Raw genomic sequence first — 110,200 nt, 5'->3', positions numbered from 1 at the left:
AGTCGGTGTTGATCTGGCGCGCGCCTGCCGGGAGCTTGGCGCCATCGGCCGTGCCTGCGCCCTGTTCGAGCGAGGTCGTCGTGGCCGGGATGTCGACGACGATCCAGTGCCAGAAGCCGGCGCCGCCGGTGGGGGCGTCGGGGTCGTGGACCATCAGGGCGAAGCTCTTCGTGCCGGGCGGTGCGTTGCTCCAACGCAGGGTTGGGGAGATGTTGTCGCCGGTGCAGCCGAAGCCCTTGAAGACGAACTTGTTGTCGATGGGGCGGCTGTCGTGCAGGTCGGGACTGGTCACACGGAAGCCTTGGGCATGGGCTGCCAAGGTCGCGAGGCCGAGGGCCAATGCGGCGCTGCAATATCGGATGTTCATGGAGCGATCCCCTCTGGATGAAGGAGGGCCATTTAATCCTGAAGTGTTCGGCTAGGGAAGTCTTGCCTGGTCGGGGTGCATGCCAGATCGCGCAGTGGCAGACGGAGACGGAGCGCGGTGGCGGAGAGTGTGCCCGCCAAGTATCTATATTTCATGCGGGTTACAAGACCATTGTGCGAATCTTCCATCATCCCTACCTTCAAAAATGATCCGCACAACGACACGCCCTCGATGCTCGCTTGCTTCATTCGAATGTGACGCACAACAATCTGTCGCCCATCGAAGATTGCGAAGGAGTTCACCATGGACACCCAGTCAGCAACACGCAAGTTGGCAGAACTCCATGATTACGTGCGGCACTCCTTCAACCTGTTCTTTGGATGGTTCACCTTCTTCGCTGGCGTTAACTGTGCATCCATGGGATGGCTGGCAAAGCCGGATCCAGATGCCCCCTGAAGTTCAGCTTGCTCACAACTATCGCCGCGCTATTCATTGCACAAAATCTCTTAGGCATAGGCGCCTGCTACGTCATGAGACGCTACTTGAGGGCAATCAACGATAGGATCTTCAGGGTCGAGAGTAGGCTGCTGGAGAGTGAGGTTGACAGTCCCGCGAAAACGAGCATGCCACTCGAGAGCTATACCTCGGTGGTCTACCTTATCGCGGCCGCTCTAAGTCTCATCGTCGCTGCCTGGGCCGTCACCTGGGTGGTGTCTCGATAGGGTTTGAGGCTGTACCATCCCGCGCTCCAAACAACGAGGAGAGAAAAATGGATGGTTTGGCCGGGCTGGGTGTTGCCCTCTACGTGAGTTTGCTCATACTCTCGCTGGTGGTTGGGATCCTCTGGATCTGCATGCCGTTCGCGATCTTTGGCACCAAACCGATTCTGCGGGAGTTGCTCGCAGAGCAGCGAAAGACGAACAAGCTCCTGTCCGAAGCAGCAGAGCGTGCCCGCGGAAGGCAGACTTTCGCGTCCGATCCTATTCTCGACGGAACTCCACACACTTAACCGACCGCGCCTCACCCTTTGGCGCGGAAACGTACACCACCTGCCGCGCGATGGGCGTGAAGGCTTCGCCGTCAAAGTCCGTGAACGTCACCGCATCGTCATCCATTTCGGAGCTCTAAGAACAACGCATAGACGCCCTTCTCATCCTCGCTTGGAGGCTCTGAAATCAACTTCCCTCCGAGCTGACGCGAGAATCCGGCGGCGCCGCGGCAACATCCCACAGGTATCGAACCCCTTGAAGGTGCTCAAGGTTGACGATCACGCTCCGCCCGTCGATCGTGTCATCCAGAAGAAGCATGATCTCTTAGACGGCTTGGCCAGCCACATCCGGAGCCTGTCGGATTCCGACTTCCGGCCTCACAAATCAGGTCGTCCTGTCCAACCAGCAGAAAGCGTAAGTGGAACGCTCGGGCCATATCTTTCCGATCAAGTTAAGAGTCAGTGAGCGCAAGCTTTGGAATGTGACGGGCGTTTTTGGAATCAACACGCGCATCATCCAGGCCAGGAAGCCGCGCCACGTCTCGAAACCAGCGAGGGGCGAATACCGGCCGTCGATGCCGGTATTCCACCTGGCTTGGCTCACGAGCACGTCTGGCGAAACTGGGAGTTTTGTCACAGATTGCCTCTTAGTTGACGCTGTCCTGAAGCGCATCCATGGCAGGCACGCCTACGATGCGGCGAAAACAATCGAGAGCGACCTAATGCCACTTCCGATTCCGCGCCTCGCCAAAACAATCACGGTTCTGATCATTGCGGCAGCAAGCGCCGCAACCTCCGCGGAGGTCCACCGCTGCAAAGACGAGAAAGGCCAGACAACCTTGTCCGATAGGCCCTGTGGTGCGGCGTTTTCCGGTCAGTACCTGAACTCTACGACGTCTGGCACCGATCGCATTGCCGCACCAGCCATGGTCAGAGCACAAACGAGAGATCTTGCATCGCAGTATGGATTTGTCGGCGAACTCGCGACTCGGGCCAGATCGAAAACTTCGTCCAATCAAGCGCAGAAGTAGTCTCGCGTGCGAGGGCCTCCAGGCCCACCCGCGAAACTTCATTTAAACTTGCTCTGCTCGGCTTGTAGCGCCGACCGCTTGGCAGCTATGCCAGGCATCGCCAGTCGGTCGCGCCGCTGGTGCCCGCTCTGCGTCGAGCGTCATCGGGGATCTCCACAAACCATTTTGTGAGTTCCTCAATGACCTATCACCCAAAACTCTGCACTCTTCGTCGCCGCGCCTTTAGAAAACAGGGCGGTATATGCATCTATTGCTGCTGCCCAATGTGGGGAAACAACCTTGAAGAGTTCGCTGAGCGATTCGGGCTATCGATGTCGCAAGCGCAGTTGCTCCAAAGCACAGCCGAGCACTTGACGGCGCGATGCGACGGCGGCACGAACAGTCGAAAGAAACATCACCGCTGCCTGTCTGGCCTGTAACCGCGCTCGGCATGCGAGCCGTAGCACCAACGCTCCGGACCCGATCGCTTTTGCAGCAGAAGTCAGCCGTGCAGTCGAAGCCCGAGCCGGCTAAGGACCGGTCTTCAGACTGGCCCTTTGCTTTGGTGCCTCTTCGGGCTTCCCTCTGAAGACGTGCCTCAAATAGAGATTTATGGCCGACAGCAGATGCCGTTCCGGCGGAGAGTGTGAGATTCGAACTCACGGACGGTTGCCCGTCGGCAGTTTTCAAGACTGCTGGTTTAAACCACTCACCCAACTCTCCTGGACTGCCTCCATGCGCTTGGAGGCAGGGTCGCGATTTTAGTCGCTGCTTGGGGTCGATTCTTCGGACGCGCCAGCGGGCGCGGGCGCCCACCCTCGCATCACCAGATCAACGATGCCTTCTGCCCACGCGCGCCGCTCATCCGAACCGGCCAGCGGCTTCGAAATGAAGAAACGCACACCACCGAAAGCCAAGGTAGACAACTGCACGGCAGCCAGTTCAGGCGACGGCACGTGCAGCTTCCCAGCCTTGTGCGCTTCCGCCAGGTACTCCACGACGGGCGCGAGCACGTAGCTGTTTTCGGCGTACAGCGACTTGGCCAGTTCCGGAAAGCGCACGGCTTCCGCGATCACGAGGCGCAGGAGCGCGAGCGTCTTGGGCTCCGTGGCGCCCAGGTACATGCGATCAATCAGGTCGAGCAGCACCTGGCGCTCGCCGGCGTCGGGTTGCACGAGGGTGGCCTGCATCGTCTCGCGGGCGCTGCTCACGGCACGGTGCACCACCTCGCGGAACAAGGCTTCCTTGTTGTCGAACTGGCGGTAGATAGTGATCTTGGCAACGCCCGCCTCGCGCGCGATGGCTTCGATGCTGGTGGCTGCGTAGCCCTTGTCCAGAAAGGACTCCAGCGCCGCGGCAAGAAAGGACTCGCGCAGCGCGATGGCCTGCTCCGGGCTGGGTCGGCCGCGCGAACGGCGTTTGGTCTCTGGAGATTCGAGGTTTTCCATGGCTGTTGAAGTCGCTCAGGTGTCCGGCAGGAAGATGGCCTGAAGGTCACTCAAGAAATCGTATCCCCGAGTCGTCGGCCAGACGCGCGAGAGATCTCGTTCGATCAATCCCTTGCACTCGGCTTCTTCGAGGCCGCGCTGGATGGCGGTGATGGCAAGGCCGGTGCGCTCGCTGAACTGGGCCAGCGTGAAGCCGCCCCTCAGTCGCAAGGCATTGAGCATGAATTCGAAGGGCAACGCAGAGATAGCGACATCGTCGCTTTGCGCAACTGCCTGCATGGCGATGGCGTTGTCCATATAGAGACGCGGCTCCCGAAAGCGAACCTGTCGCACGATGCGGTGCGCAAAGCTCAGCTTGCTATGCGCGCCGGCACCGATGCCGAGGTAGTCGCCGAACTCCCAGTAGTTGAGATTGTGCGCGCACTGATGGCCGCTGCGTGCGTAGGCCGAAATCTCGTAGCGTCCCAGGCCGTGCCCGGCGGTGCGCTCCGTGATGCGATCCAGCATGGCATAGGCGGTGTCGTCCTCCGGCACCACGGGCGGGAACTTGGCGAAGTAGGTGTTGGGCTCGATCGTGAGGTGGTAGACCGACAGATGCGGCGGCGCCAGCGCCAGGGCCTGGTCGAGGTCCGCGTCCAGGCCTTCCAGCGTCTGGCTGGGAAGCGCATACATCAGGTCGAGGTTGAAGGTGTCGAAGGCAACTGCAGCCTCTTCCACCGCGGCAATGGCCTGCGCACGGTCGTGCACGCGGCCGAGCGCCTTCAGATGCTCGTCGTTGAAGCTCTGGACGCCAACCGACAGCCGCGTGACACCAGCCGCACGGTAGGCGCGGAAGCGATCGCGCTCGAAGGTGCCGGGATTGGCCTCCAGCGTGATCTCGCAATCGGGCGCCAGCTTGAGGCGTGCGCGGAGATCGCCGATGAGCCGGTCGATGGATGCCGGCGAGAACAGGCTCGGTGTGCCGCCGCCGATGAAGATGGTGTGCACGGTGCGGCCCCAGATCAAGGGGAGCGCGGCGTCCAGGTCGGCAAGCAGCGCATCGAGATAGCGCTGTTCGGGCAGCGCGTCGTCGCTACTTCGCCATTCATGCGAATTGAAGTCGCAGTACGGGCACTTGCGCAGGCACCAGGGAAGGTGGACGTACAGCGACAGCGGCGGGAGCGCCGACAGCTGCAAGGGCCCGGGCCGCATCAGATGAAGCGCATCGTTCGCGCCGGCGGGACTTTCCGCGGCGTTCGTCGAGATCGGGATGACGACGCTCACGACCACCGCTCGCGCATCAAGGCCAGCATCGCACGCGCCGCCTGACCGCGATGACTGTTGGCATTCTTCACGTCGGCAGGCAATTGCGCGAAGGTCTTGCCGAACTGCGGCAGGAACATCACGGGGTCGAAGCCGAAGCCGTTGTCTCCCACGGGCGTGCGTGCAATCTGGCCGGCCACTCGGCCTACGGCGATCAACGGCTCCGGATCGTCGGCGCTGCGCAGCGCCACCAGGGTGCTGACCAAGGCGGCGCGGCGATCGGTCTTCGAGGCGAGTTGCTCCAGCAACGCGCGCACGTTGTTCGCATCACCCTTCTCATAGCCGAACTGCGTGGCGTAGTACGCCGTGTCGACGCCAGGAAGGCCGCCCAAGGCTTCGACGCACAGGCCTGCATCGTCCGCTATGGCTGGCAGGCCCGTGACCGCCGCCGCATGGCGCGCCTTGGCCAGCGCGTTCTCGACGAAGGTGCGATGCGGCTCCTCGGCCTCGCCGACGCCCAGTTCCGATTGGCGCACGAGCACGACGTCGAGCGGCGCAAGCAGGGCCTGCAGCTCCACGAGCTTGCCTTGGTTGTTAGAGGCCAGGACCAGTTTCATCGTCGGCGTGCGCGGATGCGCGTTTTCTTCAGCTCGAAAGGGCCTGCGTCTGCAAGGCGGTCAATTCGGCGATGCCCTTTTCGGCCAGCGCCAGCAGCGCGTTCATCTCTTCACGCGAGAAGGCAGCACCCTCGGCCGTGCCCTGCACTTCGACGAAATGGCCGGCACCGGTCATCACGACGTTCATGTCGGTATCGCAGGCCGAGTCTTCGGTGTATTCAAGATCGAGCAACGGCGTGCCCTGCACGATGCCCACCGAGATGGCTGCCACGTGGCCGCGAATGGGCGACGCGGGAATTTTGCCTTCCGAAAGCAGCTTGTTGACCGCGTCCTGCGCGGCGACGAAAGCGCCGGTGATGGCCGCCGTCCGCGTGCCGCCGTCGGCCTGCAGCACGTCGCAGTCGAGATGGATGGTGCGCTCGCCCAGCGCCGCGAGGTCGAACACGGCGCGCATCGAGCGTCCGATGAGGCGCTGGATTTCCTGCGTGCGGCCGCTTTGCTTGCCACGGGCGGCTTCGCGATCGCTGCGGGTGTGCGTGGCACGCGGAAGCATGCCGTATTCGGCCGTGACCCAGCCTTCGCCACTGCCTCGCTTGTGCGGCGGAACCTTCTCCTCGACCGATGCCGTGCAGAGCACGCGCGTCTGGCCGAACTCGATCAGCACCGAGCCCTCCGCGTGAATGGTGAAGCCACGCGTAATGCGCACCGGGCGCAACTGATCGGCGGCGCGGCCGCCGCTTCGTACGAAAACTGTCATGGTGAAAAACGAAAAATGAAGAAAAACTAGCCCTTGCGGGCAGCGGAACGCTTGATGGCTTCGTTGATCTCGGCGATGGAACGCTCGATGGCGTCTTCGTCGAGATCGTCGAGTTCGCTGTCCGAAGGCATGCCGGCCTGGATGGTCGAGGCGAACACGCCGTCGCTGATGCTGTCGGTGGAAACACCGCGCTTCTGCCCCGGCTCGTCGGGTGTTTCCCATTCCAGCGCGATCAGCGTCACGTTGTCGCTGTGGGTGCCGCCGTTGCGCAGCGCCATTTCCGCGAGGTCAGGCGCGGAGTCGGAGACCGGTTTGCCGGACGACAGGATGTGCACGATCACGCTGTCGTCCAGCACGCCCCAAACGCCGTCCGAGCACAGCATGATGCGGTCGCCGCGCTGCAATTGGAGTGGTGCCGACACATCGAACAAGGGCGGCGTGGGCGAGCCCAGGCAGGTCAGCAGCAGGTTGCGGTTGACGGGTTCAGGGCCCGCATTGGCGCGCGGTCGCTCGGCGTGCGAATGGTCGCGGGTGCGGGTGAGGAGTTCGCCATCGCGCACCACATACAGGCGAGAGTCGCCGCAGTGAATCCACGTCGCCGTCGTGCCCTGGATGACGGCAGCTACCACGGTGGTGCGCGGCGTGTCGAGCATGCCCTTGTTGCCCGCGTACCGCATGATCTGCTGGTGCGCCGACATGACCGCCGCAGTCAGGAAGGCCTTGACGTCCTTGACAATGGGCCGGGCTTCGCGCTGGTAGAGCGCCGCGATGGTCTGCAAGGCCAGTTGGGCCGCGACTTCGCCTTCGGGATGTCCGCCCATGCCGTCGGCCAGCACGAACAACCCCGATTCACGCGTGTAGCAATAACCCATGCGATCTTCGTTCTTGAGGCGGCCGCCCTTGCGGCTGACTTGGAATACTGAAAACTTCATGCCGGGCGTGTGGTCGGCGCTGCCGCCTTCGGCAGCCCCTTCTTTTCAAATGAGCGCATGTTGTCGATCGAAAGTCGGACTTTCTCGCCGACGGTGAGCTTGGTGTAGCGGCGTTCGCCTTCGCGGCTGAGTTCCTTCTGCAGCGCAAACACCGATTGCGGGCGCGACAGCGGATCGAGCGACATGCACCACTCGACCACTTCGATCAGGTTGTCCGAATAGATGCCGCGCAGGCGCGAGAGCGACAGGCCGAGGCGATCCTTCTCGATGCGCTGCGGCGCGTCGTTTGGGGGATAACCCTGCATGCACGCGTAGATGCAAGCACCGATGGCGTAAATATCGGTCCACGGCCCCATGGAGGAGTCGCGGCGGTACATCTCGGGCGCGGCAAAGCCGGGCGTGTACATCGGGCGGATGAAGTTGCCTTCCTTGGAGAGCACTTCGCGCGCGGCACCGAAGTCGATCATGACGGCACGGTCGTCGTCGGTCACGAAGATGTTCGCCGGCTTGATGTCCAGGTGCAGCATCTTGTGCTGGTGCACGATGCGCAAGCCGCGCAGGATCTCGTCGAACAGGGAGCGAATCGTGGACTCGCGGAATACTTTCTGCTTCTTCAGATCGCGCGCGGTGACGATGAAATCCTGCAGGGTCGCGCCCTCCAGGTAGTTCATGACCATGTAGACAGTCTCGTTCTCGCGGAAGAAATTGAGCACGCTCACCACGGAGGCATGCGAGATCTGCGCAAGGGAGCGTCCTTCTTCGAAAAAGCTCTTCAAGCCAAGGCGGTAGAGCGAGAGCTTCTCAGGCGGTACCTGTGGCGCCAGCTCACCGGTGCCGCGCGTCGCCAGCGACGAAGGGAGATACTCCTTGATGGCCACTTGCTGCCCATCGTGGTCGACGGCGAGGTAGACGACGCCGAAACCGCCAGCGGAAAGCCGCCGCACGACGCGATAGCCGCCAATGACCGTATCAGGCAACAGGGGCGAAGGTTTGACCTTTGACATAATCCGGGAGTTTCGCCCGAAGGCGATGGTGCGGCAAGCGAACGCTGTGCCGACGCCACGGTGCGAGCAACAAATCACAGTGAGGCGCAATGCCAGTTTACAGCATGACCGGCTATGCCAGCGGCCAAAGCGGCCCCGCAGGCAGCCACTCCGAAGCCGACGCGCGGCCGCACGCCGCAGCCCGGCTCGGGGTCGAAATCCGCTCGGTCAACAGCCGATTTCTCGACCTGACCTTCAAGCTGCCCGAGGAACTGCGCCAGCACGAACCGGCGCTGCGCGAACTGCTCACAGGGCAGCTCAAGCGCGGCAAGGTCGAGGTGAGAGCGGCGATCGAAAACACCGCCAATGCCGGCATCGGCGAGCCCTCGGCCAAGCTGCTGCAAAGGCTCAACGGCCTGCAGGACAACGTCAAGGCATGGCTTCCGGACGCGCGCGAACTGAGCGTTGCCGACGTGCTGCGGCTTGCCGCCGGCGACACTGCGACCAGGGGCGACTGGGCCCCCGATCTGGCAGAAGTCACCGAGAAGACGCTCAAGGCGCTTCTTTCTGCACGGGAACGTGAAGGCGCCCGCCTCGCCAAGATGCTGCAGGACCACCTCACGCAGCTGCGAGCGCTCGCAACCCAGGCCTTGCCGCTGGTCCCCCAACTCGTCGAGCAGCAGCGCACGCGCTTTCTCGAACGCTGGCAGGAAGCCATGGGCCTGAGCGGTGGCACGCTGCCGGAAGCGGCTCAGGATCGTGCCCTCACGGAGGCCACGGCTTTCGCCATTCGCATCGATGTCGCCGAGGAACTGACGCGCCTGAATTCGCATCTCGATGAAATCGAGCGGCTCGTGAAAAAGGGCGGCGAGATCGGCAAGCGACTGGACTTCCTGATCCAGGAACTCCATCGCGAGGCCAACACCCTGGGCTCGAAGTCGGCAACGCTCGAACTGACGCGCATCGGCGTCGACATGAAGGTCCTGATCGAGCAGATGCGCGAGCAAGTCCAGAACATCGAATAGAGAAGCAGCGAATGGACTATCCCGGCAACATCTTCGTGGTCGCGGCGCCCAGCGGCGCCGGCAAATCGAGCCTGGTCAAGGCCCTCATGGAACTCGACTCCGCGGTGCAACCCTCGGTTTCGCACACCACCCGCCCGCCTCGCGGCCAGGAAAAGCACGGTCGCGAGTACTTCTTTGCATCCCATTCGGAGTTCGATTCCATGGTGGCGGCCGATGCCTTCGTCGAATGGGCGCACGTGCACGGTCAACGCTACGGCACGTCCAAGAAGGCCATCGAGGAGCGCATCGCCCAAGGAGCGGACGTCATCCTCGAAATCGACTTTCAGGGCGCTCTCCAGATCCGAAAGACCTTTTCGAATGCAGTGATGATCTTCATCCTGCCGCCGAGCTGGGAAGAGTTGCGTTCCCGGCTCGAACGCCGCGGGGAAGACAGCGCCGCGATCATCGAACTGAGGCTGAGAAACGCCGCCGAGGAGATGGCCCGCGCCAGCGAATTCGACTTCGTTATAATCAATGAGGTATTTGAGCGCGCACTTTTCGACTTGAAGGCGATAGTCCACGCTCAGCGGCTCCGCTACTCCGCACAGCGCCGCGCGCGTGCAAGCACCTTTGCCGCGCTGAACATCCCCTGATCCGCCCACCCCACCGCCGAAAGATCCTCATGGCCCGCATCACCGTCGAAGATTGCCTGCAACACATTCCGAACCGCTTCCAGCTCGTGCTCGCTGCCACCTACCGTGCGCGCATGCTGAGCCAGGGCCATGCTCCCAAGATCGAGAGCAAGAACAAGCCCGGCGTGACCGCCCTGCGCGAAATCGCCGAAGGCAAGATCGGCCTTGAAATGCTGAAGAAGGTTCCCGGCTAAGTTGATGCTCACATGCAACAAGGAAGCACCGTACGCGGTGCTTTTTTTGTGCCTGAATGCGTCCCATTGGCTGGCACGCTAAAGTGGGAGTCATGAGCGCGGTCGTCAAGCCCCAGTTAGAGGCCTCCCCGAGCCCCCGGCCGAGCCCGGCGGCGCTGAATGCGGCCGCCGCCAGCTTCGCGGCGCTGACCGATCGCCTGGACTATCTGGGCGCGGAAGATGTCGAACAAGTCCGCCGCGCCTACCGCTTCGCCGACGAAGCTCATCTGGGGCAGTTGCGCAACAGCGGCGAGCCCTACATCACCCATCCGATCGCCGTAGCCGCGCAGTGCGCGGAATGGAAGCTCGACGCGCAGGCCTTGATGGCCGCCCTGCTGCACGACGCGATCGAGGATTGCGGCGTCACCAAGTCGGAGTTGATCGAGCGATTCGGGGCCCCGGTCGCGGAGCTGGTCGACGGTCTCACGAAGCTCGACAAGCTGCGCTTCAACACGCGCGAGGAGAACCAGGCGGAGTCGTTCCGCAAGATGCTTCTCGCCATGGCGCGCGATGTGCGGGTCATCCTGGTCAAGCTGGCGGACCGGACGCACAACATGCGCACGCTGGACGACGCGCCACGCGAGAAATGGGCCCGCATCTCGCGCGAAACTCTCGAGATCTACGCGCCCATCGCCCACCGGCTCGGCCTCAACCAGACTTATCGCGAACTGCAGGACCTGTCGTTTCGCCATCTGCGGCCATGGCGCTACACCATCCTGGCAAAAGCAGTTGCCAAGGCGCGCGGGCGACGACGCGACCTGATCCAGAAGGTGCAGCAGGAGGTCGAAACGGCCTTCTCCGCCGCTGGCATGAGCGTGCGAATCGCCGGGCGCGAGAAGACGCTCTATTCCATCTACCGAAAGATGGACGAAAAGCATCTGAGCTTCGCCCAGGTGACCGACATCTACGGTTTCCGGCTCATCGTGCCAACGGTGATCTCCTGCTACACCGGCCTGGGCATCCTGCACCAGATGTACAAGCCGCTGCCCGGCAAGTTCAAGGACCACATCGCGATTGCCAAGCTCAACGGCTACCAGTCGCTGCACACCACACTGGTGGGCCCTGCGGGCGTGAACGTCGAGTTCCAGCTGCGCACCGAGGCCATGCACGTCGTCGCCGAGTCCGGCGTCGCGGCGCATTGGCTCTACAAGGCCGCGGAGCCTGCGGCGGCAACCACCAGCGAACGACTCGGCGCCAAATGGCTGCAGTCGCTGCTCGACATCCAGGATGAAACGCGCGACGCCGCGGAGTTCTGGGACCACGTCAAGGTCGACCTGTTTCCCGATGCGGTCTACGTGTTCACGCCCAAGAGCCAGATCATGGCGCTGCCGCGCGGCGCGACCGTGGTCGACTTCGCCTATGCGATCCACAGCAACATCGGCGATCACACGTCCGCCGCGCGCATCAATGGCGACCAGGTTCCGCTGCGCACCGAGCTCAAGAACGGCGACGTGGTCGAGATCATCACGGCGCCGGTGTCGACGCCGAATCCCGCGTGGCTCGGCTTCGTTCGAACCGGCCGTGCGCGCTCGAAGATTCGCCACTATCTCAAGACCCTCGCCCACGCCGAATCCGAAGGGCTGGGCGAAAAGCTGCTCGCCCAGGCGCTGCGCGCCGAGGGCCTGGGCAATCTGCCGGACGACGACGCGGAACACCAGCAACTCTGGGAAAAGCTGCTGCGATTCACCGGCAACCGCACGCGCTCCGAACTGCTGACCGACATCGGGCTGGGCAAGCGCATCGCCAGCATCGTCGCAAAGCGGCTCATGGCGCTGCTGGCCGAACGCGGCGAAAAGCCCGATGCGCTGATGCTGAGCCGCGAGCGCTTTACCGCGCACGAAGGCGTTTCGCAAGGCGCCGTCACGTTGGACGGGAGCGAAAACTCCTCCGTGCGCTTTGCACTGTGCTGCCGGCCGATTCCGGGCGATTCGATCGTCGGCTACCTCGGCCATGGCGAAGGCCTGGTCGTCCACACCGATGAATGCGGCGTCGGCCAACGCTTGCGCTACAAGGACAGCGAGCGGTTCTTCGCGGTCGAATGGGCCGACGACCCAGTCCGCACCTTCGAGACCGGCGTCATCATCACGGTGCGCAACGACAAGGGCGTGCTGGCGCGCGTCGCAGCGACGCTCGCCGACGCCGAGGCCGACATCACGCACGTGGAAATGGCCGACGAGACGCCACAGGATTCGACGGATCTTCGTTTCGTGATCGCCGTGCGCGACCGCACGCATCTCGAAGCCGTTCTGCGTGCGGTGCGCCGGACCTCCTCCGTGCTCGCGGCGGCGCGAACCATCCCCGCGCCCTGAACTGGCGGCCGTTCAGGCCGAGCTGGTCGAAGGCGGCGGATAGGTGACCGACAACACCTCGATGTCGTGCACGCCGCCGGGCGTCGCGAGCTTGACCACGTCGCCCTCTCTCGCCTTGAGCAGTGCGCGGGCGATCGGCGAAATCCAGCTGACCTGGGATTGGGCGCTGTCGGCCTCATCGATGCCCAGGATGGTGACTTCGCGCTCCTCACCGGTTTCGTCCGCGTAGCGCACCGTGGAGCCGAAAAACACCTGGTCTCTGCCGTGGTGCACCGAGGGATCGGTGACCTCCGCCACTTCGAGCCGCTTCGTCAGGAAGCGGATTCGGCGATCGATCTCGCGCAGCCGCTTCTTGCCGTAGAGATAGTCGCCGTTCTCCGACCGATCGCCGTTCTTCGCCGCCCAGTGAACCGCCTCGACCACCTTCGGCCGCTCCTCGTCCATGAGATTCAGCAACTCGGCGCGCAGGCGTGCATAGCCCGCGGGCGTCATGTAGTTCTTGCCGCCCGCAGGCAACGGGGGCAGCGCACCGCTCTCGCCGCCGTCCTCGTCGTCCGTGTCGCTTTCTTTCGTGAATGCCTTGCTCATTGCTCAACAACCGTCCCATCGCGGGCTCGGAAGCGGTTGTATCACGGGGGGCCGCGTCAATCGGCGGTGCTGACCAGGTCACCGAAGCCTTGCCACTGCGTGCCGGTGAAGCGAGCCAATTGCCCCTGCTTGACGATGAAGAAGTCGGTCGGCGTCGTATTGAGCGACATGCCCGTCAACAGCAGCGGCAACTTCAGGTTCTTGATGTTGGCGGCCTGCTTCATCACGTTTTCGCGCGACAGGTCGTTGCCGGCCTGCTTCAGAATCTGGACCATGGTCTGCGCCGCCAGATAGGCATAGAGGTTGGACGCGTCCTTCGGATCACCCTCGCGGTAGTAGCGGCCCATGAAGGCGCGCCATTCCAGCATTGCGGGGTCGTCCTTCCATTGCGGATCGTTCGGATCCTTGTAGTACTGCATGGTGAGCAGGCCCGTCGATTTGTCGAGCCCGGCCGGCGTGAGCACGGAACCCACCGAGGCTGCGACGTTGTTGACGATGTGCAGCGGCTTCCAACCCGAGTCGAAGGCCTTGCGGATGGCCTGCGCCCCGAACTTGGGCGTGGTGATGTTGATGAAGGTGTCTGCGCCGGAGCCCTGCAGGGTGACGATTTGCGAATCGACGGTGGGATCCGTCACCTCGTACGTGGCCTCGGCAACGATCATCTTGGCGCCTTTCGCCCCCAGGCCGTCCTTGACGCCCTTGAGCACGTCCTTGCCGTAGTCGTCGTTCTGATAAAGGATCGCGATCTTCGCGTTGGGCTTTTCCTTCAGCAGGTACTTGGCGTACATGATTCCCTCGGCCTGGTAGCTCAGGTTGAAGCCGAGCGTCCAGGGGAAGTTCTTGGGGTCGGCCCATTTCGTCGCGCCGGTGGCGAGCAGCAGGTGTGGCACCTTCTTGGCGTTGACGTACTTGTGAATCGCCGAGTTGCTCGGCGTGCCCAGCGTCTGGAACAGCGCGAGCACTTCGTCCTGCTCGACCAGCTTGCGCACCTGCTCGACGGTCTTCGGCGGGCTGTACCCATCGTCCAGGCTGATCAGGGTGATCTTGCGGCCGTTGATGCCGCCGTTCTCGTTGATCATCTTGAAGTAGGCCTGCTGGAGCTTGCCGATCGTCCCGTAGGCCGAGGCCGGTCCGCTGTAGGGCATGGTCTGGCCGAGCTTGATTTCGGTGTCGGAGGCGCCGGGGCCGTATTTCTTCTGTGCGGTGGCTGGTGCGGCGACGACGGCCAAGGCGACCGCCGCTGCGCCGGCGAGCAAGGTTGCACGACGGTCTGGACTGAACTTCATGATGTGTCTCCTTCAATGTCATCGAACACAAATCGGACCGGCCTGCGGGCCGGGAACCGGACGAGAACACGAACTTCTCAGCGTCTGCGCCTTTGAAATCGACCGAAGAGGATGCGGATCAAACCGGCCACTCCGCCCGGCATGACATACATGAACACGATGAGGAACACGCCGTAGATCGCCCAAGGCGCGGCCTTCGAGATCTGGTCGGCGACATTCGGAATGAACTGGATGAACACAGCCCCGAAGATCGCGCCCTGGATCGACGCCAGCCCGCCGATCACTATGCCCACCACGAGCGTGATCGACAGGAAGATGTTGAATGAATCCGGTGCGACGAACTGGATCACGATCGCTCCCAAGGCTCCGGCGATGCCGGTGTACATCGCCGAGACGCCGAAAGTCAACGACTTGACCATGGCGGTGTTGACGCCCATCGCCTGTGCCGCGATCGGCTGGTCGCGGATGGCAACCATCGCCCGCCCCATGCGGCCGCGCAGCAGGTTCCAACCGATGACGAACAGCAACAGCAGGCAAGCCAGCACGACGAAATACAGCCATTGGTCCTGCGTCAACCCCGTCCACTCCGGGGCCTCGGGCTTCACGATGACGATGCCTTGCGCGCCGCCCGTCCAATGCTCGAGGTGCTTGTACTTGAGGATCTGCGGCATCGCCACGCCGAGGGCAAAGGTGGCCAGCGCCAGGTAGAGGCCTTCCAGGCGAAGCGCCGGCAAGCCGAACAGGAAGCCCGCCAGCAGGCACACCGCGCCGGCGACCGGCACGGTCAGCCAGTAGGGCACGCCGAACTTGTCCATGAGGATTGCCGCAACGTAGGCGCCGATCGCATAGAAGGCGCCGTGGCCGAGCGAGATCTGGCCGTTGTAGCCCGTCAGCATGTTCAGGCCCAGCAACGCGATGGCGTAGACCAGCGCGAGCGTGAACTGGAAGACCCGGTAGTTGCTGACCAGGAATGGGAGCGCACACGCGATGACGAGCAGGAGCAGCAGTCCCGCAAGCCGCGCCTTACCCGATGTGGCGCCGATCGGTTCGTTGGGTATGGCCATGGTTCAAACCCGCGTGATGTGGACCTTGCCGAACAAGCCGGACGGCCGGATCACGAGCACGCCGACGATCAGCACCAATGCGACCGTCAGCTTCAGCTCGGTGCCGAGGATGGCCCCGACCAGGTTCTCCAGCACGCCGACGATGAAGCCGCCGAGCACCGCGCCGCCCGGACTGTCGATGCCGCCGAGCAACGCCGCGGCAAAGGAATACAGCAGGATGCCGGCCATCATGTTCGGCTCGAGGAACACAGTGGGCGCGACCATGATGCCGGCGATCGATCCGATGGCCGCCGCCAGTCCCCAGCCGAGCGCCAGCATCCAGCCGACGCGGATGCCCACCAGCCGGCTCGATTCCGGGTTCTGCGCGGCCGCACGCATCGCCAGGCCCAGCGGCGTGAAGCGGAAGAACACGAAGACGAGCGCGAGCACCGTCAGCGTGATGCCGATGGAGCCCAGTTCGTGCGAGGACACGTACGAATTGCCAAACAGCGGGTCGGTGGGGAACGGGCTCGGGAAAGGCTTGATCGTGTACGAGAAGATCCACCCCGCCAGGCTGTTGAGGATCACCAGCAGGCCGATGAACACGATCACGACCGACAGGATGGGCGCGTTCTCCACCGGTTGCACGATGATTCTCTCGATCAGCACGCCGAGCACGAAGGCGACACCCACCGTGATGAAGAACGCCCCCCAGTACGGCACGCCGGCCTGGATGAGGCTCCACGCGATGTAGGTGGAGAACATCGCCATTTCGCCCTGCGCGAAATTCACCAGGTGCGTGGCCTGGTAGATCATCACCAGCGCCAGCGCCACGCTCGCATAGATGCCGCCCGTCGCAAGACCGGAGAGCACTTGATGGAGCAGGACGTTCATATGGAGGGGGCTAGTAGCCGAGGTACGAACGCCGCACCGCCTCATCGCTGCGGATGGCCTCGGCGGTGCCCGAGATCACGACGCGGCCGGTTTCCAGCAGGTAGGCCTGGTCGGCCAGGTTCAACGCCAGCGCCGCGTTCTGCTCCACCAGCAGCATGCTGACGCGGTCGCGCCGATTGATCTCGCGGAAGATCTCGAAAAGCTCCTGCACGATGCGCGGCGCGAGCCCGAAGGAAGGCTCGTCGAGCAAAAGCAGGCGCGGCCGCAGCATCAGCGCACGCGACACAGCCAGCATCTGCTGTTCGCCGCCCGACAAGGTTCCGGCTTGCTGGCGCCTGCGCTCCCTCAAACGCGGAAAGTAGTCGTAGACGCGCTCGAAGTCTGCGGCCACCTCCGACTTGTCGCGCCGCGTGTAGGCGCCCAGGCGCAGGTTCTCGTCGACGCTCAGGTTCACGAAGGTGCCGCGCCCGTCAGGCACGTGGGCCACACCCATGCGGACGATGCCTTCGGTCGAGCGTCCGTCGATGCGCGTCGCCGCGAAGACGATCTCGCCCTGCGTCTTCACCATGCCGCAGACAGCGCGCAGGGTCGTGGTCTTGCCCGCGCCGTTCGCTCCGAGGATGGTGGTGATGCCGCCCTCCTCCACGCCGAAGTCCATGCCGTGCAGGACCTTGCTCGGACCGTACTGCGCGTGCAGGCCGCGCACTTCGAGCAGCGCGGCCATCAGGCCTGGCCCCCCAGATAGGCGCGGATTACCTCGGCGTCGGCCTGCACCTCGGCCGGGGTTCCATCGGCAATGATGCGGCCGAAGTCCAGCGCAACCACCTTGTCCGACACCCGCATCACGAGGTTCATGTGGTGCTCGACGAGCAGCATCGTGAGCTTGAGCCGGTCACGCACCTGCCGCAGCAGCTCCATGAGATTGCCGACCTCCTCATGGTTGAGGCCGCCGGCGGGTTCGTCGAGCAGCAGCAGCTTCGGCTGGCTGGCCAGGGCACGCGCCAGTTCGACGCGCTTCTGGGTACCGAACGGCAGATCCATCACCCGGGTGTCGGCGACGCTGTGCAGATCCAGCAGATCGATGAGCTGGTCGGCATGTGCTCCCAGCGCCTGCTCTTCGCGCCGCACCCACGGCAAGCGCACAGCATTCGCGAAGAATCCGCTGCGCGTTCGGCAATGCCCGCCGAGCAGGATATTCTGTCGCACCGTCATGGTCCGGAACAGCGCCAGGTTCTGGAAAGTGCGCCCGATGCCGAGCGCCGCGATGCCATGGGCCGGCGTGGCGACCAGCGAACGGTCTTCGAAAAGAATGCGCCCCTCGCTGAATGCGTAGAGCCGGGAGAGGCAGTTGAAGAGCGTAGTCTTGCCCGCACCGTTGGGGCCGATCAGCCCGACGATGTGCCCGGTCGAGACCGAAAACGACACCTTGTCGAGGGCCGTGATCCCGCCGAAGCGCACGGTGACGCCATCGACACGGAGCAGTTCAGCACGGTTGGCAGGCGAGACGATGTTCGACTCCTTGCGCGGTGGGTCGGCGGCCGGTGTCGGACGATCTTGTCTGCCTGAAATGAAAGCTCGATGCCGACGGATACATCAAGATACCGAGCTTTGAAATATTTCGAAGCGGGCTTTACCCTTGCTGTCACATAGGTGACGGGTGGGCAAGAATTCCCCTCCCGACTCACTCGGTTGGCTGGAGATTCGGGCTCTCAGGATCGAACGGCCTCGGAAGGCTCGGTTCGTCGCTATCGGGCTTTTGCGGGTTCGGCTCGTTCTGACCCGGCACCGGCTCTGGTGGGGGCTCGTCCTTGCCGGGTATCGGCAGTTCGCGTTTGCGCACTGCGCGACCTCGGCGGAAGCTTCAACTCGCCTGTTCTGGCGAGGGATCCGATGTCTGCTGTTCCTGGGGAGGTGCCTCTTGCTGGCTTTGCGGGATCTCGTCCGATACGGCCAGCCCACGCTTGCCCAGATCCGCGCGCGAGGTGCCTCTCACGAGATGGCGCGGTATGTGATGGGTCTTCTTCAACTGGGCCAAGGCCTCGCTTCGAGCGGGCTCGGATGCTGGCAGGAACATGTGCAATGAACTCATCGTGATCGTCCCCATGAGCGCCAGGCTGTGAACGCCGCCGGCCTGTGTCGGCTGGGCCTATGCATCGACGTCCCAAGCGGCCCCTGGCGTGGCCGCCGCGCATTATCCCGCGGGCACGGTGCGACCGCGGACGCGGCCACTTCCTCAGTAGTGTTGCTGCGGCCATCGCTCCCCTCAGCATTTCTTGGCTACCAGATTCAGGCGCAGTCTTACAAGTGGCGCGCACGCACCGTAGGAGAAAGGCGTCCGATGTGTCTGTCGCGACCTGGCTGGGGTGCCGTATTCCTCATTGACTGGCCGCCTGCGAGTTCTACCCTTCAAGGGCTCCGCGTGCCGCTCCGCCAGGAGCGGGTTTCTCAACCGATCTCCAAAGGAGTCCAGCATGTATGCGACCACCGCGAATTCGGTATGGCCCGCCAAGTGGCCGGTGACGGTGCAAGCCGTTGCCTACGCGCAAGTGGGGGACTTCTTCAAGATGTTCGTTCAGCACCGAGAGTCCGACTTCGTTGCCTGTGAGTTCTGCCGAACGATGAACAGCCTCGATGCGGTTCGTTGCGCGACCTGTGGTGGATCGCTGACCCCGCCCAGCGACGAAGCGCCGTCGCCCGAACCAGTGAAGGCAGCCAGGACTTCGTCCTCCGACGCCCGTGCATTGCGCAGCGTTTTGACCATGGTGGTGATACCGCCGCTGCTCTTGTTCATCAGTTTCGCCGCATGGCACCAGTTGCAGTTCGAGAACCATGAGCCTCCCGCGACCTTGGCCAAGCCAGTCCCCGCGCCTGCTGCAGGCGCGGCGCTGAACCCCATCGCGGTGGTCTCTCCACAGCAAAAAATCGTGTCGGACCTATTGGCCAGCAAGAACATCACCATCGGGCACGAGCAAGCGGGGCGCGTCGCGTTGCCGGCCGTTCCGCCTGAAGTGCAGGCACAGGCGCCCGAACAAGAAAGCGGCGACCGCGCATCGAACGTTGGGGTGCCGGTGCCGCTCCCCCGCGCGGCGAAGTCGGCTCCGGGCCGCACCAAGGAGGCTGCGGTCGGATCGGCCCGTCACAGCCAGGACCTTCTGGCGGGGTGCAGCACCAAGGGCTTCCTGGCACGCGCCGTGTGCGTCAACAACCGCTGCGCGGAGCCCGGGGCCGCACGTCTCGGCCAATGCCGCGAAGCGGTGCGCCAGCGCCGCATCGATGAGGCGCGCCGCAATCCGATGTTGATGGGGTGAGCGGCGACGGGCCTGCGTGCACGCGCGAAAGGATCCGCCAAAGAAAAATGGCCTAGAGGTCGAAAACCTCTAGGCCATTTTGAAGAGTGGTGCGGCTGGCAGGAATTGAACCCACGACCCCTTGGTTCGTAGCCAAGTACTCTATCCAACTGAGCTACAGCCGCACAGCTTGCGAGTATAGCATGCATTTTGGACCTGCTTCCAGTCGTCCAATTTTCATGCACCTCGAACGGCGCGTGAAGGCTCAACGCTGCAACCGTCTCAGGGACGTGACGCCCCCACGCCTGGTGCCCTCCCCTGCGTTGATGACGCGCGACGTTTCGTCGATCCGGAACTGCCCAAAAATGCAACAGCGTGCAAGAATGCGACGCCGAATTACACAGCGGCCGCAGATTCAAGCCCCTCCAGGCGCAATCCTGCACGCAGACCCAAGGCTAATTCGATTCGGCGTCTACGAAAGGTGCGCCAAGTGGAATCTCTTGCCTCTCACACGGCAGTCACGTCATGACAGCGCCGATCCGCGTGGCCATCGTGGGTGGCGGATGCGCCGGCATCGCGACGGCGTGGCAGATCAGTGAATTCTTGGCGCTGACCAAGGCGCAGGCCGAGACCGATCGCAAAGCTGGCAAGGGCAACGGCGACTGCACCGACTTCAAGATCACTGTCTACGAACAGAGTTGGCGCCTCGGCGGCAAGGGCGCGTCGGGACGGGACGGCTCGGGCCGCATCCGGGAGCACGGCCTGCACATCTGGCTCGGCTTCTACGAAAACGCCTTCGCCATGATGCGCCACTGCTACGACGAGGTGCGCAAGGCCCCGTGGGGGCCGGTGTGCAACGACGATAAGGCCCGTCAGCCGCTGCCACACGAGTCCTTCGACGACGCCTTCTTTCCGGAGCCGCACATTGGAGTGGCGACCAAGAACCGCAGCGGGCAATGGGAGGCCTGGTCGGGCATGCTGCCGCCGATGAAGGGGCTGCCTGGCACCGAGCTCGACGATCGCACCAATCCCTTCACGCTGGCCGGCTACCTCGCGCGCTGCATCGGACTGAGCAAGGCGCTGATACACAGCGTGGTTGCGCCGCCTTCCGGCGTGTCACCCAAGGGCTCGCGTTCGACGCTCGACGAGTCGATCGAGCTCGACTTCGGCTTCGACGCGGTGCGTTCGCCCGGCGTGGTGATCGACCGCATGGCGAAGCTGCTGCGCGTTGGCACGCTGACCACGGCCGCGGGCGTGCTTCAAGGCGCAACCATCCTCGAGAACTGGCTGCGTGAGCGCGATCCCGCGCCGCAATTCACTTCGACGGTGCTGGCCTTCATCGAGGCACTGGCCGCGCAGACGCGACGGCAGCTCACCGATCTCGTCGGCATCGACGAGCCGCTTCGCCGCAAGACCGAGATCATCGATCTGATCATGACGATCGTCGTCGGGCTGTACCGCGACCGGGTGCTGTTCGACTCGCGCGGCCTTGACGCGATCAATCACATCGACTGCAAGGACTGGCTCATCAAGCACGGCGCGATGCGCAGCTCGGTCGAGTCGCCCTTCGTCACCGGCCTGTACGACCTCGCGTTCTGCTACCGCGAGGGCGATCGCAACAAGCCCGCGCTCGCGGCGGGACAAGCCTTGCGCGGCGCGTTGCGCATGTTCTTCACTTACCGGGGTGCGCTGTTCTGGCGCATGCGTTCGGGCATGGGAGACACGGTGTTCGCGCCGCTGTACCGGGTGCTCAAGGACCGGGGCGTGGACTTCAAGTTCATGCACCAGCTCGAAGACATCCGCTTCGTCGGCGAGCCCCTCAAGGGCGAGCCCGTGCACGTTGCCAGCATGCGCTTCGAAACCCCGGGCAGCGCGGCGGGCCTCGCCGGCTTCGAGCCTCTCGACGACGCCGGATGCTGGTACCACGAGCGGCCGGCGCAGTTCGCACAGGCGGACACGTCGTCCGTCACGCTGAACTACGACAAGGAATTCGACGTGGTCGTGTTCGCAATGGGCATCGACGACTTCCGTGTCATCTGCCAGCGCGACAAGGACGGCCTGTTCAAGAAACTGAAGCGCTGGAACGAGATGCAGAAGCACGTCAAGACCGTGGGCACGCAGGCAGCGCAGGTCTGGCTCGACACGAGCGTCGAGGACCTCGGCTGGCGTCGCGGCTCGGCGCTGGTGTCGGCGCTAGAGCATCCCTTCGAGTCGTGGGCCGACATGACGCACACCTTCGCCGCGGAACGCGCCTGGCGCCAGCAGATGGGCAAGGAGCCGGACGTCGACGCGACCCGATCGGTCTCCTATTTCGTCGGGCTGCTGAGCGATGCCGAGATCAAGGCAAAGAATTACAACGCCACGGAGATCGAGGCCATGGTGCGCGACAACCTTCAGGAGCTGCTCGTCAAGCGCGTCGAGCCGCTGTGGCCGGACGCGTTCATGAGGGATGACAAGGGCAATCTCGAGAGCACGCCCCTCGACCACCTCGTCGACGAGAAGGGCCAGCTTCTAGGTTCCGAGGGCCTTAAGGCGCAGCACGTGCAGGCCAACTTCCTTGGCTCCGACCGCTACACGCTCGCGCTGCCCGGGTCGCTCGAACATCGCATTTCGCCGCTCGACGCGTCGGTGATCAACATGACCATCGCCGGCGACTGGACGGAGTGCGGCTTCAACGAAGGCTGTATCGAGGCGGCCGTGATGTCGGGCATGCTCGCCTCGCACGCCATCTGCGGCTTTCCCGCGCTCGAGGACATCGTGGGGTACGACCATCCATGAAACAAGATGCCAACGGTCGCTGGGTCCGCGAAGAGCCCGAGGCGCTCGGGCCCAACCGCGCATTCGGCGGCTACTACCGCAGCGCCGATCGACAGGTCCGCGGCAAGCTCCTGCGCGGCGTTCCGCTGCAGACCACCGAGGACGCCGTGGTCGCCGCGGTGCAGATGGGCTATCGCGTCGTCGACTCGCAGATCGACCGCGGCATGCGCGTTGCGCGGCGCCTGCGCAGCGCGGCCGAGCGGCAGGGCAGCGGGGACCCGGGCCAGATGCTCGACTCGGCAGAGCGGCTGGCGAGCAAGGCGCTGCTCGCCGGGCTTCAATGGCTCGAGGATTCGGCCGCCGAGCCGGGCAGCCCGGTCAAGCGACTGCTCTCGGCCGAATACCGCATGGTCGGTTCCATCTTCGGCCTGAACAAGGACGACGAGAAGGCCAACGACGGCGAGCGCAAGCGCGGCAAGGCGGGCAAGGACTCTCCGCGTCCTCCCAAAGAGGACATCCAGCCGCCCGCCGCGGTGGCCTTCGCGGTGTCGGTGCTGCACGTGTCCGGCAGCGCAAAACGGGCGGTGACCGTCTGCAGCCTGAGCCTTGCCGACGGCGCACTGGCGGGCGAAGTCGAGCTGGCCTTCTACCACCTCAAGGACGCATCGACGAAGGTACTCACGGGCTGGCTTTCGGCGGTCGCCGCCGACAAGCTGCGGCTGCGGATCGAGACCGACAAGGAGCATCCGCCCGGCCGCTGGCGCGCCGCAGTCTGCCGTCAACCGGACAACGAGCAGGTCGGCGTGATCGAGATCGAGCTCTGAGGACACGGCGATGGGCTTCAACGACACGCGCAAGTTTGCCGACCCCGAAGCCGACGACCGGCTCGTCAACGAGATGTTCGCCCAGTACGGCGAGCTCACGCGCAAGCACCTGCGTGCCTACCTGCCCGAAACCGAGCCCGGCTCCTATCTGCACGAGCTGATCGCCGACTACCCGCAGCGCGGCGGCAAGATGCTGCGCCCGAGCCTGTGCATCGCCTCGGCCTGCGCCTTCGGGGCGACGGCCGACGACGCGGTCGCATCGGCCGTCGCCATCGAGTTGCTGCACAACGCGCTGCTGATCCACGACGACATCGAGGACGACAGCGACGAGCGCCGCGGCACGCCGACCTTGCATGCGCTGCACGGATTGCCACTGGCGCTCAACGCGGGCGACGCACTGGGCCTGCTGAGCCTGCGACCGCTGAAGGACAACGTGCGCCGCCTCGGCCTCACGCTCGCGATGCGCATCTTCGAGGAAACCGAGCGCATGGCGTGGGAGACCACCGAGGGGCAGGCGCTGGAGCTCGGCTGGCGTCGCGACAACCGCAGCGACGTCGACGACGAGGGCTATCTCACGATGGTGCTCAAGAAGACCTGCTGGCTGACCACGATCCATCCGTTGCGCATCGGCTGCCTGATCGGGACGCGCGGGCGTGCACCGCTCGACCCTCTCATCCGCCTCGGCTTCTTCTTCGGCGCCGCGTTCCAGATCCAGGACGATCTGCTCAACCTCGAGCCGGGCGCCGACTACGGCAAGGAGCTGGCGGGCGACCTGCTCGAAGGCAAGCGCACGCTGATGCTGATCCATGCGATGCGCAAGGCGACGGCCGCCGAGCGCGGTCGGCTGCAGCGCTTCCTGGCGCGGCCGCGGGCCCGCCGCACGCCGGCGGAGGTCGCGTGGGTGCGCGCGCTCTTCGACAAGACCGGCGCCATGGAGCATGCACGGCAGGTGGCGCGCGGCCTCGCGGGCGCCGCGCTGCACGAGTTCGAAGGGGCGTTCCACGGCAGGCCGGAAGGCCGCGACCTGCAGTTCGTTCGGGCGCTGATCACATGGGTGCTGCGGCGCCTGCATTGACTGACGACGTTTGTCTTGGAGGGACAGCCGATGGCCAATCGATTCCTGCTCTATGGGGCTACGGGCTATTCGGGCCGATTGATCGCGGCCGAGGCGGCGCGCCGCTGGGGCAACCGTACGAAGACCCATCGCCCCTGCGAGCTGGTGCTCGCCAGTCGCGACCGGCGCGCGCTGGCGGAACTGGCCGAAGACCTCCAGCTCGACTACCGCGCCTTCAGCCTCGACCATCGCGAGTCGGTGGTGCGCGCGCTCAATGGCTTCGACGTGCTCATCAACGCTGCCGGTCCTTTCGACCAGACGGCAGAGCGCCTCGCCAAGTCGGCGCTCGACGCTGGATGCCATTACGTCGACATCAACGGCGAGGTCGACGTCTACAAGCGCCTCGACGACCTGCACTACTTTGCGCAGAGCCGCGGGTTGGCGCTGGTGTGCGGCGCGGGCCATACCGCGACCTTGTCGGACCTCATGCTCGACACCGCGCTCCACGACCTTCAAGGCAACGGCCTGGCGGACGAACTCGGCATAGCGCGCATCGCGGTCGCGCGCATGAAGTACCTCTCGCGCGGCAGTGCCCGCACCATGATGCGCATGGTGCGGGAGCAGGTCACCGTCGCGCGGGGCGTACCGGACAGCAAGAGTCCGCGGCTCGTGCTGTCGCATGCGCCGGTCGGCAAACTCGAACGCAGTTTTGATTTCGGCGGCGGCGAGCCGAAGCACGGCAGCGGGTTGCGCATCGCCTCGGCCGCGAACCTCATCGACACGCTCACGGCGCGCCATACGGCTGAACGCCGCAAAGTCAGGCTCGAACGCATCGAGTCGTACATCGAGATGCCGACCACGATGCGCCTCGCCTACCACGCGGCGGCGGTCGGGGCCGTCGGCTACCAGCTGCCGATCCTGCGCGAACTCACGCGCTGGCAGATCGACATGCTGCCAGAGGGCCCCGACGCGAAGGAGCGCGCGGACAATTCGCATCGCGTCGTGCTGCAGATCGAAGACCGCTACCGCCAACTCGTCGTCGACTGGTGCATCGTCACCGGCGACCCCTACGAGCTGACGGCGCGGCTCGCCCTCGCCGTCGCGCGCAAGGTCGCCGAGGCCGAGTCGCCCGGTGGATGGCTGACCCCCGCCGATGTGCTTGGCCTGTGGCAACCGCTCATCGACCAGGGACTGGACAGTCCGCTGATGGGCTGCCGAACCGAGCGCCGGTCGAAGGCCGTCGCTCACACCTAGCCAAGCGAGGGCGCCATGTCACATTCGTTCTGGATTGCCACGATGCCGTTGGACCCCGCGAGCCTGCAGGGTCAGGCGCGCTCGGCCGACCTCGCGTTGCGCGCTGCCATCGATGCCGGCAGGGCCGGGGCGCTGGCGGTCGAGATCATTCGCGATGATCAGGCGCAGGGGCGGCTGGCGCTCCTGTTGTCCGTCGCCGACGATCTGGCTTCGCCGACCCAGTTCACGTGCTGGCTCGCCTACTCGAACGACCCGGGCTGGTGCAACCGCTTCTGCGCGTTCGGCATTCCGATGCTGGAGGCTCACATCGAGTTGAGCGGCGGGCATCTGAAAGTGCATGCCGCTGTCTATCCGACGCGCGTCGGCTTGAACCCGGTGGTCTTGTCCGATCAACCGCTCATCGAGATCCAGGGCGTCGATCCGGGCCCCTATGGCAAATCCGACCCGGAGAGTTCACCGAAGCCTTGGTACGCGCAGTTCCTGAGCGCGCCCGATGTTGCGCAGCAGACGCGCGACGTGCTGACGCGGCCGGCGCCCTGGGAGGTGCAGCGCAGCGACCTTCGGTCGCCGGCCAGGAACGAGGCGGCCATCAAGGTCCAGGCCGCCGCCTATCCCGATCTCGCCGCGATCATCGAGGCGCAAGGTGCGACGCCTGCGTTGGCGGCGCTCTCGGCGGGCAGACTGGTCGACTCGGCCCAGTCGATTCTTCGCGACAGCGAGGTGCCGCAGCCCTCCCACGGTGTCGAGCCGCCGTCGAAGAGCGTTCCCCCCCAGCGCCAGACGTCCGACAGCGTGTTCGGCCGGCCAAGATTTCGCTTCGAGGAAGTCGAGATCGTCGGCTTTCGACTGGAACTGCCCGAGCGGACACTGCCCAAGCTCCAGGCGCTCGCCGACGCCCTGAACTTCCATCGGAAGCTGAGCGGCATCTGCACTGACTTCAGCTATCGCGTTTCGACACCGACCGTCGTGATCGAGTTGCTGCGCTACGGCAGGATGCGGTCGCTCGAGCCGCTGGCGCCGCTGCAGAGCGATGACTCCATGGCGCAGCACGAACTCATCGTGAGGCTGCTGGTGGGCAAGGTCGACGACGACGGCTCGCAGGCGCGCGACGCAGCGCAGTATGTGCCCGCGATCTTCGTCGACAACCCGTGGTCGAAATACGTCGGCCGCGAGATGCAGGGCTTCAAGAAGGAGATCGCTGAGTTCTGCATCGACGAACGGCCGACGCCGGACGATCAGCATGACTTCCACCCCGTCGGCAGGGACGGCAAGCGGCCGGGCGAGGAAAAGGCCGAGCCGCTGACCAGTATCGTCCGTGTGCGCGTGCCGCCGAGCTTCGAACATGTAGACGATTCGCAGCCCAAGGCGCTCCTCGACATCCAGTACCCCGCGGGTGGCATCGACGACGACCGCTTCGATCGCGTCGATATCGACGCCATCCTGAACAGTTCGGTATTCACCAGTTCGCGCTGGCGGCAGGTCGACTTCAGCGATGTCGACTTTCGCCGGTCGTTCGCGCGCCAGGCTATGAAAGAGGGCTTCAATCGCTACCGCAGCGTGCAGGTCACGCCGGTCGACGGCCGCGACCTGCCGAAGACGTGGATCAACGGCGGCTTTACGCTGAAGGACGTCCAGGCACAGTTTCCGATTGGCGTCGCTGTCCTCAAGCTCGGAGCCAAAGGTGTGGACGAGGATGAAGGGGACGAAGGTGTGGACGACGACGAAGCTGTGGACGGGGACGAAGGCGTGGACAAGGACGACGGCTGGTTTCGATTGTGCAAGCTCCTGAAGAGCGAAAACATGCTCGAGATCAGCCTGCCGACCGGTGACTGGTACCGCCTCAAGTGCTCGATGGACCTGAGCATCCAGAACGGACTGGACTGGTGAGGCCTCAGCGCGCCAGGGCAGTCGTCGTCGATTCGATCGCGTCGAGGCAGCGGCTCGCGCCGAGCAGCGCCGTGCTGGCCCAACCCTGGTCGATCGGGCAAGGCGCCCGCGCTTCGAGCACATGCCATGCGGCCAGGTCGCGGTGCGGGTCGTCGGAACTCAAGCCACGGCGTCGCAGCAGCGTGAGCACCGCGCGCAGCGCGAGCGTGGCCGCGCCCTGCTGTACGGCGACGCGACGGGCCTCGGCGAGGAGCAGCTCTGCGCGCGCGTCAGAGCTTTCGAGCTCGGCCGCCAATATCAACAGTTCGGCTTCGAGGTAGACCTCGCCGGTCGAGCGCACGCTTCGCAGGCCTTCGGCGAGCGCGGCCTGCGCGCCGGCGGCATCGCCAATCTGTCGCAGGCCGAGCGCGAGGCCCCACAGGAAGAAGGGCACGGCTGCCTGGGCACCGGCCGCGAGGTACGCGCCCATGGCCTGGCGCAGGCCGCTCACGGCTTCGGGCGACGGGCCGAGCGCCGCCGCGGCGATCGACTGCTGCATCAGACCGCACACCAGCCAGGTGCCAAAGCCGTGGCGAGTGCCGAGCTCGACGCTCACGGCGGCGTGCTGCATCGCCTCGGCGTGGCGGCGCTGCACGTTCAACTGCTGCGCGATGAAGCAGTTCGCGTAGGCCTTGTCGAAGGGGCGGCCGAGGCGTTCGACGTGCTCGATCGCCAGCGCCACGCTACGGTCGGCACCAGCGCCGTCGCCGCGCAGCCAGCACACCATGCCCAGGATCGACAGCGCCGCGGTGCCCGCATCCTGCACCGACGGGTAGCGGAAGCGTTCGCCCTGGTGCAGGCGATAGAGCGACGCGCACTGCTCCAGCGCCTGCTGCGCCACTTCGAGCTGGCCGCGGTACATGTCGGTGTAGCCGCGCACGGTGAGCGCCTCGATCATGAATTCGGGGCGTGCCGAGCGGTCGGCCGTCTCGACGCAAAGCGAGGACATCTCGTCCGCGATGTTCTGCTCGTTGCGCACGAAGTAGAAGGTCGCGAGCCCGCGCACGACCGGAAAGGTGATGGCCGGGTCGGTGTCGTCGCGGCACAGCTCGCGCGCCGCGCGGTAGGTGGCCTCGACCTCGGGCGAAGCGTAGCCCTGTGTCGCGGCAATCGCCACGCCGAGCTGTACCCGGAGCTGGAGTTCGTACTGCGTGCGCACGCGCGGATCCGTGAGCTTGTCGAGCAGCGCGAGCGCGCTGCGGCTGTGGCTCGCGGATTCGAGGTAGGCCGCGCGTTCCGACGCCTGCACGCCCGCGGTGATCAGGCAGCCGATCGCTTCCTCGAAGCGCAGCGCCGCGGCCAGATGCTGCGCGACGACGTCGGGCGCAGACTCGGGCAGGCCGTCGAAATGCTGAACCAGCAGTTGCGCCACGTGCGCGTGCAGCCGCTGGCGTTCGGTGCGCAGCAACGTCTGGTAGACCGCGTCATGGATCAGCGCATGGCTGAAGCGCATCGGGCCGCTGCGCACGTCGAAGTTCTGCACTAGCAGGCCCGCATCGACCAGCCGCGCGATGGCGTCGGGCAATTCGCGGCGGCGCTCGGGCACCAGTTCACTGAGCAGCGGCAGCGCAAAGTCGCGGCCGATCACGGACGCGGCCTGGATGATCGACTTGATATCGCTCCAGCGATCGAGGCGGGCTTCGATGCTCGCCTGGATGATCGGCGGCACGGCGTGGTCGCGGTTCGCACCGGCGCTCGCGCGCTCCGTGCGCGTGGCTGCATCGAACTCGCCCTGACACAGCTCCTCGAGATAAAGCGGAACGCCCTCCGCACGCGCGATGATGCGTTCGATCATCGGCGCGGGCAGCGCATCGGCCCGCGTCAACGAGCGGATCATCGCGGCGGCGGTCTCGTCGTCGAGTGCGCCGAGCGCAACACTGTTCGAGTTCGGCAATTCGATCGCGACGGTGCCGCGCAAGGTCGCGACCAGCAGCGCCGGCAAGTCGACGAGGCGCTCACACAGGCGCTGGATGACCAGCAGCGTCGACGCATCGGCCCAATGGACGTCTTCGCACAGCATGAAAAGAGGGGCGTCGCCGGCCATCGACGCCAGCAGATCGACCAACAGCGTGATCGTGCGTTCGCGCACGCGTTCGGCGCTTTCCTCGGAGGCGTCCTCGTCGACCGCGGCGAGCCCGAAGATCGGGCTCAGGTAGCGCAGCGCGTTCGGGATGAGCGCGTCGTCGAGTTGTTTCCTTTGCAGCAACTCGCTGGCGCGGCGCAGCCGTTCGGCATCGGTGTCCTGCGGCCGTATGCCTGCGAGCCGGCGCATCAGCACGCTGACCGGATAGAGCGGCGTATTCTGCGTGCGCGGCGTGCAGTCGATTTCCACCAGCGTGGCGCTGTCGCGTTGCGCGCGGCGGCGCACGGTCCGGGCCAGCCGCGACTTGCCGATGCCGGCGTTGCCGCTGATGACGACGGCGCCGCCGTGGCGCTCGCGGGCGCGGTTCCACGCGTCGGCCAGCAGGGCCAGCGGCGCTTCGCGTCCGACCAGTTCATGCGACGAGCCCGAGCCGCGGCGTGCCTCGAAGGTTGATGCGATCTGTGTCTCGGCCACGGCGAGCCAGGCGCGCTCGCCACCATCGAAGCCCTTGAGGTCGAGCCTGCCGAGGTCACGGCACTCGAAGAAGCGGCCGACGGCGCGGCGCGTGCTGTCGGCGATGACGACGCCGTTTTGCGGCGCCGTCGCCGCGAGGCGTGCGGCCAGGTGCGGCACCGAGCCGACCACCGATTGTTCCTTGACCACGGCCTCGTCGATGAGGTCGCCGAAGACCACCGTGCCCGACGCGATGCCCACGCGCAACGCGAGCGAGATGCCAGGCAGCGCCTCCCCCGTGCTGATGGCGCTGACCAGCGCGAGACCCGCGCGCACCGCCGATTCGGTGGCATCCTCACTGGCCTCGGGCAGCCCGAAGGACAGGAAGGCGCCGTCGCCCACGAAGCGGATCAGATGGCCGTCGTGGTGGCGCGCCACCAGGTCGACCTGCTCGCGAAACCAGCGGAATACACGCCGCAGGTCTTCGAGATCGATACGATTGGCGAGCGCGGTCGAATGGACAAGGTCGCAGAAGACGAAAGTCCCGTAGCGGAGTTCGACCGTGGATTCCGACGCCGCATCCGCGGCACCGCCTCGAAGCCGGCGTCCGCAGCAGTCGCAGAAGCTCGCGTCATCGCGATTAGTGCGCTGGCATTGTCGGCATTGGAGCGGCATGGCGCATACGGAGAATTGTCAGTAAGAGTTTCTCCTTACATCCTCGCTCAAGTTGCGCGCCCTGTCGAGGGGCGCACCGGGCTGCGCTGCCGTGCCGGCTTCCAGAATAGGCGCGTCGTCGCGGATTGACGACGAAATCACTGTGGTAGGCCGTGTTGGACTTGAACCAACGACCAAAGGATTCAGGTTTGTATAGGTTTCCCTATTCCCTGGACTATCTCACCACCCTCGCCCGGATTTCTCCGTTCGTTCGGGTGCCGGGCGCTCGAGGAATGCTTATCGGACTGGCTCCTCGCACTCTAGTCTCTGCACCTTCTCACTTACCGATCTCGCGATCTGCCTTCAGTGAGCTTGGCTCAGGATTGCCGGGTCAACAACTGACTGACGGTTTCCCTGAATTCACCCGGTTTTTCCACCATCGTTTTCACGGTGGGGTCACCATTTCGATGAGTCCTCTGCTCTAACCAACTGAGCTAACGGCCCACTGCGACGCATTCTATAGCGCGCACGCGAGCGCCGACGAGGCCCCTACTTGCGGTGACTCAACGCGTTGGTGACCAGTTTCGACGTGATGTCGACGATCTGGATCATTCGCTCGTACGGCATGCGCGTGGGGCCGATGACGCCAAGCGTTCCGACCACCTGTCCGTCGACCTCGTAGTTCGCGCTCACGATCGACAGGTCATCGAAAGGCACTACCTGGCTCTCGCCGCCGATGAAGATGCGCACGCCCTCCGCCTGGCTCGATACATCTAGCAGGCGCATCAGCTGCGCCTTTTGCTCGAACAGCTCGAACGCGCGTCGCAGATGGCTCATGTCGCTGGAAAAATCGGTCACGGCCAGCAGGTTGCGCTCGCCGGCGATCACGACTTCGTCCTGCGCCTCGGTGAGTACTTCGGAACTCACCTGCACTGCCGCCTGCATCAGCGCCGCGATCTCGCCGCGCAATTGCTCGACCTCCGACTGGAGGCGGTCCCGCACCTGCTCGATCGACAGGCCGGCGTAATGGGAATTGATGTAGTTCGACGCCTCGACCAGCTGCGACTGCGAATAGTCGGCTTCCGGAAAAATGACCCTGTTTTGCACATCGCCGTCGGGCGACACGATGATCACGAGCAGACGGCGATCGGACAGCCGCAGGAATTCGATCTGGCGGAACACCGATGCGCGCCGCGGCGCCATCACGACGCCCACGAACTGCGACAGGTTCGACAGCAGGTTTGCGGCGTTCGCGATCACTTTCTGCGGCTGATCGGGCGCGAGGCTTGGCGTGGAGAACTGCTCGCGCTGCGCGGTCAGCATGGTGTCGACGAAAAGCCGATAGCCGCGCGCCGTCGGAATACGTCCTGCCGACGTGTGCGGGCTGGCGATGAGGCCGAGGCCTTCGAGGTCGGACATCACGTTGCGGATCGTCGCAGGGGAGAGATCCAGGCCCGATGCACGCGACAAGGTGCGCGAGCCCACAGGTTGCCCTTCGGCGATATAGCGCTCGACGAGAGTCTTTAGCAGCAACTTGGCGCGGTCGTCCAGCATCGGGCAATTTTAATGTTGTAATTTGTAGATGGCCCCTCGCTTTCGGCACGTCGCCCTCATAGGTAAATACCAGGCTTCCGGTGCCCGGGCGCAATGTGGTGCGCAGGACAACGTCATGGAAGGCATCGGCGCCTTTCTCGAAGCGCAAGGCTGCACGGTGTTTGTCGAGCGGTCGCAGAGTGACAAAGTCGAGGTCGGGCCCTACAAGGCACTGACAGTCGAGGAAATCGGGGAGGAATGCGATCTCGGCCTCGTGGTCGGAGGCGACGGCACCATGCTCGGCATCGGGCGGCAGCTCGCCCCCTACGGCGTTCCGCTGATCGGCATCAACAGGGGCCGGCTCGGCTTCATCACCGACATTTCGTTGGACAACTACCAGGCAACGCTGGTCCCGATGCTGGCAGGCGAATACGAAGAAGACCACCGCGGCCTGATGCAGGCACAGGTGATTCGCGACGGCGTGTCGGTCTTCGACGCGCTCGCGATGAACGACGTGGTCGTCAACCGCGGCGCCACCTCGGGGATGGTCGAGTTGCGGGTCACGGTCGGCCGCCATTTCGTGGCCAACCAGCGCGCCGACGGGATGATCATCGCGTCGCCCACCGGGTCGACGGCGTACGCGCTCTCGGCCGGTGGCCCGCTGATGCATCCCGCGGTACCGGGATGGGTGCTGGTGCCGATTGCACCGCACACGCTTTCCAACCGCCCCATCCTGTTGCCGGACGAGGACGAAGTCTCGATCGAGCTGGTGGGCGGGCGCGACGCCAGCGCGAATTTCGACATGCAGTCCTTGGCATCCTTGGCGATCGGCGACCGGGTCGTGGTGCGCCGCTCTGAATACCGGGTCCGTTTCCTGCACCCCAAGGGCTGGAGCTATTTCGATACCCTGCGCAAGAAACTGCACTGGAACGAAGGAGGTTCCTGAAATGGCATTGCGCCGCATCGCCTTGCTCGATTTCGTGATCGTGCGAGCACTCGAGCTCGATCTCTCGACGGGTTTCACCGTCCTCACCGGCGAGACCGGAGCCGGCAAATCCATCCTGATCGACGCACTGCAACTGGCGCTGGGCAATCGCGCCGATGCCGGCTCGGTGCGCGAGGGCGCCGAGCGGCTGGACGTGAGCGCGGAATTCGACGCCGACCCGACATTGACCGGTTGGCTCGACGAAGGCGGCTTCGAAGCGGGCGACGCCCTGCTCCTGCGCCGAACCGTCGACCTCCAGGGGCGCAGCCGCGGCTGGATCAATGGCAGCCCCGCCACGGCGACACAACTGCGCGAGCTCGGCGACCGCCTGCTCGACATCCACGGCCAGCACGCATGGCAGAGCCTCACACGGCCCGAAGCCGTGCGTGGCCTGCTCGATGCCTACGCCGGCGTGAGCACCACGGCACTCGACAGCGCATGGCAGGCCTGGCGACAAGCGATCTCGACGCTGGAAACCGCCCGCTCCGCGCAAGATTCGCTGCAACGAGAGCGCGAACGCCTTCAATGGCAAGTCGCCGAGGTGATGAAGCTGGCGCCCGGGGAGGACGAGTGGGAAGAACTGTCGTCCAGCCACACCCGCATCTCCAACGCCCAGGCGCTCATCGACGCAGCCGAAGGCGCGTGCAGTGCGCTCGAAGATGACGACAGCGGCGCGCTGGCCGCACTGAGTCGAGCCGTCACGGTGCTGCAGAACTGCGAGCACATCGAGCCTGAGTTCAAGGCGCTCGGGGAGGTGTTGGCCTCCAGCGTGGCCCAGGCCTCCGATGCTGCGCACTCTCTGCACAGCTACCTCCGCCAGGCCGACACCGACCCGGAAAAGCTCGCCGAACTCGACGAACGCATGGGCCTCTGGATGTCCCTGGCCCGCAGGTACCGGCGCCCGCCTGCAGAGCTCCCGGCGCTGCTGTCCGGCTGGCAGACGGAGTTGCAGGCGCTGGATGCCCAGAGCGACCTCGACGCACTGGAGCGCGCGGAACAAGCGACGCAGCAGGCCTACATGAAAGAAGCCAAGGCACTCGGCAAGTCACGCAAGCAGGCCGCGCCACGACTCGCCCAGGCAGTGACCCAGGCCATGCAGGAACTCGGCATGAAGGGCGGTCGTTTCGAAGTCGAGCTGCAGCCGCTGGCCCAACCGAGCCGCTCCGGGCTCGAAGACATCGCCTTCCTGGTCGCCGGACACGCGGGGAGCACGCCGCGTTCGATCGGCAAGGTGGCGTCCGGCGGCGAGTTGTCGCGCATCGCGCTCGCCATCGCGGTCACCACCAGCGAGCTCGGTGCGGCGCAGACCCTGATCTTCGACGAAGTCGATGCGGGCGTTGGCGGCGCAGTGGCAGAAACCGTGGGGCGGCTCATGAAGCAACTCGGCCGCGACCGGCAGGTCTTGGCCGTTACCCACCTGCCTCAAGTGGCCGCCTGCGCGGATCATCACCTCGTGGTCGCCAAGCGGCAGACCAGCGTCAAGGGCAAGGAAGGGCCTCGCACGGAAAGCGGCGTGTCGGTGCTGGAAGGCGAAGACCGGGCCCAGGAGATCGCGCGCATGCTGGGCGGCGAACGCGTCTCCGCCACCTCGTTGGCGCACGCGCGCGAGATGCTGGGCAGCAGGACACCGGAGACATCGCCATGAGTCTGGAGCTGGTGCTGATCACCGGCATGTCGGGCTCCGGAAAGTCCGTGGCCCTTCACGCACTGGAAGACGCTGGCTACTACTGCGTGGACAACCTGCCTCCAGAACTGCTGGCACCCTTCATTGCCCTGCAACAGCAGCAGCAAGCCAAACGCGTGGCGATTGCGATGGACGTGCGAAGCGGCGTTTCCTTGCCGCTCGTTCCGCAGCAGCTCGAAGGGCTGCGGCGCGAAGGCGTTTCGTTGCGCTCGCTGTTCCTCGATTCGACCACCGATGCGCTGGTCCGCCGCTTCTCGGAAACGCGCCGTCGCCATCCCCTCTCGCGGCAAGAAGGCCGTACCGACGCACCTGAGCAGCAACGCGTGCTGGTCCAGGCCATCGAACTCGAACGCGAGTTGCTCGCCGACCTGCGCGATGGCGCGGATGTCATCGACACCAGCATCATCCGTCCGGCGCAGTTGCAGAGCTACGTCAAGGCACTGATCTCGGCGCCGGACAGCACCCTCACGCTGGTCTTCGAATCCTTCGCATTCAAGCGCGGCGTGCCGCTCGACGCCGACTATGTGTTCGACGTGCGGATGCTGCCCAATCCGCACTACGTCCCCGCGTTGCGCCCCCTCACCGGCCGTGACGCCCCGGTGATCGATTGGCTTCGCGAGCATGACGACGTCGCCCGCATGTATGCCGACATCGAACAGTTTCTCGGACGATGGCTCGATGCGCTGGCGCGGGACCACCGCAGCTACGTGACCGTGGCCATCGGCTGCACCGGCGGCCAGCACCGCTCGGTATTCCTGGTGGAGCAACTGGCCCGCGGGTTCGGCGCGAAGTGGGCGGCCCTCCAGCGCCATCGCGAACTCGACGGGGCTTGAGGGCCCGCTCGGCGGCGGCTTTCAGCCGCCGTTCGCGAGCAGTTTGCGTACCGGTGCAGGCAGGCCCAGCACCGGCCATTGGTCGCCGTCAAACCATCCGCCGGCTTCGCCCAGCGCCCGCTCTTCACGGCAGACGACGGACACCGGATGCAGGTGGAGATCCTTGTGCGTGAGCACATGAAGAAAGGCCACGTCGTCGCGCGCGGTCTCGCGGTCCTCGGGCAATAGCCCTTCCAGCAAGGTGTCCCGAGTCTCGAAGATCGGCAGGCAGTAGAGGCCGGCCCAGATTCCCTGCGACGGACGCTTTTCCAGCCACACGCGGCCCTTGGCGTCGCGCGCCTGCAGCATCCAGAACGAATGAGCGCTGCGCTGCAGCTTCCGCGTCTTGACGGGATACTTTTCCGGTGTGCCCTCCTGCCGCGCCGCGCAAAGGTCGTTGACCGGACAAATGATGCAACTCGGCTTCCGCGGCAGGCAGACGGTCGCGCCCAGGTCCATCAGCCCTTGCGTGTAACGCGCGATCGCCTTCCGCTGCGGCGCCAGCGGCAAGAGCTCGGTGGCCTCATTCCACAAGGCGCGCTCCTGCGCGGCGGAAGACAGATCCCCGTCGAAGCCCAGCAGCCGCGTGAGCACCCGTTTCACGTTGCCGTCGAGGATCGCAACCCGCTCCCCGAAGCAGAAAGCAGCGATCGCCGCAGCGGTCGATCGGCCGATACCCGGCAAGGTCTGAAGCTCAGCCGCAGTGCGCGGGAACTCCCCGCCAAAGCGCGCGACGACGCCCTGCGCACACCGATGCATGTTCCGTGCGCGGCTGTAGTAGCCCAGCCCGCTCCATAGCGCGAAGACTTCGTCCTCGGTTCCGGCGGCCAGCTCCAGCACCGTCGGAAACCGTTCGAGAAAGCGCGCGAAGTACCCCAACACGGTACTGACCTGGGTCTGCTGGAGCATCACTTCCGACAGCCAGACCCGATAGGGATCCTGGGTGTTCTGCCAAGGCAACTCGCTGCGCCCATGGCTGCGCTGCCACCCGACGATGCGTCCCGAAAAAACCGGCGCCAACGCCTGCGCGCGCGCCGAACCCGACGCGCTCAAAACCAGAAATACCGCGGAACCGGCTCTGCCGGGCCGCCGGTATTGCCCCCGGTGAGGGGGTGGGCGGCTACACGAAGTGAGCCAACCTGGGGGAGAGCCTCATGCTGCACTGAGTTCACTGCGAGCCGCAGGAGCATTCGGCGCTTCGTTGCTCGCGAGCACCGAGGTCAGTTCACCCAAGCGCCGATGCAGTTCGGCAAGGTTGGCCTCCTGCGCGGAAAGCTCCGCCAGGCGCTCATCGAGATTGCCTGCCGCGCCCTGGATGCGCTCGACCGCTTCGATCCGCTTGGTGAAAGTACGGCGCCGCTCCTTGAGTTGTGCGTCGAGCTGCGCTCCCGCGCCCTTGCTCCAGCGCTCGACCTCCGTCATGGCCGCCTCGTTGACGACACGAAGCCGGCTCGCGAGGGCGCGTACCAGCTTGTCGCAGAAATCCGGCTGCGCCAGCTTGAGCAGGTTGCCGACGCCGAGATAGTGGACGTGGCTGCGCTCGATCTGCGTCAGCTGCTGCTCGAAACCCGACAAATCGGGCTCGGCCGGCGCCTGCAAGGTGAAGCCGTGCTCCGCGTTGAGCTGCCTGAAGGTCGCATGCAGCATCGACTGGATCTCGGAGGTCGTCGCCTGGACTTCGCGCAGGTTGTTGCGCAGCGAATCGAAGGTTTCGCCATACACCTTGCGCACGTTGAACTTGATGCCGCGGCGCTTGAGGGCCGCCGCGAGGTGCCCCATGTCCGCCTTGAGCGCAGTGCTGCCGAGCACCGCGTACACCTCGCGCAGCAGCTTGCCCTGCACCGACCTCAAGGCCAGGATGCGGGTGTTGCTGCCTTCGAATTCGGTCTGCTCCTGCTCGATGCGCGTTCGCATGTGCCGGATGACAGAACCGTTCTTGCCGCGCAGGCCTTGCAGTTCGAGCGCCTGCTCGGACAGGTCGCGCTGGCGAACATTGAGAATGCGCGCCGCCTCGGTCCGCAGCGAAGCAATGCCGGCATCCACGGCCAGCCGAAGCATCGTCTCACGCTTGCCGAGCAGGCCTTCGCCGAGCACGGCTTCGAGCGCGGGGAGGCGGCTCGCCTGCAGCAGCGGCACATCGCGGCGGATCTTGGCCTGCAATCCCTTCTGCGCGGAGACCGGCAGCACCTGTGACAGCGGCACGCCAAGCAGATCGGCGGCGCCCTTGCGCTGGCGCTGAATCTGCGCGTCGACTTGCGCAGGCGTGCTGAGGATGTCCCACATAGTGTCGATCTTGTTCAGCACCACGATGCGCGTTTCGCTCACGTCGCCCTCGGTCACGAGGTGCTCGCGCCAGATCGAGAGGTCGGAGCGCGTCACGCCGGTGTCGGCACCCAGGATGAACACGACAGCATGAGCCTGCGGAATCAGGCTCACCGTCAGTTCGGGCTCGGCGCCGATCGCGTTGAGGCCCGGCGTGTCGAGAATCACCAGACCCTGCTCGAGCAAGGGATGTGGCATGTTCAGCACGGCATGGCGCCAACGCGGAATCTCGACGCGGCCGTCGGAATCGGGGACCGGGTTGTCGTCGGGGGCGTCGTCGCTCCAGAAGCCCAGTGCGCGGGCTTCATCCATCGGGACCCATCGCACCTCGGCGACCTTGCTCATCGTCTGCGACAGGTGCTCGGCATTTTCGACGTCGATCTCAATCTCGGTCCAGCGCTCCGGCTCGTCGCGCCAATGCGTCAGCGAATGAGGTTCGAGCCGGGTTTCGATTGGCAGGAGGCGCAGGCTGGGCAGATAAGCGGGGTCGTAGCCCAGTTCGGTCGGGCACATCGTCGTGCGCCCTGCGCTCGCCGGCATGATGCGGCGGCCGTACCCGGCGAAGAAGATCGCATTGATCAGTTCTGACTTGCCGCGCGAGAACTCGGCGACGAAGGCGACCATGACCTTGCTGGTGCGCAGTTGCGATTCCACGTCGCGCAAGCGCTCCGCAACGCTCTGGTTCAGCAACTCGTTTTCATTCAGCCAGTGCGAAAGCCATTTCAGGCGCTGCGCAAAGTTGCGCCGCCAAGCACCATGCTGGTCAAACTGCTGGTTGAAAGAGGCGGTCAAGGGGCTAAATGTAAGAGCGATTTACAAAATATAGCATCGGCATGGCCATGCAGGCGTCATTCGCCCCGATGAGATTCAGTACTTTTGGCAGTTTGGGCAGAAATAAGTGGACCGCTGCCCCTGGCGCACTTGCCGAATGGGGGTTGCGCACACTCTACAGGGCTCTCCGGCGCGACCATAGACCGTCGCCTCCAGTTGGAAGTAACCGCTTTGCCCGTCGATATTCGAGAAATCGCGCAAAGTGCTGCCCCCGCGCTCGACGGCGCGCGCCAGGATGTCACGCACCGCCGCATGCAGGCGCGCGGCCCTCGGCCGGCTGATGCGCGAAGCGGACAGCGTCGGCCGAATGCCGGCGAGAAAGAGCGCTTCGGATGCGTAAATGTTGCCCACCCCCACCACCACGTCGCCGGCCAGCAGGACCTGCTTGATGGGCGCCGTGCGCCGCCGCAGCCCTGCGTGGAATGCGTCCAGGTCGAAGGCATCGCCCAGCGGCTCCATGCCCAGCCCGCCCAGCAGCTTGATCGCGAGCGGTGAGGCCTCGTCCTCCACGTAGACCACGGCGCCGAAGCGGCGCGGATCATTCAGGCGCAACGTGCCACGGCTGGTGACCAGGTCGAAATGATCATGCGCAGCCGGTGCCGGCAACGCATTGTCGAAGCGCAAGCTGCCCGACATGCCCAGATGCATGAGCAGCAGGCCCATATCCAGGTCGACCAGCAGGTATTTGCCGCGGCGCCGAACCGCCTGCACCGTCCGACCGACGAGCGCGAACGGTTCGACGGCGAGCGCCCACCGCAAGGGCTTGCCCATGCGAACCGCGTCGATCCGGGCGCCGGCGATGCGATCGGCAAAACCGCGGCGGGTGACTTCGACTTCAGGGAGTTCGGGCATGGGTGAAGGCTGACACGAAAACACGTCGGCGCCGAAGCCCCACGCGACCATCATGCAAAAGCCTTGGATTATTATGGTTCGATGACCTTCCCGCTCCGCCGTTCCCGCCTCGCGGCGGCCGCGTTCCTGGCTCTGACGGGCCTTGCCGCCCAGGCACAGACTGAACCGCCCGCGCCTGCAGCACCCACCAGCCCCGCCCCCATCATCGAGCCGGCCGCGCCCGTTGTGACGCCGGCCGCATCTGGCGGTGCGGACAAATCCCCGGCGCAGCCCTCCGCCATGACAGCCGAGCTCTTCTATGAAGTGCTCATGGGCGAACTCACCGCTCGATCCGGCGACCCGGGCGCAGGGTACGGCCTCGTACTGGACGCCGCCCGACGTTCCCGTGACAGCAAGCTCTTCCAACGTGCCGTCGAGATCGCGCTGCAATCGCGCTCCGGCGATGCGGCGCTGGCTGCAGCCCGAGCATGGAAGGAGAGCGTGCCCGACTCCCGCGAGGCACGGCGCTTCGAGTTGCAGATCCTCATCGCACTGAACCGCATCGGCGAGACGGTCGAACCCCTGCGGACCGAAGTGGCGGCCACACCCCAGGTCGAGCGACCTTTTCTCATGGCGGTGATCGCGCGCAACTACGGCCGGGCCACCGACAAGAAGCTTGCGGCTTCGGTCGTCGAACAGGCGCTTGCCGAAGACCTCAAGAGCCCCGCCACCGGCGGCGCGGCCTGGGGCACGGTGGGCCGCCTCCGGCTCGCCGCAGGCGACACGGCAGGGGCGCTCGATGCTGCGATCAAGGGCCAGGAGTTGGACCCATCGTCGGACGGCCCGGCGTTGCTGGCCCTGGAGTTGATGGATCCGAGCCAGCCCTTGGCAGAGCCGATCGTCAAGCGCTACCTCTCGGGTCCGAAAGCCCAGCCCGAGATGCGCATGGCCTACGCGCGGGTGCTGGTCGAAGGACGCCGCTATGCCGAAGCGACCGCCGAGCTCGCGGCGCTCACCGCCGCGCGCCCGGAACTGCCCGAGCCCTGGCTGCTGCTCGGTAGCCTGCAGGTGCAGGCGCGGCAGGATGCGGCGGCCGATGCCTCGCTCAGGCGCTACATGTCGCTCGCCAGCTCGCAGCGCGACCCGGACGCCCAGGAGCGCGGGCTGACACAGGCCTACCTGCTGATGGCGCAATTGTCGGAACGCAAGAAGGATTTCGCGGGTGCTGACAGTTGGCTGGCGCGCATCGACAACACGGATGACTTGGTCGTCGCCCAGGTGCGCCGCGCCGCGCTGCTCGCCCGTCAAGGCAAGCTGCCGCAGGCGCGCGAACTCGTTCGCAGCCTGCCCGACCGCACCGCGGACGAAAAGAAGCAGAAGTTCCTGGCCGAAGTGCAATTGCTGCGCGACGCCAAGCAGTACCAGGCGGCTTTCGACATGCTGGCGCAGGCCAGCGTGGCCGCGCCCGCCGATACCGACTTGATATACGACCAGGCGATGGTCGCCGAGAAGCTCAATCGCCTCGACGAAATGGAGCGCCTGCTGCGCCGCCTGATCGAACTCAAGCCCGACAACCAGAATGCCTACAACGCGCTCGGCTACTCGTTCGCCGATCGCAAGGTGCGGCTGGAAGAAGCACGCACGCTGATCCAGAAGGCCGTGCAACTCGCGCCGGATGATCCGTTCATCGCCGACAGCCTGGGCTGGGTCGAGTACCGGCTCGGCAACACCGGTGAAGCGATGCGGATCCTGGAAGACGCCTACAAGCGCCGGCCCGATCCGGAAATCGGCGCGCACCTGGGCGAGGTGTTGTGGGCCACTGGTCAGCGCGACCGCGCCATGACCATCTGGAAGGAAGCGTCCCTGGCCGATGCAGACAACGAGACGTTGCAGGAAACGCTCAAGCGCCTGCGCGTGAAACTTTGAATCGACGCCTGGTGCTGGCAGCCGGCTGTGCCGGCGCAATGCTGGCCGCGGGTTGTGCCAGCCCCAGCGGCCCGGCGAAGCCGGCCGGCGGAATCTCCGTCGAAGCATGGAGCGGCCGGCTTTCGCTGCGCATCGACAGCCAGCCCGTACAAACGTTTTCGGCGCTCTTCGAGTTGCGCGGCGCACCGCAGGCCGGGGATCTCACGCTCACCAGCCCGATTGGCAGCACGCTCGCGCAACTTCACTGGGCGCCCGGAGAAGCGTTGCTCAAGAACGGCAGCGAGACGCGGCGTTTCGACTCGGTCGACGCACTGATCGAGGCCGCGACGGGCGCCGCCATCCCGGTCGGCGCCCTCTTCGCGTGGCTGGCCGGCCGCGACGAACTCGTGCCCGGCTGGCGTCCGGATCTTTCCCAGATCGGCACGGGACGACTGCAGGCGACCCGCGAATCGCCCGAGCCGCGCGCCGACCTGCGCATCGTGTTCGAACGCGCATGAAGGCGATCTACGACCTTCCGGCTCCGGCCAAGCTCAACCTCTTCCTGCACATCACAGGGCGGCGAACGGATGGATATCACCTGCTTCAGTCGGTGTTCATGCTGATCGACTGGTGCGACACGCTGCACGTCGAACGGCGCGACGACGGGGTCATCTCGCGCGAGGATCTGACGACAGAACTCCCCGAGGACGATCTGATCGTGCGCGCCGCAAGGGCGCTGCAGGACTTTGCGCGAACGACTCAGGGCGCGCACATCGGAATCGCCAAGCAGGTGCCAGCCCAGGCGGGCATGGGCGGCGGCTCCTCCGACGCGGCGACCTGCCTCCTGGCCCTGAACCGGCTGTGGCGCCTGAATTTGCCGCTGCAGAAGCTCGAGGAGATCGGCCTCCAACTCGGCGCGGACGTTCCATTCTTTTTGCGTGGACAGAATGCATGGGTGGAGGGAATCGGCGAGAAAATCACGCCCATCACGCTGCCGGCCGGGACTTTCGCAGTCGTGAAGCCATCCGCCGGGCTCGATACCCGACTGATTTTTGCGGCGCCGGATCTCCAACGTGAAACTCCTGCTGCTATAATCTCGGGCTTTGCTGCACACAGCGAAGCGGAAGTTTCAGGTTTCCGCTTTGACTTCGGTCATAACGACCTGCAGCCGGTTGCTCAGCGGCTTTGTCCCGCGGTCACCGAAGCCATCGAATGGCTCGGTCACCAAGGACTCACTGCCCGCATGACCGGTTCAGGAAGTTCGGTGTTTGCGACAATGCCGCACAATGCGGAACTGGCCGATGCCCCTCAGGGCTGGCAGGTTCGCAAGTGCAGCAACTTGGCCGTACATCCCCTCGTGGGCTGGGCGGTCTAGAAGATCAGAGCGCTCTGCGGTCTGATGCGACATATATCGGTTGATGACATTGGTCATCGACCCGTGTAGGGGAGTCGCCAAGCTGGTTAAGGCACTGGATTTTGATTCCAGCATGCAAAGGTTCGAATCCTTTCTCCCCTGCCAAATCTTCATTCAAGAGATTTTTGGCGGCTCCTTCAAGAGCCATTTCGCATTGCCGGATGCACTTTGCCGGGACGCTCATGCAGGCTGCTCACAACCCTGATTTCATGGTTTTCACCGGCAATGCCAATCCTGGCCTTGCCGCGGAAATTTCGCAGCACCTGGGCACTTCGCTCGGTGCCGCCCGTGTCGGTCGCTTCTCTGACGGCGAAGTCACCGTCGAGATCAACCAGAACGTCCGGGCGCGCGATGTGTTCGTCGTGCAGTCGACCTGCGCGCCGACCAACGAAAACCTGATGGAACTGCTCATCATGGTCGACGCGCTCAAGCGTGCATCGGCCGAGCGCATCAGTGCCGTGATCCCCTATTTCGGCTATGCGCGCCAGGATCGCCGCCCCCGCTCGAGCCGGGTACCGATCTCGGCCAAGGTGGTCGCCAATCTTCTCGAAACGGTGGGCGTGGCCCGCGTGCTGACGATGGACCTGCACGCCGACCAGATCCAGGGTTTCTTCGACATTCCCGTCGACAACATCTATGCGTCGCCGGTGCTGCTGGGCGATCTGCGCCAGAAGAACTACGAAGACCTGATCGTGGTCTCGCCCGACGTCGGCGGCGTGGTTCGCGCCCGGGCGCTGGCCAAGCAACTGAATTGCGACCTCGCGATCATCGACAAGCGCCGTCCGCGCGCCAACGTGAGCGAAGTCATGCACGTCATCGGCGAGATCGACGGCCGCAACTGCGTGATCATGGACGACATGATCGACACGGCCGGCACGCTGGTCAAAGCGGCCGAAGTGCTGAAGGAACGCGGCGCCAAGAAGGTGTACGCCTATTGCACCCACCCGATCTTCTCGGGCCCCGCCATCGAGCGGATCGCCCAGGGGTCCGCGCTCGACGAGGTGGTCGTGACCGACACGATCCCCCTGAGCGCCAGCGCGACGGGTTGCGGAAAGATCCGCCAACTCTCCGTGGCACCGCTGATCGCAGAGACGATCCAGCGTATCGCCAAGGGCGAGTCGGTCATGAGTTTGTTCTCGGACCAGGAAAACCTCTTCTGAGGTTTCGCTGACCGAGCAAAAAGCCGGGCTTCCTTCGGAGAGCCCATTTTGAAACCGGAGTCGCACTGGTCGCGGTCGACTTCCACAGGAGCCAGTTATGAAATTCGTCGCTTTTGAGCGCGCAAAGCAGGGCACGGGTGCGAGCCGCCGTCTCCGCATCTCGGGCAAGACGCCCGGTATCGTCTACGGTGGCGAAGGCCAGCCCCAGCTGATCGAGCTCGATCACAACGCGCTGTGGCACGCCCTCAAGAAGGAAGCCTTCCACTCGTCCATCCTCGAAATGGAACTCGCCGGCAACACCACCAAGGTGCTGCTCCGTGACGTGCAATACCACCCGTTCCGTCAGCTCGTGCAGCACATCGACTTCCAACGCGTCGACGCCCGCACCCGCATGACCGTCAAGGTGCCCCTGCACTTCAAGGGCGAGGAAGAGTCCGTGGCCGTCAAGCTCGACCACAACCTCGTGAACCACGTGATGAACGAACTCGAAGTCAGCTGCCTGCCGGCCGACCTCCCCGAGTTCATCGAAGTCGACCTCTCTGGCCTGACGAAGCAAGCCACCGTTCATGTCAACGACATCAAGCTCCCCAAGGGCGTGAAGTTCGTGAGCCACGGCAAGGTCAACCCCGTGGTCGTGTCGGCGGTGGCCCCGCTGGTCGCGGAAGAACCCGCTGCAGGCGCCGAAGGCGCTCCCGCCGAAGGTGCCGCACCCGCAGCAGCCAAGGCTGACGCCAAGGCCCCCGCGAAGAAGAAGTAATTCGTTTCGCGCAGCCCAAACGGCCCGCCCAGTGCGGGCCGTTTTCATTTGGGGGCCGCCGCGCCCGGCCGCCCGAAGCGGCCGGCCCGCCCCCGGCAGGGGGTAGGCGTACCGACACGAAGTGCGGGCAGCCTGGGGGCGAGCAACAAATATGATCCAGACATGATCAAGCTGTTTGTCGGCCTCGGAAACCCGGGCCCGGATTACGAAGCCACGCGGCACAACGCAGGCTTCTGGTGGATCGACGCGCTCGCGCGCGATCTCAAGCTCACCCTTTCGCCCGAGCGGTCCTATCACGGCCTCGTGGCGCGCACGCAAGTCGGCGGCAAACCGCTTTGGTTGCTCGAGCCGCAGACCTTCATGAATCTCTCGGGCAAGTCGGTCGCAGCACTCGCGCGCTTCTTCAAGATCGAACCGCAGGAAATCCTGGTGGCGCACGATGAACTCGACGTGGTTCCGGGCCAGGCCAAGCTGAAACTCGGCGGCAGCCATGCCGGCCACAACGGGCTACGCGACATTCATGCCCAACTCGGCACGGCCGACTATTGGCGCCTGAGACTGGGCATCGGCCACCCGGGCGTGAAGTCGGAGGTCGTCAGCTGGGTGCTGAAGAAGCCTCTCAAGGAACAACGCGAGGCGATCGATGACGCGATCGCTCGCACGCTGCATGCCTTCCCGGCGCTGGTGGCCGGCGAGATGGACAAGGCGACATTGCTCATCCACACGAGCAAGCCGCCGCGCCCCAAACCACCGCGGCGTGAGCCGGGCGACGGGGGCGCACCCGCCGTGGGCTAGCGGAAGAGAGAGAAGAAAAGGGAGCTACAAAAATGAAACTGTCACACACACGAATCGCCACCCGGAGCGCCGTCTTCCTGGCCGGAGCATGCCTTCAATGGGCTGCCTTCGCCACAGACGGCAGCAACGGAACCTGGCGCTGCGGCAACACCTACACCGACCAGCCCTGCCAGGGCGGCAGGGCACTGGATCTCGACGACCCGCGCAATTCCAATCAGAAACGCGATGCAGACCAGACGACGCGCGATGCACGCGCCGCGGCCGATCGCCTGGAGCGAGATCGTCTTCGCCTGGAGTCGACCAGTGCACGCAGGCAGGCTTCACTGATCGACAACCAGCCCAAGCCAGCGGCGGCAAAGCCATCGCGACAGGACAACTACGGTGTGGACAGATTGAAGAAGGGCAAGAAAGACCCGGTGTACGTGAGCGGGCAAGACCCTGCATCACCACCGCCGAAAAAGAAGTCCTCCCGGTCCGCGGCGAAGAGCTAGGACGCGGATGCAGCGGTTGGCGGAATGCTGCCGGCCGCTCCGCCCTGCTCCGCCTGCTTCGCGGCCGTGAGCCGCTGGAACTTCTGCCAGAGCGTCTCCCGCGTTTCGACGTGATCCGGGTTGGTCGGAATGCACGCGACCGGGCACACCTGAACGCACTGCGGCTCGTCGAAGTGGCCGACGCATTCGGTGCACTTGTGCGGATCGATCTCGTAGATCTCCACACCCATGTAGATCGCGTCGTTGGGGCACTCCGGCTCGCACACATCGCAGTTGATGCATTCGTCGGTGATCATGAGGGCCATTGGCCGATTATCGCGGGTGGGCATGGTCGTTGCGTCAATCGGGTTATGCTGCGCCCCGCCCCATGAGCCTGTTTCTCTTCAAACGCCTCGTGACGCTGATCGCCACCCTGATCGGCGCCTCCATCATCGTTTTCCTGGTGCTCGAGATCCTGCCCGGCAACGCGGCGCAGATGCTCATGGGCCCGGACGCCTCGCCCGACGCCGTGGCAGCGCTTGCCACCAAGCTCGGACTCGACCAGCCCGCATGGACCCGCTACTGGCACTGGATCGGCGGCCTGCTGACCGGCCAGCTCGGCGACAGCTACGCCTACAGCTCCCCGGTGCTCGACCTGATCCTCGAACGGCTCGCGCTGACCGTGCCGCTGGCGCTGCTCGCGATGACCTTCACGACCCTGCTGGCGCTGGTGGTGGGCGTCACCGCCGCGGCCCGACACAACAAGCTCGGCGACGTCGGCCTGATGGGCCTGACGCAGGTGGGCATCGCGATCCCCAACTTCTGGTTCGCGATCCTCCTGATCCTCGTCTTCTCGGTGCAGCTGCAATGGTTCTCGGCCGGAGGCTTCGAAGGATGGGATGAAGGCATCCTCCCCGGCATGAAGGCATTGCTGCTGCCCGCTCTGTCGCTCGCGGTGGTGCAAGCCGCGATCCTCGCGCGCATCACGCGCTCGGCAGTGCTCGAGGTGATGCGCGAGGACTTCGTTCGCACAGCGCGCGCCAAGGGCGTGTCGCAGCGTGCGGTGCTCTGGCGGCACGTGCTGCGCAATGCGCTGATCCCGGTCATCACGGTGATGGGCATGCAGTTCTCCGAACTGCTCGCCGGCACGATCGTGGTCGAGAACGTTTTCTACCTGCCCGGGCTCGGCCGGCTGATCTTCCAGGCCATCAGCAACCGCGACCTGATCGTCGTGCGCAACTGCGTGATGCTGCTGGCCGCCATGGTCGTCATCGTCAACTTCGTCGTCGACGTGCTCTACGCAGTGATCGACCCTCGCATCAAGGCATCGGACATATGAGTGCCGCTCCCGCCGTGCCAAGTGCGGCAGTCTTCAAGGTGCCTGGCTTCTGGCGTCGTGCATTGCATCACCGCAGCTTCGCGATCGGCGCCGTTCTCACCTTGCTGTTGCTGCTGGCCGCGGCGGTGTCTCTCGTCTGGACACCCTGGTCGCCCTACGAGATGGACCTGGCCAGCAAGCTGCAGCGGCCGAGCGCCGCGCATTGGCTGGGCACCGACACCTTCGGGCGCGACGCGGCATCGCTGCTGCTGGTCGGCGCTCGCGCGTCCATTCTGGTCGGGGTGATCGCGGTCGGCATCGGCCTCACGGTGGGCACCGCGCTCGGCCTGCTCGCCGCGGCCAAGCGCGGATGGGTCGAGGAAGCGATCATGCGCTTCACCGACTTCTCGATGGCCTTTCCCGCGATCCTGTCGGCCATCATGATGACGGCGGTGTTCGGCGCCGGCATCGTGAACGCGATCATCGCGATCGGCATCTACAACATCCCGACCTTTGCGCGCATCACGCGGGCATCGGCCAACGCGATCTGGTCGCGCGAATACATCGCCGCTGCACGCGCCTGCGGCAAGGGCTCTTTCGCGATCACGATGCAGCACGTGCTGCCGAACATCTCGGCGGTACTGATCGTGCAGATCACGATCCGCTTCGCGGTGGCGATCCTCGCCGAAGCCGCCCTCTCCTATCTCGGTCTCGGCACGCAACCGCCTCAGCCATCGTGGGGCCGCATGCTGAGCGAGGCGCAGACCATGATGTTCCAGGCACCTTTGCTCGCGGTCTTTCCCGGCATGGCCATCGCCTTGGCAGTGCTAGGCCTCAACCTGCTCGGCGACGGCCTGCGCGACCTGCTCGATCCCCGCCTCGCGCGCGCGCGCTGAACCCCGACATGCCTCTCCTCGAAGTCAACAATCTCCACGTCCAGCTGCAGACGCAGCGCGGTCCGGCCGAGGCAGTGCGCGGCATCGGCTTCACGCTGGAGCGCGGCGAAACGCTCGGCATCGTCGGCGAATCCGGCTGCGGCAAGTCGATCACCGTGCAATCGCTGATGGGGCTGCTGCCTTCCAGCGCCGAGGTGACGGGCAGCATTCGCTTCGACGGCACCGAGTTGGTCGGCCTGCCCGAGCGCGAGATGTGCGAGGTGCGTGGCAACCGCATCGGCATGATCTTCCAGGAACCGATGACGGCGCTGAACCCGGTCCACACGATTGCGCGGCAGGTGGGCGAGCCGCTGCGGCTGCACCGTGGCCTGTCGAATGCCGACGCCCGCAAGGAGGCGCTCGCGCTGCTCGAACGTGTGGGCATTCCCGACGCAGCATCGCGTCTCGACGCCTATCCACATCAATTCTCGGGCGGGCAGCGCCAGCGCATCGGCATCGCGATGGCCCTGGCCTGCGGGCCCGATCTGCTGATTGCGGACGAACCGACGACAGCGCTCGACGTCACGATCCAGAAGCAGATCCTCGAACTCATCCGCGGCCTGGTCGCGGAGCGCGGCATGGCGCTGATCCTGATTTCGCACGACCTCGGCGTGATCGCGCAAAGCGTCTCGAAGATGCTCGTGATGTACGGCGGCAGCGTGGTCGAGAGCGGCCCGACGGCGGCCGTCTTCGCCGAGCGCGCCCACCCCTACACCCAAGGCTTGTTCGCGGCCCGGCCCGCGCTGGGCGCGCCGCGCGGCGTGAAGCTCGCGACGATCCAGGGCAGCGTGCCCGAGTTGGTGGACCTGCCGCCCGGATGCCCATTCGCAGGGCGTTGCCGCTACACGATCGACGCCTGCCTTGCGACGCGCCCTCCTCCCGTGCCGCTGCCGCGCGACCATCAAGTGCGCTGCATCCGGCTCGACGAGATTGCCGCTGAGGAAGGAGTCCCTGCATGACGGACCGCTTCGATCCCGATCCGCAATCCGCGGCGCTGCTCGAAGTCACCGACCTCGTGCGCCACTACACGCTGCCGCGCGAGCGCCTCTTCGGACCGCCGCCGATGGTCAAGGCGCTCAATGGCGTGAGCTTCAGCATCCGACCGGGCCAGAGCCTGGGCATCGTCGGCGAATCAGGGTCAGGCAAGTCGACCATTGCGCGACTGGTGATGGCGCTCGACCGGCCGACCTCGGGCAGCGTGAAGTTGCTCGGCCGCGATCTCCACGCGTTGCCCAAGGACGCGCTGCGCGCAGCGCGGCGCGATGTGCAGATGGTGTTCCAGGACCCCTATGGCTCGCTCGACCCGCGCCAGACGGTGGCGCGCATCGTCGCCGAGCCGCTCGAGGCGCTCGCCGAGACCAGCCGTGCCGAGCAACGCGAGCGCGCCGGCGAATCGCTAGCCGCCGTCGGACTGCGCGCCAACGACCTGCACAAGTACCCGCACGAGTTCTCCGGCGGCCAGCGGCAGCGCATCGCCATTGCACGCGCATTGATTACGCGCCCCAAGCTCATCGTGGCCGACGAGCCCGTGAGCGCGCTCGATGTCTCGGTGCAGGCCCAGGTGCTCAACCTGATGCAGGACCTGCAACAGCAGTTCGGCATCAGCTACCTGCTGATCAGCCATGACCTCGCGGTGGTGAACCACCTGTGCGATGAAGTCTGCGTGCTGCACCGTGGCGTCGTGGTCGAGCGCGGTGCGCCGCAGCAACTCTTCGCACATGCGGAGCATCCCTACACGCAAGCGCTGCTGGCCGCCGTGCCGCGCGCCGAACCGCTGGCGGTGCCATGAGCAAATGCTTGCCGCGCGTACGGCCGCCCCGGATGATGTAACGTTGTATTTCCAAACCCTCAGCTTTTCCCTGGAGTCTTGACCATGTTGAAACGCCGCACCCTTTTGACCACTGCCGCACTCGCCACCGTGCCGCTCGCGCTGCCGCAGGCCGCACTGGCCCAGGGGCGCAAGGATTCGATGGTGCTGGGGATGACGCTGGAACCGCCGGGGCTGGACCCGACCGCAGGCGCCGCATCCGCCATCGCCGAGATCGTCCAGTACAACATCCTGGAGACGCTCACCAAGATCAACGCCGACGGCAGCGTCTCCCCGCTCCTGGCCGAAAGCTGGGAAGTCTCGCCGGACCTGCGCACCTACACCTTCAGACTGAGGCGCGGCGTCAAGTTCCAGAACGGCGAGCCTTTCAACGCACAGGCGGTCAAATTCTCCTTCGACCGCGCCGGCGGCGAGAAGAGCACCAACAAGGACAAGCGCACCTTCGCCAACATCACCACCCAGGTGGTCGACGACTACACGGTGGTGCTGATCAACAAGGAAATCGACCCCGACCTGCCCTTCCTGCTGGGCCAGGCCACCGCCGTCATCGTCGAGCCGAAGAGCGCCGACACCAATGCCACCAAGCCCGTGGGCACCGGCCCCTACAAGCTCGACAGCTGGAACAAGGGCAGCTCGCTGGTGCTGAGCAAGTGGGACGGCTTTCGCAACCCCGGTACGGCGAAGCTGAACAAGGTCACCTTCCGGTTCATCTCCGACCCGGCCGCGCAGGCAGCCTCGCTGCTGGCCGGCGACGTCGATGCCTTCCCGCGGATCGCGACGCGCGTGGTGCCGCAGTTCAAGAACAACCCGCAGTACCAGGTGATCCTCGGCGGCTCGCGCGCCAAGACCATCCTCGCGATCAACAACAAGAGGAAGCCGCTCGACGACCCGCGTGTGCGAAAGGCGATCTCCATGGCCATCGACCGCAAGGCCGTGATCGAAGGCGCGGCAGACGGCTTCGGCGTGCCGATCGGCAGTCACTACGTGCCGGGCGCCGCGGGCTACGTCGACACCACGGCCGTGAATCCCTTCAATATCGAGAAGGCCAAGCAGCTTCTGGCCGAGGCCGGCGTCAAGACGCCGCTCGAGCTCACGATGACGCTACCACCGCCGCCCTACGCCCGCCAGGGCGGCGAAGTGGTCGCAGCGCAACTGGCCAAGATCGGCATCAACGTGAAGATCCAGAACGTCGAATGGGCGCAGTGGCTCAGCGGCACCTACGGCAACAAGGACTACGACCTCAGCATCGTTTCGCACGTCGAGCCTTTCGACCTTGGCAACTACGCCAAGGCCGACTACTACTGGGGCTACCAGTCGAAGGAATTCAACGCGCTGTACGACAAGATCAAGGCGACGGGCAACACCGCCGAGCGCAACAAGCTGCTGGGAGAGGCGCAGAAGCTGCTCGCCAATGACGCAGCGAATGCCTTCCTGTTCCAGCCCCAGTTCCCCGTCATCGCCAAGAAGGGTGTCAAGGGCCTCTGGAAAGAGATGCCGGTCTTCGTCAACGACCTGTCCGCACTGTCGTGGTCGTGAGCAACACGCTGCACGACCTGTCCGCACGGGAACTGATCGCCGGCTACCGCGAAAGGACCCTGTCCCCGGTCGAGGTCACGCAATCCGTGCTCGACCACATCGAGCGTTGGGAACCTCATCTGCAGGCCACCTGGCTGCTGCGGCCCGAAGCCGCGCTCGAACAGGCGCGCGCCTCCGAAGCGCGCTGGCAGCGCGGCGAACCGCTCGGCCCGCTCGACGGCGTGCCCACGACCATCAAGGAAAACATCGCGACGCGCGGCGACCCGATGCCGGCCGGCACGGCCGCCGTCGAGTTGCGGCCCGCCGAGGCCGACGCCCCGCCGGCCGCGCGCCTGAAAGAAGCCGGCGCAGTGGTCGTAAGCAAGACGACGATGCCCGACTACGGGATGCTGTCCTCGGGGCTGTCGAGCTTTCACAAGCTGGCACGCAACCCGTGGGATTTGTCGAAGACTCCCGGTGGTTCCAGCGCCGGTGCCGGCGCCGCGGCCGCCGCGGGCTACGGTCCGCTGCACATCGGCACCGACATCGGCGGTTCGCTGCGCCTGCCGGCCGGCTGGTGCGGCATCTTCACGCTCAAGCCCAGCCTCGGACGCATCCCGATCGACCCGCCCTACATGGGCCGGGCCGCCGGCCCGATGACGCGCACCGTCGGTGATGCGGCGCTGATGATGCAGACGCTCGCGCAAGCCGATGCGCGCGACAGCATGAGCCTGCCCGCGCAGGAGATCGCCTGGTCGTCCTTCGACGTGAGCCCCGACCATCTGCGCGGCCTGCGCATCGGCCTGCTGCTGGATGCCGGCTGCGGTCTGGCCGTCGAGCCGGAGATCAAGGCAGCCGTCGAACGCGCAGCGCGTCTCTTCGAACGTGCTGGGGCCATCGTCGAACCCATGCGGCCCTTCATGTCGCAGGCGATGCTCGACGGCATGGACCATTTGTGGCGCATGCGTTCGCTGGTGGACATGAATGCGCTGAAGCCCGAGCAGCGCGCCAGGGTCCTGCCCTACATCCGCGAGTGGGCGGAGAGTGCAGCGGGGTTCAGCGGCGAACAGGTGTTCCGCGCCTTCAGCCAGTTCCACACGACACGCGTAGCGGCCGTGGCCGCCTGCGCGAAGTACGACTACGTGATCTCTCCCACCTCGCCCAACGCGCCGGCGGCCGCCGAGATGCCCTCACCCACCAACGACCCGCTTCGGCCACTGGAACACATCGGCTTCACGGTGCCATACAACATGTCGGAGCAGCCAGCGTCGTCGATCAATTGTGGCTACACCACCAATGGCCTGCCGATCGGCCTGCAGATTGCCGGGCACCGCTTCGACGACCTCGGCGTGCTGCAGGTGTCGCGCGCCTTCGAGCTGATCCGCGAACCGCAACGGCCCTGGCCGCAACCGCCGGGCGAGTGAGGCCATGCCCCGCCGGCCCGCATCTCAAATGAGGTGCGACGCCAGCAGGTCGCGCGCCCGCGTCACGAATTCGGTTTCACCGCGGCGCGCCGGAAGAAAGTGAAACGCGACGCGCGGCAAAGCCGGCAGACCGTGCGGAGGTGCCAGCCGCGCCACGCCTTCGCACAGGGCCGATTCGTTGAGACAGGCGACGCCCAGGCCCGCCGCCAGCGCCGATTGAAGTCCGGCGACACCGGACGCCACGTGCGCCACCACGTAGGGAACACGGCGCTGCCGCAGCAGCTTGACGGTGAACTGATGCAGTGAGCACGTGTCGGGCAATACGAGGAGTCGCAACGGCTCGTCACGTCGGATGCGCCCGCCCTCCGCCCCCATCCAGGCGAGAGATTCGCGACGCAGCGCAGCGACGCGCGCCGAGCCCTTCGCCTTTTCATCTCCCGGATTTCCGACGATGCGCATTGACAACCCGACATCGAAGTCGCCACGCGCATACCCCGCTTCAATGGCGCCGCTTTTCAGCACGCTCACATTCAGACGCACCCCCGGATAGCCCTCGCCGAGGCGGCTCAGCAGCCGTGTCAGGTCGCCGGGACGGAAGTAGTCGGTGACCGCGAGCCGAAGCTCGCCTTGCAACGATTCGCCGCGCAAGTCGCGAAACGCTTCGTCGCTCAACGCGAGGATGCGTCGCGCATGCCCGATGAGGCGAAGGCCCGCGGGCGTCGGCGTCACGCCGACCTTGCTGCGCGTCAGCAAGGACTGCCCGACTCGCTCTTCGAGCTTGCGCATCTGCTCGCTGACCGCGGACTGCGACAGGAAAACCACCGGCGCCGCCGCGGTCAGGCTGCCGGCCTCGACGACGGCGACCAGTGTCTTCAGTTGCTCGATATCGAACGACTGCATGCTCTTATCCATTCGAATAATTGATGAAATACATCATATCTTCCCGCTTTTCAGATGATCTCATCATTCCCACAATGACACCTCGTTCATCGCAGGAAAGGACCTCACCATGCCTCACATCGTCGTTCACCTCTCGGGCCAGCCTGACGCGCAACTCACCCGGCGCGTCGTCGACAAGGTGGCCGAACTCACCCAGACCGTGCTCGACAAGAAGCTGCCGGTGATCGCGATCACGGTGCAGTTCATCGCGGCCGACGCCTGGTTCATCGGCGGACAATCGCTGGCGGAACTTGGCAAGTCGGCGTTTCACCTCGACATCAGCATCACCGACGAGACGAACACCAAGGCGGAGAAGGCGCGGTACCTGCGCGAGATCCACGCCGCGATGGCGGCGCTGCGGAGCAACCTGCACGAGGTGTCGTATGTGCACCTGATCGACGCCCGCGCCGCCGCCTACGGCTACGGCGGCAAGACGCAGGAATACCGGCACCAGCAAGCCGGCGTCTGATCGCAGGCTGATCCGGGGCGTGGCAACATGAGAGCACTCTCCGAGCCACGCCCCAGGAATCGCCTTGAGTTCAACCACCCGCTTCACCGACAGCCTCGGCAATCCGATCAGCCTTGCCGACCCGACGAGCACGGGCGCGGTCAACGCCTTCGTCGAAGGCTTCATCTCGTGTGAAGCGAGAGCGGTGGACGTGCTCGCGGCCCAGAATGATCCGAGCCCGATCGTGCAGGCCTACTGCGCCACCCTGCACCTGTTCGCGGAATCGCGCGATGCGGCATCCAATGCACGGCCATTCATCGAACGCGCACAGGCTGCCGCCGCAACGGCCACGCCCCGCGAACAGCGCTATATCGCCGCCGTCGTGGCCTGGGCAGACGGCGACATCGCCCAGGCGATCGCGCTCCATCACGAGCAGGCCCGCGAGCACCCGCGCGACCTGGCCTCGCTCAAGCTCGGGCAGTACCACTGCTTCAACACCGGCGACTGTCCCGGCATGCTGCGGCTTGCGCTCGCAGCGCTGCCGGCCGCGGGCGACGTGCCCTACCTGCACGGCATGGCGGCCTTCGGCTACGAGCAATGCCATCTGATGCGCGATGCCGAGACCAGTGCGCGCCGGGCGATTTCAATGGAGCGCAAGGAGCCCTGGGCGCACCACGCGCTGGGCCATGTGATGCTGACCGAGGGCCGCCTGACCGAAGGCCTGGCGTTCATGCGCAGCGTGAGCGACACCTGGGTCGGCCTCAATTCCTTCATGGTCACGCACAACTGGTGGCACGTGGCCCTCTTCCTGATCGACCTCGGGCGCGATGCGGAGGCGCTGGAGGTCTACGACCGGCAGGTGTGGGGTGTGGTCAAGGAATATTCGCAGGACCAGATCGGGGCTGTCTCGCTGCTCGCGCGTTTCGAATTGGCGGGCATCGATGTCGGCGACCGCTGGGTAGACCTCGCCGACCATCTGGCGCTGCGGCTCGACGATCACGTGCTGCCGTTTCTCGATTTGCAGTATCTGTATGGATTGGCGCGCGCCGATCGACCCGAGGCCGACAGACTGATGCGCAACATCGAAGCATTTGCACCGAAAGCGCCGCCGTCGACGCGCGATGCATGGCAACGCGTGTGCGTACCGGCTGCGCAGGGGCTGCGCGCCCATGCCCGCGGCGATTTCAACTCGGCGATCGAGGGGCTGGGACTTGCGCTGCCCCGCCTCATCGAGATCGGCGGCAGCCATGCGCAGCGGGACTTGTTCGAGCAGGTCTACCTCGATGCCCTGATCCGGAATGGCACCGAGGCGACGCTGACGGGCGCACAAGGCATCCTGCAGCAGCAGGTCAACGGGCAGCCCGAATCCACGCGACTGCGCCGGCAGGCCGAGGCGGTCTATGCGCGCCTCGGGCTGCCGGCGTTCAATCGTTGAACAGTGCCGCGTCAGTCCGGCGCGACTTCGTGCGCCGCCATCTGCTCCAGCGCCTTGACGAGCGCCGAGTGGTCCAGCTGATCCCACCCGTGGGCAGCGCAGGACTGCATCAGCTGCGCAGCGGAAGCGGTCTGAGGTAGCGCCACTCCCATCGACTTCGCGCCAGCCAGTGCAAGGCTCAGGTCCTTCTGGTGCAGTGCGATGCGGAAGCCGGGGTTGAAGGTGCGCTTGATCATGCGCTCGCCATGCACTTCGAGGATGCGGCTGGCCGCGAATCCGCCCATCAGCGCCTGACGCACCTTGGCCGGATCGGCGCCGGCCTTGCTTGCGAACAGCAGCGCCTCGCCCACGGCGGCGATGTTGAGCGCCACGATGATCTGGTTGGCCACCTTGGTGGTCTGGCCGTCGCCGTTGCCGCCGACCAGCGTGATGTTCTTGCCCATGGCCTCGAACAGCGGCTTGGCGCGCTCGAACACCGCCTCTTCGCCGCCGACCATGATGGTCAGGCTCGCCGCCTTGGCGCCCACTTCACCGCCGGAGACGGGGGCGTCGAGGTAGTCGCAGCCGAGTTCGTTGATCTTCTTCGCGAAGCGCTTGGTCTCGATCGGCGCGATCGAGCTCATGTCGATCACGAGCTTGCCCTTCGTGAGACCGGAGGCAACGCCGTCCTCGCCGAACAGCACCGTCTCGACGTCCGGCGTGTCCGGCAGCATCAGGACCACGACATCGGCCGCGCGCGCGACATCGGCGTTGGTCGCGCAGGCAGTGGCTGTCTTCAGCGCGTCGGGCACCTTGCTGCGCGTGCGCACGAACATCTCGTGGCCGGCCTGCATGAGGTTCTGCGCCATCGGCGCGCCCATGATGCCGAGTCCGATGAATCCGATTTTCATGTTGAAGTCCCTTTCAGTTTCAGTAGGAGGTGGAGCCGGGTGCGGCCGGCTTGGCGCGCATCTTCGCGAGCACCTGCTGGGCGCCTGCGGCGATGAGCCGCGCGTCGGAGCTGACGGTGACGAACTGGAAACCCTTGGCCACACGCGCCAGCGCACCCTCGGGCGTGCCATTGTGGATACCGGCGACCAGGCCGTGCGCCTTTGCGCGCTCGAGCACGTGGTCGATGGCTTGCGCGACCGGCGGATCGACGTCGTCGAATACCGGCCGGCAGCCGAGCGCGAGCGACAGGTCCGAAGGGCCGATGTAGACCGCGTCCAGCCCCTCGACCGACATGATCGCGTCGAGGTTTTCGAGCGCTTGCGCCGTCTCGATCATCGCGAAGGTGACGATGGTGTCGTTGGCGTGCTGCGCATAGTCCGAGCCGCCATAGAGCAAGGCCCGCACCGGCCCGAAACTGCGCGTCCCGCGTGGTGCGTAGTGGGTGTAGGCCACGAGCCGCGCGGCCTCGTCGGCCGTGCTGATCATCGGGCAGATGACGCCGTAGGCGCCGGCATCCAGCGCCTTCATGAGCGCGCTCGGCTCGAGCCACGGCACGCGCACCACCGGCACGGTGTCGGTGGTGGAGATGGCCTGCAGCATCGGGATCATCGACTGGTAGTCGACCACGCCGTGCTGCAGGTCGATGGTCAGCGAATCCCAGCCCTGGTGGGCCATGGTCTCGGCGGAAAAGCCGTTGGGAATCGCAAGCCAGCCGTTGACGGCGGCCCCTCCTGATTTCCACAGCGTTCGCAAGCGGTTCTCTCTCATGGGGCGCTCCTTGGTTTTGTGATCAGGCGACCCCGGGCTCAGCGGTCGAAAGCCGGACGCTTCGGGTTGAAGGTCCAGCCGGGAATCAGGCTCTGCATGGCCACAGCGTCGTCGCGCGCGCCCAGGCCATGCTGCTTGTAAAGCTGGTGCGCCTTCTCGACTTCGGCCATGTCGAGTTCGACGCCGAGACCTGGCTTTTTCGGCACCTGCACGAGCCCGCCTTCGATGCGCAACGGGTCCTTGGTCAGCCGCTGCCCATCCTGCCAGATCCAGTGAGTGTCGATCGCGGTCACGCGGCCCGGCGCGGCGGCGCCCACCTGCGTGAACATGGCAAGCGAGACGTCGAAGTGGTTGTTGGAATGAGATCCCCAGGTCAGGCCCCAGTCCCGGCAGGTCTGCGCAACGCGCACCGAGCCCGCCATCGTCCAGAAGTGCGGATCGGCCAGCGGAATGTCGACCGATTGCAGCGCCAGCGCGTGGGTCATCTGGCGCCAGTCGGTGGCGATCATGTTCGTGGCCGTCGGCAAGCCGGTGGCACGCCGGAACTCGGCCATCACTTCGCGGCCCGAGAAGCCTTCCTCGGCGCCGCAGGGGTCTTCGGCATAAGCGACGACGCCGCGCATATCGCGCATCAGGCGGATCGCATCCTTCAGCAGCCAGCCACCGTTCGGGTCGAGCGTGACGCGCGCCTCCGGAAAGCGCTCGTGCAGCGCCGTCACGGCTTCGATTTCCTCTTCGCCCCGCAGCACGCCGCCCTTGAGCTTGAAGTCATTGAAGCCGTAGCGCTCGCGCGCCGCTTCGGCCAGGCGAACGATGGCTTCGGGCGTCATGGCCTTCTCATGGCGCAGCCGTGACCATGCGTTGTCGGCCTCGGCCTCGCGGGCGTAGGGGAGATCGGACTTGTCGCGGTCGCCGACGAAGAAGAGGTAGCCCAGCATCTCGACCGCATCGCGCTGCTGCCCTTCTCCGAGCAGTGCGGCGACGGGCACTTCCAGGTGCTGGCCCAGCAGGTCGAGCAGCGCGGATTCGATGGCAGTCACAGCGTGAATCGTCGTGCGCAGGTCGAAGGTCTGCAGGCCGCGGCCGCCGGAGTCGCGGTCGGCAAACTTCTTCTGAACCTGCTGCAGCACGCGCTGATGTGCGCCGATGGGCTGGCCGACGACGAGGTCGCGGGCGTCGTCGAGCGTCTGGCGGATCTTCTCGCCACCCGGCACTTCGCCCACGCCGGTGCGGCCGGCGTTGTCGGTGAGGATCAGCAGGTTGCGCGTAAAGAACGGACCGTGCGCGCCGCTGAGGTTGAGCAGCATGCTGTCGCGGCCGGCGACCGGGATCACGCGCAGTTCGGTAATGACAGGGGTGGAAGTGGACATGGGATTCGCTCAGGACGGTTGACTGTCAATCGATGGTGATCTTGCCGGTCTCGATCACCTTCTTCCAGCGCGCGAACTCCTGCTGCTGAAAGGCCGCGAACTGGGCCGGCGTGTTGGCGACGACTTCGAGGCCGATCGCCACGAATTGCTGCTTGACCGCCGGGTCATTGAGTGCAGCGGCCATCGCATCGTGCGCCTTGGTGCGCACGGCAGGCGGCAGGCCCTTGGGCGCCACGATCGCCTGCCACGAATACACCTCGACGTTCTTGACGCCCGCTTCGGCGATGGTAGGCACATCAGGCAGCACAGGCGAGCGTTTTTCGCCGGTGACAGCCAGCGCCCTGAGCTTGCCGGCGTTGATGTTCTGAACGACCGCGTTGACGTTCTGGAACGAAGCCTCCACCTGGCCGCCGAGCAGATCGGTAATGGCCGGCGCGCCGCCCTTGTACGGCACATGAAGGCCGCTGGTGCCGGTCTGCTGCCAGAACAACTCGGCGGTGAGGTGGTCGCTCGAACCATTGCCCGAGGACGCGAAGGTCATCTTCCCGGGATTTGCCTTGAGATAGGCGATCACGTCGGCCACGGTCTTGTGCGGCGACTTTGCGGGCACGACCAGCACGTTGGGCGCCTGCACCGCCACGGTGATGAGATCGAAATCCTTCAGCGCGTCGTATTGCATGCCCTTGATGAGGTGCGGCGCGATCACGAGCGGGCCGAGCGAAGTCACGAGAAAGGTCGAGCCGTCCGGCGCCGAGCGCTTGACCTGCGCGGCGCCGATGGTGCCCGTGGCACCCGCCTTGTTGTCGACCAGGAAAGGCTGGCCCAGTTTGTCGGTGAGCTTGGGACCGATGGCGCGCGCGACCATGTCGGTCGACCCGCCAGCCGGGAATGGCACGACGAGCGTCACCGGCTTTTGCGGCCAGTCCTGTGCGTGGACAGACGTTGCTGCGGCCAAGCCGATGGCGAGGATGGTCAGAAGGGACTTCATGCGTTTTGCCTCTTTCATGGTAGCGCTATCTTTTGGAGATCAAATGATAGCGCTACCGTTCTGGCGTGCCTAGCGACCCGACTAGGGGTTTATACGGATCAGGTGCTTGCGCGATCGACGATCGAAAAGCCGACGTCGACGGACCGCGGTCCGGTCTGATGGCCCTCAGCGCGGTCCACGATGAACTGCGCGGCGGTGCGGCCGATCGTGGCGCCGTCGATGCGGACGGTCGTCAAGGCGGGATGCAGGTCTGCGGAAAACTCGAGGTCTCCGAAACCGACGACCGCCAGTTGCTCCGGCACCGCGATGCCTCGCGATTGAGCTTCGACCATCAGGCCCAGCGCGACCAGGTCGGAACTGCAGAACACGCCGTCGATGTCCGGAACATCGCCGAGCAGTGCGGCCAGCGCACCGCGCCCGCTTTTCAGCGTGGTCGGCGCGGGCACTTGGATGACGGGAACATCGCGCAGCCCCGCCGCGCGCGCCGCCTCCCTGAAAGCTTGGTGGCGCCGCTGCGAGCGCTCGTCGTCGCCGGCCACCACGGCGAGCCGGCGTCGGCCCTTCCGGTAAAGAAAGTCGACCACGGCCCGGCCCACGTCAGGATGCGAAAAGCCCACGATCATGTCCAGCGGTGTCGGCGTGAGATCCCAGGTCTCGACCACCGGAATGCCAGCGGCGAGCAGGCGCTTGCGCCCCTCGGGCGAATGCATGATGCCGGTCAGCACGATGCCGTCGGGCCGGCGCCCGATGATGGCTTCGAGCAAAGCGTCTTCCCGCGAATCGACATAGCCGCTCTGGCCAAGCATCAGTTGATAGCCTCGCTCCGCGAGGGCTTCAGTCAGCGATTGCACCGTCTGGAGGAACACGGGGCCAGTCATCGTGGGCACCACCGCGGCAACCAGGCGGCTGCGGGTCGACGCCAGCCCGCCAGCGAGCACGTTGCGCACATAGCCGGTGCGCCCGACGGCGTCGGTGACTTTCTTCAGGACCTCGGCCGAGACCTGCTTGGGCGAACTCAGTGCGCGCGATGCCGTGATGGGCGCGACGCCCGCGAGCTTTGCGACGTCGTGCAGGGTGACTGCGCCGCTTCCCCGCCGGGCGCGTCGAACAGAGGTGCCGTCTTTGCTCATCGGCACATTCTAGGTGCAACGATAGCGCTACCGTTTCCGATGTCCCACTTCGAAATCGTTGCGGCCGCTACGATCCACCCCCTTCAGCAGCCAGAGCGGGCGCTGCGCGAAATTGACTGCCAGGCCGGTCTTTCCGTCTGCCGGGCGCAGATCGCGCTCGAACACCGAGGTCGACGGCATGTAGCGCAGCGCCACGCCGGTGCGGCGTTTGGCTGACGTGTTGGCTTGGGCGCCGTGGATCATGTAAACGTCGTGCAGCGACATCTGGCCCGGCTGCAGTTCCAATTCGACGGCGGCAGCCTCGTCGAAGCTGCCCGCGGCCATGCGCTGATTCAGGGTGAGGTCCGTGCGGTCTTCGTGCAGGTGCTCGCGCAGCACCTGCGCGCGATGGGATCGAGGAATGACGCGCAGGCAGCCGTTCTCGGCCGTCGACTCCTCCAATGCAACCCAGACGGTGCAGTTGGCCAGCGGCCGGATGGGCCAGTAGTGGCCGTCCTGGTGCCAGGGCGTTTCGTACCCTTCGGCCGGCGGCTTGCAAAAGACATGGCAGCCCCAGAGGATCACGTCGTCCCCGATCACCCCGGAAACGAGTTCGACGATTTCCGGGTCCATTGCCAGTTCGAGAAACTGACGGCTGCCGCGTACGCCCTCGCCGTTTTCGCCCTCGATGTGCGCGGAAACGAGCTTTTCGGGGCGCACGCCGGGGTTGTCGCGGATCAGTGCGTCGAGCGCCTCGCGCATCGCCGCGACGCGGCGCGGCGGGAGCCGGAATTGCGGGATCACCCAGCCTTCGCTCTGGTAGTGCTCGACTTCTTGCGTGGACATGCGGGCCATGGATGCGTCTCCTCGGAGGCGCCCATTATGGGGAGATCAGTCGCCGAACGCGGGTGGCGCCACGAAGCCGCCGAACTCGCGCTCCATGGCCTGCGCGAAGGCGATGGGCGTGCGATCTTCGAGGCGCGGGCCGATGATCTGCATGCCGATCGGCAGCCCCTCGTCGCTCAGGCCCATCGGCATGGCCGTCGACGGCAGTCCGGTGAGGGTGGCGATGCTGGACCATGCGGACTGATCCTTGTACGGAATCTCCCGGTCGTCGATGCGCAGCCGACGCGTCTCCATATCGCTGTGATCGTGCAGGAATGCGGGTGTCGGCATGACGGGGCACAGGATGACGTCCCACGCCTCGAAGAACGCCCGCCAACGATGCGCGATGCCCATGCGCGCGCGGTCTGCCTGGATCCAGTCGCGATGGCCGATGCCGGCCTCACCCGGCATGTCGGCAGTGATCAGCGCCCACATCAACTGGCCCCACAGCGATGTAACGCGTTCGAGGTCCGGCAGCAGAGGGCTCGAATGTTCGACCCGGCAACCGATCCGGGCCAAGTTGTCGCCCACGCGCCGCAACGACGCGCGCACGGCCTTCGACGTAGTCACCATCGGATGCTCGTCGAGCACCAGCACGCGAAACGCCTTGAGCGCCGTCTGCCGCGCGGGCGGCAGCGCGAGCCTGTAGGCAACCGCATCGGCATCGTCCGGCCCTGCGACGATATCGAGCGCCAACGCCAGATCGACTGCACTCCGCGCCATCGGGCCCGCCACGGCCAGGTCGATCTGGCCGCCGACGGACAGTTCCGGCGTACCCGGCGGCGCGCAACCGCGCATCGGGACGAGACCGTGCGAGGGCTTGTGCGCAAAGACGCCGCAGCAATGCGCCGGCACGCGCAGCGAACCGCCCAGGTCCGTGCCGAACTCCAGCGGCACATAGCCCGCCGCCAACGCAGCCGCGCTGCCGCCGGACGAACCGCCCGGCGTGCGAGCCAGGTCCCAGGGGTTGTTCGTCGTGCCGAAGATCGGATTCGAACTCTGCCAGTCCGCCAGATGCATTGCGACGTTGGTCTTGCCGATCACGATGGCGCCCGCGGCCTTCAGGCGGCGGACCACGACCGCATCCTGGGCGGCGACTGCGTTCTCCGTGCCGGGTATGCCCCAGGTCGTCGGCAGGCCGGCCACGTTGAAGGCGTCCTTGACCGTGACGGGCACGCCCAGGAGCGGCAGGCGCTCGCCACGCGCGAGTGCGGCATCAGCCGCCGCGGCTGACGATCGCGCACGTTCGAAATCGCGCGTCACGACAGCGTTGATCTGGGAATCGAACTTCTCGATGCGCTCGATCGAGCGGTTCAGCAGTTCAACCGAGGAGATTCGCCCGGCCCGGAGAGCGGCGGCGAGTTCGGCGGCAGTCGCGTAGTTCATCGGCATCCATCGGGTGGGTTGCACACGCGCCAATGATGCAGGCGCGGGTGTGTGGATGCTTGATCTTCGTTGCTGCGTGCTTGACGAATCTTGCGCAACGGCCGCTACGCACCGCGCTCTACTTCTTCAGGTGTCGGCGCTGGTCGTAGGTGGGTTGCGCCGGCAGGTCGGCCAGATGCCGGGTGTCGGCCCAGTCGACGATCTCGAGCAGCGAAGGCGCCGTGGTGTCGGCGATGCGGATGCGGTTGAAGCCCGCATTGGGGATGTCGCTCTGCCGTGGTCCGTTCAGGCCCAGACCGCGCGCCGTGCGCCAAACCATGTCGAGCACACCGCCGTGGGTGACCACCAGCACGTTCTGCCCTTCATGCTCGACCGCGATCCGTCCGAGTGCCTCCATGATGCGAGCGTGGAACTGGCGCGGCGACTCGCCTTCGGGCATGGCGTGGTCCTCGCGGAACTCGAGCCAGTCTTCCCACGCGCGCGGGTGCAGGTTCTGGATCTCGTCGGCGCGCATGCCCTCGACCACGCCGAAGTTCTGCTCCCGCAACGCCACCGAGGTGACGATCTCCAAGTCGAGCTGGCGCGAAGCCGGTGCAGCCGTCTGCTGTGCGCGCGTGAGGTCGCTGCTGATCAGGTGCTGCACCGACTCACCCGCCATCCGGAGCCCGAGCCGGCGGGCCTGCTCGTGGCCCATGTCGTTGAGAGGCACGTCGATGTGGCCCTGGAAGCGGAGTTCGCGGTTCCAGTCGGTTTCGCCATGGCGGATCAGGATGAGTTCGGTGCTGGGCATTGGCTGATTGTCACCCCCGGCCGTGTCCACTTCGTGTAGCCGCCGTTCAACGAGAATCCGCGGATGCCTACTCTTGTCCTGCTGCCGGGGCTCGCCTGTGACGAACGCCTCTGGGAGGCCCAGCTGCCCGCCCTGCCCTCGGCGCTCGACGTTCGCGTGAGCGACGTTCATATGCGCCATGACCGGATCGAGGCCATGGCCGCGACCTTGCTGGTGGAGCACCCTGGCCCGCTGATCCTGTGCGGCGCATCGATGGGCGGGATGATCGCCATGGAAGCAGCCCGGCAAGCCCCCGAACGCGTCGTCGGGTTGGCTCTGCTCGGCACCAATGCGCGGCCGGAAACGCCCGACATGTACAAGCTGCGCGAGTCGGCCATCGAACTGTTCGAACGCGGCGAGGCACGCGACGTGATCGAGCTCAACGCCGGATTCGCCTTCCACCCCACGCAAGCCGGCGACCCTGCACTGGTGCGGCGCTATGTCGAGCTGGTGCTCGATGCCGGCGCGGCGCAATTGGTGCGCCAGAACCGCGCGCTGATGGAGCGGCCCGATGCGCGACCGCACCTTTCCGGCCTGCGCTGTCCGGTGCTCGTGCTGTGTGGCGACAGCGACCGCCTTACGCCGCCGGAGTGCTCGCGCGAGATCGCCGCGTTGATGCCCCATGCCGAACTGGTGTGGGTCGCGCATTGCGGCCACATGCTCACGATGGAAAAGCCAGAGTTCGTCAACACCACGCTCGGCCCCTGGTTGCAGCGACTGGTCGCAGACGCCTGAGCCTGCGCAGACTCAATGCAGCAGGCCACCCGTCTCGCGCACATCTTCCCGAACGGACAGTGACGTCCTGACGGCGATGCGCAGCGCAGCGATCACCGTCTCCAGCGCCATGCTCGGCAATCCAGGGAGGCGTGCCACCTGCTCGGGCAGGTAGGGAATGTGGATGAAGCCGCCCCGCATGCCGGGCACCGGCCGGGTCGCGATGCGATGCATCAGGCCGAAGAACAGGTGATTGCAGACGAAGGTGCCGGCCGAGTTCGACACCGAAGCCGGAATGCCGCCCGCGCGCAGGTCGCGCACGATGGCCTTGATCGGCAGGGTCGCGAAGTAAGCGACGGGCGCACCGGCCACCACGGGCATGTCGATCGGCTGGCAACCGGCGTTGTCGCAGATGCGGCCATCGTCGACATTGATCGCCACGCGCTCGGGCGTGATCTCGCTGCGTCCCCCCGCCTGGCCGATGCCGAGCACCAGTTGCGGCTGCAGCTCGTCGATTGCCGAATCGAGTTCGCGCAGTGCGGCGCCGAACACGCAGGACACGCGGCGCACATGCACAGTCGCCCCTTCGCAGCGCCAGCCATCGAGCGCGCGCACCGCCTCCCACGAGGGATTGATGGCGTCCTTGTCGAAGGGCTCGAAGCCGGTCAGCAGGACGTTCACGACACTGGAAGGGCTCACGCCGTGGCGACCACGGCGATGCCCTCGGCCGCGAGCCGGTCGCGGATGCGGCGCGCGAAGGCCAGCGCATGGGCGCCGTCGCCGTGCAGGCAGACGGTCTGTGCGTTGACGGCCACCACGCTGCCGTCGATGGCGGTCACCTTGTGATCGCGCACCAGGGACAGCGTCTGTGCCAGCGACTGTTCCTCGTCCTCGATCAGCGCGCCGGGCTGGCTGCGCGGGACGAGGCTGCCGTCGGGCTGGTAGCCGCGATCCGCGAACACTTCCTCGACCGGCCTCAGCCCCGCGCGTTCGGCGGCGCTGATCATGCCGCTGCCGGCAAGGCCGAAGAAACGCAGGCCCGGGTCGAAGCGGCGCACCGCCTCGCAGATGGCTTCCGCGAGCACCGGGTCCTTCACCGCCTGGTTGTAGAGCGCCCCATGCGGCTTGACGTGGGCGAGCGTGCCGCCTTCGGCCTTGACGATCGCCGCGAGCGCGCCGACCTGGTAGAGCACGCCGGCGACGATCTCCTCGGGCGGCAGGTTCATCGTGCTGCGGCCGAAGTTCTCGCGGTCGGGAAAGCTCGGGTGCGCGCCGATCGCGACACCGTTGTCGATGGCCCAGCGCACGCACTGCCGCATCGTGTTGGCGTCGCCGGCGTGCCAGCCGCAAGCGATATTGGCCGAACTCACGAGGCCGAGCAGGGCCTCGTCGTTGTCGCAGCCTTCGCCGAGGTCGGCGTTGAGGTCAATCTGCATGGGTTGCTACTCCTTTGGTGGAATTCTGCGCCGGCCATCCCGCGAACACGAGGCCTTGCGCCACCTGCGAAAGATAGCGTCGCTGCCCGTCCCAGGCCGCAAGCGCCTCTGCCGCATCGACCTGCTGGAGGCGCAGTCGGCCGTTGAGAGGCGCCTGCGCCAGCTTCCAGAGATCGGCGCGAATCACCACGCCGATGCGCGGGTAGCCGCCGGTGGTCTGCGCGTCGCCCATCAGGATGATGGGCTGGCCGGAAGGCGGCACCTGGATCGTGCCGGGAATCACGGCCGACGACAGCATGTCCGCGCTGCGCTTGCGCTTGAGTTCGGGGCCTTCCAGACGACTGCCCATTCGGTTGCTCTGCGGCGTGATGCGCCAGGGCTCGCGCCACAGGAGATCGCGCGATGCGATCGTGAACTGCACGAACTCGGGGCCGGGCATGACGCGCAGCACGATCGCCTCGTCTTTCGGGTCGAAACTCCACGCAGGCATCCGCAGGCCGAAGGGGCGCTGAGCCAGTTGGGCCGCGTTCAGGGCCGGTGAACCCAGCATCAACTGGTCGCCCGCCTTCAGCGCCCGGCCTTCGTGTCCACCGAAACCAGCCTTGAGGTCCGTGCTGCGGGAGCCGAGGATCACCGGGACGTCGATGCCGCCCGCAACGGCCAGCCAGGTGCGCAGCCCGTTCTTGGCTTTCGACCGATTCGCACGGCCCAGTTTCAGGGTCTGCCCTGCCACGACCGGCACGCTCCAGCACGGCCACAGCGGTACGCCATCCAGGCAAGCATCGAAGTCGTCGCCCGCGATGGCTATGCGCGTCGCCGTCTCGAAGCGCAATTCGCAGGCCCCCATGGTCAATTCAAGACCAGCCGCACCGTCGGCATTGCCGACCAGGCGATTGGCCAGCACGAGCGCCAAGGTGTCGAGGGCCCCGCCCGGACAGATGCCCAGGTGCCGATGGCCATGGCGCCCCATGTCCTGCACCGAGGCCATCATCCCCGGCCGCAGCACCGTGACGCTTGCACGCGTCGTCATCAGAGTTCCAAGCTTTCCACGACGAAGCGCACGTGATCGCCGGGGCGCAGCAAGGTGGGTTCCGTCGCGCTCGGGTCGAAGAGTTCCAGCGACGTTCGTCCAATCAACTGCCACCCTCCCGGCGAAACCAGCGGATAGATGCCCGTCTGCTCGCCGCCGATGCCCACCGAGCGCGCAGGCACCGCCACCCTCGGCTCGGCACGCCGCGGGGTCGCGAGTTCCGGAGCGAGCCCGCCCATGAATGCGAAGCCGGGCAGAAAGCCCAGCAGGTAGACCACGTAGTCGCCCTCGCTGTGGCGTCGCACGACCTCGGACGGTGTGAGCCCCGTATGCGCGGCAACGTCGGCGAGATCCGGTCCGGCCTCGCCGCCGTAGGCCACTGGAATCTCGATGCGGCGCCCTTGGATCGAAGCCGCGGCCAACTGAGGCCACGCCGACAGCACCTGCATTTCCAGCTCGACCCCATCGATCTGCGCAGAATCGAAGAGCAGAGTCAGGTTGTTCATGCCCGGCAGAACTTCGCGAACGCCCCGCCACTGCAGGGCTTCCGTCGCCAGCGCCCAGATCATCTGCTGCTGCGCCAAGGTCGCAGGCGATGGCAACTCGCACAGGAGCGCCGCCTCGCCCAGGGAGTGGAGTCGGGGCGACGCCGGGCCGGTCATGCCGCCAGCCGCCGGGCCGCCCCAAGGCTGGCGAGCCTCCCCCTCGGGGGGTGGCGAAGTACGCGAAGCGACAAGCCGGGGGGCATCATTCCCGGCCGAGACTGCGGACTTTCGCCATCAGGCTGTCCTGGACGTTCGGCGACACGAACTTGTCGACCTCGCCGCCCAGCATCGCGATCTCGCGCACGAAGGTGCTGGAGATGAACTGGTACTTGTCGCTCGGCGTAAGGAACACGGTTTCGACCTCCGGCATCAGCGAGCGATTCATGCCGGCCAGCTGGAACTCGTAGTCGAAGTCGGTCACGGCGCGCAGGCCGCGCACCATCGCCTTGCCGCCGCGCGCCACGACGAAATCACGCAGAAGCCCCGAAAAGCTCTCGACCGTGACCTGGTCGCTGAACGGACGCACCGCATCGCGCGCCATGTCGATGCGCTCCTGCAGCGTGAAGAGCGCTTTCTTGTGATGACCTGCCGCCACGGCGACGATGACCCGCGAAAAGAGCTGGGTTGCGCGACGCACCACGTCTTCGTGGCCTAGCGTCATGGGGTCGAAGGTGCCGGGGTATACCGCGATCACATTGTTGGACATGCTTGCTTCCTCCTGGTACAGCCGCTGCGGCTAGGTTCGGCGGATTATGCAGCCGCGTCCGGCGCGCGCTGGAGGAGATGTGCGTGCACGGCACCCGCTTTCAGGTAACGGAAGCCGATCAGCCCGAGCGCGGACAGTTCGTCGTCGCTCCATCGGCGAGCCGCCTCCAGGTAGACCACGCCTTCGGGCCGCAAGGCACGCGCGGCGGCGCGCAGCGCCGGGGCATAGAGGGCGGTGTTCTCGAAAGGCGGGTCGAGGAAAACGGCATGCAAGCTGCCCACGGGCGCACGTTCGATGGTGGTGACCCCGTTGCCCCGCTCCACGCGTACGGCTTCGGCAGCGAGCTTGGTCTTGAGCGTCAGCAACTGCGCGACAAGCACGGGGTCCTGTTCACACAGCAGCACCGACCCCGCACCGCGCGACGCGGCTTCCAGGCCCAGCGCGCCCGTGCCGGCGAAGGCATCGACGCAGTGCCAGCCCGGCAGCTCGCCGCCGCCGGCACCGGCCAGGCTCGCCAGCCAGTTGAAGAGCGTTTCGCGCACCCGGTCAGGCGTAGGACGCAGGCCGGGCTTGTCGGCGACGACCAGGCGCGTCCGCTTCCATTGGCCGCCGATGATTCGTACGAAATGCGGTGCCTTGGCAAGCTTGGCAGGCGCGGAAGTGGCAGGTTTTCGAGGCGTTGGTTTCACGCCCAGAGCTTAACGGCAGGCGCGCGCTTCAGGGCTTGCCGCCGCCCACCACCACGGTGACCATTCGCTCCGGCTGCAACTTGCGGGCGAATGCGGCCTTGATGTCCGCCGCCGTGATGGCGTTCATGCGTGCGGTCCAGGTGTCGAGGTAGTCCAGCGGCAGGTCGTTCCACGCGATGTTCGCGACGTTGCCCAGCAGCTTGCGATTGCTGTCGAGCAGCAGAGGGAAACCACCGATGAGGTTGTCCTTGGCTGCCTTCAGTTCGGCAGCGGTCGGGCCCTCGGCGACGAACTTCGCGAGCACGCCGCGCGAGACCTTGACCGCTTCGTCCGCCTGGTCAGGACGCGTCTGGAAGCCGATGCGGAACGCGCCTGCATGCAGCCCTGGCGAGAAGGTGCTGTAGACGCTGTACGCGAGTCCGCGCTTCTCCCGCACCTCTTCGGTCAGCCGCGAGACGAAGCCGCCGCCGCCGAGAACGTAGTTGCCGAGGTTGAGCGCAAAGTGGTCTGGATCGGCGCGACGGTAGCCGGGCTGCCCGATGATCACGTGCGCCTGCGCGGAATCGTGCGGGATGCGCTCTTCCTTCGCGGCAGTGAGCGGCGTCACCTCGGGCACGGAAGGCAGTTCCGCGCACGCGGACGACGAAGACGGCAGGCGGGACAGCAGCGCGGTCGCAATCTCCCCGGCCTGCTCGCGCGTCACCGCGCCGACAATGCTGACCTTGGCGCGACACGGAACGATCAGTTGCTCGTAGCGCTGGCGCATCGTGGCGACGTCGATCTGCGCCAGCGTGGCTTCGGTCGTGTCCAGGCCGTAGGGATGCGTCCCATAGACAGCCTGCGAGAACGCCTTCTCGGCGATCGTGGCGGGCTTTGTGTTGGCCTCCCGGATGGCGGCGTTGATGCGCTCCCGCTCGCGCTTCCACACGTCTTCGGGAAACGCCGGCTCGCCGATCTCGCGCGCGGCGAGGCGCACTGCCTTGTCGAGGAGTTCAGGCTTGGAGAGTGTGCGGAGCGTGAAACTGGTGCGATCCGAGCCGGCGCCCGCGTCGAAGTCGGCGCCCAGGTCCGCCCAGGCTTCGCCGAGGGCGTTCTGGTCCATCGCGGGGTCGCTGCCGCTCGCGCGAATGCCCTTCTCGACCATGCCTGCAGTCACGGACGCAAGGCCCGCCTGCGCGGGAGGATCACGCCGCCCGCCCGCATCGAAGTCGATCTGGACATCGACGATGGGCAACGCGTTGGTGGCTGCAAGATAGACCTTCGCGCCGCTCGGCAGCGTCCAGTGCTGGATCGGGATGGCCGCGTGGGCGCCTGCAGCGAAGACCACCGTGGCGACGGCAAGAACGGTGCGGCGCGAGAGGCGTCGGATATCGGATGGGATGAACATGCGGATTCAGCCTTCTTTCAGCGCAGTTCGCCGGCCGGCGCTGCAGGGCCGCGGGGACGGCGGGTGGTCTCGGGCGGCAGTGGCCGCAGCACGGCGGCGGTGAGCTGGTCGTCGCCGAAGTACTTGGCGGCCACAGCCTGGACCTGTTGTGCCGTCACGCCCTGGAGCCGGTCGATGATGCGGGCGCTCGCGTCGAGCGGCATGCCCTGGACCCAGTTGCTTCCGAGTTCGCGCGCCTGCGACATCACAGAATCGAGCTTGTAGGTTTCGCTGGCGACCCACTGTGTCTTCACGCGGGCCAGCTCGGCCTCGCCAATGCCCTCCCGGGCGATCTTCGCCACTTCGGCGCGCAGTGCGGCTTCGACCGCTTCCGTGGTCTTGCCGGCTGCTGGAACGCCATCCAGCACGAACAACTGCGGGCCGCGACCGACGAAGCCCGAATAGGCGCCGGCCGAATCCGCCACGCGATCGGGCCCCTGCGTCAATGCGCGATCGAGCCGCGAGCCCGGATAGCCGTCGAGCACTGCCGCCAGCACCACCAATGCATAGGGATCGATATCGCCATTGAACTTGTCCGCAGGGTCGATCTGCGGCACGCGGTACGCGAGCGAGACATAAGCCTGCTCGGCAGGCGCCTTGAACTCGACGCGGCGGATGCCGCGCTGCGCGGGCTCGATGCGCGGCTTGCGGACCGGCACCGCACGCGCCGGGATCGAGCCGTAGTACTTCTCGGCCCAGGCACGCACCTTGGCCACGTCGACATCACCGGCCACGACGATCGCCGCGTTGGCCGGGGTGTACCAGTGCTTGAAGAAGGCACGAGCGTCCTCCGGCGTCATCGCATCCAGATCGCTCATCCAGCCGACCACCGGACGGTGGTACGGCGAGGCGGTGAAGACGGCGGCATTCTGCTGTTCGCCGAGCAAGGAGCGTGGCTGGTCTTCGGTGCGCATGCGGCGCTCTTCCTTGACGACCTCGATCTCGCGCTTGAATTCGTCGTCTGCCCACCGGTTGTTGGCGAAACGGTCCGATTCCAGCTTCATCACCTGTTCGAGCTTGTCGGCGGGAATCTGCTGGTAGTAGCCGGTGTAGTCGCGGGTGGTGAATGCGTTTTCTCGCCCGCCGAGCGCGGCCACGCGGCGAGAGAACTCGCCGGGCTTCAGGTCCTTCGTGCCCTTGAACATCATGTGTTCCAGGACGTGCGCCACACCGGAAGTGCCGTCGACCTCGTCCATGGAGCCGACGCGGACCCACAGCATCTGGACCGCCGTAGGCGCCCGGCGGTCGGGCTTGACGATCAAGGTCATGCCGTTGGAGAGCGTGAATTGCTCCGCCGGAACCGGTGCGGTGGATGCAGCCGAAGACGGTGACGAAGGGGAAGTTTGCGCGTGAACGGGCAAAACCCAGGATGCCATCAGCACCGAGGCCAGCACCGCACCAAACGCAGCGCGGCGTGGCAAGGGGTGTTTCATAGAATGGCTCGGATTGTAAAAACCACGCAATGTTCAGTTTCTTCAAGAAAAAACCGCCATCCGAGGCACAAATGCCGTCTCCGGCACCCGCGGAGACGCCGGCGGAGTCGCCTGCAGAGCCGCCGGCGCCGGCCAAGTCGGTCTTTTCACCCTCCACATGGTTCGGCGGAAAGCCCGCGGTGGCAGAGCCGCCACCGCCCGCACCGGTGGCGCCGGTTGCAGCGCCGGTAGCCCCGCCCGTAACGGCGCCAATGCCAGAACTGGCGCCCACCGTCGCGCCCCCTCCCGCTCCCGCGCCCGCACCGGTTGTGTCGGTGGTGCCGGCCCCCGTCCAAACGTCCGCGCCCGCGCCCGCGTCTGCGCCCGAACCTGCACCGGAACGCACCGGCTGGCTCGGAAAGCTCAAGAGCGGCCTGCGCAAGACCGGCAACAGCATCACGGCCGCCTTCGTCAACGCCCAGATCGACGACGCGCTGTATGAAGAGCTCGAGGAAGCCCTCCTGATGGCCGATACCGGCGTCAAGGCGACGGAGCACCTCCTGGAGGACCTCCGCCGCCGGGTCAAGAGCAACATGGCCACCGACGCCGCGCAGGTGAAGGTGCTGCTGGCCGACGCGATCGCCGATTTGCTGCGTCCGCTGGAGAAGTCGCTGGTGATCGGGCAGTACACGCCGACCGTGATCATGGTCGCCGGCGTGAATGGCGCGGGGAAGACCACGTCGATCGGCAAACTCACCAAGCACTTGGCCAACGAAGGCGCTTCGGTGCTGCTGGCGGCGGCCGACACGTTCCGGGCGGCTGCGCGCGAGCAATTGCTGGTCTGGGCCGATCGCAACACGGTGGAGATCGTCAGCCAGGAAGGCGGCGATCCCGCCGCCGTGAGCTTCGATGCAGTCAACGCAGGCAAGGCGCGCGGCAAGGACGTGGTGCTGGTCGACACGGCCGGCCGGCTGCCGACTCAAATCCACCTGATGGACGAGCTCAAGAAGATCAAGCGCGTCGTTGCCCGGGCGGACGCGACCGCGCCGCACGAGATCCTGCTGGTGATCGACGGCAACACCGGGCAGAACGCCCTGGCGCAGGTCAGGGCCTTCGACGAAGCCCTGGGCCTGACGGGGTTGGTCGTCACCAAGCTGGATGGAACGGCCAAGGGTGGCGTCCTGTGCGCAATCGCCCGGGAGCGGCCGATTCCGGTCTATTTCATCGGGGTGGGCGAAAAGCTGGAAGACCTCGAAACCTTCGACGCCCGGGAGTTCGCCCAGGCTCTGCTGGGGTAGAAGTCCCAAGCGACGGGACCGGGGCGATCTGGCATCATCTTCGGCGCAAAAACGAGCCGAGGAGACAACATGAACACCGCAGCCGCGCCGCTGACACGCAGCGACAGAAAAGTCGACCGCCTGCTCGCGCACTATGGCGAAAGCCATCAGAACCCCACCAACGAGGCCATTCACATGGTGGCGATTCCCGCCATCATGTTCAGCATCGTCGGGCTCCTTTTTGCCTTGCACCCCTGGGTGGCCTACGCCTTTGTGGCGGCGAGCCTCGTGTACTACGCGATGCTTCGATCCCCCGCCTTCTTGATCACCATGCTCGTGGGCACCGTCGCGCTCTTGGCGGCGGTCCAGGCACTGGGCGACCTTGTTTTTCCGGTTTCAGCAGCCATCTTCGTCGTGGCGTGGATTTTCCAGTTCATCGGCCACAAGATCGAAGGCAGGAAACCTTCCTTCTTCGAAGACATCCAATACCTTTGGGTCGGCCCGCTGTTCGTCCTGTCGAGGATCTTCCTGCGCCTCGGAATGCGCTGGTAGGCCGGCTTCTCCCCCGATTCGGGGCCTTGCCTATGAACAGAAGCTATCAACCCGATGAAAAATAGGTGGGAACCCTTAGCTTAGCACTCCCTCTAATCGAGTGCTAATATGGTCAGGATATGGCCAAGAACGAAGGAGTTTCCCGAATGACAACACTGTCTGGAGCCTCTGCCAACCAGCTCGCCGTCGCCAATCCGTGGTCGATGGTGCCCCCGCTGGGTAACCTGGACGCCTACATTTCGGCAGCCAACCGGTTGCCGCTGCTGACGCTCGAGGAAGAGCAGGGTTTCGCGCGCAAATTGCGCGACCACAACGACCTCGAAGCCGCCAGTGCGCTGATCCTGTCGCACCTGCGCCTCGTCGTCTCCATTTCGCGCCAATACCTGGGCTACGGGCTGCCGCACGGCGACCTGATCCAGGAGGGCAATGTCGGCCTGATGAAGGCCGTGAAGCGTTTCGACCCCGATCAGGGCGTGCGGCTGGTCAGCTATGCCATGCACTGGATCAAGGCCGAGATTCACGAGTACATCCTCAAGAATTGGCGCATGGTCAAGGTAGCGACGACCAAGGCCCAGCGTAAGCTGTTCTTCAACCTGCGCTCGATGAAGCAGGGCTTCAAGGCCGACTCGGCCGCCGCCGATGGCGGCACGCACCGCGACACGCTGAGCCCGGACGAAGTCTCGCAAATGGCGAGCCGGCTGAACGTGAAGCCGGAAGAAGTGCTGGAGATGGAAACACGCCTCTCCGGTGGCGACGTCCTGCTCGACCCTAGCCCGTCCGACGACGGCGACGAAGGCTTCGGTCCCATTGCCTACCTGGCGGACGCGAGCCAGGAGCCGACGGCCCGGCTCGAATCTCAGCAGCGCGACCGTCTCTCGACCGACGGCATCTCGACCGCCCTGCAATCGCTCGACGATCGCAGCCGCCGCATCGTGGAAGAGCGTTGGCTCAAGGTCAACGACGACGGCTCGGGCGGCATGACGCTGCACGACCTGGCGGCGGTCTACGGCGTGAGCGCCGAGCGCATTCGCCAGATCGAAGTGGCGGCGATGAAGAAGATGAAGAAGGCCCTCGCGGAATACGCCTGAGCGTCTTCCAAACCGAAAAAGCCCGGTCTCGCGCCGGGCTTTTTGCTTTCAGGGCTCTTCAGCAGTCCTTTTCGACAGCGTCCGCAGTGCGCGCCGCACGATGTAGCGCGTCTCGGTCGCGTCGCTTTCCGCAAGCCAGCGCGCGCAGATCTCTTCCACCCAGGCCGGCTGGCTCCGACTGGCGTCGTTGAGCCAGTTGGCGACCGAGTTCTGCACGTACCGGCTGGGGTCCGCGCGCAGCAGCTCCAACAGGGCCACGCCAGCCCACGGCTCGGCCTTCAACCGCTCGATCTGTTCGCACCAGACGCCCCGGGGACGCGTGAGTTCGCTGGCGAAGCGGCGGATGTTCGGGTCCGGATCAGCCGCCCACGGCTGAAGGAGTCGGAGCGCCTCGTCGAGTGACTGGATCGTCGCGTCGCGGACCGCCATCCACGCCAATTCACGCACGCCGAAATGCGCATCCGCGGCAAAGCGGCGAACCGCATTCAACTGCTCGGGCAAGGCAAGCCCCGACATGGGGATCCAGTGCGTCGCCCAGCAGCGCGCCACGTCGCTAGGATGGGTGGCGAGCAGGTGCGCCACGGCATCGCGTTCAGGATGCTGCGCAGTCAAATCGTAAAGCGCGCGGGCGATTTGGCCGTGGCGCTGCATCGGCTTGAAGGCCCCCAGCATCGCGAAGGTATCGCTCAGACGCTCGCTGCCGGGGTCGAGCCCGATGTGCGTCGCCACGCTGCGCGCCAAGCGGGGCAGTTCCAGCGCCAGGAACTCGTTCAGGTTGACGGTTTCCAGCAGCCCGTCGTTGAGGGCCTCCAGCACTTCCGGCGGAATCAGGGCAATGCGAAACGCGCCCTTTCGCTGCCTTAAATGGTCCACGCTGCCCACGGCGCCCGGCTCAGGACTTCAGCAAGGCCTTGATGTCCGACACCATCGCCGGCACGCCGGCGCCGTAGCGCGCGTAGAGGCGCAAGCGACCTTGAGGGTCGTAGATGAAGCTCGCCGCGGAGTGGTCCATCGAGTAGCTGGTGGGCGTCTTGCCATCCACCTTCTTGTAATAGACCTTGAAGTCCTTCGTCATGGCCGCGAGTTGGTCAGGCGTGGGAATCAGCGCGACGAAGGACGGGTCGAACGCGCCCATGTAGGCCTTCATCACCTCCGGCGTGTCGCGCGCCGGATCGACGGTGACGAACAGCACCTGCAACTTGCCGCCGTCCGCACCGAGTTGCTGTTTGACCTGTGTCATCTCGGACATGGTCGTCGGGCAGACGTCCGGGCACTGGGCGTAGCCGAAGAAGAGCACGACCGCCTTGCCCTTGAAGTCGGCCATCGTCCGAACGCGGCCCTCGGCGTCGGTCAGCGAGAAGTCCTTCGCGTAGTCCGCGCCCGTGATGTCGACCGCGTTGAAGCTGGGTTTGGACTCGGTGCAGGCCGCGAGACTCAGGCCCGCAACGGCCGCCGCGCCACCCCAGGCCGCCGTCTTGACCATCCATCGGAGAGCTTGCCGCTTGTTCATTGAATGCTTCATCGCAGGTAGTGATCAACCAGGAGTGCCGCAAACAGCACGCTCAGGTGGATCAGTGAAAAACGGAAAGTCTTGCGCGCCAGCGTGTCGGAATAGTTTCGCCACAGCGCGAAGGCATAGCCGGTAAAGCCGATGCTCACCCCAATGGCGACGGCCAGATAGAGCCAGCCACTCATGCCGTAGATGAACGGCATCAGGCAGGCCGCGAACAGGATGAAGGTGTAGAGCAGCACCTGCAGGCGCGTGAACTCGTTGCCGTGCGTCACCGGCAGCATCGGGAGCCCTGCCTTGCGGTAGTCCTCGACACGGTAGAGCGCCAGCGCCCAGAAGTGCGGCGGCGTCCACAGGAAGATGATGAGGAAAAGGATCAGGGCCTCGGGCCCGACTTCACCGGTCATCGCGGCCCAGCCCAGCACCGGCGGCATCGCACCGGACGCGCCGCCGATCACGATGTTCTGTGGCGTCAGCGGCTTGAGGATCACGGTGTAGATCACCGCGTAGCCGACGAAGGTGGCGAAGGTCAGCCACATGGTCAGCGGGTTGACGGTGAACCACAGCAGCGTCGAGCCGATCGCGCACAGCGCGGCCGAAAAGATCAGCGCCTGGCGATCGCTCAGTTGCCCGCGTGCCGTCGGCCGCCATGCGGTCCGCTTCATCTTGGCATCGATGCCCTTCTCGACCAGGCAGTTGAACGCCGCGGCAGCACCGGCGACCAGCCAGATGCCGAGGCAGGCCAGCGCGCCCTGCTGCAGGTCGGCGAGCGTAGGCACGCCAGGAACGGCGAGCACCATGCCGATCAGCGCGCAGAAGACGATCAACTGCACCACGCGCGGCTTGGTCAGCGCGTAGAACTGGCGCAGGACGCTGGCGGTCGTCGGACCGTGGACGGAGGCTGGTGCGCTCATCGGGCAACCTCCATCCCGCGGCCGCGAGCACCTACCGCTGCGATCGCCGTGGCACCTTCGCGCCGGCTTTCGCATAGGGTCCAGGTGAGCACCACCGCGAGCGCCGCGGCGCCGCCAGTGTGCAGCACGGCCGCAGCGAGGGGCCATCCGAGCAGCACGTTGCCCAGTCCGGTGGCAAGCTGAAGCAGGGCCAGTCCTGCCAGCCAGCGCGCCTGGGCGCGCAGCGGACCGACTCCGTGCAGTCGCCAGGCCAACGCGCCCATGGCGACGAAAACGACATAGGCCATGAGCCGATGCGTGTAGTGGATGGCGGTCAGCGACGCGAAATCGATGGGCGCGCCGCCCGTCGTCTCGCCGAGCTGGCGCCAGACTTGAAAGCCCTGTGCGAAGTTCATGGGAGGCCACCAGCTGTCCTGGCAGGTCGGGAATTGCGTGCACGCGAGCACCGCGTAGTTGGTGCTGACCCAGCCGCCCAAGGCGATCTGCAGCGCCAACAGTGCGGTCGTCGCGATCAGCAGGGTGCGCAGCGCGGAAGGTACGGCCGTGGGCGCGCGTTGCGCTGCCGCCTGCTGGTATCGGACGGCCTGGATGCACAGCAATGCAAGCAGCACGACGGCACCCAGCAGATGAAGGGTGACGATCGCCGGGTAGAGCTTCCAGGTCACCGTCATGGCGCCGAACGCGCCTTGCAGGCACACCCACGCCAGTGTGGCGGCAGGCCACCATGCGCTGAGCGGCTTCTCGCCGATGTGCTCGGCCATGCGCTGGCGGCGACGCGCGACCCAGGTCGCGATCGCCAGCGCGAGGATCAGTACCCCGACGCCGGTCGCCAGATAGCGGTGGACCATTTCGACCCAGGCCTTGCTGTGCGTGACCGGCCCGGTCGGCTGCGCGGCCTGCGCCATGGCGATGTCGTGGCGCGCACCGAGCGGACTCGCGTTGCCGTAGCAGCCGGGCCAGTCGGGGCAACCGAGGCCCGAATCGGTCAGGCGCGTGAAGGCGCCGAACAGGGTCAGGTCGAAAGTCAGGAACAGCGTGAGCACGGTCAGCGCATGCAGGCGTCGCGCGGGCCCGCTGCCGGCATTTCGCCGCCAGACCCAGAGCAGCGGCCCCAGGGCGATCAGCACGCCGACCGCCATGAGCCAGGCGATCGGCGTGAGGTCGTAGAGCGAAGTCGTGTCCATGGCGAGATCAGCGTCCTGGCTCGTCCCACGAGGCGGATGCGCGCAGCAGGCGGTCGAGGTCGCGCTTGGCGCGGCCGGCGCCGGCTGTGTCCATGCCGGCGGGGAAGCGCATCATCCAGTTGCCCATGGGGTCGACCACGAAGAGGTGCTCCGCCAAGGCATGCCCGGCACTTGGCGCGAGCCACTGCGCGAGCTGCGCAGCAGGAACGCGCACCACGGTCGCGCCGCGAAGGCCGTTGTCGAGGCGCTCGGGGATGGGCGCCGCATCGCTGACGATCCAGACGCGATCGAGCCGGTCCTTTTCGCGCCCCAGGCTCTCGCGCAGTTGGCGTTGCAGGTAGAGCTGCTGCTCACAGAGCGCATCACAGCCGGCATCAGCAACGGCAACCAGGAGCCACTGTCCCTTGAGGGACGAGAGCTGAACCGGCTTTCCGTCCCGCTGCGTGCCCGTGATGTTCGGCATCGGCCGCTGAGGGTCGACGAGCTCGCCGTAGACGCTGCGGCCTTCGGGGCGAATCACGTAGTAGGTGAAGTACGAGGCGATCACCGGCGCCGCGCAGCACAGCAGCACGGCGACCATCTTCCAGCGGCCGAGCACCGTCCGCCTGCCCTCGGCGCCCGCGAGCGCCTGGCGCGGCGACGGCATCGAGTGCACGGTCAGCCCGAGCGGCTCGTCAGCCATGGCGTGCAGCGCGTGCGCGGCGGAAGGGGGCGATGAGTTGGAACCAGACATAGAGGATTGCGACGAGGGCCGAAAGGCCGAACCACTGGAATGCATAGCCGTAGTGCTTTTCAACACCCAGCGCGGGGGCCGGCCAATCTCGCTGCAGGCCCTCGGAAGCCGGACCGGTCTGCTGCAAGGAGACATCGGTCCGCAGTGGCAGACCGGTTTCGGCGCGAAACGCTTCAAGGTCCAGATTCTGCCGGATGACAGAAGACCCCGCGGACCCCGGCGTTGGTGCCGCGGAATCCGCCTTGCCCAGTTCCAGCAGGTGCGCGGGCGGCGAGGCGATTCGCCCGGTCACCTCGATCAGGCCGGATGGGGTCTCGACCGGCTCCAATTGGGTCCGGTCGGTGAAGTTGCGCTGCACCCAGCCGCGCTGGATCAACACGGTTTGGTTGGTACCTTCCAGGGCGAGGGGCGTCACTACGTAGAAGCCCGGCACGCCGTGCATCTGGCGGTTGTCCAGGTAGGCCGTGTGCGGCGTCAGCCAGAGGCCGCGCAACCGTACCGGGCGATTCAGTGTGGAAGCAGGCTTGTCCAGGGCCAGGAAGGCCTTCTGATCGAGCGGCGGCAGGCTCTTCTGCGTGTCGATCTCGGCCTGGATGGCCTCTTTCTGCGCGGCCCGCGAGAGTTGCCACCGGCCCAGCGAAACCGCGACCGCGATCGTGATCACGGCCATCCCGGTGACCACCCAGAAGCGTCCGCGCCGCGAGGGGCGCGGGACGACGGGAGAGTCCGCGCTCATGCCGCGGGGCGGCCTCGGCGGCCGATAATGAGGGTCATGAAATACTTTGTCGCCCTCGCCTTCCTGGGCATCCTGGCGAGTCTCGGGTTCGCGCTGTTCTTCATGCTGAAGGACGGGCGCAACGGCCGCGCCAAAAGTGGCGGCATGGTGCGCGCGCTCACCGTTCGGATCGGCCTGTCGGTGGTTTTGTTCCTGTGCGTCCTTGTGGCGTGGAAGCTCGGGTACATCCAGCCAGGGGGCCTGCCGGTCGGCAAGTAGGTTGTGCTCATTCCAGGAGAACCATGAAAAAAGCGCCTTGCGGCGCTTTTTTGTTTTGCCGTCGCTGATGCTCAAAGCCAATAAACCGTGAAGTACAGGCCGAGCCACACCACGTCGACGAAGTGCCAGTACCAGGCAGCGCCTTCGAAACCGAAGTGACGCTCCGGCGTGAAGTGCCCCTTGCGGATGCGCAGCGTGATGAAGAAGAGCATCAGCATGCCGATGAACACGTGCAGCCCGTGGAAGCCGGTCAGCATGAAGAAGGTCGAGCCGTACGTGCCGGAGCTGAGCCTGAGGTTCAACTCGGTGTACAGGTGGTGGTACTCGTAGCCTTGCACGAACAGGAAGGTCAGGCCGAGCAGCACGGTGAGCCACATGAAACGAACGGTCTGCGCGCGATGGCCTGCGCGCAGGGCGTGGTGGGCAATCGTGAGCGTGACCCCGGAGCTCAGCAGCAGCGCGGTATTGATGGTCGGCAGCCAGAACGGTCCAACCGTCTGGAATGGCTCGACGATATCGGCCGGCGAACCGGTTGCGCCGGCCACCGTGGTCGGCCACACAGCCTTGAAATCAGGCCATAGCAAGGCGTTGTCGAGACTTCCGAGCGATGGCAGGGCATGGGAGCGGGCCCACCACAGCGCGGTGAAGAACGCGCCGAAGAACATCACCTCGGAGAAGATGAACCAGCTCATGCTCCAGCGGAAGGAGAGGTCGACCTTGTGGCCGTACATGCCACCCTCGCTTTCGCGGATGGACTGCCGGAACCAGACGAACAGCGTGGAGAGCCACCCCACCATGCCCATCAGCAGCGCCCATGCGCCCCATTGGTGGCCATTGATCCACTGGGCGGCCCCCAGAATGACGAAGAGCAGGCCGGTCGCAGCCATGACCGGGTAGGCCGATGGCCCGGGCACGAAGTAGTAGGGCGTGGTGCCGTGGGTCGTTGAACTCATATCAGGTCCTGGCTTTCTTCTCTCGATTCAAATTCTGTGGGACATGTTCTTCAGGATGCGACAACCCAGCGCACGACCAAGATCAGGCCGCCGACGAACAGCATCACGGCAATCAGGCCGACCGCAATGATGTGCAGCGGGTTGAGCTTGGAGACGTCGTCCTGGAAAGCACTGTTCTTGCGCACGCCGAAGAACGACCAGCCCACGGCCCTGGCCGTCCGCCAAAGCGAGCCCTTTTGCGGCGCTTGCGGCGCGGTCACGAGCGCGGCTCCGTCACTGCCGGCACGATGGCCGAATTGGCGGCCACCGGTGCCGAGGGCGTCTTGCCGCCCACCTCGAAGAAGGTGTACGACAGCGTGATCGTCTTGACGTCCTTCGAGATCTTCGGATCGATCACGAAGGCGACCGGCCACTGCTTCTTCTCGCCCGCGTCGAGGGTGTACTGGTTGAAGCAAAAGCATTCGAGCTTGTTGAAATACGGCGCGGCCTGTTGCGGCGCATAGCTCGGAATGGCCTGAGCGGCCATCCGGCGGTTCTGCACGTTCTGGAACTCGTACATCACCGTGTTGAGCTGGCCCGGATGCACCTGCATCGACCGCTGCTCGGGCTTGAAGTCCCACAGCCCGCGCACGTTGGCATCGAACTCCACCGTGATCGTGCGGCTCATGTCGACCTGGGTGTTGTCGGGCAGGCGCACCTTGTCGCCGCCGGACGCACCGCCCGGCACCTGCAATTCGGACAGGGCCAGGATGTTGATGCCGGTCATCTCGCAAATGGCCCGGTACATCGGCACCAGCGCATAGCCGAACGCGAACATCCCGGCCGCGACAACGGCCAGCTTGCCGACCATGCGGACGTTTTCGCGACGAATGCGTTCACCGATGCCCATGAGCCTGCCTAACGGCCGAACCAGACCATGCGGACGATGAAGCCGATGAAGAACAGCACGGCGATGGAGGCCAGCGTGAGCCCCATGCGCCGATTGTTCCTTTTCTGTTCGGGTGTCATGTCGCTATGCGCTTCAGCCGATCACCTTGGTCGCGGTGGCGTCCAGCTTGGGCGGGGTTTCGAAGGTGTGGAACGGAGCGGGCGAAGGCACTTCCCATTCGAGCCCTTCGGCAGCTTCCCAAGGCTTCTGCGGGGCCTTCTCGCCCTTGCCCATCATCGTGGGGAGCACGATGAAGACGAAGAAGTAGACCTGCGCAAGGCCGAAGGCGAACGCGCCCACGGTGGCGACCGCATTGAAGTCTGCGAACTGCATCGGGTAGTCGGCGTAGCGACGCGGCATGCCGGCGAGGCCCAGGAAGTGCATCGGGAAGAAGGTGACGTTGAAGGCAATCAGCGACCACCAGAAGTGGATCTTGCCGCGCGCTTCGTTGTACATCACCCCGGTCCACTTCGGCGCCCAGTAGTAGTAGCCCGCGAACATCGCGTACAGCGAACCGGCCACCAGCACATAGTGGAAGTGGGCCACGACGTAGTAGGTGTCCTGCAGTTGGGTGTCGATCGGCGCGACCGCGAGGATCAGGCCGGTGAAGCCACCCATCGTGAACACGAAGATGAAGCCCACCGCGAACAGCATCGGCGTCTCGAAGGTCATCGAGCCCTGCCACATGGTCGCAATCCAGTTGAAGATCTTCACTGCCGTCGGCACGGCGATCAACATGGTCGCGTACATGAAGAACAGCTGGCCGGTCAGCGGCATGCCAGTCGTGAACATGTGGTGCGCCCACACGATGAACGACAGGATCGCGATCGACGAGGTGGCGTACACCATCGAGGCGTAGCCGAAGAGCTTCTTGCGGGCGAATGCCGGCACGATCTGGCTGACGATGCCGAAGGCCGGCAGGATCATGATGTACACCTCGGGGTGGCCGAAGAACCAGAAGATGTGCTGGTACATCACCGGGTCGCCGCCGCCGGCGGGATTGAAGAAGCTGGTGCCGAAGTGGCGGTCGGTCAGCGTCATCGTGATGGCGCCTGCGAGCACGGGCATCACGGCGATCAGCAGGTAGGCGGTGATGAGCCAGGTCCAGCAGAACATCGGCATCTTCATCAGCGTCATGCCGGGCGCGCGCATGTTGAGGATGGTCACGATGATGTTGATCGAGCCCATGATCGACGAGGCGCCCATGATGTGCATCGCGAAGATGCCGGCGTCCATCGAGGGGCCCATCTGCAGCGTGAGCGGGGCGTAGAGCGTCCAGCCGGCGGCGGGTGCACCGCCCGGCATGAAGAACGAACCCACCAGCATCAGCGCTGCCGGGATCAGCAGCCAGAAGCTGAAGTTGTTCATGCGCGCGAACGCCATGTCGGATGCGCCGATCTGCAGCGGGATCATCCAGTTCGCGAAGCCCACGAAGGCCGGCATGATCGCGCCGAACACCATGATCAGGCCGTGCATGGTCGTGAACTGGTTGAACAGTTCGGGGTTGACCAGTTGCAGACCGGGCTGGAACAGCTCGGCGCGGATCAGCAGCGCCAGGACACCCCCGACCATCAGCATGGTGAAGGAGAACAGCAGGTACAGCGTGCCGATGTCCTTGTGGTTGGTCGCGAACACCCAGCGGCGCCAGCCGGTCGGCGCGTGGTGGTGATCGTCGTGGGCATGGTCGCCGTGGCCGGGTGCGTGGCCGTGGGGATCGAGGACTGCGCTCATCTTGGTATTCCTTGCAAACTCTTCGTCGTGGGGGCGGCGGCTTACTTGCCGCGCTCCGCCAGCACTTCAGCCGGCTGCACCAGTTGACCCGTCTTGTTCGACCAGCTGTTCTTGGTGAAGGTCACCACGGCGGCGATGTCGGTGTCGCTCAGTTGCTTCCATGCAGGCATGGCGCCGTTGTTCTGGCCGTTGAGCACCACGTGGAGTTGAAGCTTGTGGTCTGCGTTGAGCACGATCGCCGCGCCGTCGAGCGGCTTGATGGGGCCCGCGCCCTTGCCGTTGGCCTGGTGGCAGGCCGCGCAGTTGGCGGCGTAGACCTTTTCGCCGCGAGCCAGGATTTCCGGCAGCGTCCAGACCTTGTTCGGATCGTCCTGCTTGGCAGCGGCTTCCTTGCGCTTGCCGTCGACCCAGGCGGTGTAATCGGCCTTGGCGAGCACCTTCACGTGGATCGGCATGAAGGCGTGTTCCTTGCCGCAGAGCTCCTGGCACTGGCCGTAATAGTCGCCCACCTTCTCGGCGCGGAACCAGGTATCGCGGACGAAGCCGGGGATCGCATCCTGCTTGATGCCGAACTGCGGCACGGCGAAAGCATGAATCACGTCATTGGCCGTCGTGATGATGCGCACCTTGGTATCGACCGGCACGACGAGGGGGTTGTCGACCTGGAACAGGAAGTTGTCGGGCACGTCGCCCCGGGCACCGGCGTCGGACAGCGCGCGGTGCGAACTGTCGAGGGTCGAGATGAAGCCCAGTCCTTCGCCTTCGCCCTTGAGGTAGTCGTAGCCCCACTTCCACTGGTAGCCCGTGACCTTGATCGTGAGGTCGGAATTGGTGGTGTCCTTCTGGGCCACCAGCACCCGGGTCGCCGGAAGGGCCATCAGGATCACGATGATGAAGGGCACGATGGTCCAGATGACCTCGACCACCACCGACTCGTGGAAGTTGGCCGCCTTGTGGCCGACCGACTTGCGGTGCTTCCAGATCGAATAGAACATGACGGCGAACACCGCCACGAAGATCACGGTGCACAGGATCATCATCACCGTGTGCAGGAAATGCTGCTCTTGCGCGATCTTGGTGACACCCGTCGGAAGATTCAGCTGACGTACGGATGGCCCGCCGGGCAGGTCATTGACTGCATGCGCCGCGCCGCTGAACGCCGCACCGGCCGCCAGCAGCAGATTCGCCGGCCAGATCTTGTTCCGCCAATTGCTCTTCATCGTGTTCACTTCTTCATTTCCTGTTAACCCCACCGGTCCCCACGGTGCCGCATTGCGCCTGCCCCCTCAGGCACTGCGCAATGCCATGCGAATCTCGCGCGCCAACGCCGCGCGCAACTCCGGGCGCACATAGCGCCCCACCCTGACCGAACGACCTTGACCCGAAACCTCGATCAGCGAACGATCGCTGTCCTGTGGCTCGACCCGCACCTGGTGCGGCAAGAATTCCGTGCGCTCATAGTGCCCACCGTTCTCGAGCTCGACCACCAACCGACCACCCTGCAAGGCGATCTTTTCGCCATCGGTCGCGTGCCGTGCATACAGCACGAACGCGAAACCCACCGCGGCGAGTTCGAGCCAGGCAAACGGCAGCACGAGTCGTGCGCCGTTCAGCCAGAAGACGGTTCCGATGCCAAGAGACACCACGCAGAGCGACGCGTAGAGCCAGCCAAGCTGGCTCGGCGTGACCGAGCAGTTGCGCTTCAGGAACCAATGGATGCTCTGGCCTGAAACAGTGGCAAAACGAAACACGGAATTCGACACGGGCGAGTTCAGCAAATCGGTGCGTCGATCGCTGTCAAACCCATGTCCGACAGGCCTCGATCACGGGACAATACCCGGGAGTTCACGCAGCGCCGGATTGTAGCGGGTCACGCAACAATCACTCACAGGCCTTGGCGACTGCGTTGAAGCATCTCTCGCATCTCGCGCAGGGACACGGCACTTTCAATGGAAACGGCCACCCGCGGGGCCGGTTTGAAAGCGTGGCCGTAGATGATTTCGAAGGTCAACGCGATCTGGCCGCTGCCATCTTCGGCGGGGGCAAGTTCGGGCAATGCATCCGCCAGTGCGCTGCGCCAGGTCTTGCCTCGCAAGGCCGGGAAACGCCCGGGATGCAGGTTGCGCCCGAGTGCGCGCAACTCCGCCAGTGCGGCATCGGCATTGGGCCAGGTAAGCACGATGCGTTCCATATCCATCACCGGCTCTGCGAAACCGGCGCCGACCAGCATGTCGCCCCAATCGTGCATGTCGGTGAACTCGTGGCTGGCGGGCGGCCAGCCGAAGCGTCGGTGCATCGCCCGCAGTTCCATCAGGGTGTCGGGGCCGAAGCACGAGAACATCAGGAAGCCGTCGGTGGCCACCCGTCGATGCCACTCGCCGATCAGCGTTTCCGGGTCGGACGCCATGTGGAGCGCCATGTTGGCCCAAAGCAGATCCACGCCTTCTTCCGGAGGCGCGTCGAAGCTGGGCTGCGAGCCTTGCCACCGCCGGGCCGACCACCACGGCGCGGCAAGCGCCTTGCCGGTCGGCGGGACCAGTGCGGCTTCCGGCTCGATCACGAAGGATGCGGCGTCACGGTAGCGACGCGCAACCAGCGCGTGCGCCTCCAGGCCGCCGCGCAGCGGAGCCCAGTCCGCCCAGTGGCGCGGCTTGGCCTTGATCCATTGCAGCCGGTCCTCCATGCGACGACCGACCTCCTCGTGCAGCCAGGGAGACGCCGGTTCCGGCGCGAGTCGCGCCCATCGCGCAGCCGCCGTGGCGTCGATGGTCGGCGGGCGGTGTGCGGGCTCGGTGGACATGTGGCGCTCAGTATATTGAGGGATGTTCAGCCATTGGATCGACCGGCCTTTCTGGGGCCTGCTCAAGCGCCTGCCCAGCCAGTGCGTCGTTTGCCGCGCATGGCCGGCGCAACCGGTGTGCGATGCGTGCGTGGCGCGCTTCGCGCCGCCGACATCGCGCTGCGCGACCTGCGCGCTGCAAGTTCCCGACGGCGTTTCGCGGTGCGGCGAGTGCACGCGGGCGCCCCCGCCGCTCGATGCGTGCCTCGCGGCCTGCACCTATGCCTGGCCGTGGCCCGAATGCATCGCGGAGTTCAAGTTCCGGGGCGATGCGGGACGGGCCGCGCCGCTTGCGACGCTGCTGCGCAGCGCGCCGTGGGTCGAGCCCGCGCTCGATTCCGCGGACATCGTGCTGCCAATGCCCCTCGCGCCGGTTCGACTGCGCGAACGCGGCTTCAATCAGGCACACGAAATCGCACGGCGACTGGCACCCCGAAAGACCGACGCCACACTGCTGCTGCGAACGCGAGAAACTCCGGCCCAAAGCGGGCTGACGCGGGCCGAACGCCTGCGCAACCTGCGGGGAGCCTTTGCCCTGGAGCCGCTGCGCGCGGCCGCCGTCCGGGACCGCCGGGTCGTGCTGGTCGACGACGTGATGACCAGCGGCGCATCCCTCTTCGCCGCGGCCCAGGTGCTGCGCGCGGCCGGCGCATCGCACGTCACGGCCATCGTCCTCGCTCGCACGGAGGCACCCGGCTGAGCGCCGTCGACAATCAGCGCCATGTTTCACATCGTCCTCGTCGAACCCGAGATCCCGCCCAACACCGGCAACGTCATCCGGCTGGCCGCCAACACCGGCTGCACCCTGCATCTGATTGAACCGCTCGGCTTCTCGATGGACGACCGGCTGCTTCGCCGCGCCGGCCTGGACTATCACGAGTACGCCAAAGTCCTGCGACACCGCGACTGGCAGGCGCTGCTCGACGCCGAGCGCCCCGCGCCGGAACGGATGTTCGCGCTCACGACGCGCGGCACGCGGGCGGTGCACGACGTCGCCTTCCGCCCTGGCGACTGGCTCGTCTTCGGCTCGGAGACGCGCGGCCTCGCGCCGGAACTGCGCGAGGGCTTTCCCGCCCCGCAGCGGCTTCGCCTCCCGATGAAAGAAGGCCAGCGCAGCCTCAACCTGTCCAACGCCGTGGCCGTGACCGTCTTCGAAGCCTGGCGCCAGAACGACTTCCAATAAGAGAGGTCAGCCTTGCCCTTTCCGTGAACCACCGGCCGGGGGTAGGCGGCTACACGAAGTGAGCAAGCCTGGGGGCGAGCCAAGGGATAGGGGCGAGCTACGGGTACCTGCGAACGACTGACTCGGCGACACAGGCCGGCTTGGGCGAACCTTCGAGCTCGATGGTGGTTTCCCAGGTCATCTGAAAGCCGTCATTGGGAATCGATTCCGAGGTCAGGAGCTTCATCCGTCCCCGCACGCGCCCCCCGACCGGCACCGGTGCCATGAAGCGGACGCGGTTCAGGCCGTAGTTCACTCCCATGCGCGACTCGACGACGCTCATGGCCGTTTCATAGATGCGCGGCAACAGGGACAAGGTCAGAAAGCCATGGGCGATCGGTGCGCCGAAGGGTCCGGCCTTGGCCTTTTCAACGTCCACGTGAATCCACTGGTGATCCCCGGTGGCCTCGGCGAACAGGTTGACCTGTTCCTGCGTGACGGTGATCCAGTCGCTCACGGCGACTTCCTGGCCGACGCATGCGGCGAGATCCTGGAGGGTCTGGAAGGTCTTTTTCATGCGATTCACTTTATCGGGGTGGTGTCGTCGCGCCTGTCCACGCCGCGACATGGGCATCAGGGGAAAACCTGAATGGCGCCCCTCAAGCGTCCAGCCAACGCTGAATCGGCTCCCATTGCTCCAGATCGCGCTGCACGCGGCCAGGCGCGATATCGAACAGCGTGAGTCCGCGGGCCGCGAGTTGGACGTAGTTTTGCGTGTCCCGGAGCTCACCGAGCACGGGCACGTCGAGCCCCGAAACGAACTCGCGCAGCCGGTCGGCCGCGAGCGTGCGGGCGTCCACGCGCATGCCGACCAGGGCGACCTTCGTCTTGTCTGCACGGCCGTGCGACAGCAGCTTGTCCAGGAAGTCACGTGTCGCGTAGATATCGAAGATGCTGGGCTGCAAGGGCACCAGCACCTTGTCGGCCAGCGCCACCACATCCTTGAAGCGGGCACCGTGCAATCCGGCGGGCGTGTCGATGACGGCGTGCGTCGTTCCGCGTGGCGGCCGCACGACGTTGCCGTCCTCGGAGGCGACCCAGCTCCGGATCTCGCGCGCCTGCGGCGTCCGCAGGTTGAGCCACAGCCGCGACGACTGCTGGCGGTCGATGTCACCCAGCATCACCGGGTGGCCACGGCTTGCGAAATAGCCCGCGATGTTGGTTGCGAGCGTGGATTTGCCAACTCCGCCTTTGGGATTGGCGACCAGGACCACCGGCATGTGAGGCTCCTCGAGACTGACGACAGGCGCCATGGTAGCCGTGCACGGAGTGCGCTATGTTCGCGGCATGCCGACAACAACAAGCACGGAAAGCGCCGCCCCTCGGATCTACGTGATCGCCGCGCACCCACATTGGCGAGACTCGCGCGTCAACCTCCAGTTGCTGAAAGCTGCTCAGGCCGTGCCGGGTGTCGACGTCAACGATCTCTACGACACCTACCCCGATTACGCGATCGACGTGAGCACCGAGCAGGCCCGCCTCGCCCGTGCCGACCTGCTGGTCCTGCTCCACCCGATCCAGTGGTATTCGATGCCGGCGCTGCAAAAGCTCTGGCTCGACGACGTACTCGGCTATGGATGGGCCTATGGCACCGGCGGGCACGCGTTGGAGGGGAAGGACTTCTGGCTGGTCGCGACCACCGGCGGCCCCGAGACGAGCTACCACCCGCAAAGCTACAACCGTTACTTCTTCGACGCCTTCCTGCCGCCCTACGAGCAGACCGCCGCGCTCTGCGGCATGCGCTTTCTTCCGCCTCTGCTGTTTCACGGCGCGCGCAGCGCCCCGGCCAACGAGGCGGCGCACGTCGCCGTGTTCAAGGACCGGCTCTCGAGCTACCCGAACTGGCCCGAACTCGAAGACCTGGATGCCTGCGTGAGCTGCCCCGTGCCCGAGGTCGACAGGCCCGTCACCCACGGGGAGGCCTGATCGTGGAACACGCCCCCGGCTGGCTCATCAATTCCCTGATCTACCTCGGCGCCGCGGTGCTCGTGGTGCCGTTGTCGAAGGCGCTCGGGCTCGGCTCGATCATCGGCTACCTCGCCGCCGGCATCGCCATCGGGCCCTGGGGGCTCGGGCTCGTGACCAACGTCGAGGACATCCTGCACTTCGCCGAGTTCGGCGTGGTGCTGATGCTGTTCCTGGTCGGGCTCGAACTCGAGCCCAAGCGGCTGTGGAGCCTTCGCCAGCCGATCTTCGGCTGGGGTTCGGCGCAGGTGCTGGGTTGCGCCGCAGTGCTGTTCCTGGCCGGCTGGGCGGCGGGCGCCAACTGGCGCGTCGCGCTGGTAGCGGCACTGGGGCTGGCCCTGTCATCGACCGCGATCGCGTTGCAGGTGCTGGGCGAGCGCAACCTGCTGCTGACATCCAGCGGGCAAGCCGGCTTCTCGATCCTGCTGTTCCAGGACGTGGCTGCGATTCCAATCCTGGCGCTTCTCCCGCTGCTGGCGGTCGGCGCCGATGCCGGAGACGGCATCACTGGCCTCGACCGCACGCTGGAAGGTCTGAAGATCGTCGCCGTCATCGGCGGCATCGTGCTCGGCGGGCGTCTGGCCCTGCGCCCGCTCCTTCGCTGGATCGCTCGCAGCAACACGCCCGAGATCTTTACCGCCGCCGCGCTGCTGCTGGTGGTCGCCATCGCCGCGCTGATGCAATTCATCGGCCTCTCGATGGCGCTGGGCGCCTTCCTCGCCGGGGTGCTGCTGGCGGAGAGCGAATACCGCCGCGAACTCGAAACCGACATCGAACCCTTCAAAGGCCTGCTGCTCGGTCTCTTCTTCATCGCGGTCGGCATGAGCATCGACTTCGGCGTGCTCCTTGCCCAGCCGGGGCTCATGGCGGTGGTGGTGGTCGGCTTCATGCTGCTGAAGTTCGGCGTGATCTACGCGCTGGGCAAGCTGATGGGCATTCCCTACCAGCAGCGGCCCGTGTTCACGCTGCTGCTGGCGCAGGGCGGCGAATTCGCATTCGTCGTGTTCCAGGCCGCCGGACCCGACGTGCTGCCGCGCGGCGTCGCCTCTTTCCTGATTGGCGCGGTCGCGCTGTCGATGCTGATTTCTCCGCTCTTGCTGGTCGCGCTCGACAAGTGGGTTCTGCCGCGCTACAGCGCCGCAGAACCGACAACGATGGAGGAAATCTCCGAGCAGCAGGATGCCAAGGTCGTCATCTGCGGCTTCGGCCGCTACGGGCAGATCATCGGTCGCATGCTGAGCGCACAGGGACTCAAGATCACCGTGCTGGACCATGACCCGGACACCATCGAAAGCCTGCGCGAGTTCGGCTTCGGCGTCTTCTACGGCGATGCGACGCGGCTCGACCTCCTGCGCACCGCCGGCGCAGGCACGGCCAAAGTGCTGGTGATCGCAGTCGACGACATGGAGCAATCGCTCGAAATCGTGGACCTGGCGCAAAAGCACTTTCCGAACGCCAGGATCGTCGCGCGCGCGCGCAACGTGGCCCACCTTTACCAGTTGCTGGATCGAAAGGTCGAGTTCATCGAACGCGAAGTCTTCGAGTCGTCGTTGCGAAGCGCCCGATCGGTGCTAGAAGGGCTCGGCTGGCCTGCGCACGAAGCGCGCGAAACCGCGATGCGCTTCAGGCGTCGCAACATCGAGCTCATGCACGAAACCTACCCGCACTACAAGGACCGCGCCAAGCTGATCGCGGTCGCGAAGGAAGGCCGCCAGCAGTTCCAGGAGCAGATGGCGCGCGAACGCGAGGAGCGGCGCCAGCGCTCCAGCCTGGACTGGGATCGCGCCGAGGAAGAAAAGTCGCAGTAGTGCGCGGATCTACGACTGGTCGAGCTTGAGCAGGCGAACCGCGTTGCCCTTCAGGATGCCGGGCATCACCTCGGGCTTGAAGCCGGCGTCCTCGAAATCCTTGAGCCAGCGGTCGGGCGTGATCAGCGGGTAGTCGCTGGCGAACAGCACGCGGTCCTTCAGCAGCGTGTTGGCGTATTGCACCAACTGCTTCGGAAAGTACTTGGGGCTCCAGCCCGACAGGTCGATCCAGACGTTGGGCTTGTGCGTCGCCACGCTCAGCGCCTCGTCCTGCCACGGGAAACTCGGGTGCGCCATGACGATCTGCATATCGGGGAAGTCGATGGCGACGTCGTCCAGGTGCATCGGGTTGCTGTATTCGAGACGGAGTCCGCCGCCGCAGCGCATGCCCGAGCCGATGCCGCTGTGGCCGGTGTGGAACACGGCCGGCAGCCCGTATTCGTTGATGACCTCGTAGATGGGCCACGCCATCTTGTCGTAGGGGTGGAAGCCCTGCACCGTCGGATGGAACTTGAAGCCCTTGACGCCGTGCTCCTCGATCAGCCGACGGGCTTCGCGCGCGCCCATCTTGCCCTTGTGCGGATCGATGCTGGCAAAGGCGATCATGATGTCGGGGTTCTTCTGCGCCGCCTCCGCGATTTCCTCGTTCGGGATGCGGCGGCGGCCCATGTTCGACTCGGCATCGACCATGAACATCACCAGGCCGATCTTGCGCTCGCGGTAGTAGTCGATGCTTTCCTGGATGGTCGGGCGGCGGCTCGAGCGGAAGTACTTGTCGGCCGCCCGGTCGTATTCTTCGCCGTAGTTGTCGAAGGGGTTCCAGCAGCTCACTTCGGCGTGTGTATGAGTGTCGATCGCGATCAGGTTCTGGTGGTCCATGGTCATTTGTCTCCAGGCGGTTTGCGGCTTAGGGTAAGTCCTCATGCCGCACCCTGTCGCGCGGCTTGAATTGATTATTTTTCATAACCATAATCGATCGTACTCCGGAATGCAATCATGAACCACACCGACCTCCAGCTCGAACTCCAGGGCGACATCGCCATCATCCGCCTCACGCGCGGCGCCAAGCGCAATGCGCTGTCGGATGCGCTGATCCTCGCGCTGCGCCATACCTTCGAGAATTTGCCGTCCACGGTGCGTGCAGCGGTCATCGACGGCGAAGGCCCGCACTTCTGCGCCGGGCTGGACCTTTCCGAACTCCAGGAACGCGATGCCGGCCAGGGGCTGCAGCACTCGCGCATGTGGCATGCGGCGCTCGATTTGGTGCAATACGGCCCGGTGCCGGTGATCGCGGCGCTCCACGGCGCGGTGGTCGGCGGCGGCCTCGAACTCGCCAGCGCCTGCCACATCCGTGTGGCCGACGCGACCACCTTCTACGCGCTGCCGGAAGGCTCGCGCGGCATCTTCGTCGGCGGCGGTGGCTCGGTGCGCATTCCCAAGCTGATCGGCGCGGCGCGCATGACCGACATGATGATGACCGGCCGCGTCTACAACGCCGAAGAAGGCGAGCGCGCCGGCTTCGCGCAGTACCTCGTCCCCGAAGGCTCGGCCTTCGAGAAGGCGGTCGAACTCGCAAAGCGCGTGGCGACCAACGCGCCACTTACCAACTACGCGCTGATGCATGCCCTGCCACGCATCGCCGAGCAGCCGGCCGACCATGGCTTCTTCACGGAAGCGCTGATGGCCGGCATTGCGCAAAGCGCGCCCGACGCCAAGGAGCGCGTGCGCGCATTCCTTGAAGGCAAAGCCGCCAAGGTGCAGAAGACCTGAACCTCACTCGACGATCCGAGGACCCCATGCAAGCCACCCGCCCCGCCGCAGCCCTGCCCCGCTATCGCCCCCTGGAGTTTGGCGTGCGCCACGTCAGCCTGCGCGAAGGCGCATCCGGCGTGCGCTACCTCGAAGCGACCCACCCACTCGGCGACTACGCCGAGCGCATCACCGACCGTCTCATGCACTGGGCCGAGGTCGCGCCGGACCGCAGCTTCATGGCGCGCCGCGAGCAGTTGCCCGACGGCAGCACCGGCGAGTGGCAGCACCTGAGCTATTCGCAGGCGCTGCAAGGCGCGCGCCGCATCGGCCAGGCCCTGCTCGATCGCGGCCTGAGCGCCGAACGGCCGGTGATGATCCTGAGTGAGAACAGCCTGGAGCACGCGCTGCTGTCGCTCGGCTGCATCTACGCCGGCATCCCCTACTGCCCTGCCTCGCCCGCCTATTCCACGGTCAGCCAGGACTACGACAAGCTGCGCCATGTCTTCGACACGCTGACACCAGGCCTGGTGTTCGCCAGCGACGCCTCGCGCTTCGGACGCGCCATTGCCGCGGTCGTGCCGAAGGACGTCGAGATCGTGGTGCACCGCGGCTACGGTGGCGAGGGCGACACGGGCAAGGCGTCGCCCGAGCTTGCCGGCCGCCAGCTCACCTCTTTCGACAGCCTGCTCGCCACCCCCGCGACGCCGGCCGTCGATGCCGCCATGGCGGCCACCGGCCCGGACACGATCACCAAGTTCCTGTTCACCTCGGGCTCGACCAAGATGCCCAAGGCGGTCATCAACACGCAGCGCATGTGGTGCGCGAACCAGGTGCAGATCGCCCAGTCGCTGCCAGCACTGGCCGAGGAGCCGCCGGTGCTCATCGACTGGCTGCCGTGGAACCACACCTTCGGCAGCAACCACAACGTCGGCATCACGATCTATCACGGCGGCACGCTCTACATCGACGACGGCAAGCCGACGCCGGCGGGCATGGCGGAGACGCTGCGCAACCTGCGCGAGATCGCGCCCACGGTTTACTTCAACGTGCCGACCGGCTTCGAGGCCATCGCACAAGCGATGCAGACCGATGCGCAACTGCGCAAGACGCTGCTCTCGCGCGTTCGCATGTTCTTCTACTCGGGCGCCGGGCTGGCCCAGCCCGTGTGGGACCTGTTGCATGCCATCCAGGAAGCCGAAATCGGCGAGCGCATCGTCATGGCCACCGGCCTCGGCATGACCGAATCGGGCCCCTCCGCCATGTTCATCAACAGCCCGAACGTGCGGGCCGGCGACGTTGGCGTGCCGACCCCTGGCATGACGCTCAAACTGATCGAGGTCGACGGCAAGACCGAGGTGCGCTATCGCGGCCCCAACGTCACGCCCGGCTACTGGCGCTCTCCGGAAGCCACGCGCGAGGCCTTCGACGAAGAAGGCTTCCTCTGCACCGGCGACGCTGTGCAGTGGATCGACGAGGCCGACATCCACCGTGGCCTGCGCTTCGACGGCCGCATCGCGGAAGACTTCAAGCTGGCGACTGGCACCTTCGTGAGCGTCGGCCCGTTGCGCGCGAAGGTCATCGCAGCTGGCGCACCCTACGTTCAGGACGTGGTGCTGACCGGCATCAACCTGAAGGAAGTCGGTGCACTGGTCTTCCCGACGCAAGCCGTGCGCGCGCTCGCCGGCCTTCCGCCCGACGCAGCGATGAAGGACGTGGTCGAAAGCGCACCCGTGCAGGCTCAGATCCAGCAACTGCTCGACACGCTCGCCGCATCGAGCACGGGCAGCGCCAATCGCATCGCGCGCGCGCATGTCGTTTCCGAACCGCCCTCGATCGACAAGGGCGAAGTGACCGACAAGGGGTCCATCAACCAGCGCGCCGTGCTCAAGCACCGTGCCGCTCTGGCCGACGCCCTGCATGACGACACGCTTCTTTTCACGCTGAAGCCCCGATAAATCCACCAGGAGACACAAGCCATGAACATTCAAGGACAAGCCGCACTCGTGACCGGCGGCGCATCCGGCCTCGGAGAAGCCACGGCGCGCGAACTGGCGCGGCTCGGCGCCAAGGTCGCGGTGCTCGATGTCAATGCCGCGCTGGCCGAAAAGGTCGCCGGTGAAATCGGCGGCATCGCCTGCGTCTGCGACATCACGCAGGCCGACAGCGTCACGGCCGCGCTCGACAAGGCTGAAGCCGCGCACGGCCCCGCGCGCATCCTCATGAATGTGGCCGGCATCGGTAGCGCCAAGCGCATCGTCGGCAAGGACGGCAACCCCGCACCGCTCGAAGACTTCGTGCGCGTGGTCAACGTCAACCTCATCGGCGCCTACAACATCAGCCGACTCTATGCAGCGCGCTGCGCCAAGCTCGAACCGGTCGAAGGCGGCGAGCGCGGCGTGATGATGTTCACCGCCTCGGTCGCGGCCTTCGACGGCCAGGTCGGGCAACAGGCCTACAGCGCATCGAAGGGCGGACTGGTCGGCATGACCCTGCCTATGGCGCGCGACCTCGCGCAGCACGGCATCCGCGTGTGCACCATCGCACCGGGCCTGTTCGCGACGCCGCTGCTCAAGGAACTGCCGGAGCCCATCCAGCAATCGCTGGCCGCGTCGATCCCCTTCCCGCCGCGGCTGGGCAAGCCCTCGGAGTTCGCCGAACTGGCCTGCCACATCGTGACCAACGGCCACCTCAACGGCGAGGTGATCCGGCTGGACGGCGCGCTGCGCATGGCGCCGCGCTGAGCCTGAATATCCCATTTCAACGAAGAACCCAGGAGACATGACATGACCACCCGACGCCACTTCGTCCAGACTCTCAGCGCGGCCACCGCCCTCGGCGCGCTGCATCCGTTGGCCGCGCTCGCGGAAGCGCTCAACCAAGTGAAGATCCTGTACGGCTTCCCGGCCGGCAGCGCTGGCGACAGCGTCGCGCGGCGCGTCGGCGACAAGCTCGGCAACACCGCGTTCACCAAGAACGCGGCCGTGGTCGACAACCGGCCTGGCGCCGGCGGCCGCATCGCGCTCGAAGCGCTCAAGACATCGCCGGCCGACGGCTCGGTGCTTGCGGTTTCCCAAGCCTCGGCGCTGTCGACCTATCCGCACATCTACAGCAAGCTCAACTACACGATCAGCGACTTCGCGCCGATCTCGATCGGTGCCGTCATGACGCACGGCCTGGCAGTGGGTCCGATGGTGCCGGCGGAAGTGAAGACGCTGAAGGACTACATCGCATGGGCCAAGGCCAATCCGAAGGATGCCAGCTACGGTTCGCCGGGCGCAGGATCGACACCTCACTTCCTGGGCGCTCTGCTCGGCCTCAACAGCGGCACGGAACTCAAGCACGTTCCCTATCGCGGCTCCCTGCCTGCGGTGAACGACGTGGTCGGCGGACAGATCGCTTCCAGCATGACGCCGGCCGGCGACTATCTCCCCTTTGCCAAGGCCGGCAAGTTGCGCGTGCTCGCCACCTCGGGCAACAAGCGGGCACCCTACTTCCCCGACGTGCCCACGTTCGCGGAGCAAGGCTTTCCTGAAATCGTCGCCGAAGAATGGTTCGGCTTCATTGCACCGGCGAAGACACCCGCCAGCGTGATCACTGCCGCCAACGCGGCGATCACCACCGCGCTGAAGGACCCGGCCATCATCGAAGGCCTCTTCGCGGTCGGCCTCGTCGCGCAAGGCTCGACACCCGAGGAAATGAAGAAATCCATCCAGAGCGAGTACGAGCGCTGGGGTCCGCTGGTCAAGAAGATCGGCTTCACGGCCGAGTCTTGACGCGCCGACTTGCGATGAACTACCAGCCTCGCCCCGATGACGTGAGCTTCTTGTTGGACACGGTGCTCGGTGCCGCTCCGCGTCTCCGTGCCTTGCCACCGTTCGCGGAGGTCGATGACGCGCTGCAGGCGCAGGTCCTCGACGAGGCCGGCAAGTTCGTCGCCGAAGTCATCGCGCCATTGAACCGGACCGGCGACGAGGTCGGTTGCCGCTTCGTCGACGGCCAGGTCATCACGCCACCGGGCTTCCGCGAGGCCTATGGCGCCCTCGTCGAAGGCGGCTGGCTCGCACTCTCCGCCGCGACCGAAGACGGCGGCCAGGGCCTGCCCGCCGTCCTCGAAGCCGTTCTCTTCGAATGGCTCAGCGCGGCCAATCACGGGCTCACCATGGCGCCGGGCTTGCTGCATGGCGCCTACGAATGCCTCAAGCACCACGGCAGCGACGAACTGAAGCAGCGCTACCTCTCGAAGATCGCCACCGGCGAATGGCTCGCGACCATGTGCCTGACCGAAGCCCATGCCGGCAGCGACCTGGGCCAGGTGCGCACGCGCGCAGTTGCGCAGGCCGACGGCAGCTATCGCGTGGCCGGCGGCAAGATCTTCATCTCGGGCGGCGAGCACGACCTCACCGACAACATCGTTCACCTGGTGCTGTGTCGCTTGCCCGATGCCCCGGCCGGCCCCAAGGGCCTCTCGCTGGCGCTCGTACCCAAGGTGCTGCACGACGGTTCGCGCAACGCGGTGCATTGCGAGCGCATCGAGGAAAAGATGGGCCTGCACGGCAGCTCGACCTGCGTGATGCGCTTCGACGATGCCACCGGCTGGCTGATCGGCGAACCGAATCGCGGTCTGGCCGCGATGTTCGTGATGATGAATGCTGCGCGTCTGCACGTCGCGCTGCAGGGCATCGGCCTGCTCGACGCGGCCTGGCAAAAGGCCGACGCCTATGCGCACGAACGGCGTCAGATGCGCGCCCCCGGCCCGGCACCTGCCAGCCGCGGCGGCGAGCCGGCCGACCTCGTGGCGGAGCATCCGGCCATCCGCCGCATCCTCGACACCCAGCGCGCCTGGATCGATGGTGCCCGCGTGGTCGCCTACCGCACCGCCGTCCAGCTCGATGTGGCACGCCACGACATCGACCCCAAGGTGCGCGAGCGCGCCCAGCGCTGGTGCGCGCTCATCACGCCTGTGCTGAAGGCGGCCTGTACGCAGCAGGCCTTCCAGGGCGCGAGCGAATGCCTGCAGGTCTTCGGCGGCCACGGCTATGTGCGCGAATGGGGCATCGAACAGGTCGTGCGCGATTCACGCGTGACGATGATCTACGAGGGCACGAACGAGATCCAGGCCATCGACCTGCTGGTGCGCAAGGTGCTGGCCGATGGCGGCACCGGCATGTCGGCCGTGCTGATCGAACTGCGCGACGAGCTCGACGCCTCGCGCGAGATCGACGCCGACGTGCAGCGCCGTCTGGCGCAATTGCGCTACCTCACCACCACGATCGCGATGGCCGCGCACGCCGATGCGGCGCTGCCCTTCGAGGTCGCCGACGACTACCTGCGCGTCGTGATGCTCACCCTGCTCGCCTGGGCCTGGGCGCGCATCGAACACGCTGCCCCTGGCGACGCCCGGTGGTCCGCTCCTGCTGCGGCCTTCCGTCGCTGGGCACTGCCGGAGTTCGAGATGCGGCTCGGCATCGTCAAGCGGGCCTGCGAGTCGGTCACCGCACAGACCGTCGCCTGAGAGTCTCCCGACGGCCCTGAACGCAGTTACGCTCGGGGTCATGGCAGTCTCCCGCAAGAAATCCATTCCCACGGCCCCCACCCAGGCGCCGCGATCCGATCGGCTGGACACCCGCGTGCTCGAAGCGCTCGTCGGCTATAACGCCCGCCGCGCGTGGCTGATCGTCAGCCAGGTGTTCGCGGAGCGCATGGCTGCCTACGGGCTCAAGCAGGTCGACTTCTCGGTACTGTCGCTGCTGGCGCACAACCCGGGGGCCACATCGCGACAACTGTGCTCCACGCTGGACATCCTGCCGCCCAACCTGGTGAGCCTGATCGCCGGCATGGACAGCCGCGGGCTGATCGAGCGCCGACCCCATCCGCATGATGGCCGCGCCATTGGCCTCTACCTGACGCCGGCCGGCGAGGAACTGGTGCGCGAGGCCGAGCAGACGGTGGTGCAGCTCGAAGCGGACGCCAGCGCGCGGCTGACCTCACGCGAGCGCGAGACGCTGATCCGCCTGTTGCAGAAGATCTACCACTAGCCGAGCCTCGGAGGGGCTAGAAGCGCTCGGTGAGCACCAGCACTTCGTCCACGGCGCCGACGATCAGCTTCGGATCGGGGTAGTACAGCTCGCCATTGAAAGCCTGGCGAGAAAAGGCGCTGCGCGCGTCCGTATAGCGCGCCTTCGCAGCCACGAAACCCCTGCGCCGCCAACCCGGCTGCACGGCTTCGAGGTGTGCCCAGTGCTCGGGACCGAGCGAGGGGCACAGCGGAATCGGCCTGGCACGCTCACGCAGAAGAAGATCTCGCGCCTCGCGCGTGATCGGATCGAACTCGCGGGCCTTGTCGCGCCGACGCGCCAGAAGATTGGAAAGAAAGGTCGCGCCGAAGAGGCTCAACAGCGCGAGGCCGATTCCGAAGTCGATGGAGATCATGCGTGCACGCGCGCGTCACCAGAACTTCCACCACGGCGCCGGATTCGGCGACGCCGCCGGCGGCAGCGTTTGCAGTCCCGTGTCGCGGATGCGGCGGCGCTGCTCCGCCTCGAGTGCCTGGGCCAGGCGATGCGCGAGTTGGTCACCCTGCATGGCGCGGATGCGCCACTCCGACGCGAGGTTCTGGAGTTCGTCGTCCTGGAGAGCGGCGGGCGTCGTTGACGGTGCAGGCATGGCGAAATTCTGCACACGCCCGGGAATCGCGGCAATCGTAGAGGTTTGCATTACATCGTCTGGATCAGGCGATGAATCCGTCCCAGGTCAGCTTGAGTCCCGTCAGCAGCATGCCGAGGTAGACGAAGCGATAGAACCAGACGGGATCGATGCGGCGGGCGATGCGAATGCCCACCCACACACCCAGCGGCGCGATCGGCAGCAGCACGAGCGAGGTCGCCATGTTGCGCCAGTCGAGCAGGCCCAGCCATGCATAGGGCACCCACTTGCTCAGGTTCACGACGAAGAAGAAGTAGGCCATGGTCGCCGTGTAGGCCACCGGCGAGAGCCGCAGCGGAACGACGTACGCGGTAACCGGCGGCCCGCCTGCATGCGCGATGAAGCTGGTGAAGCCGCTGATGGTCGTCAGCACCGCGCCGGCCGTCTTCGACGGCAAGGGGTCGCTCGGCCGCGGCGGGAACAGCACCCGCTGCGCGAGGAACAGCAGCGTGAAGACGCCGACGATGCCCGCCACCGCGTGCGCCGGCAGCACCTTGAAGAGAAGCGTCCCGATCACCGTGCCTACAAGACCGCAGGGAATGAGAAACAGCAAGAGCCGGCGATCGAAGTCCCGGCGAAAGGCCGCGATGCCCAGCAGATCCATGAACAACAGCACCGGCATCAGGATAGCCGCCGCCTCCGGCACGGTGACGGCCAGCGCCATGAGCGGAACAGCGAGAGAGCCGAAGCCGGCGCCGAAGCCGCTCTTGCTGACGCCGAGCATGAGCACGGCGGGAACGGCGACTGCATAGAAATGCAGGTCGGTGATGATGGGGAGATTCAAAACGAAGCGGGACGCAGCTGCGGGAAAGCTACATTGTCCACGCATGAAGATCCTCGACGCCGACCAGACCCGCGCACATCTGAACTTTGAACGACTCGTTCCCGCATTGCGCGACGCTTTTGCCGGCGACGCGACGGTGCCGCCACGCCATGTGCATGCCGTGGAAGCCGGCAGCGACCGGGGCACCGTGCTGATCATGCCGGCGTGGAGCGACGCCGGCTACCTCGGCATCAAGACCATCAACATCTTCCCCGGCAATGGCGCACGCGGCTTGCCTGGGCTGCATGCGACCTATGTGCTGTACGACGCGCACACGGGCGTGCCGCTGGCGCAACTCGATGGCAACGAGATCACGGCCCATCGAACGGCCGCGGCGTCGGCGCTGGGTGCGTCGTACCTCTCGCGCAAGGATGCATCCACGCTGCTGGTACTCGGCACCGGACGTGTCGCGCGCCTGCTGCCGGCCGCGCATGCGAGCACGCGCTCGATCCGCAAGGTACGCGTCTGGAACCACCGGCCCGAGGGCGCGCGAGCACTGGCAACCGAATGGCGACACGCGGGTTGGGATGCGGACGCCGTCGAAGACTTGGCCGCCGGGGTGCGCACCGCCGACATCGTGAGCTGCGCGACGCTCGCCACCGCACCGCTGGTTCGCGGCGAGTGGCTCGCGCCCGGATCGCACCTCGACCTGATCGGCAGCTTCACACCCGCGATGAAGGAGGCCCATCCCTCCTGCTTCGCCGATGCGCGTGTGTTTGTCGACACAGAAGAGGCGCCGACCAAAGCCGGAGACCTGCTCGATGCATTCGCCGCGAATGCGCTCACGCCGGAAGGCATCCAGGCGACGCTGGCGCAGCTCTGCCGGGGCGAGCGACCCGGCAGGCTCTCGCCTTCGGAACGCACCGTGTTCAAGGCCGTCGGCAGTGCGCTCGAAGACCTCGCCGCAGCGACCCTCGTATGGCAAGGCGCCGCATCGGAAGCCGGATGAAGCTCACTCCACGGTGGCACCGGAGACCTTGATGATCTCGGCCCACTGGGCGCTCTCCTTGCGGATCAGCGCCGCGTACTCGGAGCTCCCGCCCAGGAGAGGCACCGCGCCTTCGACGCCGAGCCTCGATTGGAACTCTTCGGTCGCCGCGACCTTGAGCATCTGGCCCGACAGTTCCTTGACGAACGCTTGGGGCGTACTGCGCGGCGCGAGGATGCCGTAGGTCAAGGTGCTCTCGAACTTCGCGAGGCCCTGCACGCCGGACTCCGCCACGGTCGGCACATCCGGCAACGACGGCAGCCGCTTGCTTCCAGTGACAGCCACCGCGCGCAGGCGCCCGCTCTTGACCAGCGCCAATGCAGGCGGGATGACGCTGAACATCATCTGTACCTGCCCGCCCACCAGATCGGTCAACGCAGGCGCCGTGCCCTTGTAGGGGATATGGCTGATCTTCGCGCCGCCCTTCTGCCCGAACATCTCGCCGGTGAGATGACCACCGGTGCCGCTCCCGCTGGATGCGTAGTTGATCTTTCCGGGCTCTGCCTTCGCGGCGGCCACAAGATCGGCCACCGTCTTCACCGGCGAGCTTGCCGGGACGACCAGCAGCAAGGCCGAAGACGCGAACATCGCGACCGGCACGAGGTCCTTCTGCGTGTCGTACTTCAGCTGCCTGTAGAGCGCGGGGTTGATCGACACCGTGCCCGAATGCCCCAGCAGCAAGGTCGTGCCGTCCGGCGCGCTTCTCACCACGTATTCGGTGCCGAGGTTGCCGCCCGCACCGGGCTTGTTCTCGACCACGACGCCCTGATTGCGAAGCTCGCCGAGGCTCTTGGCCATCTGGCGCGCGAACACGTCGTTGCCGCCACCGGGGGTGAACGGTACGACGATACGGATCGGCTTGTTCGGAAATTGCTGTGCGCTGGCCGTGAATGGCAGCAAGGCATCGGCCGCCAGCGCGAAGGCGGCAAGACCGAGTTGACGACGCGACGATAGCGATCTGAAGGTCATTGGGAAGACGCCTAGTCGAGCGAGACGTTGGCCTTGCGGATCACGTCGCCGAAGCGCTGCGTCTCGCTCTGCACGAACTGGTTGAACTGATCGCGCGTCTGCGGGAAGGGCTCGTAGCCGAAGCTCTTGAACTTTTCCAGCACGTCCGGTTCCGCGAGTGCCTTCTCGATGTCGCGCTTGATCTTGTCGGTGACCGCCGCCGGCAGGCCCTTGGGCGCTGCGATGGCGTTCCAGCCGGTGACTTCGAAGCCCTTCGGACCGCCCGACTCAGCCACCGTCGGCACGTCCGGGAACGCGGAGACGCGCTGGGGTGCAGCCACCGCCAGGAAGCGCACCTTGCCCGCGCGCTGCAGCGGCCCGGCCGTGGCGCTGCTGCCGAGCGCGAAGGCCAGTTCACCGGTGGCGACCGAGGTGTAGAGCTGCGTCGTTTCCTTGTAGATCACGTGCTCCATCTGTGTGCCGGTGGCCGATTCGAACAGTTCCGACCCCAGGTGCACGGGATTGCCGACCGACCAGGAACCGTAGTTCAGCTTGCCGGGATTCGCCTTGGCGTCGGCGATCAGATCACCGACCGTCTTGTACTTGCTGTTGGTCGGCACCGTGAAGAAGAAGTAGGTCTTGAACAGCGGCAGCAGCGTGTCGAAGTCCTTGCCCGCGTCGTAGGGCAGCTTCTTGAACAGCGCCGGATACGCGGCCAGGTGCACGTTGTCGAGCACGATCAGGTCATGCCCGTCCTTGGCGCCGCGCTTGAACGCGTCGATCGCGATGAAGCCATTGCCGCCCGGCCGGTTCTCGACCACCACCGGTTGCCCCCAGGATCGCGACAGCTTGTCCGCGACGAGACGTGCAACGCCGTCCGGGCCGCCACCCACGGGAAACGGCGTGATGATGCGCACCGGCTTGGTCGGGAACTGCTGCGCGCTGGCCGTGACCGGCAGCAAGGCGGCAGCCGCGAGCGCAAGCGCTGCGACACCGAGTTGACGACGCTGGGAAGGCAATCTGAAGAACATGAAATTTCCTTGGGCATCGAGGCCCGTGAACGAGTGAAGAAAACGGAGGCGCGCGGCGGCCTGCAAGCACGCACACGCGGCAAAGCCCGGACACACGCGACGCGCGCCCAGGCCTGCGGATGGAATCAGACGATCAGACGCGCTCGAGGATGACCGCGATGCCCTGCCCCACGCCGATGCACATCGTGCACAGCGCGTAGCGGCCGCCGCCCTTGTGGAGCTGGTTGATGGCGGTGGTGGCAAGACGCGCACCGCTGGCGCCCAGCGGGTGGCCCAGTGCGATCGCGCCGCCGTTGATGTTGACGCGCGCGTCGTCGTCCTTCAGACCGAGCAGGCGCAGCACGGCGAGGCCCTGGGCGGCGAAGGCTTCATTGAGTTCGATCACGTCGATCTGATCGAGCTTCAGGCCGGTGAGCTTGAGCACCTTCTCGGTCGCGGGCGCCGGGCCGATGCCCATGACGCGCGGCGGCACGCCGGCAGTCGCCATGCCCACGACGCGAGCACGCGGCGTGAGGCCGTACTTGGCCGCATTCGCTTCGTCGGCGAGCAGCAGCGCAGCGGCGCCGTCGTTTACGCCGCTGGCATTGCCGGCCGTCACGCTGCCGTCGGGGCGAACCACGCCCTTGAGCTTGGCGAGCGCTTCCAGGCTGGTGTCGCGCGGATGCTCGTCCTTGGAGACCACGATCGGATCTCCCTTCTTCTGAGCCACGGTGACCGGCACGATCTCCGCATCGAAGAAGCCCGACTTCTGCGCAGCGACTGCACGCTGCTGCGATGCGAGCGCCATGCGGTCCTGCGCCTCACGCTCGATCTTGTAGTCGGTCGCGACGTTCTCCGCCGTCTCAGGCATCGAGTCGACGCCGTACTGAGCCTTCATCAACTTATTGACGAAGCGCCAGCCGATCGTGGTGTCGTACACGGCGTTAGCGCGGCCGAAGGCGCTTTCGGCCTTGGGCATCACGAAGGGTGCGCGGCTCATGCTCTCGACGCCGCCGGCGATCATCAGGCCGGACTCGCCCGCCTTGATGGCGCGGGCCGCGGTGCCGACTGCATCCAGCCCCGAACCGCACAGGCGGTTGATGGTGCCGCCACCGACTTCGAGCGGCAAGCCCGCGAGCAGCGCGGACATGCGAGCGACGTTGCGGTTGTCCTCGCCCGCCTGGTTGGCGCAGCCGAAGAGCACGTCGCTCACGGCTTGCCAGTCGACATTCTTGTTTCGTTCCATCAGGGCCTTGAGCGGCACTGCGCCCAGGTCGTCAGCGCGCACGCTGGAGAGCGAACCGCCGTAGCGGCCGAAGGGGGTGCGAACGGCGTCGCAGATGAAGGCTTGGTTCGTCATGGTGTGTCTCTCTGTTCCGTTGTCAGATGGCGATCGGCAGACCGATCAGCTTTTCGAGTTCGGCGTGCTCGAGGCCTTCGACCTTGTCGATCAGCTTCAGCCCCGACGGCGTGCATTCGATGGTCGCGAGATCCGAATACACGCGCTTCACGCAGCCGATGCCGGTCAGCGGATAGGTGCATTCAGCAACGATCTTGCTCTCGCCCTTCTTGGTGAGCAAATCCATCATGACCCAGGTCTGTTTGGCCCCGATGGCCAGATCCATCGCGCCGCCAACAGCGGGGATGGCGCCTTCCTCGCCCGTGCTCCAGTTCGCGAGGTCGCCGGTGGCGGAGACCTGGAAAGCGCCGAGCACGCAGATGTCGAGGTGGCCGCCGCGCATCATCGCGAAGCTGTCGGCATGGTGGAAGAACGCGCCGCCCGGAAGCAGCGTGACCGGCTGCTTGCCGGCGTTGATGAGGTCGTAGTCCTCCTGTCCTTCGGCGGGCGCGGGGCCCATGCCGAGGATGCCGTTCTCGCTGTGCAGAATGACTTCGCGGCCGGCCGGCAGGTGGTTGGCCACCAGCGTGGGCTGGCCGATGCCGAGATTGACGACGGCGCCGTCGAAGATGTCCTGCGCGACGCGCGCTGCGAGCTGGTCCTTGGTGCGGCGTGTGTAGTTGCTCATGGTCATGCTGCCTTCTTGAAGCCGCCGGCCTGCGTGGCGACGCGCTCGATCTTCACGATCTTGTTGACGAAGATGCCGGGCGTCACGATGGTCTCGGGGTCCATCTCGCCCAACTCGACGATCTCGTGCACGGTGGCGATCGTGCGATCGGCAGCCATCGCCATCACCGGACCGAAGTTGCGCGCAGCCTTGCGATAGGTCAAGTTGCCCCAGCGATCGCCCTGCTCGGCCTTGATCAGCGCAATGTCGCCACGAATCGGGTACTCCAGCACGAACTGCTTGCCGTCGATCTCGCGCGTCTCGCGGTCGCCCGCCAGTTGCGTGCCGAAGCCGGTCGGGCAGAAGAAGGCGCCGATGCCGGCACCGGCAGCGCGGATGCGCTCGGCGAGGTTGCCCTGGGGCACGAGTTCGAGTTCGAGCTTCCCGGAGCGATAGAGGCCGTCGAACACCTGGCTGTCCGCCTGCCGCGGAAAGCTGCAGATGATCTTGCGCACGCGGCCAGCCTTCAGCAGCGCTGCCAGTCCGACCTCGGCATTGCCCGCGTTGTTGTTGACGACGGTGAGGTCCTTGGCGCCCTGTTCGATCAGGCCGTCGATGAGTTCATTGGGAATGCCGGCGGTGCCGAAGCCGCCGATCAGCACCGTGGAGCCGTCCTGGATGCCGGCCATGGCATCAGCGACCGAACGAGCGATCTTGTTGATCATGAAATCTGTCTCCGGGAAGGAAGAAGGAAAGCCGAACGCCTTGGCTTGCAGATTGTCCGACTGGAACTGCTCTCTGCGATTTGTTCGCACACCGAACAGTTGTTCGTATAATGAATTCTAGAGGAGAACACTTCCGATGGCAACTCAGGAGACACACCCCGTTTCACCCTCGCCCGGCGACAGCTACGTGCAGTCCTTCGCGCGGGGGCTTCAGGTGATCCGGTCGTTCAGCGCGAGCGCCCCGCGCCAGACGCTCAGCGAGGTCGCCGCCGCGAGCGGACTCACTCGCGCCGGCGCGCGCCGCATCCTGCTGACCTTGCAGACGCTGGGCTACGTGGAGAGCGACGGCAGGCTCTTCAGCCTCACGGCGCGCATCCTGGACCTGGGCTTCGCGTACCTCTCGTCGATGCCGATCTGGAACCGCGCCGAGCCGGTGATGGAAGCGCTGGTACGGAAGGTGCAGGAGTCATGCTCGGCCGCCGTGCTCGAAGCGACCGATATCGTCTATGTGATGCGCGTGCCGACGCACAAGATCATGAGCATCAGCCTCGGTGTGGGCTCGCGCCTTCCGGCGTACTGCACGTCGATGGGCCGCCTGCTGCTGGCCGAACTCAAGGACGAGGAGATCCACGCGCGGCTTGCGGCATCGAACCGCGAAGCCCTCACCAAGCACACGGTGACCGACGTCGACGCGCTCTTCGCCAAGGTGGTGCAGGCACGGCGGCAAGGCTGGTGCCTCGTCAACCAGGAACTGGAAGAAGGCCTGGTCTCGATCGCCGCGCCGATCGTGGACCGCGCCGGCCGTGCGGTGGCCGCGCTCAATATCAGCGGCCAGGCCAACCGCACCAGCGCGAAGGTAATGCAGGAAACGATGCTGCCCGCGCTGCTTGCCTCGGCGAGCGAGATCTCCCGGTTGCTCTAGGGGCTCAGGCCTCGGATCGAATTCCGCGCATGATGTTGACTATCGCGTCGCTGCCCAGATGCAATAGCCGAGCAGAACCACCGCCGCGAAAAGGTCGGAGGCCATCGCCACGTTTTCAAGCCTGTTGCGATGGCCCTGCAACGCGTGGTTGATGCCAGCCAGTCCATAGAAGATGCCACCCGCAAGGGCCGCCGCGGCGACCCATCCCGTGGCAACGATGCTGAGAATCCCCACGATGCCGATGGCCGCGTTCGCGAAGCCCAGCTCCCGGACCACTAGCAGGACGTCGTCGCCCCCGATGCCGAGAATCTTTTCGGCCGTGTACCGCGGCTGCAGCATCTGCCGCAGCCCGGCCAGGAAAAGCCGCACGCCCACGGCCCAGAAGACGAACCACTTGCCGACAAGGAACCACCCGGGCTGCGCCTGATGCATGGCGACATCGACAAGGATCGATGCCAGCGGAAAGACAAGCATCAGTGCGGCAACGATGGCGTAGTACATGGTCGTCCTTGCTCCAGCGGCGGTCCAGCCGATCGGAATGGGGAGCGATTCTCCACATTGCCGGGCCGCGGCCGCACGGCCGGTTCGGCTACCAGCGCAAGGCCGCCGTGTGCACAGGCGCGTCCCACAAGGCCTTGAGCTCGTCATCGAGCAGCGTCACGGTCAGCGATGCGCCCGCCATGTCGAGCGAGGTCGTGTAGTTGCCGACCAACGAGCGCACCGGCGCGAGCCCATCGGCCTTCAGGCGCGTGCTGGCCGCGTGGTGCAGCAGGTACAGCTCCATCAGTGGCGTGCCGCCGAAGCCGTTGACGTGCAACAGCACTTCACGCCCCGCCTTGGGCTTCAGATCGCCGAGGATCGCATCCATCAGCAGCCGCACGATCTCGTTGGCCGGCATGTGCGTCGCGCGGCGCCGGCCCGGCTCGCCGTGGATGCCGACGCCGATCTCGATCTCGTCCGGGCCGATGTCGAAGGTCGGCCGTCCCGCCGCAGGGACCGTGCAGCTCGTGAAGGCCACGCCCATCGAGGCGGTCGCCGCGTTCACGCGATCGCCCAGCAGCTTGCACTCGGCGAGCGTCGCGCCCTGCTCTGCCGCGGCGCCGACCGCCTTCTCGACCACCAGCGTGCCGGCCACGCCGCGGCGGCCGGTAGTGTGGGTGGAGTTCTCCACCGCCACATCGTCGTTCACAAGCACGGTGGCGTTGTCGATTTCCAGCATCTCGCTCGCCATCTGGAAGTTCATGCCGTCGCCGGCGTAGTTCTTCACGATGAAGAGCACGCCCTTGCCCGATTCGGTGGCGGCCGCGGCGGCCAGCATCTGGTCGGGCGTCGGGCTGGTGAAGACCTGGCCGGGACAGGCGGCGTCGAGCATGCCGCGCCCAACGAAGCCAGCATGCAAGGGCTCGTGGCCCGAGCCTCCTCCGGAGATCAACGCCACCTTGTTCGTCGCGGCTTCGTGCCGCGCGACGAAGGTCGGCTCGAACTCGACGCGCAGCAACTGCGGATGCGCCTCCACCATGCCGCCGAGCGACTCGCGCAGCATGGTGTCCACGTCGTTGACAAACTTCTTCATGCGGTCTCCTTGAGCGTTTCGCACACGGCGGTGATGGCGACTTCGCAGGTCTTCGAGCCGGGGTCGATATGGCCGAGCGCGCGTTCGCCGAGGAAGGACGCGCGTCCCTTGGTCGCCGTCATGTCGCGCGTGGCGAGCATGTTGCGGTGCGCCTCGGCCGTGAGCTGCTCGCATAGCTCGGGCAGCGGCGCGCCCTCGTCGGCCAGCCGCTGCAGCATCCGCGACACGGGGATCAGCACATCGAGCATCGTCTTCTCGCCCAGGTCGGCCTTGCCGCGGCTCTTGATGGCTTCCACGCCCGCGACGAAGGCAGCGGCGAATTGCCGGCGATCGGGCTCCGCGACACCGTTCAAGCTCTTGCCCATCGCGATGAAGAAGCTCGATATCAGCGGGCCGGACGCGCCGCCGATGGTGGACAGCAGCTTGATGCCGATCTTGCCGAAGGCCGCTGCAGGCGGCAGCGGCGCCAGCTCGTCGCGCAGCGCCATCAGCACGTCGCAGCCGCGGCGCACGTTGATGAAATGGTCTCCGTCGCCGATGGCGCGGTCCAGCGATTCGATCTGGCTTTCGTTGGCGAGGATCGACGCTTGGACCGCCTCCAGCGCCCCGATGATGTGTTGCGTGTTCATGGCATTCCAATACGGCGACCGGCCGCGTCGAAGAAAAGACAGTGCTCGGCCGGAAAGCCGAAGCGCGCCTGGGAACCCGGCGCGAGCGGCTCGTCGAGCATCACGCGCGCGTGCA

General features: G+C 65.8%; 114 protein-coding genes and 3 tRNA genes (2 of these 117 only partly in view). 50 read left to right on the top strand and 67 right to left on the bottom strand.

Annotated elements, in window-relative coordinates; genetic code table 11:
- Nucleotides 1–367 carry the 5' portion of a YbhB/YbcL family Raf kinase inhibitor-like protein gene (locus QTI24_RS14715; protein WP_286601375.1) on the bottom strand. It extends 197 nt beyond the left edge of the window, so the window shows 367 of its 564 coding nt (coding positions 1–367); its start codon is at nt 365–367; the stop codon falls past the left edge of the window.
- A gap of 303 nt (nt 368–670) precedes the next feature.
- Between QTI24_RS14715 and QTI24_RS14710 the strand changes: the two genes are divergently transcribed.
- The 3 genes from QTI24_RS14710 to QTI24_RS14700 all read left to right on the top strand — a co-directional run bounded on the left by QTI24_RS14710 (nt 671) and on the right by QTI24_RS14700 (nt 2,386).
- Nucleotides 671–823: a hypothetical protein gene (locus QTI24_RS14710; protein ID WP_286601373.1), complete on the top strand. Its 153-nt coding sequence runs from the start codon at nt 671–673 to the stop codon at nt 821–823.
- A gap of 313 nt (nt 824–1,136) precedes the next feature.
- A complete protein-coding gene (locus QTI24_RS14705) occupies nt 1,137–1,376 on the top strand; it encodes a hypothetical protein (RefSeq protein WP_286601372.1) in 240 nt (79 codons plus the stop codon).
- 398 nt (nt 1,377–1,774) lie between these two features.
- Complete coding sequence (locus tag QTI24_RS14700; RefSeq protein WP_286601371.1) at nt 1,775–2,386, top strand: DUF4124 domain-containing protein; 612 nt, start codon at nt 1,775–1,777, stop codon at nt 2,384–2,386.
- 617 nt (nt 2,387–3,003) lie between these two features.
- Here the strand turns inward: QTI24_RS14700 and QTI24_RS14695 are convergent.
- The 7 genes from QTI24_RS14695 to QTI24_RS14665 all read right to left on the bottom strand — a co-directional run bounded on the left by QTI24_RS14695 (nt 3,004) and on the right by QTI24_RS14665 (nt 8,365).
- Nucleotides 3,004–3,088: transfer RNA gene (locus tag QTI24_RS14695), tRNA-Ser, on the bottom strand.
- A gap of 38 nt (nt 3,089–3,126) precedes the next feature.
- Nucleotides 3,127–3,813: a TetR/AcrR family transcriptional regulator gene (locus tag QTI24_RS14690; RefSeq protein WP_286601370.1), complete on the bottom strand. Its 687-nt coding sequence runs from the start codon at nt 3,811–3,813 to the stop codon at nt 3,127–3,129.
- A gap of 15 nt (nt 3,814–3,828) precedes the next feature.
- Entirely contained in the window at nt 3,829–5,076 is a 1,248-nt protein-coding gene (hemW, locus tag QTI24_RS14685) for a radical SAM family heme chaperone HemW (protein ID WP_503011258.1), read from the bottom strand.
- Nucleotides 5,073–5,672 carry an RdgB/HAM1 family non-canonical purine NTP pyrophosphatase gene (rdgB, locus tag QTI24_RS14680; RefSeq protein ID WP_286601369.1) on the bottom strand — a complete coding sequence of 200 codons (600 nt, stop codon included), beginning with the start codon at nt 5,670–5,672 and terminating at the stop codon, nt 5,073–5,075. The genes hemW and rdgB overlap by 4 nt, the downstream gene beginning before the upstream one ends.
- Before the next feature lie 28 nt (nt 5,673–5,700).
- Nucleotides 5,701–6,429 carry a ribonuclease PH gene (gene rph / locus QTI24_RS14675; RefSeq protein ID WP_286601367.1) on the bottom strand — a complete coding sequence of 243 codons (729 nt, stop codon included), beginning with the start codon at nt 6,427–6,429 and terminating at the stop codon, nt 5,701–5,703.
- Nucleotides 6,430–6,455: 26 nt separating this feature from the next.
- Nucleotides 6,456–7,361, bottom strand: coding sequence for a PP2C family protein-serine/threonine phosphatase (locus QTI24_RS14670; protein WP_286601365.1), 906 nt, complete (start codon nt 7,359–7,361; stop codon nt 6,456–6,458).
- Nucleotides 7,358–8,365, bottom strand: a complete 1,008-nt coding sequence (locus QTI24_RS14665; protein ID WP_286601364.1) for a serine/threonine protein kinase — start codon at nt 8,363–8,365, stop codon at nt 7,358–7,360. Before QTI24_RS14665 ends, QTI24_RS14670 begins: the two co-directional genes overlap by 4 nt.
- Before the next feature lie 89 nt (nt 8,366–8,454).
- On the opposite strand from QTI24_RS14665, the gene QTI24_RS14660 reads away from it, so the two are divergent.
- From QTI24_RS14660 to QTI24_RS14645, 4 genes are all read left to right on the top strand, one after another.
- Complete coding sequence (locus QTI24_RS14660) at nt 8,455–9,369, top strand: YicC/YloC family endoribonuclease (RefSeq protein ID WP_286601362.1); 915 nt, start codon at nt 8,455–8,457, stop codon at nt 9,367–9,369.
- An 11-nt stretch (nt 9,370–9,380) separates the two neighbouring features.
- Entirely contained in the window at nt 9,381–10,001 is a 621-nt protein-coding gene (gene gmk / locus QTI24_RS14655; RefSeq protein ID WP_286567738.1) for a guanylate kinase, read from the top strand.
- Between the two features lie 29 nt (nt 10,002–10,030).
- Nucleotides 10,031–10,234, top strand: coding sequence for a DNA-directed RNA polymerase subunit omega (gene rpoZ, locus QTI24_RS14650; RefSeq protein ID WP_028249368.1), 204 nt, complete (start codon nt 10,031–10,033; stop codon nt 10,232–10,234).
- 92 nt (nt 10,235–10,326) lie between these two features.
- Complete coding sequence (locus tag QTI24_RS14645; protein WP_286601360.1) at nt 10,327–12,582, top strand: RelA/SpoT family protein; 2,256 nt, start codon at nt 10,327–10,329, stop codon at nt 12,580–12,582.
- A gap of 12 nt (nt 12,583–12,594) precedes the next feature.
- Here QTI24_RS14645 and greB read toward each other — a convergent pair whose 3' ends face one another.
- The 6 genes from greB to QTI24_RS14615 form a co-directional block, all read right to left on the bottom strand.
- Nucleotides 12,595–13,170, bottom strand: a complete 576-nt coding sequence (gene greB, locus QTI24_RS14640) for a transcription elongation factor GreB (RefSeq protein WP_286601359.1) — start codon at nt 13,168–13,170, stop codon at nt 12,595–12,597.
- Nucleotides 13,171–13,226: 56 nt separating this feature from the next.
- Nucleotides 13,227–14,456, bottom strand: coding sequence for an ABC transporter substrate-binding protein (locus tag QTI24_RS14635; protein ID WP_286601357.1), 1,230 nt, complete (start codon nt 14,454–14,456; stop codon nt 13,227–13,229).
- A 77-nt stretch (nt 14,457–14,533) separates the two neighbouring features.
- Nucleotides 14,534–15,520, bottom strand: coding sequence for a branched-chain amino acid ABC transporter permease (locus tag QTI24_RS14630; protein ID WP_286601356.1), 987 nt, complete (start codon nt 15,518–15,520; stop codon nt 14,534–14,536).
- A gap of 3 nt (nt 15,521–15,523) precedes the next feature.
- Nucleotides 15,524–16,393: a branched-chain amino acid ABC transporter permease gene (locus tag QTI24_RS14625; protein ID WP_286601355.1), complete on the bottom strand. Its 870-nt coding sequence runs from the start codon at nt 16,391–16,393 to the stop codon at nt 15,524–15,526.
- Nucleotides 16,394–16,403: 10 nt separating this feature from the next.
- On the bottom strand, nt 16,404–17,117 hold the full coding sequence (locus tag QTI24_RS14620; protein WP_286601351.1) for an ABC transporter ATP-binding protein: 714 nt from the start codon (nt 17,115–17,117) through the stop codon (nt 16,404–16,406).
- Nucleotides 17,117–17,851 (bottom strand): ABC transporter ATP-binding protein, encoded by a 735-nt coding sequence (locus QTI24_RS14615; protein ID WP_286601349.1) that lies wholly within the window; start codon nt 17,849–17,851, stop codon nt 17,117–17,119. The genes QTI24_RS14620 and QTI24_RS14615 overlap by 1 nt, the downstream gene beginning before the upstream one ends.
- A 1,013-nt stretch (nt 17,852–18,864) precedes the next feature.
- Here QTI24_RS14615 and QTI24_RS14610 point away from each other — a divergent pair.
- On the top strand, nt 18,865–19,701 hold the full coding sequence (locus QTI24_RS14610; RefSeq protein ID WP_286601347.1) for a hypothetical protein: 837 nt from the start codon (nt 18,865–18,867) through the stop codon (nt 19,699–19,701).
- Nucleotides 19,702–19,788: 87 nt separating this feature from the next.
- Here the strand turns inward: QTI24_RS14610 and QTI24_RS14605 are convergent.
- Nucleotides 19,789–19,865 (bottom strand) — tRNA-Arg (locus tag QTI24_RS14605).
- Nucleotides 19,866–20,205: 340 nt separating this feature from the next.
- Here QTI24_RS14605 and QTI24_RS14600 point away from each other — a divergent pair.
- The 5 genes from QTI24_RS14600 to QTI24_RS14580 are packed head-to-tail and all read left to right on the top strand — an operon-like array spanning nt 20,206 to nt 27,456.
- The gene (locus QTI24_RS14600) at nt 20,206–22,458 is read left to right on the top strand and encodes an NAD(P)-binding protein (protein ID WP_286601345.1); all 2,253 of its coding nucleotides are present in this window, start codon (nt 20,206–20,208) and stop codon (nt 22,456–22,458) included.
- Entirely contained in the window at nt 22,455–23,261 is an 807-nt protein-coding gene (locus tag QTI24_RS14595; RefSeq protein WP_286601343.1) for a hypothetical protein, read from the top strand. The genes QTI24_RS14600 and QTI24_RS14595 overlap by 4 nt, the downstream gene beginning before the upstream one ends.
- Nucleotides 23,262–23,271: 10 nt before the next feature.
- On the top strand, nt 23,272–24,336 hold the full coding sequence (locus tag QTI24_RS14590) for a polyprenyl synthetase family protein (RefSeq protein WP_286601342.1): 1,065 nt from the start codon (nt 23,272–23,274) through the stop codon (nt 24,334–24,336).
- 30 nt (nt 24,337–24,366) lie between these two features.
- Nucleotides 24,367–25,569: a saccharopine dehydrogenase NADP-binding domain-containing protein gene (locus QTI24_RS14585; RefSeq protein ID WP_286601341.1), complete on the top strand. Its 1,203-nt coding sequence runs from the start codon at nt 24,367–24,369 to the stop codon at nt 25,567–25,569.
- A gap of 15 nt (nt 25,570–25,584) precedes the next feature.
- Nucleotides 25,585–27,456 (top strand): hypothetical protein, encoded by a 1,872-nt coding sequence (locus QTI24_RS14580; protein ID WP_286601340.1) that lies wholly within the window; start codon nt 25,585–25,587, stop codon nt 27,454–27,456.
- 4 nt (nt 27,457–27,460) lie between these two features.
- Here QTI24_RS14580 and QTI24_RS14575 read toward each other — a convergent pair whose 3' ends face one another.
- Nucleotides 27,461–30,526, bottom strand: coding sequence for an ATP-binding protein (locus tag QTI24_RS14575; RefSeq protein ID WP_286601417.1), 3,066 nt, complete (start codon nt 30,524–30,526; stop codon nt 27,461–27,463).
- Here QTI24_RS14575 and QTI24_RS14570 point away from each other — a divergent pair.
- A complete protein-coding gene (locus tag QTI24_RS14570; protein WP_286601420.1) occupies nt 30,446–30,835 on the top strand; it encodes a hypothetical protein in 390 nt (129 codons plus the stop codon). The genes QTI24_RS14575 and QTI24_RS14570 overlap by 81 nt on opposite strands.
- 399 nt (nt 30,836–31,234) lie before the next feature.
- Here the strand turns inward: QTI24_RS14570 and hrcA are convergent, their stop codons facing one another.
- Nucleotides 31,235–32,239 (bottom strand): heat-inducible transcriptional repressor HrcA, encoded by a 1,005-nt coding sequence (gene hrcA / locus QTI24_RS14565; RefSeq protein WP_286601339.1) that lies wholly within the window; start codon nt 32,237–32,239, stop codon nt 31,235–31,237.
- A 28-nt stretch (nt 32,240–32,267) separates the two neighbouring features.
- Between hrcA and QTI24_RS14560 the strand changes: the two genes are divergently transcribed.
- From QTI24_RS14560 to rapZ, 3 genes are read left to right on the top strand one after another with little or no spacing between them, the layout of a single operon-like run.
- Nucleotides 32,268–33,164 (top strand): NAD kinase, encoded by an 897-nt coding sequence (locus QTI24_RS14560; RefSeq protein WP_286601337.1) that lies wholly within the window; start codon nt 32,268–32,270, stop codon nt 33,162–33,164.
- Between the two features lies 1 nt (nt 33,165).
- Complete coding sequence (gene recN / locus QTI24_RS14555; protein WP_286601335.1) at nt 33,166–34,848, top strand: DNA repair protein RecN; 1,683 nt, start codon at nt 33,166–33,168, stop codon at nt 34,846–34,848.
- The gene (gene rapZ, locus QTI24_RS14550; RefSeq protein ID WP_286601333.1) at nt 34,845–35,720 is read left to right on the top strand and encodes an RNase adapter RapZ; all 876 of its coding nucleotides are present in this window, start codon (nt 34,845–34,847) and stop codon (nt 35,718–35,720) included. The genes recN and rapZ overlap by 4 nt, the downstream gene beginning before the upstream one ends.
- Nucleotides 35,721–35,741: 21 nt before the next feature.
- Here the strand turns inward: rapZ and mutY are convergent, their stop codons facing one another.
- The 3 genes from mutY to mutM all read right to left on the bottom strand — a co-directional run bounded on the left by mutY (nt 35,742) and on the right by mutM (nt 39,764).
- Nucleotides 35,742–36,812, bottom strand: coding sequence for an A/G-specific adenine glycosylase (gene mutY, locus QTI24_RS14545; RefSeq protein ID WP_286601331.1), 1,071 nt, complete (start codon nt 36,810–36,812; stop codon nt 35,742–35,744).
- A gap of 99 nt (nt 36,813–36,911) precedes the next feature.
- Entirely contained in the window at nt 36,912–38,873 is a 1,962-nt protein-coding gene (locus tag QTI24_RS14540; protein WP_286601330.1) for a dynamin family protein, read from the bottom strand.
- Between the two features lie 75 nt (nt 38,874–38,948).
- Nucleotides 38,949–39,764, bottom strand: a complete 816-nt coding sequence (gene mutM, locus QTI24_RS14535) for a bifunctional DNA-formamidopyrimidine glycosylase/DNA-(apurinic or apyrimidinic site) lyase (protein ID WP_286601415.1) — start codon at nt 39,762–39,764, stop codon at nt 38,949–38,951.
- Nucleotides 39,765–39,845: 81 nt separating this feature from the next.
- Between mutM and QTI24_RS14530 the strand changes: the two genes are divergently transcribed.
- The 8 genes from QTI24_RS14530 (at nt 39,846) to QTI24_RS14495 (ending at nt 46,265) form a co-directional block, all read left to right on the top strand.
- Complete coding sequence (locus tag QTI24_RS14530; protein WP_286601329.1) at nt 39,846–41,669, top strand: tetratricopeptide repeat protein; 1,824 nt, start codon at nt 39,846–39,848, stop codon at nt 41,667–41,669.
- Nucleotides 41,666–42,166 carry a lipoprotein insertase outer membrane protein LolB gene (locus tag QTI24_RS14525; RefSeq protein ID WP_503011257.1) on the top strand — a complete coding sequence of 167 codons (501 nt, stop codon included), beginning with the start codon at nt 41,666–41,668 and terminating at the stop codon, nt 42,164–42,166. The genes QTI24_RS14530 and QTI24_RS14525 overlap by 4 nt, the downstream gene beginning before the upstream one ends.
- Entirely contained in the window at nt 42,163–43,023 is an 861-nt protein-coding gene (ispE, locus tag QTI24_RS14520) for a 4-(cytidine 5'-diphospho)-2-C-methyl-D-erythritol kinase (protein WP_286601328.1), read from the top strand. Before QTI24_RS14525 ends, ispE begins: the two co-directional genes overlap by 4 nt.
- A 67-nt stretch (nt 43,024–43,090) precedes the next feature.
- Nucleotides 43,091–43,167: transfer RNA gene (locus QTI24_RS14515), tRNA-Gln, on the top strand.
- A 77-nt stretch (nt 43,168–43,244) separates the two neighbouring features.
- Nucleotides 43,245–44,222: a ribose-phosphate pyrophosphokinase gene (locus QTI24_RS14510; RefSeq protein WP_286601412.1), complete on the top strand. Its 978-nt coding sequence runs from the start codon at nt 43,245–43,247 to the stop codon at nt 44,220–44,222.
- A 97-nt stretch (nt 44,223–44,319) separates the two neighbouring features.
- A complete protein-coding gene (locus QTI24_RS14505; protein ID WP_286601327.1) occupies nt 44,320–44,979 on the top strand; it encodes a 50S ribosomal protein L25/general stress protein Ctc in 660 nt (219 codons plus the stop codon).
- 162 nt (nt 44,980–45,141) lie between these two features.
- Nucleotides 45,142–45,774: an aminoacyl-tRNA hydrolase gene (pth, locus tag QTI24_RS14500; protein WP_286601326.1), complete on the top strand. Its 633-nt coding sequence runs from the start codon at nt 45,142–45,144 to the stop codon at nt 45,772–45,774.
- Nucleotides 45,775–45,806: 32 nt separating this feature from the next.
- The gene (locus QTI24_RS14495; RefSeq protein ID WP_286601325.1) at nt 45,807–46,265 is read left to right on the top strand and encodes a hypothetical protein; all 459 of its coding nucleotides are present in this window, start codon (nt 45,807–45,809) and stop codon (nt 46,263–46,265) included.
- Here QTI24_RS14495 and QTI24_RS14490 read toward each other — a convergent pair.
- Complete coding sequence (locus QTI24_RS14490) at nt 46,262–46,570, bottom strand: YfhL family 4Fe-4S dicluster ferredoxin (protein ID WP_286601324.1); 309 nt, start codon at nt 46,568–46,570, stop codon at nt 46,262–46,264. The two genes, QTI24_RS14495 and QTI24_RS14490, sit on opposite strands and share 4 nt — an antisense overlap.
- Nucleotides 46,571–46,632: 62 nt before the next feature.
- Between QTI24_RS14490 and QTI24_RS14485 the strand changes: the two genes are divergently transcribed.
- From QTI24_RS14485 to QTI24_RS14460, 6 genes are all read left to right on the top strand, one after another.
- Entirely contained in the window at nt 46,633–47,583 is a 951-nt protein-coding gene (locus QTI24_RS14485; protein WP_286601323.1) for an ABC transporter permease, read from the top strand.
- Nucleotides 47,580–48,458, top strand: a complete 879-nt coding sequence (locus tag QTI24_RS14480) for an ABC transporter permease (RefSeq protein ID WP_286601322.1) — start codon at nt 47,580–47,582, stop codon at nt 48,456–48,458. The genes QTI24_RS14485 and QTI24_RS14480 overlap by 4 nt, the downstream gene beginning before the upstream one ends.
- A gap of 8 nt (nt 48,459–48,466) precedes the next feature.
- Nucleotides 48,467–49,456 (top strand): ABC transporter ATP-binding protein, encoded by a 990-nt coding sequence (locus QTI24_RS14475; RefSeq protein WP_286601320.1) that lies wholly within the window; start codon nt 48,467–48,469, stop codon nt 49,454–49,456.
- The gene (locus tag QTI24_RS14470; protein ID WP_286601319.1) at nt 49,453–50,286 is read left to right on the top strand and encodes an ATP-binding cassette domain-containing protein; all 834 of its coding nucleotides are present in this window, start codon (nt 49,453–49,455) and stop codon (nt 50,284–50,286) included. The genes QTI24_RS14475 and QTI24_RS14470 overlap by 4 nt, the downstream gene beginning before the upstream one ends.
- An 84-nt stretch (nt 50,287–50,370) precedes the next feature.
- The gene (locus tag QTI24_RS14465; RefSeq protein WP_286601318.1) at nt 50,371–51,861 is read left to right on the top strand and encodes an ABC transporter substrate-binding protein; all 1,491 of its coding nucleotides are present in this window, start codon (nt 50,371–50,373) and stop codon (nt 51,859–51,861) included.
- Nucleotides 51,858–53,264, top strand: a complete 1,407-nt coding sequence (locus QTI24_RS14460; RefSeq protein WP_286601317.1) for an amidase — start codon at nt 51,858–51,860, stop codon at nt 53,262–53,264. Before QTI24_RS14465 ends, QTI24_RS14460 begins: the two co-directional genes overlap by 4 nt.
- 24 nt (nt 53,265–53,288) lie before the next feature.
- Here QTI24_RS14460 and QTI24_RS14455 read toward each other — a convergent pair whose 3' ends face one another.
- On the bottom strand, nt 53,289–54,164 hold the full coding sequence (locus QTI24_RS14455) for a LysR family transcriptional regulator (RefSeq protein WP_286601316.1): 876 nt from the start codon (nt 54,162–54,164) through the stop codon (nt 53,289–53,291).
- Between the two features lie 109 nt (nt 54,165–54,273).
- Between QTI24_RS14455 and QTI24_RS14450 the strand changes: the two genes are divergently transcribed.
- Both QTI24_RS14450 and QTI24_RS14445 read left to right on the top strand, forming a co-directional pair.
- Complete coding sequence (locus tag QTI24_RS14450; RefSeq protein ID WP_286601315.1) at nt 54,274–54,672, top strand: tautomerase family protein; 399 nt, start codon at nt 54,274–54,276, stop codon at nt 54,670–54,672.
- Nucleotides 54,673–54,730: 58 nt separating this feature from the next.
- Nucleotides 54,731–56,086, top strand: a complete 1,356-nt coding sequence (locus QTI24_RS14445) for a tetratricopeptide repeat protein (protein ID WP_286601410.1) — start codon at nt 54,731–54,733, stop codon at nt 56,084–56,086.
- Nucleotides 56,087–56,097: 11 nt separating this feature from the next.
- On the opposite strand, the gene glxR is transcribed toward QTI24_RS14445, so the two are convergent.
- From glxR to QTI24_RS14405, 8 genes are all read right to left on the bottom strand, one after another.
- Nucleotides 56,098–56,976 (bottom strand): 2-hydroxy-3-oxopropionate reductase, encoded by an 879-nt coding sequence (gene glxR / locus QTI24_RS14440; RefSeq protein ID WP_286601314.1) that lies wholly within the window; start codon nt 56,974–56,976, stop codon nt 56,098–56,100.
- A 19-nt stretch (nt 56,977–56,995) separates the two neighbouring features.
- Nucleotides 56,996–57,784 carry an HpcH/HpaI aldolase family protein gene (locus QTI24_RS14435; RefSeq protein ID WP_286601313.1) on the bottom strand — a complete coding sequence of 263 codons (789 nt, stop codon included), beginning with the start codon at nt 57,782–57,784 and terminating at the stop codon, nt 56,996–56,998.
- Between the two features lie 38 nt (nt 57,785–57,822).
- Complete coding sequence (gene gudD, locus QTI24_RS14430; protein ID WP_286601312.1) at nt 57,823–59,154, bottom strand: glucarate dehydratase; 1,332 nt, start codon at nt 59,152–59,154, stop codon at nt 57,823–57,825.
- Between the two features lie 25 nt (nt 59,155–59,179).
- Nucleotides 59,180–60,142 carry a Bug family tripartite tricarboxylate transporter substrate binding protein gene (locus QTI24_RS14425; RefSeq protein ID WP_286601310.1) on the bottom strand — a complete coding sequence of 321 codons (963 nt, stop codon included), beginning with the start codon at nt 60,140–60,142 and terminating at the stop codon, nt 59,180–59,182.
- Nucleotides 60,143–60,240: 98 nt separating this feature from the next.
- On the bottom strand, nt 60,241–61,272 hold the full coding sequence (locus QTI24_RS14420) for a LacI family DNA-binding transcriptional regulator (protein WP_286601309.1): 1,032 nt from the start codon (nt 61,270–61,272) through the stop codon (nt 60,241–60,243).
- Nucleotides 61,273–61,299: 27 nt separating this feature from the next.
- Nucleotides 61,300–62,106 carry a phytanoyl-CoA dioxygenase family protein gene (locus QTI24_RS14415; RefSeq protein ID WP_286601307.1) on the bottom strand — a complete coding sequence of 269 codons (807 nt, stop codon included), beginning with the start codon at nt 62,104–62,106 and terminating at the stop codon, nt 61,300–61,302.
- A gap of 36 nt (nt 62,107–62,142) precedes the next feature.
- Nucleotides 62,143–63,522 (bottom strand): amidase family protein, encoded by a 1,380-nt coding sequence (locus QTI24_RS14410; RefSeq protein ID WP_286601306.1) that lies wholly within the window; start codon nt 63,520–63,522, stop codon nt 62,143–62,145.
- A gap of 118 nt (nt 63,523–63,640) precedes the next feature.
- A complete protein-coding gene (locus tag QTI24_RS14405) occupies nt 63,641–64,312 on the bottom strand; it encodes a histidine phosphatase family protein (RefSeq protein ID WP_286601304.1) in 672 nt (223 codons plus the stop codon).
- A 63-nt stretch (nt 64,313–64,375) separates the two neighbouring features.
- Between QTI24_RS14405 and QTI24_RS14400 the strand changes: the two genes are divergently transcribed.
- Nucleotides 64,376–65,086 carry an alpha/beta fold hydrolase gene (locus QTI24_RS14400; protein WP_286601301.1) on the top strand — a complete coding sequence of 237 codons (711 nt, stop codon included), beginning with the start codon at nt 64,376–64,378 and terminating at the stop codon, nt 65,084–65,086.
- A 12-nt stretch (nt 65,087–65,098) separates the two neighbouring features.
- On the opposite strand, the gene pcp is transcribed toward QTI24_RS14400, so the two are convergent.
- The 8 genes from pcp to QTI24_RS14360 form a co-directional block, all read right to left on the bottom strand.
- Nucleotides 65,099–65,764: a pyroglutamyl-peptidase I gene (gene pcp / locus QTI24_RS14395; RefSeq protein WP_286601300.1), complete on the bottom strand. Its 666-nt coding sequence runs from the start codon at nt 65,762–65,764 to the stop codon at nt 65,099–65,101.
- A complete protein-coding gene (gene pxpA / locus QTI24_RS14390) occupies nt 65,761–66,501 on the bottom strand; it encodes a 5-oxoprolinase subunit PxpA (protein WP_286601299.1) in 741 nt (246 codons plus the stop codon). The genes pcp and pxpA overlap by 4 nt, the downstream gene beginning before the upstream one ends.
- On the bottom strand, nt 66,491–67,531 hold the full coding sequence (locus tag QTI24_RS14385) for a 5-oxoprolinase subunit C family protein (RefSeq protein ID WP_286601297.1): 1,041 nt from the start codon (nt 67,529–67,531) through the stop codon (nt 66,491–66,493). The genes pxpA and QTI24_RS14385 overlap by 11 nt, the downstream gene beginning before the upstream one ends.
- Entirely contained in the window at nt 67,531–68,193 is a 663-nt protein-coding gene (gene pxpB, locus QTI24_RS14380) for a 5-oxoprolinase subunit PxpB (protein WP_286601295.1), read from the bottom strand. The genes QTI24_RS14385 and pxpB overlap by 1 nt, the downstream gene beginning before the upstream one ends.
- A gap of 85 nt (nt 68,194–68,278) precedes the next feature.
- The gene (gene coaD / locus QTI24_RS14375; RefSeq protein WP_286601294.1) at nt 68,279–68,782 is read right to left on the bottom strand and encodes a pantetheine-phosphate adenylyltransferase; all 504 of its coding nucleotides are present in this window, start codon (nt 68,780–68,782) and stop codon (nt 68,279–68,281) included.
- Between the two features lie 44 nt (nt 68,783–68,826).
- On the bottom strand, nt 68,827–69,471 hold the full coding sequence (locus tag QTI24_RS14370) for an RsmD family RNA methyltransferase (protein WP_286601292.1): 645 nt from the start codon (nt 69,469–69,471) through the stop codon (nt 68,827–68,829).
- Between the two features lie 28 nt (nt 69,472–69,499).
- On the bottom strand, nt 69,500–70,858 hold the full coding sequence (locus QTI24_RS14365) for a M16 family metallopeptidase (protein WP_286601291.1): 1,359 nt from the start codon (nt 70,856–70,858) through the stop codon (nt 69,500–69,502).
- 17 nt (nt 70,859–70,875) lie between these two features.
- On the bottom strand, nt 70,876–72,330 hold the full coding sequence (locus QTI24_RS14360) for a M16 family metallopeptidase (RefSeq protein WP_286601289.1): 1,455 nt from the start codon (nt 72,328–72,330) through the stop codon (nt 70,876–70,878).
- A 29-nt stretch (nt 72,331–72,359) separates the two neighbouring features.
- On the opposite strand from QTI24_RS14360, the gene ftsY reads away from it, so the two are divergent.
- The 3 genes from ftsY to rpoH all read left to right on the top strand — a co-directional run bounded on the left by ftsY (nt 72,360) and on the right by rpoH (nt 75,226).
- Nucleotides 72,360–73,607: a signal recognition particle-docking protein FtsY gene (gene ftsY, locus QTI24_RS14355; protein WP_286601288.1), complete on the top strand. Its 1,248-nt coding sequence runs from the start codon at nt 72,360–72,362 to the stop codon at nt 73,605–73,607.
- A 69-nt stretch (nt 73,608–73,676) separates the two neighbouring features.
- Nucleotides 73,677–74,138, top strand: a complete 462-nt coding sequence (locus QTI24_RS14350; protein ID WP_286601286.1) for an Mpo1 family 2-hydroxy fatty acid dioxygenase — start codon at nt 73,677–73,679, stop codon at nt 74,136–74,138.
- Between the two features lie 146 nt (nt 74,139–74,284).
- A complete protein-coding gene (gene rpoH / locus QTI24_RS14345; protein ID WP_286601285.1) occupies nt 74,285–75,226 on the top strand; it encodes an RNA polymerase sigma factor RpoH in 942 nt (313 codons plus the stop codon).
- A 48-nt stretch (nt 75,227–75,274) separates the two neighbouring features.
- Here the strand turns inward: rpoH and QTI24_RS14340 are convergent, their stop codons facing one another.
- Genes QTI24_RS14340 through QTI24_RS14315 form a run of 6 tightly spaced genes read right to left on the bottom strand, consistent with a single transcriptional unit; the run spans nt 75,275 to nt 80,237 of the window.
- Entirely contained in the window at nt 75,275–76,108 is an 834-nt protein-coding gene (locus QTI24_RS14340; protein ID WP_286601283.1) for a DNA alkylation repair protein, read from the bottom strand.
- Between the two features lie 10 nt (nt 76,109–76,118).
- Entirely contained in the window at nt 76,119–76,736 is a 618-nt protein-coding gene (locus QTI24_RS14335) for an SCO family protein (protein WP_286601282.1), read from the bottom strand.
- Nucleotides 76,737–76,744: 8 nt separating this feature from the next.
- Nucleotides 76,745–77,650, bottom strand: coding sequence for a heme o synthase (gene cyoE, locus QTI24_RS14330; RefSeq protein WP_286601280.1), 906 nt, complete (start codon nt 77,648–77,650; stop codon nt 76,745–76,747).
- Nucleotides 77,647–78,834: a COX15/CtaA family protein gene (locus QTI24_RS14325; protein WP_286601279.1), complete on the bottom strand. Its 1,188-nt coding sequence runs from the start codon at nt 78,832–78,834 to the stop codon at nt 77,647–77,649. Before QTI24_RS14325 ends, cyoE begins: the two co-directional genes overlap by 4 nt.
- A gap of 7 nt (nt 78,835–78,841) precedes the next feature.
- Nucleotides 78,842–79,567, bottom strand: coding sequence for an SCO family protein (locus tag QTI24_RS14320; protein ID WP_503011256.1), 726 nt, complete (start codon nt 79,565–79,567; stop codon nt 78,842–78,844).
- Nucleotides 79,509–80,237, bottom strand: coding sequence for an SURF1 family protein (locus tag QTI24_RS14315; protein WP_336621876.1), 729 nt, complete (start codon nt 80,235–80,237; stop codon nt 79,509–79,511). The genes QTI24_RS14320 and QTI24_RS14315 overlap by 59 nt, the downstream gene beginning before the upstream one ends.
- A gap of 93 nt (nt 80,238–80,330) precedes the next feature.
- On the opposite strand from QTI24_RS14315, the gene QTI24_RS14310 reads away from it, so the two are divergent.
- Complete coding sequence (locus QTI24_RS14310; protein ID WP_286601275.1) at nt 80,331–80,561, top strand: twin transmembrane helix small protein; 231 nt, start codon at nt 80,331–80,333, stop codon at nt 80,559–80,561.
- 71 nt (nt 80,562–80,632) lie between these two features.
- Here the strand turns inward: QTI24_RS14310 and QTI24_RS14305 are convergent, their stop codons facing one another.
- The 8 genes from QTI24_RS14305 to QTI24_RS14270 all read right to left on the bottom strand — a co-directional run bounded on the left by QTI24_RS14305 (nt 80,633) and on the right by QTI24_RS14270 (nt 86,973).
- A complete protein-coding gene (locus tag QTI24_RS14305) occupies nt 80,633–81,514 on the bottom strand; it encodes a cytochrome c oxidase subunit 3 (RefSeq protein WP_286601274.1) in 882 nt (293 codons plus the stop codon).
- 50 nt (nt 81,515–81,564) lie between these two features.
- Nucleotides 81,565–81,774 carry a DUF2970 domain-containing protein gene (locus QTI24_RS14300; RefSeq protein WP_286601273.1) on the bottom strand — a complete coding sequence of 70 codons (210 nt, stop codon included), beginning with the start codon at nt 81,772–81,774 and terminating at the stop codon, nt 81,565–81,567.
- Entirely contained in the window at nt 81,771–82,403 is a 633-nt protein-coding gene (locus tag QTI24_RS14295) for a cytochrome c oxidase assembly protein (RefSeq protein ID WP_286601271.1), read from the bottom strand. Before QTI24_RS14295 ends, QTI24_RS14300 begins: the two co-directional genes overlap by 4 nt.
- A gap of 8 nt (nt 82,404–82,411) precedes the next feature.
- The gene (locus QTI24_RS14290) at nt 82,412–82,522 is read right to left on the bottom strand and encodes a cytochrome oxidase small assembly protein (protein ID WP_214682983.1); all 111 of its coding nucleotides are present in this window, start codon (nt 82,520–82,522) and stop codon (nt 82,412–82,414) included.
- Between the two features lie 13 nt (nt 82,523–82,535).
- Nucleotides 82,536–84,173 carry a cytochrome c oxidase subunit I gene (gene ctaD, locus QTI24_RS14285; protein ID WP_286601267.1) on the bottom strand — a complete coding sequence of 546 codons (1,638 nt, stop codon included), beginning with the start codon at nt 84,171–84,173 and terminating at the stop codon, nt 82,536–82,538.
- 41 nt (nt 84,174–84,214) lie between these two features.
- Nucleotides 84,215–85,393 carry a cytochrome c oxidase subunit II gene (gene coxB, locus QTI24_RS14280; protein ID WP_286601409.1) on the bottom strand — a complete coding sequence of 393 codons (1,179 nt, stop codon included), beginning with the start codon at nt 85,391–85,393 and terminating at the stop codon, nt 84,215–84,217.
- Nucleotides 85,394–85,459: 66 nt separating this feature from the next.
- Nucleotides 85,460–85,936, bottom strand: a complete 477-nt coding sequence (locus QTI24_RS14275; RefSeq protein WP_286567805.1) for a DUF2244 domain-containing protein — start codon at nt 85,934–85,936, stop codon at nt 85,460–85,462.
- A gap of 122 nt (nt 85,937–86,058) precedes the next feature.
- The gene (locus tag QTI24_RS14270) at nt 86,059–86,973 is read right to left on the bottom strand and encodes a methyltransferase domain-containing protein (protein ID WP_286601266.1); all 915 of its coding nucleotides are present in this window, start codon (nt 86,971–86,973) and stop codon (nt 86,059–86,061) included.
- A gap of 22 nt (nt 86,974–86,995) precedes the next feature.
- Here QTI24_RS14270 and QTI24_RS14265 point away from each other — a divergent pair, with 22 nt between their 5' ends.
- Both QTI24_RS14265 and trmL read left to right on the top strand, forming a co-directional pair.
- Nucleotides 86,996–87,712 carry a ComF family protein gene (locus QTI24_RS14265; RefSeq protein WP_286601265.1) on the top strand — a complete coding sequence of 239 codons (717 nt, stop codon included), beginning with the start codon at nt 86,996–86,998 and terminating at the stop codon, nt 87,710–87,712.
- A 21-nt stretch (nt 87,713–87,733) separates the two neighbouring features.
- Nucleotides 87,734–88,195 carry a tRNA (uridine(34)/cytosine(34)/5-carboxymethylaminomethyluridine(34)-2'-O)-methyltransferase TrmL gene (trmL, locus tag QTI24_RS14260; RefSeq protein ID WP_286601264.1) on the top strand — a complete coding sequence of 154 codons (462 nt, stop codon included), beginning with the start codon at nt 87,734–87,736 and terminating at the stop codon, nt 88,193–88,195.
- A 97-nt stretch (nt 88,196–88,292) separates the two neighbouring features.
- On the opposite strand, the gene QTI24_RS14255 is transcribed toward trmL, so the two are convergent.
- Together QTI24_RS14255 and QTI24_RS14250 are read right to left on the bottom strand one after the other, a co-directional pair.
- Nucleotides 88,293–88,751 (bottom strand): MaoC family dehydratase, encoded by a 459-nt coding sequence (locus QTI24_RS14255; protein ID WP_286601262.1) that lies wholly within the window; start codon nt 88,749–88,751, stop codon nt 88,293–88,295.
- Nucleotides 88,752–88,833: 82 nt separating this feature from the next.
- A complete protein-coding gene (locus QTI24_RS14250; RefSeq protein WP_286601261.1) occupies nt 88,834–89,454 on the bottom strand; it encodes a ParA family protein in 621 nt (206 codons plus the stop codon).
- Between the two features lie 67 nt (nt 89,455–89,521).
- Here QTI24_RS14250 and kefF point away from each other — a divergent pair, with 67 nt between their 5' ends.
- Together kefF and kefC are read left to right on the top strand one after the other, a co-directional pair.
- Entirely contained in the window at nt 89,522–90,160 is a 639-nt protein-coding gene (gene kefF, locus QTI24_RS14245) for a glutathione-regulated potassium-efflux system oxidoreductase KefF (protein WP_286601407.1), read from the top strand.
- A 2-nt stretch (nt 90,161–90,162) separates the two neighbouring features.
- The gene (kefC, locus tag QTI24_RS14240; protein ID WP_286601259.1) at nt 90,163–92,007 is read left to right on the top strand and encodes a glutathione-regulated potassium-efflux system protein KefC; all 1,845 of its coding nucleotides are present in this window, start codon (nt 90,163–90,165) and stop codon (nt 92,005–92,007) included.
- Nucleotides 92,008–92,016: 9 nt separating this feature from the next.
- Here kefC and QTI24_RS14235 read toward each other — a convergent pair whose 3' ends face one another.
- Nucleotides 92,017–92,886, bottom strand: coding sequence for an amidohydrolase family protein (locus tag QTI24_RS14235; protein WP_286601257.1), 870 nt, complete (start codon nt 92,884–92,886; stop codon nt 92,017–92,019).
- A 117-nt stretch (nt 92,887–93,003) separates the two neighbouring features.
- Here QTI24_RS14235 and QTI24_RS14230 point away from each other — a divergent pair, with 117 nt between their 5' ends.
- The 6 genes from QTI24_RS14230 to QTI24_RS14205 are packed head-to-tail and all read left to right on the top strand — an operon-like array spanning nt 93,004 to nt 99,794.
- Nucleotides 93,004–93,777: a crotonase/enoyl-CoA hydratase family protein gene (locus QTI24_RS14230; protein WP_286601256.1), complete on the top strand. Its 774-nt coding sequence runs from the start codon at nt 93,004–93,006 to the stop codon at nt 93,775–93,777.
- 26 nt (nt 93,778–93,803) lie between these two features.
- A complete protein-coding gene (locus QTI24_RS14225) occupies nt 93,804–95,714 on the top strand; it encodes a feruloyl-CoA synthase (RefSeq protein ID WP_286601254.1) in 1,911 nt (636 codons plus the stop codon).
- A gap of 21 nt (nt 95,715–95,735) precedes the next feature.
- Nucleotides 95,736–96,500, top strand: a complete 765-nt coding sequence (locus QTI24_RS14220; RefSeq protein WP_286601253.1) for an SDR family NAD(P)-dependent oxidoreductase — start codon at nt 95,736–95,738, stop codon at nt 96,498–96,500.
- Nucleotides 96,501–96,542: 42 nt separating this feature from the next.
- The gene (locus QTI24_RS14215; protein ID WP_286601252.1) at nt 96,543–97,532 is read left to right on the top strand and encodes a Bug family tripartite tricarboxylate transporter substrate binding protein; all 990 of its coding nucleotides are present in this window, start codon (nt 96,543–96,545) and stop codon (nt 97,530–97,532) included.
- 14 nt (nt 97,533–97,546) lie between these two features.
- The gene (locus tag QTI24_RS14210) at nt 97,547–99,271 is read left to right on the top strand and encodes an acyl-CoA dehydrogenase family protein (protein WP_286601251.1); all 1,725 of its coding nucleotides are present in this window, start codon (nt 97,547–97,549) and stop codon (nt 99,269–99,271) included.
- 40 nt (nt 99,272–99,311) lie between these two features.
- A complete protein-coding gene (locus QTI24_RS14205) occupies nt 99,312–99,794 on the top strand; it encodes a MarR family winged helix-turn-helix transcriptional regulator (RefSeq protein WP_286601250.1) in 483 nt (160 codons plus the stop codon).
- A 16-nt stretch (nt 99,795–99,810) separates the two neighbouring features.
- On the opposite strand, the gene QTI24_RS14200 is transcribed toward QTI24_RS14205, so the two are convergent.
- From QTI24_RS14200 to QTI24_RS14190, 3 genes are all read right to left on the bottom strand, one after another.
- Nucleotides 99,811–100,188: a hypothetical protein gene (locus tag QTI24_RS14200; RefSeq protein WP_286601249.1), complete on the bottom strand. Its 378-nt coding sequence runs from the start codon at nt 100,186–100,188 to the stop codon at nt 99,811–99,813.
- A 15-nt stretch (nt 100,189–100,203) separates the two neighbouring features.
- Nucleotides 100,204–100,422: a hypothetical protein gene (locus QTI24_RS14195; protein ID WP_286601247.1), complete on the bottom strand. Its 219-nt coding sequence runs from the start codon at nt 100,420–100,422 to the stop codon at nt 100,204–100,206.
- 64 nt (nt 100,423–100,486) lie between these two features.
- Nucleotides 100,487–101,245: a sulfite exporter TauE/SafE family protein gene (locus QTI24_RS14190; RefSeq protein WP_286601246.1), complete on the bottom strand. Its 759-nt coding sequence runs from the start codon at nt 101,243–101,245 to the stop codon at nt 100,487–100,489.
- A gap of 43 nt (nt 101,246–101,288) precedes the next feature.
- Between QTI24_RS14190 and lhpI the strand changes: the two genes are divergently transcribed.
- Nucleotides 101,289–102,233: a bifunctional Delta(1)-pyrroline-2-carboxylate/Delta(1)-piperideine-2-carboxylate reductase gene (gene lhpI, locus QTI24_RS14185; protein ID WP_286601244.1), complete on the top strand. Its 945-nt coding sequence runs from the start codon at nt 101,289–101,291 to the stop codon at nt 102,231–102,233.
- Between the two features lie 3 nt (nt 102,234–102,236).
- On the opposite strand, the gene QTI24_RS14180 is transcribed toward lhpI, so the two are convergent.
- The 5 genes from QTI24_RS14180 to QTI24_RS14160 form a co-directional block, all read right to left on the bottom strand.
- On the bottom strand, nt 102,237–103,241 hold the full coding sequence (locus QTI24_RS14180) for a Bug family tripartite tricarboxylate transporter substrate binding protein (RefSeq protein WP_286601243.1): 1,005 nt from the start codon (nt 103,239–103,241) through the stop codon (nt 102,237–102,239).
- A gap of 11 nt (nt 103,242–103,252) precedes the next feature.
- Nucleotides 103,253–104,251, bottom strand: a complete 999-nt coding sequence (locus QTI24_RS14175) for a Bug family tripartite tricarboxylate transporter substrate binding protein (RefSeq protein ID WP_286601241.1) — start codon at nt 104,249–104,251, stop codon at nt 103,253–103,255.
- 133 nt (nt 104,252–104,384) lie between these two features.
- Entirely contained in the window at nt 104,385–105,590 is a 1,206-nt protein-coding gene (gene pcaF / locus QTI24_RS14170; protein ID WP_286601240.1) for a 3-oxoadipyl-CoA thiolase, read from the bottom strand.
- Between the two features lie 22 nt (nt 105,591–105,612).
- Nucleotides 105,613–106,257, bottom strand: coding sequence for a 3-oxoacid CoA-transferase subunit B (locus tag QTI24_RS14165; RefSeq protein WP_503011259.1), 645 nt, complete (start codon nt 106,255–106,257; stop codon nt 105,613–105,615).
- A 2-nt stretch (nt 106,258–106,259) separates the two neighbouring features.
- The gene (locus tag QTI24_RS14160) at nt 106,260–106,961 is read right to left on the bottom strand and encodes a 3-oxoacid CoA-transferase subunit A (protein ID WP_286601238.1); all 702 of its coding nucleotides are present in this window, start codon (nt 106,959–106,961) and stop codon (nt 106,260–106,262) included.
- A gap of 136 nt (nt 106,962–107,097) precedes the next feature.
- Here QTI24_RS14160 and QTI24_RS14155 point away from each other — a divergent pair, with 136 nt between their 5' ends.
- Nucleotides 107,098–107,883, top strand: a complete 786-nt coding sequence (locus QTI24_RS14155; RefSeq protein WP_286601237.1) for an IclR family transcriptional regulator domain-containing protein — start codon at nt 107,098–107,100, stop codon at nt 107,881–107,883.
- 39 nt (nt 107,884–107,922) lie between these two features.
- Here QTI24_RS14155 and QTI24_RS14150 read toward each other — a convergent pair whose 3' ends face one another.
- From QTI24_RS14150 to QTI24_RS14135, 4 genes are all read right to left on the bottom strand, one after another.
- Complete coding sequence (locus QTI24_RS14150; protein ID WP_286601236.1) at nt 107,923–108,384, bottom strand: DUF6790 family protein; 462 nt, start codon at nt 108,382–108,384, stop codon at nt 107,923–107,925.
- Nucleotides 108,385–108,472: 88 nt separating this feature from the next.
- On the bottom strand, nt 108,473–109,456 hold the full coding sequence (gene dhaK / locus QTI24_RS14145; RefSeq protein WP_286601235.1) for a dihydroxyacetone kinase subunit DhaK: 984 nt from the start codon (nt 109,454–109,456) through the stop codon (nt 108,473–108,475).
- Complete coding sequence (gene dhaL, locus QTI24_RS14140) at nt 109,453–110,085, bottom strand: dihydroxyacetone kinase subunit DhaL (RefSeq protein WP_286601234.1); 633 nt, start codon at nt 110,083–110,085, stop codon at nt 109,453–109,455. Before dhaL ends, dhaK begins: the two co-directional genes overlap by 4 nt.
- Nucleotides 110,082–110,200, bottom strand: the 3' portion of a protein-coding gene (locus QTI24_RS14135) for an ABC transporter ATP-binding protein (RefSeq protein WP_286601232.1). 895 nt of this gene lie beyond the right edge of the window; 119 of the gene's 1,014 nt are visible here — the last part of the coding sequence; its start codon lies beyond the right edge, outside the window; the stop codon is at nt 110,082–110,084. The genes dhaL and QTI24_RS14135 overlap by 4 nt, the downstream gene beginning before the upstream one ends.

Source organism: Variovorax sp. J22P240 (genome assembly GCF_030316855.1).
Lineage (GTDB): Bacteria > Pseudomonadota > Gammaproteobacteria > Burkholderiales > Burkholderiaceae_C > Variovorax.
Note: the sequence above shows the minus strand (reverse complement) of the source record. Positions and strands in the feature narration are given on the sequence as shown.

Excerpts from the sequence above, each read along its gene's own strand:
- QTI24_RS14435 (WP_286601313.1), bottom strand. The coding sequence starts at position 57,784 with ATGAGAGAGAACCGCTTGCGAACGCTGTGGAAATCAGGAGGGGCCGCC.
- QTI24_RS14465 (WP_286601318.1), top strand. The coding sequence starts at position 50,371 with ATGTTGAAACGCCGCACCCTTTTGACCACTGCCGCACTCGCCACCGTG.
- QTI24_RS14510 (WP_286601412.1), top strand. The coding sequence starts at position 43,245 with ATGCAGGCTGCTCACAACCCTGATTTCATGGTTTTCACCGGCAATGCC.
- QTI24_RS14595 (WP_286601343.1), top strand. The coding sequence starts at position 22,455 with ATGAAACAAGATGCCAACGGTCGCTGGGTCCGCGAAGAGCCCGAGGCG.
- QTI24_RS14600 (WP_286601345.1), top strand. The coding sequence starts at position 20,206 with ATGACAGCGCCGATCCGCGTGGCCATCGTGGGTGGCGGATGCGCCGGC.
- QTI24_RS14405 (WP_286601304.1), bottom strand. The coding sequence starts at position 64,312 with ATGCCCAGCACCGAACTCATCCTGATCCGCCATGGCGAAACCGACTGG.
- ftsY (WP_286601288.1), top strand. The coding sequence starts at position 72,360 with ATGTTCAGTTTCTTCAAGAAAAAACCGCCATCCGAGGCACAAATGCCG.
- QTI24_RS14155 (WP_286601237.1), top strand. The coding sequence starts at position 107,098 with ATGGCAACTCAGGAGACACACCCCGTTTCACCCTCGCCCGGCGACAGC.
- QTI24_RS14265 (WP_286601265.1), top strand. The coding sequence starts at position 86,996 with ATGTTCAGCCATTGGATCGACCGGCCTTTCTGGGGCCTGCTCAAGCGC.
- QTI24_RS14690 (WP_286601370.1), bottom strand. The coding sequence starts at position 3,813 with ATGGAAAACCTCGAATCTCCAGAGACCAAACGCCGTTCGCGCGGCCGA.
- QTI24_RS14665 (WP_286601364.1), bottom strand. The coding sequence starts at position 8,365 with ATGTCAAAGGTCAAACCTTCGCCCCTGTTGCCTGATACGGTCATTGGC.
- pcaF (WP_286601240.1), bottom strand. The coding sequence starts at position 105,590 with ATGACGAACCAAGCCTTCATCTGCGACGCCGTTCGCACCCCCTTCGGC.
- QTI24_RS14590 (WP_286601342.1), top strand. The coding sequence starts at position 23,272 with ATGGGCTTCAACGACACGCGCAAGTTTGCCGACCCCGAAGCCGACGAC.
- QTI24_RS14490 (WP_286601324.1), bottom strand. The coding sequence starts at position 46,570 with ATGGCCCTCATGATCACCGACGAATGCATCAACTGCGATGTGTGCGAG.
- QTI24_RS14670 (WP_286601365.1), bottom strand. The coding sequence starts at position 7,361 with ATGAAGTTTTCAGTATTCCAAGTCAGCCGCAAGGGCGGCCGCCTCAAG.
- QTI24_RS14305 (WP_286601274.1), bottom strand. The coding sequence starts at position 81,514 with ATGAGTTCAACGACCCACGGCACCACGCCCTACTACTTCGTGCCCGGG.
- QTI24_RS14160 (WP_286601238.1), bottom strand. The coding sequence starts at position 106,961 with ATGATCAACAAGATCGCTCGTTCGGTCGCTGATGCCATGGCCGGCATC.
- QTI24_RS14320 (WP_503011256.1), bottom strand. The coding sequence starts at position 79,567 with ATGTCTGGTTCCAACTCATCGCCCCCTTCCGCCGCGCACGCGCTGCAC.
- QTI24_RS14530 (WP_286601329.1), top strand. The coding sequence starts at position 39,846 with ATGACCTTCCCGCTCCGCCGTTCCCGCCTCGCGGCGGCCGCGTTCCTG.
- pxpB (WP_286601295.1), bottom strand. The coding sequence starts at position 68,193 with ATGACCGGCCCGGCGTCGCCCCGACTCCACTCCCTGGGCGAGGCGGCG.
- QTI24_RS14310 (WP_286601275.1), top strand. The coding sequence starts at position 80,331 with ATGAGGGTCATGAAATACTTTGTCGCCCTCGCCTTCCTGGGCATCCTG.
- QTI24_RS14225 (WP_286601254.1), top strand. The coding sequence starts at position 93,804 with ATGCAAGCCACCCGCCCCGCCGCAGCCCTGCCCCGCTATCGCCCCCTG.
- QTI24_RS14455 (WP_286601316.1), bottom strand. The coding sequence starts at position 54,164 with ATGCAGTCGTTCGATATCGAGCAACTGAAGACACTGGTCGCCGTCGTC.
- pth (WP_286601326.1), top strand. The coding sequence starts at position 45,142 with ATGATCAAGCTGTTTGTCGGCCTCGGAAACCCGGGCCCGGATTACGAA.
- QTI24_RS14255 (WP_286601262.1), bottom strand. The coding sequence starts at position 88,751 with ATGAAAAAGACCTTCCAGACCCTCCAGGATCTCGCCGCATGCGTCGGC.
- QTI24_RS14585 (WP_286601341.1), top strand. The coding sequence starts at position 24,367 with ATGGCCAATCGATTCCTGCTCTATGGGGCTACGGGCTATTCGGGCCGA.
- QTI24_RS14420 (WP_286601309.1), bottom strand. The coding sequence starts at position 61,272 with ATGAGCAAAGACGGCACCTCTGTTCGACGCGCCCGGCGGGGAAGCGGC.
- QTI24_RS14630 (WP_286601356.1), bottom strand. The coding sequence starts at position 15,520 with ATGGCCATACCCAACGAACCGATCGGCGCCACATCGGGTAAGGCGCGG.
- QTI24_RS14480 (WP_286601322.1), top strand. The coding sequence starts at position 47,580 with ATGAGTGCCGCTCCCGCCGTGCCAAGTGCGGCAGTCTTCAAGGTGCCT.
- coxB (WP_286601409.1), bottom strand. The coding sequence starts at position 85,393 with ATGAAGAGCAATTGGCGGAACAAGATCTGGCCGGCGAATCTGCTGCTG.
- ispE (WP_286601328.1), top strand. The coding sequence starts at position 42,163 with ATGAAGGCGATCTACGACCTTCCGGCTCCGGCCAAGCTCAACCTCTTC.
- recN (WP_286601335.1), top strand. The coding sequence starts at position 33,166 with ATGGCATTGCGCCGCATCGCCTTGCTCGATTTCGTGATCGTGCGAGCA.
- rpoH (WP_286601285.1), top strand. The coding sequence starts at position 74,285 with ATGACAACACTGTCTGGAGCCTCTGCCAACCAGCTCGCCGTCGCCAAT.
- greB (WP_286601359.1), bottom strand. The coding sequence starts at position 13,170 with ATGAGCAAGGCATTCACGAAAGAAAGCGACACGGACGACGAGGACGGC.
- QTI24_RS14250 (WP_286601261.1), bottom strand. The coding sequence starts at position 89,454 with ATGCCGGTGGTCCTGGTCGCCAATCCCAAAGGCGGAGTTGGCAAATCC.
- hrcA (WP_286601339.1), bottom strand. The coding sequence starts at position 32,239 with ATGCTGGACGACCGCGCCAAGTTGCTGCTAAAGACTCTCGTCGAGCGC.
- QTI24_RS14580 (WP_286601340.1), top strand. The coding sequence starts at position 25,585 with ATGTCACATTCGTTCTGGATTGCCACGATGCCGTTGGACCCCGCGAGC.
- QTI24_RS14210 (WP_286601251.1), top strand. The coding sequence starts at position 97,547 with ATGAACTACCAGCCTCGCCCCGATGACGTGAGCTTCTTGTTGGACACG.
- rpoZ (WP_028249368.1), top strand. The coding sequence starts at position 10,031 with ATGGCCCGCATCACCGTCGAAGATTGCCTGCAACACATTCCGAACCGC.
- lhpI (WP_286601244.1), top strand. The coding sequence starts at position 101,289 with ATGAAGATCCTCGACGCCGACCAGACCCGCGCACATCTGAACTTTGAA.
- QTI24_RS14470 (WP_286601319.1), top strand. The coding sequence starts at position 49,453 with ATGACGGACCGCTTCGATCCCGATCCGCAATCCGCGGCGCTGCTCGAA.
- QTI24_RS14620 (WP_286601351.1), bottom strand. The coding sequence starts at position 17,117 with ATGGCCGCGCTGCTCGAAGTGCGCGGCCTGCACGCGCAGTACGGTCCG.
- gmk (WP_286567738.1), top strand. The coding sequence starts at position 9,381 with ATGGACTATCCCGGCAACATCTTCGTGGTCGCGGCGCCCAGCGGCGCC.
- dhaL (WP_286601234.1), bottom strand. The coding sequence starts at position 110,085 with ATGAACACGCAACACATCATCGGGGCGCTGGAGGCGGTCCAAGCGTCG.
- QTI24_RS14495 (WP_286601325.1), top strand. The coding sequence starts at position 45,807 with ATGAAACTGTCACACACACGAATCGCCACCCGGAGCGCCGTCTTCCTG.
- QTI24_RS14195 (WP_286601247.1), bottom strand. The coding sequence starts at position 100,422 with ATGCCTGCACCGTCAACGACGCCCGCCGCTCTCCAGGACGACGAACTC.
- pxpA (WP_286601299.1), bottom strand. The coding sequence starts at position 66,501 with ATGCAGATTGACCTCAACGCCGACCTCGGCGAAGGCTGCGACAACGAC.
- QTI24_RS14560 (WP_286601337.1), top strand. The coding sequence starts at position 32,268 with ATGGCCCCTCGCTTTCGGCACGTCGCCCTCATAGGTAAATACCAGGCT.
- QTI24_RS14485 (WP_286601323.1), top strand. The coding sequence starts at position 46,633 with ATGAGCCTGTTTCTCTTCAAACGCCTCGTGACGCTGATCGCCACCCTG.
- QTI24_RS14570 (WP_286601420.1), top strand. The coding sequence starts at position 30,446 with ATGGCCGTCGTGGTGGCGCGCCACCAGGTCGACCTGCTCGCGAAACCA.
- QTI24_RS14365 (WP_286601291.1), bottom strand. The coding sequence starts at position 70,858 with ATGTTCATCCCATCCGATATCCGACGCCTCTCGCGCCGCACCGTTCTT.
- QTI24_RS14200 (WP_286601249.1), bottom strand. The coding sequence starts at position 100,188 with ATGATCTCCATCGACTTCGGAATCGGCCTCGCGCTGTTGAGCCTCTTC.
- QTI24_RS14625 (WP_286601355.1), bottom strand. The coding sequence starts at position 16,393 with ATGAACGTCCTGCTCCATCAAGTGCTCTCCGGTCTTGCGACGGGCGGC.
- QTI24_RS14220 (WP_286601253.1), top strand. The coding sequence starts at position 95,736 with ATGAACATTCAAGGACAAGCCGCACTCGTGACCGGCGGCGCATCCGGC.
- QTI24_RS14635 (WP_286601357.1), bottom strand. The coding sequence starts at position 14,456 with ATGAAGTTCAGTCCAGACCGTCGTGCAACCTTGCTCGCCGGCGCAGCG.
- QTI24_RS14505 (WP_286601327.1), top strand. The coding sequence starts at position 44,320 with ATGAAATTCGTCGCTTTTGAGCGCGCAAAGCAGGGCACGGGTGCGAGC.
- QTI24_RS14475 (WP_286601320.1), top strand. The coding sequence starts at position 48,467 with ATGCCTCTCCTCGAAGTCAACAATCTCCACGTCCAGCTGCAGACGCAG.
- QTI24_RS14645 (WP_286601360.1), top strand. The coding sequence starts at position 10,327 with ATGAGCGCGGTCGTCAAGCCCCAGTTAGAGGCCTCCCCGAGCCCCCGG.
- QTI24_RS14400 (WP_286601301.1), top strand. The coding sequence starts at position 64,376 with ATGCCTACTCTTGTCCTGCTGCCGGGGCTCGCCTGTGACGAACGCCTC.
- QTI24_RS14410 (WP_286601306.1), bottom strand. The coding sequence starts at position 63,522 with ATGAACTACGCGACTGCCGCCGAACTCGCCGCCGCTCTCCGGGCCGGG.
- QTI24_RS14450 (WP_286601315.1), top strand. The coding sequence starts at position 54,274 with ATGCCTCACATCGTCGTTCACCTCTCGGGCCAGCCTGACGCGCAACTC.
- QTI24_RS14710 (WP_286601373.1), top strand. The coding sequence starts at position 671 with ATGGACACCCAGTCAGCAACACGCAAGTTGGCAGAACTCCATGATTAC.
- QTI24_RS14165 (WP_503011259.1), bottom strand. The coding sequence starts at position 106,257 with ATGAGCAACTACACACGCCGCACCAAGGACCAGCTCGCAGCGCGCGTC.
- dhaK (WP_286601235.1), bottom strand. The coding sequence starts at position 109,456 with ATGAAGAAGTTTGTCAACGACGTGGACACCATGCTGCGCGAGTCGCTC.
- ctaD (WP_286601267.1), bottom strand. The coding sequence starts at position 84,173 with ATGAGCGCAGTCCTCGATCCCCACGGCCACGCACCCGGCCACGGCGAC.
- rdgB (WP_286601369.1), bottom strand. The coding sequence starts at position 5,672 with ATGAAACTGGTCCTGGCCTCTAACAACCAAGGCAAGCTCGTGGAGCTG.
- QTI24_RS14205 (WP_286601250.1), top strand. The coding sequence starts at position 99,312 with ATGGCAGTCTCCCGCAAGAAATCCATTCCCACGGCCCCCACCCAGGCG.
- QTI24_RS14385 (WP_286601297.1), bottom strand. The coding sequence starts at position 67,531 with ATGACGACGCGTGCAAGCGTCACGGTGCTGCGGCCGGGGATGATGGCC.
- QTI24_RS14180 (WP_286601243.1), bottom strand. The coding sequence starts at position 103,241 with ATGACCTTCAGATCGCTATCGTCGCGTCGTCAACTCGGTCTTGCCGCC.
- QTI24_RS14705 (WP_286601372.1), top strand. The coding sequence starts at position 1,137 with ATGGATGGTTTGGCCGGGCTGGGTGTTGCCCTCTACGTGAGTTTGCTC.
- QTI24_RS14235 (WP_286601257.1), bottom strand. The coding sequence starts at position 92,886 with ATGGACCACCAGAACCTGATCGCGATCGACACTCATACACACGCCGAA.
- QTI24_RS14610 (WP_286601347.1), top strand. The coding sequence starts at position 18,865 with ATGTATGCGACCACCGCGAATTCGGTATGGCCCGCCAAGTGGCCGGTG.
- QTI24_RS14415 (WP_286601307.1), bottom strand. The coding sequence starts at position 62,106 with ATGGCCCGCATGTCCACGCAAGAAGTCGAGCACTACCAGAGCGAAGGC.
- QTI24_RS14350 (WP_286601286.1), top strand. The coding sequence starts at position 73,677 with ATGAACACCGCAGCCGCGCCGCTGACACGCAGCGACAGAAAAGTCGAC.
- gudD (WP_286601312.1), bottom strand. The coding sequence starts at position 59,154 with ATGTCCACTTCCACCCCTGTCATTACCGAACTGCGCGTGATCCCGGTC.
- cyoE (WP_286601280.1), bottom strand. The coding sequence starts at position 77,650 with ATGAGCGCACCAGCCTCCGTCCACGGTCCGACGACCGCCAGCGTCCTG.
- QTI24_RS14150 (WP_286601236.1), bottom strand. The coding sequence starts at position 108,384 with ATGTACTACGCCATCGTTGCCGCACTGATGCTTGTCTTTCCGCTGGCA.
- trmL (WP_286601264.1), top strand. The coding sequence starts at position 87,734 with ATGTTTCACATCGTCCTCGTCGAACCCGAGATCCCGCCCAACACCGGC.
- QTI24_RS14335 (WP_286601282.1), bottom strand. The coding sequence starts at position 76,736 with ATGAACAAGCGGCAAGCTCTCCGATGGATGGTCAAGACGGCGGCCTGG.
- QTI24_RS14215 (WP_286601252.1), top strand. The coding sequence starts at position 96,543 with ATGACCACCCGACGCCACTTCGTCCAGACTCTCAGCGCGGCCACCGCC.
- QTI24_RS14290 (WP_214682983.1), bottom strand. The coding sequence starts at position 82,522 with ATGACACCCGAACAGAAAAGGAACAATCGGCGCATGGGGCTCACGCTG.
- QTI24_RS14425 (WP_286601310.1), bottom strand. The coding sequence starts at position 60,142 with ATGAAGTCCCTTCTGACCATCCTCGCCATCGGCTTGGCCGCAGCAACG.
- QTI24_RS14315 (WP_336621876.1), bottom strand. The coding sequence starts at position 80,237 with ATGGCCGTGATCACGATCGCGGTCGCGGTTTCGCTGGGCCGGTGGCAA.
- rapZ (WP_286601333.1), top strand. The coding sequence starts at position 34,845 with ATGAGTCTGGAGCTGGTGCTGATCACCGGCATGTCGGGCTCCGGAAAG.
- QTI24_RS14325 (WP_286601279.1), bottom strand. The coding sequence starts at position 78,834 with ATGGACACGACTTCGCTCTACGACCTCACGCCGATCGCCTGGCTCATG.
- QTI24_RS14295 (WP_286601271.1), bottom strand. The coding sequence starts at position 82,403 with ATGGGCATCGGTGAACGCATTCGTCGCGAAAACGTCCGCATGGTCGGC.
- glxR (WP_286601314.1), bottom strand. The coding sequence starts at position 56,976 with ATGAAAATCGGATTCATCGGACTCGGCATCATGGGCGCGCCGATGGCG.
- QTI24_RS14660 (WP_286601362.1), top strand. The coding sequence starts at position 8,455 with ATGCCAGTTTACAGCATGACCGGCTATGCCAGCGGCCAAAGCGGCCCC.
- QTI24_RS14175 (WP_286601241.1), bottom strand. The coding sequence starts at position 104,251 with ATGTTCTTCAGATTGCCTTCCCAGCGTCGTCAACTCGGTGTCGCAGCG.
- rph (WP_286601367.1), bottom strand. The coding sequence starts at position 6,429 with ATGACAGTTTTCGTACGAAGCGGCGGCCGCGCCGCCGATCAGTTGCGC.
- QTI24_RS14270 (WP_286601266.1), bottom strand. The coding sequence starts at position 86,973 with ATGTCCACCGAGCCCGCACACCGCCCGCCGACCATCGACGCCACGGCG.
- mutM (WP_286601415.1), bottom strand. The coding sequence starts at position 39,764 with ATGCCCGAACTCCCTGAAGTCGAAGTCACCCGCCGCGGTTTTGCCGAT.
- kefF (WP_286601407.1), top strand. The coding sequence starts at position 89,522 with ATGCCGACAACAACAAGCACGGAAAGCGCCGCCCCTCGGATCTACGTG.
- coaD (WP_286601294.1), bottom strand. The coding sequence starts at position 68,782 with ATGTCCAACAATGTGATCGCGGTATACCCCGGCACCTTCGACCCCATG.
- QTI24_RS14230 (WP_286601256.1), top strand. The coding sequence starts at position 93,004 with ATGAACCACACCGACCTCCAGCTCGAACTCCAGGGCGACATCGCCATC.
- QTI24_RS14360 (WP_286601289.1), bottom strand. The coding sequence starts at position 72,330 with ATGAAACACCCCTTGCCACGCCGCGCTGCGTTTGGTGCGGTGCTGGCC.